The sequence below is a fragment of the Sphingopyxis sp. GW247-27LB genome, from assembly GCF_002277025.1.
Taxonomy (GTDB): Bacteria; Pseudomonadota; Alphaproteobacteria; order Sphingomonadales; family Sphingomonadaceae; genus Sphingopyxis.
Window position 1 is genome coordinate 110,344 of sequence record NZ_NIWD01000011.1, and the last position, 97,809, is coordinate 208,152.

Annotated in this window: 97 protein-coding genes and 3 tRNA genes (1 of these 100 only partly in view); 48 read left to right on the forward strand and 52 right to left on the reverse strand. The window is 67.0% G+C overall.

Annotation, left to right across the window (positions count from 1 at the left end; translation table 11 throughout):
- From CD928_RS16480 to CD928_RS16495, 4 genes are all read left to right on the forward strand, one after another.
- On the forward strand, positions 1 to 195 hold the 3' portion of the coding sequence (locus tag CD928_RS16480) for an alpha/beta fold hydrolase (protein WP_095388188.1). 708 nt of this gene lie to the left of the window's left edge; only the last 195 of its 903 coding nucleotides appear in the window; its start codon lies off the left edge, out of view; the stop codon is at positions 193 to 195.
- Positions 192 to 1,358, forward strand: a complete 1,167-nt coding sequence (locus CD928_RS16485) for a glycosyltransferase family 4 protein (RefSeq protein WP_176473612.1) — start codon at positions 192 to 194, stop codon at positions 1,356 to 1,358. Before CD928_RS16480 ends, CD928_RS16485 begins: the two co-directional genes overlap by 4 nt.
- An 84-nt stretch (positions 1,359 to 1,442) precedes the next feature.
- A complete protein-coding gene (locus CD928_RS16490; protein WP_095388189.1) occupies positions 1,443 to 2,846 on the forward strand; it encodes a nitronate monooxygenase family protein in 1,404 nt (467 codons plus the stop codon).
- A 52-nt stretch (positions 2,847 to 2,898) separates the two neighbouring features.
- Positions 2,899 to 3,198, forward strand: coding sequence for a GIY-YIG nuclease family protein (locus tag CD928_RS16495; protein ID WP_095388190.1), 300 nt, complete (start codon positions 2,899 to 2,901; stop codon positions 3,196 to 3,198).
- Positions 3,199 to 3,308: 110 nt separating this feature from the next.
- Here CD928_RS16495 and CD928_RS16500 read toward each other — a convergent pair whose 3' ends face one another.
- A complete protein-coding gene (locus CD928_RS16500; protein WP_095388191.1) occupies positions 3,309 to 4,307 on the reverse strand; it encodes a D-glycerate dehydrogenase in 999 nt (332 codons plus the stop codon).
- 125 nt (positions 4,308 to 4,432) lie between these two features.
- On the opposite strand from CD928_RS16500, the gene CD928_RS16505 reads away from it, so the two are divergent.
- Complete coding sequence (locus tag CD928_RS16505; RefSeq protein ID WP_095388192.1) at positions 4,433 to 4,894, forward strand: SH3 domain-containing protein; 462 nt, start codon at positions 4,433 to 4,435, stop codon at positions 4,892 to 4,894.
- A 58-nt stretch (positions 4,895 to 4,952) separates the two neighbouring features.
- Here CD928_RS16505 and CD928_RS16510 read toward each other — a convergent pair whose 3' ends face one another.
- The 3 genes from CD928_RS16510 to CD928_RS16520 all read right to left on the reverse strand — a co-directional run bounded on the left by CD928_RS16510 (position 4,953) and on the right by CD928_RS16520 (position 7,590).
- Positions 4,953 to 5,420, reverse strand: coding sequence for an RcnB family protein (locus CD928_RS16510; RefSeq protein ID WP_095388193.1), 468 nt, complete (start codon positions 5,418 to 5,420; stop codon positions 4,953 to 4,955).
- Positions 5,421 to 5,593: 173 nt separating this feature from the next.
- On the reverse strand, positions 5,594 to 6,406 hold the full coding sequence (locus tag CD928_RS16515; protein ID WP_095388194.1) for a hypothetical protein: 813 nt from the start codon (positions 6,404 to 6,406) through the stop codon (positions 5,594 to 5,596).
- Positions 6,403 to 7,590: an acetyl-CoA C-acyltransferase gene (locus CD928_RS16520; RefSeq protein WP_095388195.1), complete on the reverse strand. Its 1,188-nt coding sequence runs from the start codon at positions 7,588 to 7,590 to the stop codon at positions 6,403 to 6,405. Before CD928_RS16520 ends, CD928_RS16515 begins: the two co-directional genes overlap by 4 nt.
- A gap of 176 nt (positions 7,591 to 7,766) precedes the next feature.
- On the opposite strand from CD928_RS16520, the gene CD928_RS16525 reads away from it, so the two are divergent.
- The 3 genes from CD928_RS16525 to CD928_RS16535 all read left to right on the forward strand — a co-directional run bounded on the left by CD928_RS16525 (position 7,767) and on the right by CD928_RS16535 (position 10,410).
- Positions 7,767 to 8,405 (forward strand): peroxiredoxin, encoded by a 639-nt coding sequence (locus tag CD928_RS16525; RefSeq protein WP_095388196.1) that lies wholly within the window; start codon positions 7,767 to 7,769, stop codon positions 8,403 to 8,405.
- Between the two features lie 419 nt (positions 8,406 to 8,824).
- Entirely contained in the window at positions 8,825 to 10,279 is a 1,455-nt protein-coding gene (locus tag CD928_RS16530; RefSeq protein WP_095388197.1) for a coniferyl aldehyde dehydrogenase, read from the forward strand.
- A 46-nt stretch (positions 10,280 to 10,325) separates the two neighbouring features.
- Positions 10,326 to 10,410, forward strand: a tRNA-Leu gene (locus tag CD928_RS16535).
- Positions 10,411 to 10,435: 25 nt separating this feature from the next.
- Here the strand turns inward: CD928_RS16535 and CD928_RS16540 are convergent.
- The 6 genes from CD928_RS16540 to CD928_RS16565 form a co-directional block, all read right to left on the reverse strand.
- On the reverse strand, positions 10,436 to 10,774 hold the full coding sequence (locus CD928_RS16540; protein WP_095388198.1) for a hypothetical protein: 339 nt from the start codon (positions 10,772 to 10,774) through the stop codon (positions 10,436 to 10,438).
- 97 nt (positions 10,775 to 10,871) lie between these two features.
- A complete protein-coding gene (locus tag CD928_RS16545; protein ID WP_369679311.1) occupies positions 10,872 to 11,552 on the reverse strand; it encodes an FABP family protein in 681 nt (226 codons plus the stop codon).
- A 3-nt stretch (positions 11,553 to 11,555) separates the two neighbouring features.
- Complete coding sequence (gene aguB / locus CD928_RS16550) at positions 11,556 to 12,407, reverse strand: N-carbamoylputrescine amidase (RefSeq protein ID WP_095388199.1); 852 nt, start codon at positions 12,405 to 12,407, stop codon at positions 11,556 to 11,558.
- Between the two features lie 39 nt (positions 12,408 to 12,446).
- Positions 12,447 to 12,743, reverse strand: a complete 297-nt coding sequence (locus CD928_RS16555) for a hypothetical protein (protein ID WP_141237180.1) — start codon at positions 12,741 to 12,743, stop codon at positions 12,447 to 12,449.
- Positions 12,743 to 13,726 carry an agmatine deiminase family protein gene (locus CD928_RS16560; protein ID WP_095388201.1) on the reverse strand — a complete coding sequence of 328 codons (984 nt, stop codon included), beginning with the start codon at positions 13,724 to 13,726 and terminating at the stop codon, positions 12,743 to 12,745. Before CD928_RS16560 ends, CD928_RS16555 begins: the two co-directional genes overlap by 1 nt.
- A 10-nt stretch (positions 13,727 to 13,736) precedes the next feature.
- Positions 13,737 to 15,422, reverse strand: a complete 1,686-nt coding sequence (locus CD928_RS16565; RefSeq protein ID WP_095388202.1) for a M28 family metallopeptidase — start codon at positions 15,420 to 15,422, stop codon at positions 13,737 to 13,739.
- 216 nt (positions 15,423 to 15,638) lie between these two features.
- Between CD928_RS16565 and CD928_RS16570 the strand changes: the two genes are divergently transcribed.
- Positions 15,639 to 17,615 (forward strand): S9 family peptidase, encoded by a 1,977-nt coding sequence (locus CD928_RS16570; RefSeq protein ID WP_095388203.1) that lies wholly within the window; start codon positions 15,639 to 15,641, stop codon positions 17,613 to 17,615.
- A gap of 77 nt (positions 17,616 to 17,692) precedes the next feature.
- On the opposite strand, the gene rpsD is transcribed toward CD928_RS16570, so the two are convergent.
- On the reverse strand, positions 17,693 to 18,304 hold the full coding sequence (rpsD, locus tag CD928_RS16575) for a 30S ribosomal protein S4 (protein ID WP_095388204.1): 612 nt from the start codon (positions 18,302 to 18,304) through the stop codon (positions 17,693 to 17,695).
- 201 nt (positions 18,305 to 18,505) lie between these two features.
- Here rpsD and CD928_RS16580 point away from each other — a divergent pair, with 201 nt between their 5' ends.
- The gene (locus CD928_RS16580; protein ID WP_095388205.1) at positions 18,506 to 18,814 is read left to right on the forward strand and encodes a chorismate mutase; all 309 of its coding nucleotides are present in this window, start codon (positions 18,506 to 18,508) and stop codon (positions 18,812 to 18,814) included.
- Positions 18,815 to 18,872: 58 nt separating this feature from the next.
- Here the strand turns inward: CD928_RS16580 and CD928_RS16585 are convergent.
- From CD928_RS16585 to CD928_RS16610, 6 genes are all read right to left on the reverse strand, one after another.
- Positions 18,873 to 18,948, reverse strand: a tRNA-Lys gene (locus CD928_RS16585).
- Between the two features lie 114 nt (positions 18,949 to 19,062).
- A complete protein-coding gene (rodA, locus tag CD928_RS16590) occupies positions 19,063 to 20,169 on the reverse strand; it encodes a rod shape-determining protein RodA (RefSeq protein WP_095388206.1) in 1,107 nt (368 codons plus the stop codon).
- Positions 20,166 to 22,070: a penicillin-binding protein 2 gene (mrdA, locus tag CD928_RS16595; protein WP_095388207.1), complete on the reverse strand. Its 1,905-nt coding sequence runs from the start codon at positions 22,068 to 22,070 to the stop codon at positions 20,166 to 20,168. The genes rodA and mrdA overlap by 4 nt, the downstream gene beginning before the upstream one ends.
- Positions 22,071 to 22,087: 17 nt before the next feature.
- On the reverse strand, positions 22,088 to 22,609 hold the full coding sequence (gene mreD, locus CD928_RS16600; protein ID WP_095388208.1) for a rod shape-determining protein MreD: 522 nt from the start codon (positions 22,607 to 22,609) through the stop codon (positions 22,088 to 22,090).
- On the reverse strand, positions 22,606 to 23,493 hold the full coding sequence (gene mreC / locus CD928_RS16605) for a rod shape-determining protein MreC (protein ID WP_095388209.1): 888 nt from the start codon (positions 23,491 to 23,493) through the stop codon (positions 22,606 to 22,608). Before mreC ends, mreD begins: the two co-directional genes overlap by 4 nt.
- Before the next feature lie 20 nt (positions 23,494 to 23,513).
- Positions 23,514 to 24,560, reverse strand: coding sequence for a rod shape-determining protein (locus tag CD928_RS16610; RefSeq protein ID WP_053554503.1), 1,047 nt, complete (start codon positions 24,558 to 24,560; stop codon positions 23,514 to 23,516).
- Positions 24,561 to 24,756: 196 nt separating this feature from the next.
- Here CD928_RS16610 and mutL point away from each other — a divergent pair, with 196 nt between their 5' ends.
- Complete coding sequence (gene mutL / locus CD928_RS16615; RefSeq protein ID WP_095388210.1) at positions 24,757 to 26,574, forward strand: DNA mismatch repair endonuclease MutL; 1,818 nt, start codon at positions 24,757 to 24,759, stop codon at positions 26,572 to 26,574.
- A gap of 212 nt (positions 26,575 to 26,786) precedes the next feature.
- On the opposite strand, the gene CD928_RS16620 is transcribed toward mutL, so the two are convergent.
- The gene (locus CD928_RS16620) at positions 26,787 to 28,034 is read right to left on the reverse strand and encodes a cell wall metabolism sensor histidine kinase WalK (protein WP_255247218.1); all 1,248 of its coding nucleotides are present in this window, start codon (positions 28,032 to 28,034) and stop codon (positions 26,787 to 26,789) included.
- 134 nt (positions 28,035 to 28,168) lie between these two features.
- On the opposite strand from CD928_RS16620, the gene CD928_RS16625 reads away from it, so the two are divergent.
- Together CD928_RS16625 and CD928_RS16630 are read left to right on the forward strand one after the other, a co-directional pair.
- Complete coding sequence (locus CD928_RS16625; protein ID WP_095388212.1) at positions 28,169 to 28,582, forward strand: hypothetical protein; 414 nt, start codon at positions 28,169 to 28,171, stop codon at positions 28,580 to 28,582.
- 60 nt (positions 28,583 to 28,642) lie between these two features.
- Positions 28,643 to 29,644 (forward strand): fumarylacetoacetate hydrolase family protein, encoded by a 1,002-nt coding sequence (locus CD928_RS16630; RefSeq protein WP_095388213.1) that lies wholly within the window; start codon positions 28,643 to 28,645, stop codon positions 29,642 to 29,644.
- Between the two features lie 59 nt (positions 29,645 to 29,703).
- On the opposite strand, the gene CD928_RS16635 is transcribed toward CD928_RS16630, so the two are convergent.
- The 7 genes from CD928_RS16635 to CD928_RS16665 all read right to left on the reverse strand — a co-directional run bounded on the left by CD928_RS16635 (position 29,704) and on the right by CD928_RS16665 (position 36,791).
- A complete protein-coding gene (locus tag CD928_RS16635) occupies positions 29,704 to 30,678 on the reverse strand; it encodes a type II secretion system F family protein (RefSeq protein ID WP_255247224.1) in 975 nt (324 codons plus the stop codon).
- Between the two features lie 70 nt (positions 30,679 to 30,748).
- Positions 30,749 to 31,714: a type II secretion system F family protein gene (locus tag CD928_RS16640; RefSeq protein ID WP_095388215.1), complete on the reverse strand. Its 966-nt coding sequence runs from the start codon at positions 31,712 to 31,714 to the stop codon at positions 30,749 to 30,751.
- A 58-nt stretch (positions 31,715 to 31,772) separates the two neighbouring features.
- Positions 31,773 to 33,050: a P-loop NTPase gene (locus tag CD928_RS16645; protein WP_095388216.1), complete on the reverse strand. Its 1,278-nt coding sequence runs from the start codon at positions 33,048 to 33,050 to the stop codon at positions 31,773 to 31,775.
- Positions 33,047 to 33,688: a CpaD family pilus assembly protein gene (locus tag CD928_RS16650; RefSeq protein ID WP_095388217.1), complete on the reverse strand. Its 642-nt coding sequence runs from the start codon at positions 33,686 to 33,688 to the stop codon at positions 33,047 to 33,049. The genes CD928_RS16645 and CD928_RS16650 overlap by 4 nt, the downstream gene beginning before the upstream one ends.
- Positions 33,689 to 33,713: 25 nt before the next feature.
- Positions 33,714 to 35,213 carry a type II and III secretion system protein family protein gene (locus CD928_RS16655; protein WP_095388218.1) on the reverse strand — a complete coding sequence of 500 codons (1,500 nt, stop codon included), beginning with the start codon at positions 35,211 to 35,213 and terminating at the stop codon, positions 33,714 to 33,716.
- A 1-nt stretch (position 35,214) separates the two neighbouring features.
- Positions 35,215 to 36,255, reverse strand: a complete 1,041-nt coding sequence (gene cpaB, locus CD928_RS16660) for a Flp pilus assembly protein CpaB (RefSeq protein ID WP_095388219.1) — start codon at positions 36,253 to 36,255, stop codon at positions 35,215 to 35,217.
- Between the two features lie 47 nt (positions 36,256 to 36,302).
- Positions 36,303 to 36,791: a prepilin peptidase gene (locus CD928_RS16665; RefSeq protein ID WP_255247219.1), complete on the reverse strand. Its 489-nt coding sequence runs from the start codon at positions 36,789 to 36,791 to the stop codon at positions 36,303 to 36,305.
- Positions 36,792 to 36,892: 101 nt separating this feature from the next.
- Between CD928_RS16665 and CD928_RS16670 the strand changes: the two genes are divergently transcribed.
- Both CD928_RS16670 and CD928_RS16675 read left to right on the forward strand, forming a co-directional pair.
- On the forward strand, positions 36,893 to 38,023 hold the full coding sequence (locus tag CD928_RS16670; protein ID WP_095388221.1) for an FAD-binding oxidoreductase: 1,131 nt from the start codon (positions 36,893 to 36,895) through the stop codon (positions 38,021 to 38,023).
- An 86-nt stretch (positions 38,024 to 38,109) separates the two neighbouring features.
- Entirely contained in the window at positions 38,110 to 38,286 is a 177-nt protein-coding gene (locus CD928_RS16675; RefSeq protein ID WP_095388222.1) for a DUF1508 domain-containing protein, read from the forward strand.
- Between the two features lie 26 nt (positions 38,287 to 38,312).
- Here CD928_RS16675 and rnhA read toward each other — a convergent pair whose 3' ends face one another.
- The 3 genes from rnhA to ispH are packed head-to-tail and all read right to left on the reverse strand — an operon-like array spanning position 38,313 to position 40,698.
- Positions 38,313 to 38,765, reverse strand: a complete 453-nt coding sequence (gene rnhA, locus CD928_RS16680) for a ribonuclease HI (RefSeq protein ID WP_095388223.1) — start codon at positions 38,763 to 38,765, stop codon at positions 38,313 to 38,315.
- Positions 38,762 to 39,721 (reverse strand): homoserine kinase, encoded by a 960-nt coding sequence (gene thrB / locus CD928_RS16685; protein ID WP_095388224.1) that lies wholly within the window; start codon positions 39,719 to 39,721, stop codon positions 38,762 to 38,764. Before thrB ends, rnhA begins: the two co-directional genes overlap by 4 nt.
- A complete protein-coding gene (gene ispH, locus CD928_RS16690) occupies positions 39,721 to 40,698 on the reverse strand; it encodes a 4-hydroxy-3-methylbut-2-enyl diphosphate reductase (protein WP_176473613.1) in 978 nt (325 codons plus the stop codon). The genes thrB and ispH overlap by 1 nt, the downstream gene beginning before the upstream one ends.
- 205 nt (positions 40,699 to 40,903) lie before the next feature.
- On the opposite strand from ispH, the gene CD928_RS16695 reads away from it, so the two are divergent.
- From CD928_RS16695 to tatC, 9 genes are all read left to right on the forward strand, one after another.
- Entirely contained in the window at positions 40,904 to 41,524 is a 621-nt protein-coding gene (locus CD928_RS16695) for a hypothetical protein (protein WP_095388282.1), read from the forward strand.
- Positions 41,525 to 41,663: 139 nt separating this feature from the next.
- Entirely contained in the window at positions 41,664 to 43,391 is a 1,728-nt protein-coding gene (argS, locus tag CD928_RS16700; RefSeq protein WP_095388226.1) for an arginine--tRNA ligase, read from the forward strand.
- A complete protein-coding gene (locus tag CD928_RS16705; protein WP_095388227.1) occupies positions 43,391 to 44,155 on the forward strand; it encodes an SPOR domain-containing protein in 765 nt (254 codons plus the stop codon). The genes argS and CD928_RS16705 overlap by 1 nt, the downstream gene beginning before the upstream one ends.
- 105 nt (positions 44,156 to 44,260) lie before the next feature.
- Positions 44,261 to 45,268: a beta-N-acetylhexosaminidase gene (gene nagZ, locus CD928_RS16710; RefSeq protein ID WP_095388228.1), complete on the forward strand. Its 1,008-nt coding sequence runs from the start codon at positions 44,261 to 44,263 to the stop codon at positions 45,266 to 45,268.
- 7 nt (positions 45,269 to 45,275) lie between these two features.
- Positions 45,276 to 46,049, forward strand: a complete 774-nt coding sequence (locus CD928_RS16715; protein WP_095388229.1) for a ScpA family protein — start codon at positions 45,276 to 45,278, stop codon at positions 46,047 to 46,049.
- Complete coding sequence (gene scpB, locus CD928_RS16720; RefSeq protein WP_095388230.1) at positions 46,046 to 46,645, forward strand: SMC-Scp complex subunit ScpB; 600 nt, start codon at positions 46,046 to 46,048, stop codon at positions 46,643 to 46,645. Before CD928_RS16715 ends, scpB begins: the two co-directional genes overlap by 4 nt.
- A gap of 71 nt (positions 46,646 to 46,716) precedes the next feature.
- Positions 46,717 to 46,950 (forward strand): twin-arginine translocase TatA/TatE family subunit, encoded by a 234-nt coding sequence (locus tag CD928_RS16725; protein ID WP_095388231.1) that lies wholly within the window; start codon positions 46,717 to 46,719, stop codon positions 46,948 to 46,950.
- Positions 46,951 to 46,982: 32 nt separating this feature from the next.
- Entirely contained in the window at positions 46,983 to 47,360 is a 378-nt protein-coding gene (tatB, locus tag CD928_RS16730) for a Sec-independent protein translocase protein TatB (RefSeq protein ID WP_095388232.1), read from the forward strand.
- Between the two features lie 50 nt (positions 47,361 to 47,410).
- On the forward strand, positions 47,411 to 48,169 hold the full coding sequence (tatC, locus tag CD928_RS16735) for a twin-arginine translocase subunit TatC (RefSeq protein WP_095388283.1): 759 nt from the start codon (positions 47,411 to 47,413) through the stop codon (positions 48,167 to 48,169).
- A 21-nt stretch (positions 48,170 to 48,190) separates the two neighbouring features.
- Here tatC and CD928_RS16740 read toward each other — a convergent pair whose 3' ends face one another.
- Complete coding sequence (locus CD928_RS16740) at positions 48,191 to 48,319, reverse strand: entericidin A/B family lipoprotein (protein ID WP_054726480.1); 129 nt, start codon at positions 48,317 to 48,319, stop codon at positions 48,191 to 48,193.
- A 229-nt stretch (positions 48,320 to 48,548) separates the two neighbouring features.
- Complete coding sequence (gene mgtE / locus CD928_RS16745) at positions 48,549 to 50,006, reverse strand: magnesium transporter (protein ID WP_095388233.1); 1,458 nt, start codon at positions 50,004 to 50,006, stop codon at positions 48,549 to 48,551.
- Between the two features lie 170 nt (positions 50,007 to 50,176).
- On the opposite strand from mgtE, the gene CD928_RS16750 reads away from it, so the two are divergent.
- Complete coding sequence (locus CD928_RS16750; RefSeq protein WP_095388234.1) at positions 50,177 to 50,626, forward strand: peptidylprolyl isomerase; 450 nt, start codon at positions 50,177 to 50,179, stop codon at positions 50,624 to 50,626.
- Positions 50,627 to 50,785: 159 nt separating this feature from the next.
- On the opposite strand, the gene CD928_RS16755 is transcribed toward CD928_RS16750, so the two are convergent.
- Entirely contained in the window at positions 50,786 to 51,922 is a 1,137-nt protein-coding gene (locus CD928_RS16755) for a nitronate monooxygenase family protein (protein WP_095388235.1), read from the reverse strand.
- A 199-nt stretch (positions 51,923 to 52,121) separates the two neighbouring features.
- On the opposite strand from CD928_RS16755, the gene nadC reads away from it, so the two are divergent.
- The 3 genes from nadC (at position 52,122) to CD928_RS16770 (ending at position 54,112) form a co-directional block, all read left to right on the forward strand.
- Entirely contained in the window at positions 52,122 to 52,970 is an 849-nt protein-coding gene (nadC, locus tag CD928_RS16760; protein WP_095388236.1) for a carboxylating nicotinate-nucleotide diphosphorylase, read from the forward strand.
- A gap of 103 nt (positions 52,971 to 53,073) precedes the next feature.
- The gene (locus tag CD928_RS16765; protein ID WP_095388237.1) at positions 53,074 to 53,781 is read left to right on the forward strand and encodes a ribonuclease T(2); all 708 of its coding nucleotides are present in this window, start codon (positions 53,074 to 53,076) and stop codon (positions 53,779 to 53,781) included.
- A 94-nt stretch (positions 53,782 to 53,875) separates the two neighbouring features.
- Positions 53,876 to 54,112: a hypothetical protein gene (locus CD928_RS16770; protein WP_095388238.1), complete on the forward strand. Its 237-nt coding sequence runs from the start codon at positions 53,876 to 53,878 to the stop codon at positions 54,110 to 54,112.
- 48 nt (positions 54,113 to 54,160) lie between these two features.
- On the opposite strand, the gene CD928_RS23100 is transcribed toward CD928_RS16770, so the two are convergent.
- Both CD928_RS23100 and CD928_RS16775 read right to left on the reverse strand, forming a co-directional pair.
- Positions 54,161 to 54,676 (reverse strand): hypothetical protein, encoded by a 516-nt coding sequence (locus CD928_RS23100; protein WP_141237181.1) that lies wholly within the window; start codon positions 54,674 to 54,676, stop codon positions 54,161 to 54,163.
- Positions 54,677 to 54,751: 75 nt separating this feature from the next.
- Positions 54,752 to 56,023 carry an MFS transporter gene (locus tag CD928_RS16775; protein WP_095388239.1) on the reverse strand — a complete coding sequence of 424 codons (1,272 nt, stop codon included), beginning with the start codon at positions 56,021 to 56,023 and terminating at the stop codon, positions 54,752 to 54,754.
- A 147-nt stretch (positions 56,024 to 56,170) separates the two neighbouring features.
- Here CD928_RS16775 and pgsA point away from each other — a divergent pair, with 147 nt between their 5' ends.
- From pgsA to CD928_RS16790, 3 genes are read left to right on the forward strand one after another with little or no spacing between them, the layout of a single operon-like run.
- Positions 56,171 to 56,743, forward strand: a complete 573-nt coding sequence (pgsA, locus tag CD928_RS16780) for a CDP-diacylglycerol--glycerol-3-phosphate 3-phosphatidyltransferase (RefSeq protein ID WP_095388240.1) — start codon at positions 56,171 to 56,173, stop codon at positions 56,741 to 56,743.
- A 9-nt stretch (positions 56,744 to 56,752) separates the two neighbouring features.
- A complete protein-coding gene (moaD, locus tag CD928_RS16785) occupies positions 56,753 to 57,004 on the forward strand; it encodes a molybdopterin converting factor subunit 1 (RefSeq protein WP_095388241.1) in 252 nt (83 codons plus the stop codon).
- Entirely contained in the window at positions 57,001 to 57,441 is a 441-nt protein-coding gene (locus CD928_RS16790) for a molybdenum cofactor biosynthesis protein MoaE (protein ID WP_095388242.1), read from the forward strand. The genes moaD and CD928_RS16790 overlap by 4 nt, the downstream gene beginning before the upstream one ends.
- A gap of 105 nt (positions 57,442 to 57,546) precedes the next feature.
- Here the strand turns inward: CD928_RS16790 and CD928_RS16795 are convergent, their stop codons facing one another.
- Positions 57,547 to 58,452, reverse strand: a complete 906-nt coding sequence (locus tag CD928_RS16795; RefSeq protein WP_095388284.1) for a hydrogen peroxide-inducible genes activator — start codon at positions 58,450 to 58,452, stop codon at positions 57,547 to 57,549.
- A gap of 144 nt (positions 58,453 to 58,596) precedes the next feature.
- Between CD928_RS16795 and CD928_RS16800 the strand changes: the two genes are divergently transcribed.
- Together CD928_RS16800 and CD928_RS16805 are read left to right on the forward strand one after the other, a co-directional pair.
- Positions 58,597 to 59,064 (forward strand): EF-hand domain-containing protein, encoded by a 468-nt coding sequence (locus CD928_RS16800; protein ID WP_095388243.1) that lies wholly within the window; start codon positions 58,597 to 58,599, stop codon positions 59,062 to 59,064.
- 104 nt (positions 59,065 to 59,168) lie between these two features.
- Entirely contained in the window at positions 59,169 to 60,056 is an 888-nt protein-coding gene (locus CD928_RS16805) for a hypothetical protein (protein ID WP_141237182.1), read from the forward strand.
- A 68-nt stretch (positions 60,057 to 60,124) separates the two neighbouring features.
- On the opposite strand, the gene trmFO is transcribed toward CD928_RS16805, so the two are convergent.
- A complete protein-coding gene (gene trmFO, locus CD928_RS16810) occupies positions 60,125 to 61,474 on the reverse strand; it encodes a methylenetetrahydrofolate--tRNA-(uracil(54)-C(5))-methyltransferase (FADH(2)-oxidizing) TrmFO (RefSeq protein WP_095388245.1) in 1,350 nt (449 codons plus the stop codon).
- Between the two features lie 121 nt (positions 61,475 to 61,595).
- Between trmFO and CD928_RS16815 the strand changes: the two genes are divergently transcribed.
- Complete coding sequence (locus tag CD928_RS16815) at positions 61,596 to 62,261, forward strand: lysoplasmalogenase (RefSeq protein ID WP_095388285.1); 666 nt, start codon at positions 61,596 to 61,598, stop codon at positions 62,259 to 62,261.
- On the opposite strand, the gene CD928_RS16820 is transcribed toward CD928_RS16815, so the two are convergent.
- From CD928_RS16820 to gyrA, 4 genes are all read right to left on the reverse strand, one after another.
- Positions 62,262 to 62,723, reverse strand: coding sequence for a host attachment family protein (locus CD928_RS16820; RefSeq protein ID WP_095388246.1), 462 nt, complete (start codon positions 62,721 to 62,723; stop codon positions 62,262 to 62,264). It abuts the gene before it with no gap.
- A gap of 51 nt (positions 62,724 to 62,774) precedes the next feature.
- Complete coding sequence (locus CD928_RS16825) at positions 62,775 to 63,629, reverse strand: TauD/TfdA family dioxygenase (RefSeq protein WP_095388247.1); 855 nt, start codon at positions 63,627 to 63,629, stop codon at positions 62,775 to 62,777.
- A gap of 74 nt (positions 63,630 to 63,703) precedes the next feature.
- Positions 63,704 to 64,012, reverse strand: a complete 309-nt coding sequence (locus tag CD928_RS16830) for a DUF952 domain-containing protein (RefSeq protein ID WP_095388248.1) — start codon at positions 64,010 to 64,012, stop codon at positions 63,704 to 63,706.
- Complete coding sequence (gene gyrA, locus CD928_RS16835) at positions 64,009 to 66,756, reverse strand: DNA gyrase subunit A (RefSeq protein WP_176473615.1); 2,748 nt, start codon at positions 66,754 to 66,756, stop codon at positions 64,009 to 64,011. Before gyrA ends, CD928_RS16830 begins: the two co-directional genes overlap by 4 nt.
- Before the next feature lie 233 nt (positions 66,757 to 66,989).
- Between gyrA and CD928_RS16840 the strand changes: the two genes are divergently transcribed.
- From CD928_RS16840 to CD928_RS16850, 3 genes are read left to right on the forward strand one after another with little or no spacing between them, the layout of a single operon-like run.
- A complete protein-coding gene (locus CD928_RS16840) occupies positions 66,990 to 68,204 on the forward strand; it encodes a hypothetical protein (protein ID WP_095388249.1) in 1,215 nt (404 codons plus the stop codon).
- Positions 68,205 to 68,262: 58 nt separating this feature from the next.
- Entirely contained in the window at positions 68,263 to 69,246 is a 984-nt protein-coding gene (locus CD928_RS16845) for a hypothetical protein (protein ID WP_176473616.1), read from the forward strand.
- Positions 69,243 to 70,613 (forward strand): sensor histidine kinase KdpD, encoded by a 1,371-nt coding sequence (locus CD928_RS16850; protein WP_095388250.1) that lies wholly within the window; start codon positions 69,243 to 69,245, stop codon positions 70,611 to 70,613. The genes CD928_RS16845 and CD928_RS16850 overlap by 4 nt, the downstream gene beginning before the upstream one ends.
- A 54-nt stretch (positions 70,614 to 70,667) precedes the next feature.
- Here CD928_RS16850 and CD928_RS16855 read toward each other — a convergent pair whose 3' ends face one another.
- Together CD928_RS16855 and gltX are read right to left on the reverse strand one after the other, a co-directional pair.
- Positions 70,668 to 71,954: a citrate synthase gene (locus tag CD928_RS16855; protein WP_095388251.1), complete on the reverse strand. Its 1,287-nt coding sequence runs from the start codon at positions 71,952 to 71,954 to the stop codon at positions 70,668 to 70,670.
- Between the two features lie 37 nt (positions 71,955 to 71,991).
- Positions 71,992 to 73,428: a glutamate--tRNA ligase gene (gene gltX / locus CD928_RS16860; protein ID WP_176473618.1), complete on the reverse strand. Its 1,437-nt coding sequence runs from the start codon at positions 73,426 to 73,428 to the stop codon at positions 71,992 to 71,994.
- A 130-nt stretch (positions 73,429 to 73,558) separates the two neighbouring features.
- Between gltX and CD928_RS16865 the strand changes: the two genes are divergently transcribed.
- The gene (locus CD928_RS16865; protein ID WP_255247220.1) at positions 73,559 to 75,676 is read left to right on the forward strand and encodes a ComEC/Rec2 family competence protein; all 2,118 of its coding nucleotides are present in this window, start codon (positions 73,559 to 73,561) and stop codon (positions 75,674 to 75,676) included.
- On the opposite strand, the gene lexA is transcribed toward CD928_RS16865, so the two are convergent.
- The 8 genes from lexA to CD928_RS16905 all read right to left on the reverse strand — a co-directional run bounded on the left by lexA (position 75,630) and on the right by CD928_RS16905 (position 84,097).
- On the reverse strand, positions 75,630 to 76,313 hold the full coding sequence (gene lexA, locus CD928_RS16870; RefSeq protein ID WP_095388253.1) for a transcriptional repressor LexA: 684 nt from the start codon (positions 76,311 to 76,313) through the stop codon (positions 75,630 to 75,632). The genes CD928_RS16865 and lexA overlap by 47 nt on opposite strands.
- A gap of 65 nt (positions 76,314 to 76,378) precedes the next feature.
- On the reverse strand, positions 76,379 to 77,569 hold the full coding sequence (gene glp / locus CD928_RS16875; RefSeq protein ID WP_095388254.1) for a gephyrin-like molybdotransferase Glp: 1,191 nt from the start codon (positions 77,567 to 77,569) through the stop codon (positions 76,379 to 76,381).
- Positions 77,566 to 78,039 (reverse strand): cyclic pyranopterin monophosphate synthase MoaC, encoded by a 474-nt coding sequence (gene moaC, locus CD928_RS16880; RefSeq protein ID WP_095388255.1) that lies wholly within the window; start codon positions 78,037 to 78,039, stop codon positions 77,566 to 77,568. Before moaC ends, glp begins: the two co-directional genes overlap by 4 nt.
- A 214-nt stretch (positions 78,040 to 78,253) precedes the next feature.
- Positions 78,254 to 79,039, reverse strand: coding sequence for an indole-3-glycerol phosphate synthase TrpC (gene trpC / locus CD928_RS16885; RefSeq protein WP_095388256.1), 786 nt, complete (start codon positions 79,037 to 79,039; stop codon positions 78,254 to 78,256).
- The gene (trpD, locus tag CD928_RS16890; protein WP_095388257.1) at positions 79,036 to 80,034 is read right to left on the reverse strand and encodes an anthranilate phosphoribosyltransferase; all 999 of its coding nucleotides are present in this window, start codon (positions 80,032 to 80,034) and stop codon (positions 79,036 to 79,038) included. Before trpD ends, trpC begins: the two co-directional genes overlap by 4 nt.
- The gene (locus tag CD928_RS16895) at positions 80,031 to 80,621 is read right to left on the reverse strand and encodes an aminodeoxychorismate/anthranilate synthase component II (protein ID WP_095388258.1); all 591 of its coding nucleotides are present in this window, start codon (positions 80,619 to 80,621) and stop codon (positions 80,031 to 80,033) included. The genes trpD and CD928_RS16895 overlap by 4 nt, the downstream gene beginning before the upstream one ends.
- 6 nt (positions 80,622 to 80,627) lie before the next feature.
- Entirely contained in the window at positions 80,628 to 82,148 is a 1,521-nt protein-coding gene (trpE, locus tag CD928_RS16900) for an anthranilate synthase component I (protein WP_095388259.1), read from the reverse strand.
- Positions 82,149 to 82,153: 5 nt separating this feature from the next.
- A complete protein-coding gene (locus CD928_RS16905) occupies positions 82,154 to 84,097 on the reverse strand; it encodes a peptidylprolyl isomerase (protein ID WP_095388260.1) in 1,944 nt (647 codons plus the stop codon).
- Positions 84,098 to 84,265: 168 nt separating this feature from the next.
- Between CD928_RS16905 and tpiA the strand changes: the two genes are divergently transcribed.
- The 4 genes from tpiA to CD928_RS16925 all read left to right on the forward strand — a co-directional run bounded on the left by tpiA (position 84,266) and on the right by CD928_RS16925 (position 88,204).
- Complete coding sequence (tpiA, locus tag CD928_RS16910; protein ID WP_095388261.1) at positions 84,266 to 85,009, forward strand: triose-phosphate isomerase; 744 nt, start codon at positions 84,266 to 84,268, stop codon at positions 85,007 to 85,009.
- A 300-nt stretch (positions 85,010 to 85,309) separates the two neighbouring features.
- Complete coding sequence (gene secG, locus CD928_RS16915) at positions 85,310 to 85,750, forward strand: preprotein translocase subunit SecG (protein ID WP_095388262.1); 441 nt, start codon at positions 85,310 to 85,312, stop codon at positions 85,748 to 85,750.
- Positions 85,751 to 85,860: 110 nt separating this feature from the next.
- Positions 85,861 to 87,492, forward strand: coding sequence for a CTP synthase (locus CD928_RS16920; RefSeq protein WP_095388263.1), 1,632 nt, complete (start codon positions 85,861 to 85,863; stop codon positions 87,490 to 87,492).
- 25 nt (positions 87,493 to 87,517) lie between these two features.
- The gene (locus tag CD928_RS16925) at positions 87,518 to 88,204 is read left to right on the forward strand and encodes a Crp/Fnr family transcriptional regulator (RefSeq protein WP_095388264.1); all 687 of its coding nucleotides are present in this window, start codon (positions 87,518 to 87,520) and stop codon (positions 88,202 to 88,204) included.
- Between the two features lie 199 nt (positions 88,205 to 88,403).
- On the opposite strand, the gene CD928_RS16930 is transcribed toward CD928_RS16925, so the two are convergent.
- On the reverse strand, positions 88,404 to 90,776 hold the full coding sequence (locus tag CD928_RS16930; protein ID WP_095388265.1) for a hypothetical protein: 2,373 nt from the start codon (positions 90,774 to 90,776) through the stop codon (positions 88,404 to 88,406).
- A gap of 69 nt (positions 90,777 to 90,845) precedes the next feature.
- Here CD928_RS16930 and CD928_RS16935 point away from each other — a divergent pair, with 69 nt between their 5' ends.
- Entirely contained in the window at positions 90,846 to 91,142 is a 297-nt protein-coding gene (locus tag CD928_RS16935) for an Hpt domain-containing protein (protein ID WP_095388266.1), read from the forward strand.
- Between the two features lie 169 nt (positions 91,143 to 91,311).
- The gene (locus tag CD928_RS16940) at positions 91,312 to 92,607 is read left to right on the forward strand and encodes a hypothetical protein (protein WP_095388267.1); all 1,296 of its coding nucleotides are present in this window, start codon (positions 91,312 to 91,314) and stop codon (positions 92,605 to 92,607) included.
- Positions 92,608 to 92,681: 74 nt separating this feature from the next.
- Here CD928_RS16940 and CD928_RS16945 read toward each other — a convergent pair whose 3' ends face one another.
- Positions 92,682 to 93,155: an Lrp/AsnC family transcriptional regulator gene (locus CD928_RS16945; protein WP_095388268.1), complete on the reverse strand. Its 474-nt coding sequence runs from the start codon at positions 93,153 to 93,155 to the stop codon at positions 92,682 to 92,684.
- A gap of 167 nt (positions 93,156 to 93,322) precedes the next feature.
- Between CD928_RS16945 and CD928_RS16950 the strand changes: the two genes are divergently transcribed.
- The 3 genes from CD928_RS16950 to CD928_RS16960 all read left to right on the forward strand — a co-directional run bounded on the left by CD928_RS16950 (position 93,323) and on the right by CD928_RS16960 (position 96,143).
- Positions 93,323 to 94,966, forward strand: a complete 1,644-nt coding sequence (locus CD928_RS16950) for a histidine kinase dimerization/phospho-acceptor domain-containing protein (RefSeq protein WP_255247221.1) — start codon at positions 93,323 to 93,325, stop codon at positions 94,964 to 94,966.
- A gap of 27 nt (positions 94,967 to 94,993) precedes the next feature.
- Entirely contained in the window at positions 94,994 to 96,016 is a 1,023-nt protein-coding gene (locus CD928_RS16955; protein WP_095388270.1) for a polysaccharide deacetylase family protein, read from the forward strand.
- Between the two features lie 51 nt (positions 96,017 to 96,067).
- Positions 96,068 to 96,143: transfer RNA gene (locus CD928_RS16960), tRNA-Ile, on the forward strand.
- An 82-nt stretch (positions 96,144 to 96,225) separates the two neighbouring features.
- Here CD928_RS16960 and CD928_RS16965 read toward each other — a convergent pair.
- Positions 96,226 to 97,098 carry a helix-turn-helix domain-containing protein gene (locus CD928_RS16965; RefSeq protein WP_095388271.1) on the reverse strand — a complete coding sequence of 291 codons (873 nt, stop codon included), beginning with the start codon at positions 97,096 to 97,098 and terminating at the stop codon, positions 96,226 to 96,228.
- Positions 97,099 to 97,259: 161 nt separating this feature from the next.
- Here CD928_RS16965 and cysD point away from each other — a divergent pair.
- Positions 97,260 to 97,809, forward strand: a 550-nt coding sequence (cysD, locus tag CD928_RS16970; RefSeq protein ID WP_255247222.1) for a sulfate adenylyltransferase subunit CysD, incomplete at its 3' end; no start/stop codon positions are given.

Sequence of the window (97,809 nt, forward strand, 5' to 3'; positions counted from 1 at the left end):
GGCGACATTCCGGTGCTGGTGCTGCGCGGCGCGCTGTCGGACATATTGGCGAAGGGTGCGGCGCAAAAGATGGAGCAGGCGCTGCCGGGCGCGCGGCTGGTCGAGGTGCCCGGCGTCGGGCACGCGCCGACGATGGACGAGCCCGCGGCGGTCGCGGCGATCGACGCCTGGCTCGCGGATCTGCCCGCGACGTGACCGGGCGCGAGCATACGGTCCGCATCCTGCACCTCCATTCGAGCTTCTCGCTCGGCGGCAAGGAAGCGCGCGCGGTGCGGCTGATGAACCTGATGGAGGATCGGGCGCAGCACGCGATCCTGTCGGCGATGCCCGACGCGCTCGGCGCACGCGACGCGATCGCGCCGGGCATAAAGGTGGATTTCCCGAAGGATGCCCCGCCGCTCCACGGCCGCCCGTCGCTGTCGCGCTATCGCGATCTCGCGCGCTACATGCTCGGCTTCGACCTGGTGCTCAGCTATAATTGGGGCGCTATGGACGGGGTGATGGCGCATCGCCTCCATTGGAACCGCTGGTGGTATCATATGCCGCCGTGCCTGATCCATCACGAGGACGGGTTCAACGAGGATGAGAGCGTCCGGCGCAACTGGAAACGCAACCTGTTCCGCCGCCACGCGCTGCGCCACACCGCGGCCGTCGTGGTGCCGTCGACCCTGCTCCAGCGGATCGCCGGAGCCGAATGGAAGGCCGGCGACCGCACGCACCTGATCCGCAACGGCATCGACGTCGCCGCCTATGCGCGCGGGCCGAGCGTGCCGATCCCCGGCTTCGAGCGCCGCGCCGGCGAGATAGTGATCGGCACCGTCGCCGGGCTGCGCAAGGTCAAGGATCTGCCGCGGCTCGTCCGCGCGGTGGCGACGCTGCCGAACGTGCGGCTGGTGATCGTCGGGGAGGGCCCCGAGCGTGCCGCAATCGCGGCCGCGGCGGCGGCGTGCGGCATGGCCGACCGGCTCGTCATGCCCGGCTTCATGGCCGAACCCGCGCGCTGGATCGGCCATTTCGACCTTCTCGCGCTGTCGTCGCTCAGCGAACAGGCGCCGATCGCGGTGATCGAGGCGATGGCGGCGGGGTTGCCCGTCGTCAGCCCCGATGTCGGCGATGTTGCCGCAATGGTGGCCGGCGACAACCGGCCCTTCGTGGCGGGCGACGAGGCGGCTTTCCGCGCCGCGCTGGCGCGGATGGCCGACGATCCGGCACTCCGCGCCGCGGTCGGCGCGGCGAACCGGCGCGTTGCCGCCGAACGCTTCGACGAATCAACGATGGTCGATGCCTATGAAAGGCTCTATGCTCGGGCCCTTGACGGATATGGCCTGTTCAGCGGTCGCTGGATCGGGATCGATTGACAAAGGGGGCCGTCTTCCGCTTACGGAAACGGTATGAGGGCCGGTGCGCGATCGCGCGACCGGTGGAGAGAAAGAGGTTCTGACGTGTTCAAAGGTTTGAAGCCCATCCTTTACGGCGGACGCGAGGTCTGGCCGCTGGTCGAGGGTGGCAAGGGCGTGTCGGCGACCAACCATATGTCGAGCGGCGCCTGGGCCGCGGCGGGCGGCATCGGCACCGTGTCGGCGGTCAACGCCGACAGTTACGACGCCGAGGGCAAGATCATCCCGCAAATCTATCGCGCGCTGACGCGGCGCGAGCGTCACGACGAGCTGGTCAACTATGCGATCGACGGCGCGGTCGAACAGGTCAAGCGCGCCTATGACGTCGCGAGCGGCAAGGGCGCGATCAACATCAACGTGCTCTGGGAAATGGGCGGCGCCCAGCGCGTGCTCGAAGGCGTGCTCGAAAAGACCAGGGGGCTGGTCACCGGCGTCACCTGCGGCGCGGGCATGCCGTACAAGCTCAGCGAGATCGCGGCGCGGCACAATGTCCATTATCTGCCGATCATCTCCTCGGCGCGCGCCTTCCGCGCGCTGTGGAAGCGCGCCTATCACAAGGTCGCCGACCTGATGGCGGCGGTGGTTTACGAGGATCCCTGGCTCGCCGGTGGCCACAACGGCCTGTCGAACGCCGAGGATCCGCTGGTCCCCGAAGACCCCTATCCGCGCGTCAAGGCGCTGCGCGACACGATGCGCGCCGAGGGGATTTCGGACACGGTGCCGATCGTGATGGCGGGCGGCGTCTGGTATCTGCGCGACTGGGAGCATTGGATCGACAATCCCGAACTCGGGCAGATCGTCTTTCAATATGGCACGCGCCCGCTGCTGACGGTCGAAAGCCCGATTCCGCAGGAATGGAAGGACCGGCTGCGCACGCTCGATGACGGCGACGTGCTGCTCCACCGCTTCTCGCCCACCGGCTTTTATTCGAGCGCGGTGCGCAACCCCTTCCTGCGCGACCTCGAGGCGCGATCGGAACGCCAGATTCCCTATTCGAAGCAGGAGGCGGGCGACCATATCGTCCAGCTCGACGTCGGGGTGAAGGGCAAGAATTTCTGGGTCACGCCGCACGACCGCGCGCGCGCGCGCGACTGGGTGGCGGAAGGCTATAGCGAGGCGCTCAAGACCCCCGACAACACGGTGGTTTTCGTGACCGAGGACGACAAGGCGGTGATCCGCAAGGATCAGGCCGACTGCATGGGCTGCCTGTCGCACTGCGGCTTTTCGTCGTGGAAGGACCATGACGATTATTCGACCGGCTACCTCGCCGATCCGCGCAGCTTCTGCATCCAGAAAACGCTGCAGGACATCGCGCACGGCGGCGACACCGAACGGAATCTGATGTTCGCGGGCCATGCCGCGTTCAACTTCAAGACCGACCCCTTCTACTCGAACAACTTCACCCCCACGGTGAAGCAGCTGGTGGACCGGATATTGACGGGGGATTGAGCGTCCAAACACTTCGTCATTGCGAGCGGAGCGAAGCAATCCAGGGGCGACCATGCGCGAACGCCTGCCAGCGGTCTACATCATGGCGAGCAAGCGCAACGGGACGCTCTATACGGGCGTGACGTCCGGGCTATTGCAGCGCGTGTGGCAGCATCGGGAGGGCCTTGGCGGCTTCTCGACCCGCTACGACTGCAAGATGCTCGTCTGGTTCGAGATGCATTCGAGCATGGAAACCGCCATCGCTCGGGAGAAGCAGATCAAGGCCGGGAACCGAGCGAAGAAACTAGCGCTGATTGAGGCGGAAAATCCGCTTTGGCGGGACCTATGGCCCGATATTCTCGACGGCAGCTAATGACGCTCTGGATTGCTTCGCTTCGCTCGCAATGACGGTGCGTTATAGATCTTCGTCATTGCGAGGAGCGCAGCAACGAAGCAATCCAAAGCGGTCTCACGCGTCCTCCGCTAAACCCACCCCTCCAGCACCTGGTCCGGCGGGCGGTGGCCGTCGCTCCAGGCGCGGATGTTGGCGATGACCTTCTCGCCCGACGCCTCGCGCCCCTCGATGGTCGCAGAGGCGAGGTGGGGGAGGAGCACGGCGTTGTCGAGCGCGAGCAACTCGGGATCGACCACCGGCTCCTGCGCATAGACGTCGAGCCCGGCGCCCGCGATGCGGCGGCTCTTGAGTGCCGCGATCAGCGCCTTTTCGTCGACGATCTCGCCGCGCGCGGTGTTGATCAGATAGGCGGTCGGCTTCATCGCCGCGATGCGCGCGGCGTTCACCATCTCGTGCGTTTCGCTGGTGTGCGGGCAGTGGATCGTCACCACGTCGCTGATGCGGAGCAGCGTGTCGATGCTCGCATGATAGCTGGCGCCCAGTTCCTCCTCGACCTCGGCGGGCAGGCGCTTGCGGTTGTGATAATGGATCGACAGGCCGAAGGCGCGGGCGCGGCGCGCGACCGCAAGGCCGATGCGCCCCATGCCGATGATGCCGAGCAATTTGCCGCCGACGCGGTGGCCCAGCATCGTGCTCGGCGCCCAGCCTTCCCATTTGCCCGACCGCATCAATTTCTCGCCCTCGGCGAGCCGGCGCGGGACGCTGAGAATCAGCGCCATCGTCATGTCGGCGGTATCCTCGGTGAAGACTCCCGGCGTGTTCGCGACCATGATGCCCTTGGCGCGCGCCGCGGCGAGGTCGATATGGTCGACCCCGGCGCCGAAATTGGCGATCAGCTTCAACCGCTCGCCCGCGGCGTCGAGGATCGCGGCGTCGATGCTGTCGGTCACCGTCGGAACCAGCACATCGCAGTCCGCGACCGCGGCTTTCAGTTCGTCGACCGAAAAGGCGCGGTCGCGCGCCGACAGCACGACCTCGAACAACTCGGACATGCGCGCCTCGACATGCGGCATCAACTGGCGGGTGACGATGACGCGCGGGCGTTTGGGGCGAGGGGAATCGGGCATGGCCGCCGATAGAGCGCGACGGCGGCTGGGGGTCAAGGGGCGGCGGCGCGCAGGACTGTGGACGACGGGCCGTTTGTGCGCTGCGGCCGGTTGATAATGGGCGCCGATTTTGACAAGGGTTGGCGATGACCAGCCGAAGATTTGCCCTGATTTTGTTGAGCCTTGCCGCCATCGGCCCCGCCGCCGCCCAATCGTCGGACCCCGAACTGCCCTATTGGGCGTCGATCAGCGTCGACGAGGCGCGGATGCGCAAGGGGCCGTCGCCCGATGTCCCGGTCATCTGGGAATATCGGCGCCGCGACCTGCCGGTGAAGGTGGTCGCGCGGCACGAGACCTGGCGCAAGGTCGAGGACCCCGACGGCACGCAGGGCTGGATGGCGGCGCGCCTGCTCAGCCGCACGCGCACCGCGATCGTCACCGGCGGCGTGCGCCCGATGCGTCAATCGCCCGATCCGGCCGCGGCGGTCGCCTATCGCGCCGAGGCGGGGGTGGTGGGACGGATCACCGACTGCAAGAAGGGCTGGTGCCTGCTCGACGTCAAGGGCAGGCGCGGCTGGATCGAAGTGGACCATATCTGGGGCGACTGACGCCCGCACGAAAAAGGGCCGGACGGTCGCCCGTCCGGCCCCTTGCCGGGTTTATCGCTCAGCGCCAGCGGAAGTGGTTGCGATAGACCTTGATCACCTTGCCGCTGCGCACGTTGACCAGCAGCAGGTCGTTGTAGTGGCGGACATAGGCGAGGTTGCGTCCCGCCCGCGGCACGCCCCAGCGGCTGTCGTAGCTCAGGCGATAGCTGGGCGCGTAATAGCTGGACCGCAGCGTCGATCCGATACGGAACTGCTGATATTTGAACGGCGCGCGCCAGTTCTGGTAGCGGTTGTCGCGGCGCCAGTCGCGCTTGTCCTCGCGATATTCCTGCCGCGCGTCGCGCAGGTCGCGGCGCTGCTCGCGCACGTCGCCGCGGTCGCCGTGGCGAACCGCCTGGCGCACGTCGCGCTTCTGTTCGCGAACCTCCTGCCGGTCGCGGCGGAGCTCTCCGGTCTGCGCCTGCGCCACCGCGGGCACCATCATCGCGGCGATCAGGCCGGCGGTGAGAAATTTCATCTTCTTCATTTTGCCATTCCTTTGCATCCGTCAGGGGGAGGGGGATCTGCCCGATGACGGGGAAAGGATTAGGCGAGTCGATTTGAACGATGCCGGAATGCCGCGTTTATTTTCCGGTCATTTGTGTGGCAAAATGTCGCGATTCGCCGCAGCGTCGCGAACCGATCCGATCGCGATCGCGCTTATTTGACGACGCGCACCCGTGCTTTGCCGCGGACTGTCTCCGCGACCCAGATCCGATCGTTCGATGGCGTGATAACGTAGAGCGGCTTGCCGGCCGCGAAGACAGAGAAGAAATGGATTTCGGTCGGTGTCGGGTCGAGAAGATGCGACACGACGAGCGCTTTCGCCTTGTCCTCGAACGGCAGGTCGAGGCAGGTCTTCGTAAAAGCGCGCTCCGTGACGACCTCACCGTCCTTCACCTCGACGCGGTAGTGGCCGCCGAGCGGAATGCTGCCGGCCTGCGTCTGCGGGGTCAGCAGATAGACGAGATCGGCGCCATCGGTGCCAGCGTGGGGCAATATGACACGGTTGAAGCGCCGGTCTGTGCAGCGCGGCCTCCCCTCCTCGGCAACCGCGTCCGAAGCTGCCACGAGCCTCGCCTCCTCCGCCGAGAGCTGGCTGTCCGCTCCGGTGCGGGGCTTGCCGTCGCGAACTCCGGTGCCGCCGGTCCACACCGCCGAATAGACCGCGCGGTGCGGCGCGCCGCGATCCCCCGCATAATAGGTGACCCGGTAATCGTCGCCTTCGGGTGTCACCACCCAGCCGCGGATCGTCTGGAGCGTGGCCTCGGGCACCTCGGCGGTCAGCGCGTCGGTTGTGTGCCACGCCGCCTGGTCATAGGCATAAAGGCTTTGCCCACGGTCGAGGGCGAGCTGGACGGCGTCCTGCTCGTCGATCGACATGGGCGCGGGCGGAGCCTCGTCCGGTTCCGCCCGCAAGGGCGTGGCCGTCGCCGCGATGGCGGCGAGCGCCAGGACGAGTGCGCGCGTCAAACCAGCTCGACGGCGACCGCGGTCGCCTCGCCGCCGCCGATGCACAGGCTCGCGATGCCGCGCGTCTTGCCGTGGCGTTGCAGCGCCGCGATCAGCGTCGTGATGATGCGGGTGCCGCTCGCGCCGATCGGATGGCCGAGCGCGGTCGCGCCGCCGTGGACGTTGATCTTCCCGTGCGGGATGCCGAGGTCGTGCATCGCGAACATCGCGACGCAGGCGAAGGCTTCGTTGACTTCGAACAGGTCGACGTCGCCGATCGACCAGCCGGCCTTGGCCAGCACCTTGTTGATCGCGCCGATGGGGGCGACGGTGAAATCCTTGGGCTCCTGTGCGTGCGCGGCGTGCGCGACGAGCTTCGCGACCGGCTTCGCGCCCTTCGCGTCGGCGACCGACTGGCGCGTCAGCACGACCGCGGCAGCGCCGTCGGAGATCGACGAACTGGTCGCGGCGGTGATCGTGCCGTCCTTGGCGAAGGCGGGCTTCAGCGTCGGAATCTTGTCGGGATTGCCCTTGCCGGGGGCCTCGTCGGTGTCGACGACGACCTCACCCTTGCGGGTCGCGATGGTGACCGGCGCGATCTCGCCCGCGAAGGCGCCGTCGGCGATCGCCGCCTGCGCGCGCTTCAGCGACTCGATCGAATAATCGTCCTGCGCCTGACGGCTGAGCTGATAGGCGTCGGCGGTGTCCTGCGCGAAGGTGCCCATCGCGCGGCCCGCCTCATAGGCGTCCTCGAGCCCGTCGAGGAACATATGGTCATAGGCGGTGTCGTGGCCGATGCGCGCGCCCGAACGATGCTTCTTGAGGAGGTAGGGCGCGTTGGTCATCGATTCCATGCCGCCCGCGACGACAAGGTCGATGCTGCCCGCGGCGAGCGCCTCGGCGCCCATGATCACGGTCTGCATGCCCGAACCGCACACCTTGTTGACGGTGGTCGCCTGCACCGACTTGGGCAGGCCCGCCTTGATCGCGGCCTGGCGCGCCGGCGCCTGGCCCAGCCCGGCGGGCAGCACGCAGCCCATATAGATGCGCTCGATATCGTCGCTCTTGACCCCCGCGCGCTCGACCGCCGCCTTGACCGCGGTGGCGCCGAGGTCGGTCGCGCTCGCGTCCGACAGCGCGCCCTGCATGCTCCCCATCGGGGTGCGGGCATAGGAGAGGAAGACGACGGGATCGGTGGCGGTCATGGGACGAGACTCCGTAGGGGAAAGTTGGTTGGCGGATGGATTAGCCGAAATGCTGCACCTGCGAAAGAGGGGAGGGCCAGCATCGCGGTGGCAAAGCTTTCTGGCGGGGACGAAAGGAACGCTTGTTTGGCCGGACTCGACGCGGGGCGCACAATGCGGGCGCTAGGAGGTACCAAATGACCATACAACTCGGCCAGATCGCGCCCGATTTCGAACAGGACAGCACACAGGGGCCCATCCGTTTCCACGAATGGCTCGGTTCGTCCTGGGGACTGTTTTTCAGCCACCCGAAGGATTTTACCCCGGTCTGCACGACCGAACTGGGCGAGGTCGCCCGGCTGCGCCCCGAATGGGACAAGCGCGGGGTCAAGACGATCGGCCTGTCGGTCGATCCGGTCGACTCGCATCGCGATTGGGAACAGGATATCGAATCCACCCAGGGCCAGAAGCTCGACTATCCGATGATCGCCGACAGCGACCAGAAGGTCGCCACTCTCTATGGCATGATCCATCCGGATTCGGACCCGACGGTGACGGTGCGCGCCGTCTATGTCATCGATCCGAATAAGAAGGTCCGTCTGGTTCTGACCTATCCGCCCAGCACCGGGCGCAATTTCGCCGAGATCATCCGCGCGATCGACAGCCTGCAACTGACCGATGCCCAGTCGGTCGCGACCCCGGTGAACTGGACCCCGGGCGAAGAGGTCATCATTTCGCCCAAACTGTCCGACGAGGATGCGAAGAGCCGCTTCCCGCAGGGCTTCCGCACGCTCAAGCCCTATCTGCGCTACGTCGATCTGGAAAAATCGGCCTGAGCTGGTGGAAAAGTGAACCCCGGCGAAAGCCGGGGTCCATAGGAGGAAGCCCAGCCTTCACCTCTGGACCCCGGCTTTCGCCGGGGAGCGCAACCGAGCCCGCGATGACCCGGCCCGATGGCCGCCCCGGCGCCGATGGTATCGAACAAAATCCCTTTCCTACATTATCCGGCTATGCTTCAAACTGGCCAATGATCCGCAGCCCCTTCTCAGCCTTCCCGGCCGCTGGCCGATCGGACCCCAGGCAAGCCGGTCCGGCGCATGCCAGGAGGCCCGAATGAAGGGGGACGTAGTGTGACTTTCGTGAACTTTGGAATAAAATTGCGCGCCTCGGCGCCGGTCGACGTCCCGCAGCGGGTTTCATCTTGCAACCCGCCTTCGCCCATGATCAAAACGGATCAAACGGAGGGAGACGGGATATGGTGACGGCGATCGAAGACGGCATCGCGCTCGAAAGCGCGCGCATGGGCCAGGTGCTCGCGGCGCAAAGGGCGAGCTTCACCGCCGCCATGCCCGAAAGCCTCGCGGTGCGGACCGACCGCCTCGACCGCGCGGTCGCGCTGCTCGTCGACCATGCGGACGATTTCGCGAAGGCGGTGAGCGAGGATTTCGGCCATCGCAGCCGCGAACAGACGCTGATGACCGACATCATGCCCTCGGTCAGCGCCTTGAAACATGCGAAGAAGCATATGGCGAGCTGGGCGAAGGGCGAGAAGCGGAGGCCCACCTTTCCGCTCGGGCTGCTCGGCGCGAAGGCCGAGGTGGTGTTTCAGCCCAAGGGTGTCGTCGGCGTGGTCAGCCCGTGGAACTTCCCGGTCGGCATGGTCTTCGTGCCGATGGCGGGCATCCTCGCGGCGGGCAATCGCGCGATGATCAAGCCCAGCGAGTTCACCGAGAATGTCTCCGCCCTGATGGCGCGGCTCGTCCCCGATTATTTCGACGAGAGCGAGATGGCGGTGTTCACCGGCGGGCCCGATGTCGGTGTGGCGTTCTCGAAGCTCGCCTTCGATCATCTGATCTTCACCGGCGCGACGAGCGTGGGCAAGCATATCATGCGCGCCGCGGCGGACAATCTGGTGCCCGTGACGCTCGAACTCGGCGGCAAGTCGCCGACCTTCATCGGGCGCAGCGCGAACCGCGACCTCGTCGGCCAGCGCGTCGCGATGGGCAAGCTGATGAACGCGGGGCAGATCTGCCTCGCGCCCGACTATCTGCTCGTCGCCGAGGATCAGGAGGGCGCGGTGATCGACAGCGTGACGAAGGGCGCCGCGGCGCTCTATCCGACGCTGCTCGCCAACGACGACTACACCTCGGTCGTCAACACGCGCAATTACGACCGGCTGCAATCCTACCTTGCCGATGCGCGCGAAAAGGGCGCCGAGGTGGTCGAGGTCAATCCCGCGGGCGAGGATTTCGCGAGTTCGAACGGCCACAAGATGCCGCTTCATATCGTCCGCAACCCGACCGACGACATGAAGGTGATGCAGGAGGAGATTTTCGGGCCGATCCTGCCGGTGAAGACCTATCGGACCATCGACGACGCGATCGACTATGTGAACGCGCACGACCGCCCGCTCGGCCTCTATTATTTCGGCCAGGACAAGAGCGAGGAGGATCGCGTGCTGACGCGGACGATCTCGGGCGGCGTCACGGTCAACGACGTGCTGTTCCACAACGCGATGGAGGATCTGCCCTTCGGCGGCGTCGGCCCGTCGGGTATGGGCAATTACCACGGGCTCGACGGCTTCCGCACCTTCAGCCACGCGCGCGCCGTCTATCGCCAGCCGAAGTTCGACGTCGCCGGCATGGCGGGCTTCAAGCCCCCCTATGGCAAGGCGACGGCAAAGACGCTGGCGCGCGAGCTCAAGAAATAGCTTGGCAAGCGGCGGCGCTTCGCCTTAGGGGAGGCGCCTTCCACGGGCCCCTGTGGTGAAATTGGTAGACGCGCTCGACTCAAAATCGAGTTCCGCAAGGAGTGCTGGTTCGAGTCCGGCCAGGGGCACCATCATCATCCGGCGGCGTGGCCGGGATCAGCCCTTGTCTTCGAGGTCGAGCGCCTCTTCGAGAGCCTCGATCGAACCCACCGGATCCGCGGGTTCGCCGCAGTGCGGAAAGATGGCGTCGAGCCGGCGGCGCAGCGTCTCGTCGAACAGTGTCTGGTTCGATATGCGCGCCTGCGACAGGGTGAGCTCCATGCGGATCGCGTCCTTGATCCGCTCGAGCGCGGCCTTGTCGAGAATGCCGACCTTCAAAAGCTCCTCGCAAAGCTGGATCAGGCCGACCGTCGTCGCATGCGCGCGCAGGCCGATGAAATCGATCGTCCGGTGCAATTCGCGCGCACCCGCCGCACGCTGTTCGATGCTGCTCATCTCACTCTCCCTCACCACCCCGCAAGGGCCGCCGGCCTGTGGACCGGTCTGTCGCCTCGTCGGTGCTTAGCAGGTTAGGTGTATCCGGGGCGCGGTGTCAAACGTCCGTTGACGCCGGCTGCGCCGACCGCGCGATCTTCGCCCACGGATTGAGGTCGGGCTCGGCGATCTTGGTGAGCCGGTTGCGGTCGCGGTGGAGGAAAGGCTCGCTCTGGCCTTTGACCATCAACGTGGTGTCGAGAACATAGCTCCAGCCGCCATCCTCATGGAAGTCGACGCTAATCTGATATTTGTCGGTGCGGAACGCCAGTTCGAGGAAGGTCGTCGAGCAGATGCCATATTCGGTTTGTCCACGCTCTGCGGTCAGCACGAGCCGTTTCGCATCGGGCTCGGCATGCCCCGCCGCGATCGCGATCTGGCCGCGCGGAATCGCCAGCGTCTGCAGGATCAGCCCGGTCGCGGGCTCGTAGAGCCAGTATCCGACCTGGTCGTGGAAGGCGATGTCCTCTTCGGGGGTGTTGATGTGGACATGATAGCGCAGGCCATAGAAGAGCTGCGGCCCGTTCGCCTGCGCGTCGATCGGCTGCATCTCGATCCGCTCGTAATATTGGCGCGTTTCGGGGCCGTCGGCCTTGGGGTTGACGTCGACCCCGCGCTGCCCCTCCCAGATGCCGGCAAGGCGGCGCAGCGGGCCGAGCCGGGCGAGCGTGTCGGGATCGACATCGTCGGGCTCGGTGAAGATGTCGTCGGGAACCTGCATCGTCTTGCCCTCGTCCATGCCTTAGATGTCCTCGGCGAGCCGGCCGTAGAGCTGCGGCCGCCGGTCGCGGAAGAAGCCCATGCCGGCGCGGTGTTTCGCGGCGCGATCGAGGTCGATCGTCTCGACCAGCACGCCGCTTTCCTCGCGCCCGAATGCCTGCGTCAGATCACCCCATTCGTCGGTGATGAAGCTGTGGCCGTAGAAGTCGGCTTCACCCTCCCGCCCGATGCGATTGGCGGCGATCACCGGCATACAGTTCGACACGGCATGGCCCTGCATCGCGCGGCGCCACATGCGGCTGGTGTCGAGATCGGCGTCATAGGGCTCTGACCCGATCGCGGTCGGATAGAAAAGCAGTTCGGCGCCCATCAGCGCCATCGCGCGCGCGGTTTCGGGATACCATTGGTCCCAGCACACCCCGACGCCGATCCGCGCCCCAAAGAGATCCCAGACCTTGAAGCCCGTGTTGCCGGGGCGGAAATAATATTTCTCCTCATAGCCCGGCCCGTCGGGAATGTGGCTCTTGCGGTACGTCCCCATGATCGCGCCATCGGGGCCGATCATCGCGAGCGTGTTGTAATAATGCGGCCCATCTTTCTCGAAGAAGCTGGTCGGGATCGCGACCTTGTGAGTCGCGGCGAGCGCCTGCATCGCGACGACGCTCGGATGCTCGGTGGTCGGACGCGCGCTCGCGAACAGCGCCTCTTCCTCGACCTGGCAGAAATAGGGGCCCTCGAAGAGCTCGGGCGGCAGGATGACCTGCGCGCCCTTCGCGACCGCCTCCTCGACGAGCGCCGACACGGCGTCGATGTTCGGCTGGACGGGGCCGGGCAGGGGAAGCTGCAATGCGGCGACGGAGAGGGTGCGGGTCATGGGGCGGGCATGCCATGCTGCGTCGATAGAGGGAAGTAGTTAGCGGTTCGCCAGCCAGAAGACCGCAATCAGCAGGCTGGGCGGGATAAGAATCAGCAGGACGGCTTCGGACCATGTCGCAAAGGCAATCGGCTGCGACGCCTGCTTTAGGACAAGAAAGCTCTTCACGGCAGCAAATGGCATGATCCAGACGGCAAAAACACCCATCCAATTAAGCAGTGCTTTTTCGCTGCCGGGCGCATCGAAAGTCATGACCGATAGTCCGATCATGGGTAGGCTGATTGCCAGTAGCCCGACCGCCAGCAGCATCACGCCTATTCGGGCCACACGAGCCATCACGCCGGCACCTGCTGGCTCGAGCAATGGAAGCTGCCGCCGCCGACGATGATTCCGCGCGCGTCGATGCCGACCGCACGGCGATCGGGAAAGAGTGCGACGAGGGCGTCGACGGCCGCGGCATCGTTCGCCGAACCATAGGTCGGGACGACCACGACGCTGTTGCCGATGTAGAAGTTCATATAGCTCGCCGCCGCGATTTCGCCCTCGATCTCGACACGGCCGGGTGAGGGGAGGTCGAGGATCTCGACCCCGCCGAAGGCTTCGGCCCGCGCGCGCGCGTCGGCGTAGATGGCGGCGTTGGGATCGTCGCTACCCGCCGCGACCGGGATCGCGAGCCGGCCTTCGCCGACGAAGCGTGCGAGATTGTCGACATGGCCGTCGGTATGGTCGCCGACCAGCCCCTTGCCGAGCCACAGCAGCCGCTCGACGCCGAGCGACTGATGCAGCCGCACGGCGATATCCTCGCGGGTCAGCGACGGGTTGCGGTTCGGGTGGAGCAGGCACTCCTCGGTGGTGACCGCGAGCCCGGTGCCGTCGACGTCGATGCCGCCGCCTTCGAGAACCCAATCCTGCTCGTCGACCGGCAAGCCGCTTTTCGCGCCGAGCGCCGCGCCGACCTCCAGATCGCCCGGCATCACGAATTTCTCACCCCACCAATTGAAGCGGAAATTGCGCGCGCGCCGCGCCGTCCCCGTCCCCGAGACGATCGGCCCGGTGTCGCGCAGCCAGATGTCGCCGAGCGGCTGGACGAGGATATGCACGCCGGACTCGACGAGATTGGCCGCGATTTCCGCCTGCGCCTCGTCGTTGACGACGAGCCGCACCTCCTCGCCGCGTCCCCCGTCGTGAACGGCGTTCGCGAAGGCCGCGATATCGCGGCGCGCAGCGTCGATCTGCCCGGACCACTCCTCGGCGAGGTGGGGGAAGCCGATCCACGCCGCCTCATGCGGCGCCCATTCGGCCGCCATGCGCAGCGTCATATATGGGCTCCTATTGTTCGGCGCGCGACTTGTCGCGGGCGGCGCGGAATTCGTCGCCCTTGACCCAGTTCGGCCAAGCGTCGGTCATCGCCAGCATCCGCCCCGCGGCATAATAGAGCTGGAGGTCGGCGAGCATGCCGTCCCAGTTGGCGATCGCCTCATATTCGTCGCCGGGCGCGTGATAGCGGTGCTCTTCATAGTCTTCCGACGCCTTCTTGCCGGCGTCCTTGCCGCCCGCGACCAAATCCTCGCCGCTGCCGAAGTTGAACATCGGCACGCCGAGCTTGGCGAAGCTGAAATGGTCGGAGCGGTAATAGAAGCCCTTTTCGGGGGTCGGCTCGTCGACGACCGTGCGCTTCGCCGTCGCCGCGATCTTTTCGAGATAAGCGTCGAGTTCGGACTTGCCGCGGCCGACGACGACGATGTCCTTGGCAGGGCCTGCGGGATTCAGTGCGTCCATGTTCACCCCGCCGACGGTCTGCGCGAGCGGGAAGACCGGGTTTTCGGCATAATATTTCGAGCCGAGCAGCCCCGATTCCTCGGCGGTGACCGCGAGGAAGACGACGCTGCGGTCGGGCGCGCCAGCCTTCTGGTAGGCCTGCGCCAGCGTCACCAGCCCCGCGACGCCGGTCGCATTGTCGACCGCGCCGTTGCAGATATCGTCGCCGTCGACCGGCGCGCAGCGGCCGAGATGGTCCCAGTGCGCGGTGTAGAGGACATATTCATCGGGCCGCTTCGTCCCCGGCAGCACGCCGATAACGTTGCGCGACATCTTCTTGGCGATCTGGTTGTCGAAGCTCAGCGACGCCTTGACGCCGGTCAGCGGCACCGCCTTGAAACCCTTCTTCTTCGCCGCCTCGCGCAGCGCGTCGAAATCCTGCCCCGCGCCCGCGAAGAGCTGCTTCGCCCTGTCGAGCTGGATCCAGCCGTTGGCGGCGGTCTGATCGGCGCCGCCATTCTTGCTGTCGGCCAGATATTGCGTGCCGGTCCAGCTCGATTCGACGACGTTCCAGCCATAGGCGGCGGGCTCGGTGTCGTGGACGATCAGCGCCGCGGCGGCGCCCTGCCGCGCCGCTTCCTCATATTTGTAGGTCCAGCGGCCGTAATAGGTCATCGCACGGCCGTTGAACTCGCCCTTCGCCTCCTTGGTCTGCCAGTCGGGATCGTTGACGAGGATGACGACCGTCTTCCCCTTCACATCGACCCCGGCATAGTCGTTCCAGCCCTTCTCGGGTGCGTTGATGCCGTACCCGACGAAGACCACGTCGCTGTCCTTGACCGAAATCTGCGGCTGGACGCGATAGCTCGCAGCGACGAAGTCGATGCCGTATTTGAGCGACATCGGCGTCTTGCCGCCGGTGAAATTCAGCGGGCTGACGTTCTTCGCGGTAATCTCGACCAGCGGAACGTCCTGCGTCCAGCTACCGTTGTTGCCGGGCTTGAGACCCGCTTCGGTGAATTTCTTGATCAGATAGGAGACGGTCTTCTCCTCGCCCGGCGTCCCCGGCGCGCGTCCTTCGTAGCGGTCCTGCGACAATTCCCTGGTTACGTCCTGCAAGGTCGAAAGCGACAGTTCGGGAAGCTGGACGTCGGGAAGCGCCGCGGCGCTGGCCGAGGTCTTGTCGGTGGAGGCGTTGCAGGCGGTAAGCGCCAATAGCGCGGCGGCCGCGAGCGGGGCGGGGTTAAAGCGGAGCATCGATCGTCCTTGTCCGAATGAGCGTTGCGGGCTTTGTGCCAGCCCCGTCACCGGCAGGCAAGGGCGGTGGATGAGGGCTTCGGACCTGGCCTTTGCGGGTTGCCATGATGACCGGGCGGCCTATGCTGGATGCCGAGGGGCGCGGTGTTTGTTGCAACATGGCCCTCATGTCAGGGGTTTAAGCGAGGGGTCGCTTTCAATTCGGGGGTTTGGGGAATGAGGTTCTGGGGGGCGGCACTGATCGTGCCGGCACTGGTCGCGACCGCTGGGGCGGCGCAGGCGCAAGACGATATGGCGGCGAAATTCGGACAGCGCGAGCGCGTCCGCCAGGTCAGCATTTCGCCCGACGGCGAGCGGCTGGCGGTGATCCAGCCGACCAAGGGCGCGGGCTCGGTCGTCTCGGTGATCACCATCGCGACCGGCGATTCGAAACCGGTGCTGAGCGCGAAGGGGGGCGACGAGCAGATCGGTCGCTGCGACTGGGCGCTCGCCACCCGGCTGGTGTGCAGCGTCCACGTCATCAACCGCGGCACGACCGGTCTCCAGGGTTTCAGCCGGCTGTTCGCGCTCGATGCCGACGGGCAGAATATGCAGATGCTGAGCGACAAGACGCGCGTCCGCGCTTTCGGTGCAAGCCAGTTCGGCGGCGGCGTCATCGACTGGTCGGATGCCGAGGAGAGTGGCCGCGTGCTGATGACGCGTTACCAGAGCGGCGAGTATCAGACCGGGTCGCTGCTCGGGCGCTCGGCGTCCGGCCTGGCGGTCGACGCCGTCGACACGGTATCGCTGAAGCGTAGGACGGTCGAATCGCCCAAGGACGGCGTCGTCGATTATATCTCGGATGGACGGGGACACGTCCGCATGATGATCAGCCAGACGGAGACCGCGGACGGCTATTCGGGGAACACCTATAACATCTCCTATCGCAAGGCGAACAGTCGGGATTGGGAGAGTTTCGGTACTTATGTCAGCGAGGCCGGGCTGGGGACCGGCTTCCTTCCGGTGGCCGTCGATCCGAATCTGGACGTGGTCTATGGCTTCGACTCGCTGAACGGGCGCTCGGCGCTCTATTCGGTCTCGCTCGACGGCAAGATGACGAAGACACTGGTCTATGCAAACGACCATGTCGATGTCGACGGCCTCGTCAGCATCGGCCGCAGCGGGCGTGTCGTGGGCGCCCAGTTCGTTACCGACAAGCGCCAGACGGTCTTCTTCGACCCCGCGCTGAAGTCGCTCGGCACGGCCCTGGCCAACGCACTGCCGAACCATCCGCTCATCAGCTTCGTCGATTCGACCGCCGATGAGCAGAAGCTGGTGCTGTGGGTGGGCAGCGACGTCGATCCCGGCGGCTATTATCTGTTCGACAAGTCGACCAAGCAACTCGCCGAGATCATGAAGATGCGTCCGCAGCTCGACCCGGCCAAGCTCGCGACGGTGAAACCCGTGCATTACAAGTCACGCGACGGCGTCGACATTCCCGCCTATCTGACGCTGCCCGCGGGTTCGGACGGCAAGGGATTGCCGGCGATCGTCATGCCGCACGGCGGACCGGGCTCGCGCGACGAGTGGGGCTTCGACTGGCTGTCGCAATATTTCGCGGCGCGCGGCTATGCGGTGCTCCAGCCCAATTTCCGGGGTTCGACCGGCTATGGCTCCGGATGGTTCCAGAAAAACGGCTTCCAGTCGTGGCCGACGGCGATTGGCGATGTCGACGACGGCGGCAAATGGCTGGTATCGAGCGGGATCGCGGCGCCGGGCAAACTCGGCATCGTCGGCTGGTCCTATGGCGGCTACGCCGCGCTGCAGTCGGGGGTTTACGAGCCCGGCCTGTTCAAGGCGATCGTCGCGATCGCGCCGGTCACCGACCTCGAACAGCTTCGCGAAGATTCGCGTTACTATACCAATTTCCGTCAGGTCGAAGCCTTCATCGGCCGCGGCGATCATGTGAAGACCGGCTCGCCCGCGCAAAATGCCGAAAAGATCACGGTTCCCGTGATGCTCTTTCACGGCGACTATGACCAGAATGTCGATGTCGGCCAGTCGCGGCTGATGGCCAGCCGGCTGCGCAGCGCCGGAAAGACGGTCGAATACACCGAATTCCCGGGACTGGACCATCAACTGGCAGATAGCGAGGTGCGCACCAAGATGTTGGGCGATGCCGACAAGTTCCTGCGCGCGGCGATGGGACAGTAGGGCCTCGATAAGGGCAAAAAGAAAAAGGGCGGCCCGTCGCCGGGCCGCCCTTTTTCTTGCCGGTCGCGAGACCCAGATCAGCGCGAATAGAATTCGACGACCAGGTTCGGTTCCATCTTCACCGGATAGGGAACTTCGTCGAGCGTGGGCACGCGCACGAAGGTCGCCTTGGTGCCGTCGACCGCGACATATTCGGGCAGGTCGCGCTCGGGCAGGCTCTGTGCTTCGGCGACCAGCGCCATTTCCTGCGCCTTCTTGCCGAGGGTGACTTCGTCGCCCGGCTTCACGAGGCGGCTCGCGATGTTGCACTTCACGCCATTCACATAGACGTGGCCGTGGCTGACGAGCTGGCGCGCCGAGAAGATGGTCGGAGTGAACTTGGCGCGATAGACGATCGCATCGAGGCGGCGTTCGAGCAGGCCGATCAGGTTCTGGCCGGTGTCGCCCTTCATGCGCGAGGCCTCGAAATAATTCTTCTTGAACTGCTTCTCGGTGATGTCGCCGTAATAGCCCTTCAGCTTCTGCTTCGCGCGGAGCTGGATGCCGAAGTCCGACATCTTGCCCTTGCGGCGCTGGCCGTGCTGGCCGGGGCCGTATTCGCGGCGGTTGACGGGACTCTTCGGGCGACCCCAGATGTTCTCGCCCATCCGGCGGTCGAGTTTATACTTGGCGCTCTGGCGCTTCGACATTGTCGTCTCCAATTTGCTCTGTGCCGAAGGATTTCGGCGTGTTCCCGGGTCGCACCATAGGGGCTCAAGCCCTATGCGACCGCCGCTTCACCGGGGTGCGGGGTCCATTGCGAAGGCGCGCGGTTAGACGGGGAGGGCCGTAAAGTCAAGCGCCCTCGCCACCGCTCGACACGAGAGAAAAAGCCGCTAAAGGCTGCGCGCATGACTGCCGCCAAATTGCCCGAACAGTGCGAAACCATGCTCGACGTGCGCGCCGGGGTCGACGAGACCGACCGCGCGCTCGTCGCACTGCTCGTTCGCCGCTTCGGTTATATGGACGCCGCGGCGCGGATCAAGACCGATCGCGGCACGGTGCGCGACGAAGCCCGCAAGGCGCAGGTGCTCGACAATGTCGCGCGCGCGGCGGAAGAGGCGGGGCTAGACGGGGATCGCATCCGCGCCGTGTGGAACGAACTGGTCGAACAATCGATCGCCCACGAATTCGACCGCTGGGACGAAGCGCGCGCCTGAAGACGCGGCCGGGCAAGCGAGCGGCGCTACGCGAATTTTTCTAAGCTTTTGAAAGAAATGGTGGACGCACTAGGGCTCGAACCTAGGACCCGCTGATTAAGAGTCAGCTGCTCTACCAACTGAGCTATGCGTCCACTTGCCGGTTTGCGGCAACGCCTGCAGCGTGGAGGGAGACCCTCTTTGCTGCGAAGCGAGCGGCCCGCTATCATGGCGTTGCGGGGATGGCAATGGCTTTGCCGAGAATTTTTTCAATGAAAGCGGCGGCTGCCCGTTTTGCTGTCGTTTTCGATCGCGAGGATGATGCCGACGCAGGTCATGATCGTCAGCATCGACGAGCCGCCGTAGGAGAAGAGCGGCAGCGGGATGCCGACCACGGGCGCGAGTCCCATCACCATCATCAGGTTGATCGCGATGTAGAAGAAGATCGTCATCGTCAGTCCCGCCGCGACGAGCTGGCCGAAGCGCGTGCGCGCCCTCAGTGCGACCCGCGTCGACCAGCGCAGCAGCAGGAAGAAGGCGATGAGCAGCGCGAGACCGCCGATCAGCCCCCATTCCTCGGCCATCGTCGCGAAGATGAAGTCGGTATGGCCTTCGGGGAGGTAGTCGAGATGGCTCTGCGACCCGTTGAGGAAGCCCTTGCCGCCGATGCCGCCCGAACCGATCGCGATCTTCGACTGGCTGATATGATAGCCGGCACCCAAGGGGTCGCTTTCGGGATCGAGGAAGATGAGCACCCGCTTCTGCTGATAGTCGTGGAGCATCGAGAAAAGGATGGGGAGCGCCGCCGCGCCGGCGAGTGCGGCGCTGCCGAACCACCACAAGGGCAGGCCGGCGAGGAACATGACCACGGCGCCGCTCGCACAGATGGCGAGCGCGGTGCCGAGGTCGGGTTGCAGCATCACCAGCGCCGCCGGAATGCCGATCATCACCAGCGCCGGCCATAGCGCGGTGAAGGTGCGCGTGTTTCCGGGCGGCAATTGCGTGTAGAAATGCGCCAGCGCGAGGACGATCGCGACCTTCATCAATTCCGACGGCTGGAGGTTGAGGAAGCCGAGATTGAGCCAGCGTTGGCTGCCGCCTCCGACGAAACCCAGAAGCTCCACCGCGACGAGCAGGATCGCGACGCCGATATAGCCGATATAGGCGAAATCCTCGAACAGGCGCAGCGGGAAGCGCCCGAGGATCAGCGCGCCGATCAGGAACATGATGAAGCGCACGCCCTGCTGCCACGCCCAGGGCGACAGGCTGCCGCCGGCGGCCGAATAGAGGACGAGCAGGCCGAAGCCGGTAATCGCGCTGAGGAGGGCGATCAGCTTCCAGGGGATGCGTTGGACGGCGGGTGGAACGGGGATCATTGTGGCACTCCCGGCGCGGGATCGCTCGCGGCGCCTGCCTTCCACGCGGCGAAATCGCGGTTCATCCGTTCCTCGATGGAGCCGCCCCAGCCGGCCTCGAATCCTTCGAGCGCGGCCATCGCCTTGTCGCGGTCGAAGAGGAAGGTGAAGATGTCCTTCGCGACCGGTGCCGCGGCGCGCGAGCCGCCCATGCCATGTTCGATGACGACCGACATCGCGTAGCGCGGATTGTCATAGGGCGCGAAACCGACGAACAGGCCGTGGTCGCGATATTTCCAGTCGCCACCCTTGCCGTTGCCGCCCGACAGGCCGCGAACCTGCGCGGTGCCGGTCTTACCCGCCATCTGGATGTCGTCGAAAGGCAGGCGGCTGCGCCCCGCGGTGCCGGCGCCGTTGACGACGCGCCACATGCCCCCTCGCGCGATCTCGAACTGCTCGGGCGTGAAGGGGAGCGCGTGATGTTCGAACTGCCGGTTGATCAGTCGCGGATACAGCGTCTGCCCCGACGCGATCCTCGCCGCCATCACCGCGAGCTGGAGCGGGTTAGCGAGGACATAGCCCTGGCCGATAATGGCGTTGAGCGAGTCCGACGCCGACCATTCGCGGCCATATTTGCGCATCTTCCACGCGCTGTCGGGGATGGTCCCATAGCGCTGATTGCTGCCCGCGAGCTTATATTCCTCGCCGAGCCCGAGCAGCCGCGCGGTCGGTGCGATCGCATCATAGCCCAGCCGGTGACCGAGCCAGTAGAAATAGCTGTTGCAGCTCTTTTCGATCGCGGTCTGCATGTCGATCGTGCCGTGAGTGCCGAGACAGCGAAAGAAGCGACGGCCGAGGCGGTAGCCGCCGATGCAGGTGTGTTTCTCGCCCGGGTCGACCCCATGCTGCATCGCGGCGAGCGCGGCCATCGGCTTCAGCGTCGATCCGGGCGGATAAAGACCGCGCGTCGCCTTGTTGATCAGCGGCTGGTGATCGTTGGCGCGTAGCCAGGCATATTCCGAATTGCTGATGCCGTCGGAAAAGCTGTTGGGGTCGAAGCTCGGCATCGCGATGAAGGCGAGGATGTCGCCGGTCAGGCAGTCGATGACGATCGCTGCGCCCGATTCGCGGCCCATGCGCCGCGCGGCATATTCCTGCAGGTCGGCGTCGATCGTCAGGTGGACCGTTTTGCCCTGCACGTCGGGCTGGGTGCTGAGATCGCGGACGACCTTGCCGCGCGCGGTGACCTCGACCCGCCGCGCGCCGGGTTTGCCCTTCAGCATCGGTTCGAAATATTTCTCCAGCCCGTCCTTGCCGATCTTGAACCCCGGGGTGATGTAGAGCGGGTCCTTGACCTTCTCATATTCCTCGGCGTTCGGCGCGCCGACATAGCCGATCAGATGGCCAACGGCGGCGCCGGTCGGATAGTTGCGCGCAAAGCCGCGCGCCGGCGCGATGCCGGGCAGGTCGGGCAGGCGGACGAGCACCGAAGCATAGTCGGCCTCGCTGACGTCCTCCTTCACCGCGACGGGCTGAAATCCCGAGGCGGCGTTGAGATCGCGCTCGATGCGCTCCATCGTGTCGCCGTCGAGCCGCAGCAGCGTGCGGAGCTGGGTGAGCACCGCGTTCTTGTCGTGCAGCCGGTCGGGAATGATGTCGATGCGCAACGACACGCGGTTGTTCGCGAGCGCCTTGCCGTGGCGGTCGACGATCCAGCCGCGCCGCGGCGGGACGAGCGTCAGGTTGACGCGGTTGCTTTCGGATTCAAGCACATAACGATCGTTGTCGACGATCGAGATATAGGCCATGCGCGCGCCGAGCGCGACGCCGACCGCCGCCTGCGCGCCGCCGACGACGAGCGCGCGGCGCGTGAAGGTGATGCCTCGCCAGGCTTCGGTGATGGGCGGCTGTCTGCGCTTCATGAGGGGCCAGAATCAGTCTATCGGCGTTTCAGGCGGAAATTGTCAAACTTGCCGGTCAGGCGCAGGAACAGTGGGACGAGCAGCACCGATATGATGATCTGCGGCACGACGAGGCCCAGCACATGGCCACTGGGGGCGTGCGGATGGACGATCAGCGCGGCGAGCGCCTGGACGGCCGCGACGAGCAGCGCGGCGATCGCCCAGTCGTGAAAGAATCCGCGCCAATAGATGCGCTGCGACAGATAATGGATCGCGATGCTGGCGATCGTCCACAGGCCGATCGCGGTGCCGATCGGTGCGCCGCTGAACAGATCGTCCCACAAGCCTAGCGGCAGGCCGATCCACACCGGCCACATTTCGGTGCGCAAGAGCTGCCAGCAGAGGAAGAACAGCAGCCCGAGCGGCGGCAGCACCGGCGAACTGGCGACGAGCGGCAGCATCAGCGGCAGCGCCGAAGCGATCAGGACGGTGGCTAACGGCACGATCCGCATGCGCCAGAGCGATGCGGGCTCGCCGAGACGCGGGCCGGTGCGGTTCATGGTGCCCCTGCAGGGGCGGGGGCGGGGGCCGCCTCGATATTGTCGGGCGTATAGGGCCGCAGCACCGAGACCGCGTCGACCTTCGCGGGATCGGCGAGCGGACGCGCGAGCGCGCCGTCGTCCTGACGGCTGACGACGATCGCGACGGGGATATTGGGCGGATAGAGGCCGCCGGTTCCCGAGGTGACGAGAATGTCACCGGGCTTGAACGGGTTGTTGGCGATGTTGAGCGTGCGTACGTCTAGGTTGCCGTTACCGCGCCCCGAGGATAGCGCCGGTAGACCGTCGCGCGCGCGGCGGACGGGAACGACATTCTCGACGTCGGTGAGCAGCAGCACCTGCGAGACCGAGGGGCCGGCGCTCAGCACGCGGCCGATCAATCCGTCGGCGCCGCGCACCGGCTGCCCTGCGGCGACCCCCATCTTGCGCCCGATGCTGAGCAGCGCGATGCGCTTGCTGCTCGTCGAGGTCGAGGTGAGCAGATAGCCGTGAGCGAGTGCCGCCTTGTCGATCTGCTGGAGCTGGAGCAGCGCCTTCAGCTGACGATTCTCTTCCTGCAGCGAGCTCGTCGCGACCAGCTTGCGCCGCGTATCGGCGAGTTCCTGGCGCAGCCGCCGGTTTTGCGTTCCCGCCTTCACATAGGCCGAGACATTGTCGTCGATGCCCGAGATCGATCCGGTCACCGAACGGGTGACGCGCGCGACCGGCGCCGCGAGTTCCTGACTCGCGATGCGAAGCTGCGCGAAGCCCACGGGATCGACGACCGAAAGCAGCGCCAGCAGCAGCCCGGCCACCGCCCCCGTCACCGCAATGACATAGGCGACGAACAGGCTGTACTGGGCCTTTCGGGATTGCCCCGGACGCCGATGTGCCGGGCGGACCATGATGCAGCGAGCCTAGGCGATCAGGCTTGCTGGAGCACGCCGCGGAAGGCGGGGTCCTCCATCGCGCGACCAGTGCCGATCGCAACACAGGTCAGCGGGTCTTCGGCCACGGTGACGGGCAGGCCGGTCGCATCGCGGAGCAGCTCGTCGAGCTCGCGGATCAGCGCGCCGCCGCCGGTCAGCACGATGCCCTGGTCGACGATGTCGGCGGCGAGTTCGGGCGCGGTGTTCTCGAGCGCGATGCGCACGCCCTCGACGATCGTGCCGATCGGCTCGGACAAGGCCTCGGCGATCTGCGCCTGGTTGATGGAGATTTCCTTGGGCACGCCGTTGACGAGGTCACGGCCCTTGATGTGGATCGTCAGGCCGACGCCGTCCGACGGAATGCGCGCGATGCCGAAATCCTTCTTGATCCGCTCGGCGGTCGCCTCGCCGATCAGCAGATTGTGATGGCGGCGGACGTATGAGACGATCGCCTCGTCCATCTTGTCGCCGCCGGCGCGGACCGAGGTGGTGTAGGCGAGGCCGCGCAGCGAGAGCACCGCGACTTCGGTCGTACCGCCGCCGATGTCGACGACCATCGACCCGATCGGTTCGGTCACCGGCATGTCGGCGCCGATCGCGGCCGCCATCGGCTCCTCGATCAGCCACACTTCGCTGGCGCCCGCGTTCGATGCGGCGTCGCGGATCGCGCGGCGCTCGACGCTGGTCGAGCCCGAGGGAACGCAGATCACGATCTCGGGGCTGCGGAATGCGTTGGGCTTGCCGCCGTGGACCTTGGTGATGAAGTGCTTGATCATCTGTTCGGCAACGTCGATGTCGGCGATGACGCCGTCGCGCAGCGGGCGGATCGCCTCGATGCTGTCGGGGGTCTTGCCCATCATCAGCTTGGCGTCATCGCCGACCGCCTTGACCCGCTTGATTCCGTTCAGCGTTTCGACCGCGACGACCGAGGGTTCATTGAGCACGATGCCCTTGCCGCGCACATAGACGACCGTGTTCGCGGTGCCGAGGTCGATCGCCATGTCTTGGGAATTGAATTTGAACCAGCGGGAAAAGAAGGACATCGATACTGCTTCCTGTCAACGAAGCCGCGCCCTTGACGGACACGCCCCCTGTCGTGATGTGCATCCGCGTGCCCGGCGGCGACAGAACCAATCAGGGGGGAAAATTCCGGCTCGTCCGCGAAGGGCTTGCTGGACAAAATGATCAGGCTGTGCGGGTGGGTCGCGATTTGCGTCCGACTGCGCTAGGAGAGCCTCTATGTCAATACGCCGCCTGCCGGAAAAGCTCGTAAATCGGATCGCAGCCGGTGAAGTGGTCGAAAGACCCGCCGCCGCGCTCAAGGAACTGGTTGAAAATGCCATAGATGCCGGAGCGACTCGGATTTCCGTGCGAATCGCCGAAGGGGGAATCGCGCGGCTCGAGGTCGAGGACGATGGCTGCGGCATGACCCCGCCCGAGATGGCGCTGGCACTCGAACGCCATGCGACGTCGAAGCTGCCCGACGAGGCGATCGAGGCGGTGACGACGCTGGGTTTCCGCGGCGAGGCGCTGCCCTCGATCGCCAGCGTCGCGCGGCTGACGCTCGACAGCCGGGTGGCTGGCGGCGACGGCTGGCGGCGCGTCGTCGACAATGGCGCGCTCGCGGGCGAGGGGCCCGCCGCGCTTGCGAAGGGCACGCGAGTCCTCGTCGAGGATCTGTTCGCGCGCGTGCCGGCGCGGCGCAAGTTCCTGCGCAGCGGCCGCAGTGAATATGCCGCCTGCCTCGACGTCGTGCGGCGGCTCGCGATGGCGCGGCCCGATATCGGCTTCACGCTTGAACATGATGGGCGCCGCGTTATCGACCTGCAGGGCGGGCAGGACCGGCTCGCGCGCGTCGCCGCGCTGACCAGCCGCGATCTCGCTGCAAACAGCATCGGCGTCGATCTCGACCGCGGCGAGGTGCATCTGGGCGGCGTGATCAGCCTGCCGACCTACAATCGCGGCATCGCCGACCATCAATATCTGTTCGTCAACGGGCGTCCGGTGAAGGACCGGCTGCTCGTCGGCGCACTGCGCGGCGCTTATGCCGACCTCCTCGCGCGCGACCGGCATCCGGTCGTTGCGCTCTTCCTCGACGTGCCGACGAGCGAGGTCGACGTGAACGTCCATCCGGCGAAGACCGAAGTGCGCTTCCGCGACCCGCAGCTTGTCCGGGGGATGATCGTCGGCGGGCTCCGCCGCGCGCTCGACGAGCATGGTTTTCGCAGCGTCCAGCGCCCGGCCGAGGCCGCGCTCGCGGCATGGCGGCAGGAACCGGTGACCCCAGCCCCGACGACCGGATCCCTGTTCGGTCACGCCGCGCACGAGGCGCCCGCTGCGCATCTGTTCGGCGCCGAGACCGCGCCCGTGCCCGATGCGGCTACCGTGCGCGTCTACGACCGCATGACGCCGTTCGCGCCCGCACCGCTTGCAGGCCGCGCCGAGGTCGCCGAAGCGCCGCCGCCGCAGGCCGAAGACCATCCGCTCGGCATCGCGCGTGGGCAGATCGCGAAAACCTATATCGTCGCGGAGGCCGAGGACGGCCTCGTCATCGTCGACCAGCATGCCGCGCACGAGCGGCTGGTGCTCGAAACACTGAAGCGCGGCATGAGCGGGCAGGCGGTGCCGTCGCAAGGGTTGCTGCTCCCGGAAATCGTCGAACTCGACGAACCGGCATGCGACCGGCTCGAAGCCGCGGCCGCCCAACTCGTGGCGCTCGGCGTCGAGATCGAACGCTTCGGTCCCGCCGCGGTGATGGTGCGTGCAACGCCCGCGATGCTCGGCCCGATCGACTGCCACAAGCTGATCACCGACATCGCCGACGACCTCGCGGGCTACGACGCCGCGCTGGGCCTCAACGAGCGGCTCGAACTGGTCGCCGCGACGATGGCGTGCCACGGCTCGGTTCGTGCCGGGCGGACGTTGAACGTCACTGAAATGAACGCACTGCTCCGCCTGATGGAGGTCACGCCGCATTCGGGCCAGTGCAACCATGGGCGGCCGACCTGGGTGAAGCTGGCGATGGACGATGTCGAGAGGTTGTTTGGCAGGAAGTGACTGGCTTCTATTGACCGGTATCGGCCAATCAAATCCTCCCCGCTTTGCGGGGAGGGGGACCGCCGAAGGCGGTGGAGGGGGCGGGCGGCCTGAAACGGCGTCGCGTAAGGACGCGAACCCCCTCCATCAGCCCCTGCGGGGCTGCCACCTCCCCACAAGTGGGGAGGATCTGAACGTCCGCTCCCCACCCAAAAAAGCGGACACCCCCAGGCCTATCCATTCGCCAGCGGAAAGCTCACCGACACTCGCGTTCCCCGTCCGGCCTCGCTTGCGATGTCGAGCTGCCCCTGGTGGCGCTCGCTGATATGCTTGACGATCGCGAGCCCGAGCCCGGTCCCTCCGACCGAGCGGCTGCGCGCTTCGTCGACGCGGTAGAAGCGCTCGGTCAGGCGCGGCAGGTGGTCCGGCGCGATGCCGTCGCCCTGATCGCCGACACTCAGGCGCACGCGCCCGCCCTCGCGTGCCAGGTCGACGGTGACCGGCGTTCCCGCGCGGCCGTATTTCATCGCGTTCGAGATGATGTTGTGCGCGAGCTGCCCGAGCTGCGCCGCGTCGCCCAGCATCGGCTGCGGCTCGCTGCCCAGATTGGCCTCGATATCCTTGGCGCGCGCCTCCTCGCTGTCGCGCAATTGCGCGACGGTATTGTTCACGATCGCCGCGAGATTGACCGGGGTCGTCGGACGGCGGAAGCGGTCGGCCTCGACGCGCGAGATCGACAGGAGGTCGATGACGAGCTGCTGCATCCGCCGCGCCTCGCGGTCGATGATCGACAGGAAGCGGTGACGCATACCGGCATCCGCATCGCCGTTCATGTCCTGCAGCGTCTCGACATAGCCGAGGATCGCGGCGAGCGGTGTGCGCAGTTCGTGACTGGCGTTGGCCACGAAGTCCGACCGCATCCGGTCCGCGGCGTCGATCGCCGAGCGGTCGGAGAGGATGATGATGCGATCGCCGCCCGACAGCGCCGCCATCCGCATCGTCCAGCGCTGGCCTGGGCGCGGAAAGTCGACGAGACTGATCTCCTGCGGCGTGTCGGCGTCCGCTGCCTTTGCGAGCCATTCGGTCGCCGCGGGGTGGCGGATCGCGGTGCGGATGTCGGCGCCGACGATATGGCGGCCGAGCAGCCGAATCGCGGCGTCGTTCGCGACCGTCACGATATTGTCGGTGGTGCCGAGCAGCGGATCGGCCTCCTGATCGGCGCGGCGCGCGAAATCGGGGTGGCGGAGCAGCGAGGGGAGCGGGGCGGGCGGCGGCGCGGCGGTTTCGGCGCGGGCTTCGATCACGGGGGCCGGCGCGGCGGCGTGGACGATCGCGGTGGCGGCGAAGCCGGCCAGGGCGAGAATGGCGATCGTCGACGCGTCGCCCCCCGCCAGCGCGGCAAGGATCGCTGCAATGGCAATCAGCGTCAGCGCGATGACCAGGCTGGACAGGCGGTCGAACATCGCGTCTGCGCCTCGCATGAGCGACGCGCCCGCGCAAGCCCATTAGCACGGCTTAAACCCCTGAGGTGCGATTGTCCCAAAGCGGGATGACGGCGCGCGGCCCCGCGGCTTTTGCTTTTCGCGCGCAGGGCAGATGGGCTATGCGCGGTTCCATGGAAAAGAGCGAAACTCCGGTCGAGGACCTCGGCAGCACGGACGAGCCGGTTCCGTCGCGTCGCAGGATGCTCGCGCTCGGCGCCGTCGGCGTATCGGCGGCGCTGACGATCCGCCCCGCGTTCGCGCAGACCGCCGTGTCGGTGATGAACTGCCAGATTCCGGTGCCCGACGTCGCGGGGGCGGGGCAGTATATCGATGGCAATGGCCAGCTCGTTCCGGCGGGAACCAAGGGGGCCTTTCCCGGCTCGCCGCGGCCGTTCACCGGCGAAGAGGTCAAGCGCGCGTTCCGCGGTCAGACGCTGCCCGGCACCAGCTATGACCAGTCGCAGGCCTATCTTCAATATATCCGGCGCTTGCAGGCGGGGCAGAGCGGCTTTACCTGTTTCGCATCGATCCAGATGCCTCGCTGATCATCGCCGTCCTTGCCGGCGATGGCGGCTTTTCCCCGCATCGCAGACAAAGGATGTTGCGTGAAACTAGCTTCGCTCAAGGCCGGCCGTGACGGTCGGCTCGTCGTTGTTTCGGATGATCTCGCCTGGTACGCCGACGCGGCTTCGGTGGCCCCGACGATGCAGGCAGCGCTCGACAATTGGGCCGAAGCGGGACCGCGCCTCATCGCGCTGGCGGAGGATCTGAACCACGACGCGATTCCCAAGGAGCGCTTTCACGAGCGCGACGCGGCGTCGCCGCTGCCGCGCGCCTATCAATGGGCCGACGGCAGTGCCTATGTGAACCATGTCGCGCTGGTGCGGCAGGCGCGCGGTGCCGAAATGCCCGATAGCTTCTGGCACGATCCGCTGATGTATCAGGGGGGTAGCGACGCCTTCCTCGCCCCGCGCGACCCGATTCCGCTCGGCGATCCGGCGTGGGGCTGCGATATGGAGGCCGAGGTCGTGGTGGTGACAGACGATGTCCCCGCGGGCATCGACCCGGTCGCGGCCCGCGACAAGATATTGCTCGTCGGGCTCACCAACGATGTGTCGCTGCGCGGTCTGATCCCGGCTGAACTCGCCAAGGGTTTCGGCTTCTTCCAGTCGAAGCCGTCGAGCGCGATGTCGCCGGTGTTCGTGACGCCCGCGGCGCTTGGGGACCGGTGGAGGGACGGCAAGCTCCACGGGACGCTCAGTGTCGACCTCAACGGCCAGCCGCTCGGCCGCGCCGACGCGGGCGTCGATATGACCTTCGACTTCGGCCAGCTCGTCGCCCATGCCGCCAAGACGCGCAACCTTGGTGCCGGAACGATCATCGGTTCGGGCACGGTGTCGAACCGCGATGCCGGCGGCGGCCCCGGCAAGCCGATCGCCGAGGGCGGGCTCGGCTACTGCTGCCTCGCCGAAGTGCGGACGGTGGAGACGATCCTCCAAGGCGAGCCGAAGACGCCTTTCATGCAAAAGGGCGACACGGTTCGCATCTGGATGGACGACGACCGTCATCACAGCATCTTCGGCGCGATCGAGCAGCAGGTCGCCTGATACGAAAAGGGCGGGACGCACGGTCCCGCCCTTTCTGGTCCGGATTGCCTTCGGGCGCTCTAGGACATCGATCCCGTCAGCGCGTCCTTGAGCGAGCAGGCCGCGGGCCCCAGGATCACGATGAACAGGCACGGCAGGATGAACAGGATCAGCGGCACCGTCATGATCGCGGGCAGCCGCGCCGCCTTTTCCTCGGCGCGCATCATGCGCTCGTTACGGAATTCGGCCGAGAGGACGCGCAGCGCGCTGGCGAGCGGGGTGCCGTATTTCTCGGTCTGGATCATGGTCGTGACGACGCCCTTTACCGAATCGAGATTGACGCGATAGGCGAGATTCTCGAACGCCTGCCGGCGCTCGGTAAGGAAGCCGAGCTCGATCGAGGTCAGCGCGAATTCCTCGCCCAGTTCGGGATAGGCGCGGCCGAGCTCCTTGGCGACGCGGCTGAAGGCTGCGTCGACGGTCAGGCCCGCCTCGGCGCAGATGACCAGAAGGTCGAGCGCATCGGGAAGCCCCTTGCGGATCGCGTCGGTGCGTTTCTGCCGCTTGTTGTCGACGAACAGGTCGGGCGCCTTGTAGCCGAGCAGCAGCGCCGCCATCGTCGCGCCCGAGCGTTTGAAGGGCGTGAGGTCGGGCCACAGGTCGACGCCGTAGATCAGGAAGGCGGCGAGGCCGCCGAGCACGATCGGCAGCACCAGCCGGCCAAAGATCACCGCGACCGCGAGATCCTTCGACCGGATGCCGGCCTGTGCGAGCTTTTGCTGCACATCCTTGATCTGCTCGTCCTGAAGGACCTGCAGCTTGCCGAGGAAGCTGCGCATCTTGTCGGCGGTCTGGTTCTTGCGAACGAGCTTGACGCGGCGCTTCGCGGTCGAGGCGGTGATGCCGGCCTTGAGCTGTTCGCGACGTTCGTTGAGCGCCTTGACGCGTTTCGCCATCGGATCGCGGACGGTGAGCGCGCCATAGACGGCGAGCAGCACGGCGAAGACGCCGATCGCTGCGAGCATGGTCGCCGCCCAGACGACGTCGACGCCCATCAGCGTCGGCCCGGCCTGGCGTCCCGAGAAGGCGGCGAGGAGAAGGTTGCTGTTCATGGCGATCCCTCCCTCAGATCTCGAAGCTGATCATGCGCGACATGATGAACGCGCCGATGCTCATCCACACCAAACCGCCGAGTCCGGTGATGATCAGCCGCTGTTCGTGGAAGAAGCCGGCGAGATATTCGGGGTTCATGGTCCACACGATGCCGAACACGAAAAAGGGCAGGGCACCGACGATATAGGCCGACGCCTTGGCTTCCGACGACATCGCGCGGATCTTGAGCTTCATCTGGGCGCGCTTGCGCAGCACGTCCGACAGGTTGCCGAGCGTCTCGGCAAGGTTGCCGCCGGTTTCGCGCTGGATCGCGATGGTGATGCAGAAGAACTGGAATTCGGGCGTTCCGAGCATCTCGGCCGATTCCTGCAGCGCCGCCTCCATCGTGTTCCCGATACGGATGCGCTCGACCACCCCCTTGAACTCCTCGCCGACCGGACCCGGCAGCTCCTGGCTGACGACCTGAAAGGTTTCGGTGACCGGCAGGCCAGATTTCAGGCCGCGAACGAGCAGATCGATCGCATCGGGAAAACGGGTATTGAAGGCCGCAACGCGCCGCTTGATCAGCCGTCCGGTCACCAAATTGGGCAAGCCCACCGCCGCCATCACGCCGACCAGCACCGCCAGCGGGAAGGGCGCGCGAAGTACAAGCAGCGCGCCCGTCATCACGACGAACAATGCCATCGACGCGAACATATATTGACTGACCGTCCAGCTCTTCCCCGTTCGCCGGAGGCGCAGCTCCATCTGTTCGCGGCGCGGCATCAGGTTCGAGAGGCTGTTCGCGCCTTGTCCGCCGGCCTGGATGGTCTTGCGCATCTGGGCGGCGACCACGGCTTCGGTCGAAGCGGCGTGCCGATCCTTCATCATCGCCAGACGGCGGGTCTTGGCCTTGCCGACCGACGGCCCGCCGAACAGGAGGATCACCAGGACGAAAACCAGGAAGCAGGCTGCGATAATCAGGGTGGGCAGGGTCATGGTCGGCGTATCCGATTAGCGATAGGGACAGGGGAGGCCGCGGCTTGCCGCGGCCCCGTTACCCCTGTTTTGCGGTCTTTTTCGTCACCAGATTGCCGATGCCGCCGAGCTTTCCGAGCAGCGAGCCGCCCGATTTCTCGCGCGTTGCGGCCGGCGCCTCTTCGGTATCGTCGGCCCCGTCGAGGATGAATCGCATCAACTGCGTCCATACCTGACCCGCCTTGGTGCCCTTGCAGATCTCGGCATAGGATTTGCCGAGCTTCGCGGACTGGCTCACCAGCTTGGGATCGAAGGGGATCGTCACGTCGATGTTGCGTTCGATCGACGATTCGAATTCCTTGCGGGAAAGCTCGCCGATCGCGCTCTGGAACTTGTTCGCGACCAGGATCACGCGCGCGCCCGGAACATTCTGCTTGAACCACGACAAGAGACGGATCGTGTCGCGCGCGGCCGCGAGCGTCACGTCGCTGACGAGCAGGATCGTTCCCACTTCCGACACCAGGTGCGGGAAGGGAATCAGGACCTGGCGCGGAATGTCGACGATCGTCATCTCGAATGCGTTGCGCAGTTCTTCTTCCAGCTGGAAGAAGGCCGAACCGTCGGTCATCACCGGCTGGTGGATCGGGGCTTCGGCCGACAGCAGGCTGAGCTTGTCCGACGCGCGCACCATCGCGCGTTCGATGAACAGCCCGTCGATGCGGCTCGGATTGTCGATCGCGTCGATCAACCCGCGGCCGGGCTCGAGGTCGAGCGTCAGCGCGCCGGTTCCGAAATGGATGTCGAGATCGAGCAGCGCCGTCTGGCGCCCCGCCTGTTCGCTCATCGCCCACGCGAGCGAGGTCGATACCAGCGAGGCGCCGACGCCGCCGCGCACGCCGACCACCGCCATCATGTGATGCGGCTTGTCGTCGAGCATCTCGGCATGCTTGGGCGCCGCCAGCATCGCCTGCGCCATCGTCAGCGATTCGCGAACCTGGTCGAGCGACAAGGGTTTCAGCAGATAATCCTGAATCCCGCTCGACAGGAGGTCGCGATAGAGGCGGACGTCGTTGACCTGCCCGGCGGCGATCACCACGGTGCCCGGCTCGCAGACTTCCGCGAGGGCGTTGATGTCGTTGATCGGGTCACCCGATTCCGACATGTCGACGAACAGGATGTTCGGGCTTGCCGACACCGAAAGCGACTGGACGGCGTTGCGCAGGCCGCCTTTGTTGCATTTCTCGATCGGCCAGCCCATGTCGCCCGCTGCGACGCGGATCAGCTCCAGCGTGTCGTCGTCGCACACGAAGGCGTTGAAGGGTTCACGCAGCCCGGCTGCTTTGAAAGGCGCGTTCACTTGCCACCTCCGCTCGTCGATTCGCTACGCAGTTCGCCGGCTCCCGTCGGCGGCTTTTCGCGATAGGTCTTGATGGCCCGGGTCGCGGTGGTCGGATCGTGGCGTTCGTTGGTCGCGCCCTTGATCAGGTCGTTGGGGTCCGAAACCATCGCGGCGAGATTGCTGTTCGTCGCGCAGCCATAGTTGGACGAAGTCGCGTTGTTGAAGTTGATCGACGATTTTCCCGACCAGTCGGGGCAACCCGGCACATGGGCCGACGCCCGCGTCACGACGATGCGCATATGGCCCGGCGGCACGGCGCCGGTGGTGACCGGCGCGTCGGTGCCGACGAACAGGCCGCGGCGCTCGACCATCGCCCGCACTGTCGCTTGCGCGACATCATTGCCATAGGCGGCGGGGTCCTCGATCGCGATGCGGTCGCCGTAACGAACCCCCATCGCGTCGAACCAGCCCTGCAGGCGGCCCTGCTCGCTGGGAGCCAGTTCACCGCCGGTCGCGGCGACGTCGAACTGGTAGATCTGATTGCGCACCACCGGCTGGTGGACCGAATCGAGGCCCGTGTTGCTGTTCGCGCCGCCCGTGCATCCGGCGAGCGAGGTCGCCAGCGCCAGAGCCGTCCAAGTTGCGATTTTCTTCATCACTTTGCTCCTGAAAACCAGCGCGTCACTTGATGCTGAAGCCCGGCGAAACCTCGTCGCCGCCGCGCAGCCGGTCGGCGTCGCCCGCCGACGTGTCGAGCCGCGGTTTCGGCCGGTCACCGCCGCTCACGCCGTTGCTCGTCTGTCCCAGGAACAGCCGCGCCGCGTCGTTCGCATCCTGATAGGCGTCGGTCGGCAGCTTGATGTCGTTCGCCGACACCGGGTTCACCAGATAAGGCGTGACGACGATCACCAGCTCGGTTTCGCCGCGGCGGAAGCTGTCCGACTTGAACAAAGTGCCGAGGATCGGCACGTCGCCAAGGCCGGGCATCTTGTCGATCGCGCCGATCGAACGATTGTTCATCAGGCCGGCGATCATGAAGCTCTCACCCGAACCCAGTTCGACCGTCGTTTCGGCGCGCCGGATGGTCAGCGCCGGGATCTGGAAGCCTTCCATCTCGATCGCGCCTTCGGTCGACAGTTCCGACACTTCGGGGCGCACGCGCAGGCTGATCCGGCCGTTCGACAGCACCGTCGGCGTATAGGCCAAGCTGACGCCATATTTGCGATATTCGATCGTCGTGCCGGCGAAATTGCCGGGGATCGGGATCGGAAATTCGCCGCCGGCCAGGAAGTCGGCGGTTTCGCCCGAGATCGCGGTCAGGTTGGGCTGGGCGAGCGTCACCACCATTCCCGAGCGCTCACCCATGTCGAGCGAAGCGATCAAGTCGAGACCGAACAGGCGGCCGGCCCCTGCGATGCTGCGCGTGCCGCTCGGCGTGGTGATCTGATAGCCGGTCGAGCCGGCCGGAAGCGGCGGCTCGCCTTCGCCGGGATAGAGGATCGTGCCTGCGGTACGACCACCGAACACGCCGCCGAGAAAGCCGTTGCCGAGCGGGCCATCGCGGTCGCGGGTCAAGAGGTTGCCGCTGATTTCCTTGACCAGCGAGCGGTTCACCTCGGCGATGCGGACCTGCAGGTTGACCTGCAGCGGCGTCGCGGTACGCAGACGCGAGAGCACCTTGGTTTGCTCGCCGACGAACGCCTGCACCAGCCGTTCGGCTTCGGCGGCATCGTCGGGCGACTGCACCGTTCCGGTGAGCAGCACGAAGCCGTTCATCGTGTTGGCGGAGATCTTCGCCTCGGGCATGGCGAGCGAAAGCATCTGATCGATCGTCTCGATATTGTTTCCGACGCGCGCCACGGTCGAATAGACCACGCGGCCGCTGGCATCGGTCGCATAGATGCTCGTTTCGCCCGGCGCCTTGCCGAAGATATAGAGCTGGCGCGACGAGCGGACCTGCACATCGGCCACCGTGTCGTTGGCGACGAACACGTCGACCATCGCCGCGGGCAGGCTGATCAGGCGGCCACGGCCGACCGACAGGTCGATGCTCGAGCTCGCATTCTGGGTGGCTTGCGCCGACGCCTGCTGCGAGGGGGCGGAGATCAGAGCGGCCGCGACCAGGCCGACGGCCAGGGTGCGGGCCAGCGCCGCCGCCTTCATTTTGGCTTTGCTGTTCATCTTACTTCCCCCCAACCGGAACTTCGGTGGTCTTGTCGCCGCGGGTCACGCGAACAACGGGTCCGCTGGACATCACCGGCGCTGCGCGCCCGGCCCCCGCCGGAGCGCCGCTATATGCTGGCTGCTGCTGGAGCGCTCCGCTGCCGCCAACGCGGCCGCGAACGGGTACCCAGAAGCGCGACACGTCGCCGCCGGTCGTTGCCGAGCTGCGGCCCGAGGTCGGGCGTGCGGCGACTTCGGCCAGCATCTTCCGCTCGGCGGCGGTGCCGCCCTTGGCGGGCACGTCGACCTCGCCCGAGGCGATCGCCGCTTCGAGGTCGCCGCTGGTTTCGGCGAGCGGGCGCAGCGCGAGCGAGAGCCTGCCCATATTCTGGGCGACCGCGATTTTCTCGGCGATCTCGGGAGTCGCTTCGAGCGTCACGGAACCGAAGGTGCGAACCGGCGTCTTGCCGGTTTCATCCTTCGCGTCGTAACGCTGGTCGGTCGCGAGAACGCGCACGTTGCGAACGATCGTTTCGGCCGTGAACAGCTGATCGTCGGGATAGGTGCCGCCCTCCTTGACCTCGATGGTCTGCGACAGCACCACGTCGACCCGGTCGCCGGGAAAGACGAAGCCCGCGACGCCCTGTTCCTGCGAAACCTTGACGGTCACCGCGCGCATGCCGGGGCCGAGCGCCGCGGCCAGGAAGCCGCGGTCGTCGGGATGGACGAGCGCGCCCTGCGTCAGCGGTTCGCCCGCGGTGATCGGAAAGCGGACGACCGTGCCCACCAGCGTGTTCACGTCGGTCTTGTCCTTCAGGAAATAGGCCTTCTCGACCAGATCCTTGGGCCAGGGCTGAAAGCGGAAACTGTCGGGCCCGATAATCGTGCCCGCCGGCAACTGCCGCGTGGCGACGAGGATGGTCGGGCCGGAAAACTCCGGCGCCGCCGCGGCTCGAGCCGTCGGCGCCGATGCCCCGCGCATCATCTGGTTGACCCCGAACGCCGCACCGACCGCAATGACCAGCGCGCCGACGATCAGCATTATCTTTCGCGTATCCATGACGATTTTTCGCCTCCTGCACTCACCGGATGCGGCGGTGCTTTCCCTCAGGTCGATCCGATAGACTGAAACTGGTTAAGATAGTGTTGGTGAAGCGCCCAAAGGCCCGCAGCCGCGATGGCGACCCCGTAGGGCACCTCGACGGGCTTTTCAGAGGGGCGCATCTTGATGTGGACGAGCATGGCACCGGACAGCAGGCCGCCGGCGATCGCCATGACGGTCAGCGTCGGGACGAACAGCGGCAGCGGAATCCAAAGCATCACCGCGCCGATCATCTTGACGTCGCCGCCGCCCATCGCGCCGATCGCGAACAGCCCGGCAAAGAGCAGGAAGACGCCGAAGGCGGCGCCGAACTGGATCGGCACTTCGGGCCAGGCCGACAGGCCCGTCGCAATCCAGAAGGGGATGGCGAGCAGCGCGATCGCGGCGTTCAGCCCGTTGGAAATCGTGCGCGACCGCAAATCGCTGATCGCCGCGGCGATCATCAGCGCGGCAAGCAGGGCCATCAGGCCAAGAGCGATCGGAGTGTTTCCCACAGCTTTTCCAATAGCGACGATGGCTTACCAAAGCGTAACCATGGCGCCGCGGCGTGGGTGCCCGGCTTGCATTCCCGCCGCGAGCCGATATGCGGCGTGCCATGACCGACAAGCCGCCCTCGACCACCGACGTGCTGATCGTGGGCGCCGGTATCGCGGGCGCCAGCCTCGCCGCCGCGCTCGCGCCCCACCGGCGGGTGGTGATGATCGAGACAGAGGATCGTCCGGGCGTTCACGCCACCGGGCGGTCGGCCGCCTTCTGGCACGAAAGCTATGGCGGGGTCGGGGTGCAGCCGCTCTCGGCCGCTTCCTTCGCGACCCTGGCGCGGCCTCCGGCTGATTTTTCGGATCGCCCCTTTCTGGCGCCGCGCGCCGCGCTGACCATCGGTCGGCGTGAGGAAAAGGCGGCTGTCGATGCCTTCACCGCCGAATTTGCCGCAAAGGGCGTCGATGTCGTGCGTCTGACCGCCGCCGATGTCGCGGCAAGGGTGCCGGGCATCCATCCCGACTGGACCGAAGCCGCTTATGAAGGGGCGTGCAGCGACATCGACGTGGCGGCGCTCCACGTCGCCTATCTGCGCGCGGCGAAGCGCGCAGGGGCCGGGCTCGTCACGCGGGCACCGCTGATCGCGGCGAGCCGGCGAGGCGGGCTGTGGCATGCGCGCACGGGACAGGGCGACATGACGGCGGCGTTGATCGTCAATGCCGCCGGCGCCTGGGCGGACGACGTCGCGGCCGCCTGCGGCGTCGCGCCGGTCGCGATCCAGCCCTATCGCCGGACGGTGCTCCAGGTCCGCCTCGGCGTGCCGGTGTCCGCTGCCCTGCCGCTGGTGGTCCATGTCGGCGGCCAATTCTATTTCAAGGGCGAAAGCGAAGGGCGCGTGTGGCTGAGCCCGCATGACGAAACGCCTTCGGATCCCTGCGATGCGGCACCCGAAGAGATCGACGTCGCGCTCGCGATCGAGCGCCTGCAGTCGGTGGTCGACTGGCCGGTGGCGGCGGTGGAGCGGAAATGGGCCGGTCTGCGCAGCTTCGCGCCCGATCGGCTGCCGGTGTTCGGCGCCGACCCCCGCGAGCCCGCCTTCGTCTGGTGCGCGGGGCAGGGGGGCTTCGGTATCCAGACCGCGCCCGCGATTTCGGGCCTGCTCGCCGCGCAGCTCGGCGGGCCGCAGCCCACGGACGCGATCGGCGCTGTCGATCCCGAACCTTATTCGCCGGTTCGTTTCGCCTGATCGATTGAACGGCTTGCGCCCGCCGATCAACGGCTTAACATGGGTTAGCCGCGCACCCTGGCGGCTCCGCTTCGTGGAGGTACCCCATGGCTCATTATTTCGAGATCAAGAAGAACAAGGCGGGCGAGTTCGTCGCCTATTTCAAATATAACAGCGAAACCATCTTCTGGACCGAGGGCTACAGCAGCAAGGCCTCCGCGAAGAACGCCATCGATTCGATCAAGAAGAACGGGCCGGGCGCCGAGACGCGCGAAGCCGAATAGCCACACCCACACCGCGGCGCGGGCGTTCAGCGCGTCCGTGCCGCCGCCAGCGCGGCGTCGCTCGCCAGCTTGTCGGCGAGTTCGTTGTCGCCGTGCCCGGCGTGGCCCTTGACCCACAGCCATTCGATCTCGTGCCGCTTCGCTTCGGCGGCGAGGCGCTGCCACAGGTCGGCGTTGGCAACCGGCTTCTTGGCGGCGGTCTTCCAGCCGTTCTTCTGCCAGCCGTGGATCCATTTGGTGATGCCGTCGCGGACATAGACGCTGTCGGTTGACAGTTCGATGCGGCAGCCGCGCTTCAGCGCCGCCAGCGCCTCGATCGCGGCCATCAGTTCCATGCGGTTGTTGGTCGTCTCGGCCTCGCCGCCCGAAATCGTCTTCACGACGTCGCCCCAGCGCAGCACCGCGCCCCAGCCGCCCGGCCCGGGGTTGCCCTTGCACGCGCCGTCGGTGGCGACGATCACGGTCTTGCCCGTGATCATGCCTTGAACAAGTCCAGGGCGTCAGGGGCCTGATAGCGCCGCAGCCGCGCGAGAAAGGGCGAAGGATCCTTGCGCGTCACCAGCGCGTCGGCCGGCGTGTGAATCCAGTCGTGCGCGCGCGTCAGCAGGAAGCGGAGCGAGGCGCCGCGCGCGAGGAGCGGCAGCGCGGCGACCTCGGCTTCGGTCAGCGCGACCTCGCGCGCATAGCCGCGCATCAACGCGGCCGCACGGGCCGGGTCGCAGCGCGTGCCGTCGCGGGAAAAGGTCCACGACGCGTGGGTGACGGCAAGATCGTAGGCGCGATAGTCGGTCGCCGCGAAATAGAAGTCGATCAGTCCCGTCACCCGATCGCCGAGCATCAGCACATTGTCGGGAAACAGATCGGCGTGGATGACGTGCGCGGGCAGACCGGCGGGCCAGTTCGCGTCGAGATAGTCGAGTTCGGCTTCGACGATCGCCCCCAGCCCCGGCAGGACCGTGTCGAGATCGCCCGCCGCGGCAGCGATATCGCGCCAATGCCCATGCCCCATGCTGTTTTCGCGGGCGCCCGCGAAATCCTCGAGCGCGCGATGCGCCGCGCCGAGCGCCGCGCCAGCCGCTTCGCATTGCGCCGCGGTCGGCCGCGTCAACGAGATGCCGGACAGGAACTGGATGATGCACGCCGCGCGCCCCGAGATCCGCTGGATCGCGGCGCCTTCGCGGTCGCGGATCATCGCCGGGACGGGGCAGCCCTTGGCCGCCAGGTGGCCGAGCAGGTCGACGAAGAAGGGCAGGTCATCCGCCCGAACGCGCTTTTCGTAGAGCGTCAGGATGAAGCGCCCGCCCGTCGTTTCGAGCAGGAAATTGCTGTTCTCGACGCCTTCGGCGATTCCCTTGCACGACTGGACCGTCCCGATGTCGTAGCGGGCGACGAGGGTGGCCAGATCGTCGGGGTCGACCTCGGTATAGACCGCCATCAGGGTTCGAGCCCGCGCGGCAGCTTGAAGATCATATTCTCCTGCGCGGTGACGACCACTTCCTCGACGATCGGACGGTGGGCGGCGACCGCGTCGATCACTTCGCGCACCAGCGTTTCGGGCGCGCTTGCGCCCGCGGTGATACCGAGCGTCGCGATGCCCGCCAGCCATTCGGGCGCGATGTCCTCGCCGCGCTGAACCAGATGCGCGGGCGTGCCGAGCCGTTCGGCGACCTCGACGAGACGCAGGCTGTTCGAGCTGTTCGGGGCGCCGATCACGATCATCCGGTCGCACTGGCCGGCGATCGCCTTCACCGCCTGCTGGCGGTTCGAGGTCGCGTAGCAGATATCCTCTCCGCGCGGACCCTGGATCGTCGGGAAGCGGTGCTCGAGCGCGGTGACGATATCGCGCGTATCGTCGACCGACAACGTCGTCTGGGTCAGAAAAGCGAGCTTTTCGGGATCGGGCGGCACCAGCGCAGCGACGTCGTCGACCGATTCGACGAGCGTCATCGCGCCTTCGGGGAGTTGCCCCAGCGTCCCGATGACCTCGGGGTGGCCGGCGTGGCCGATGAAGACGATATGCCGCCCGGCCTCGCTCGCGCGTTCGGCCTGACGATGCACCTTCGACACCAGCGGACAGGTTGCGTCGATATAATCGAGCCCGCGCGCCTCGGCCTTGGCGGGCACGGCCTTGGGGACACCATGCGCGCTGAACACCACCGGAACGTCATCGGGAACCTGGTCGAGCGATTCGACGAAGATCGCGCCCTTGGCCTTCAGCGATTCCACGACGTAGCGATTGTGGACGATTTCATGGCGCACATAGACCGCCGGGCCGAAGCGGTCGATCGCGAGCTCGACGATGCGGATCGCCCGGTCGACGCCCGCGCAAAAGCCGCGCGGCGCCGCGATCAATACCCTGAGTTCCGCCGTTTCGCCTTCATTGGCGGGCGTCATTTTAAGGGGTTCGTTCATGATGCGGCGCTCTAGCGCAGCAGGTCCCATGGGGTAAAGCGGCTTATGGCTCGGACGCCTGCCTGTTGCGCCCCGTTCATCGCACCGATAAGAAGCGGCGCGCATGGAGCCGGAACGACCCGTCCCGTCCCGCCGATTGGAAAGCCTGACCGATATGAAGCCGACCCCTTCTTCGCCCCGCAAGATCATCGCTGTCCTCTGTGGGGTGGCGGCCGTGGCGACGACGGCTGGCTGCGGCCGCGACAATGAACTCGACATCTCGGCAGGCGTCGGCATCACCGCCACGCGCAGCAAATGCCCGGCGGTCGCCATTCCGCTGCACACCGGCGACATTACCCTGTTCGACCCGGCGACGAGCCGCGACGCGAGCGCGATCGACGTCGTCGCGACGATCACCAAACTGACGCCGCAGTGCAACGATACGGGCGAGAAAATCTACCAGCTCGCCGATTTCGACGTCGTCGCGACGCGCCGGGATGCCGGGCCGGCGCGCACCGTGACCTTGCCCTATTTCGCCACGGTCGTGCAGGGCGGCACCGCGGTGGTCGCGAAGCGCCTTGGCCAGGTGAGCGTGACTTTTGCAGAGGGCCAGGTGCGCGGAACCGGTCACGCCCAGGCATCGGCCTATGTCGATGCCGCCGCGGCGACGCTGCCTGCCGACATCCAGGACCGCATCACCCGCAAGCGCAAGGCCGGCGACGCCGATGCGGCGGTCGATCCGCTCAGCCTGCCCGAGGTCAAGGCCGCGGTGCAGCGCGCGAGCTTCGAACTGCTCGTCGGCTTTCAGCTCACGCAGGACCAGCTCGAATATAACGTCCGACGATAGGATATTGCGGCGGCGCGGCGGCGCCCGTCGCTTTCATTTCACCCTGCGGGCGCCGATCGGGCGACGCAGGGCTTTTCGCGTTGCCCAAGCTGCGATAGGGCGCGCGCGAACCTCCTTTGATCGAAGATAGGCCCCACTCGTGACCCTGTTCAGCCGCTTTTCCGACCATATCGGCGCAGCGCTCGATGCGCTTGCCGCTAAAAATGCCCTGCCGGCCGGGTTCGACCGGTGCGCGATCAGCGTCGAGCCGCCGCGCGATCCCGCGCATGGCGACGTCGCGACCAACGCCGCAATGGTGCTCGCTAAGCCCGCCGGCATGAACCCGCGCGCGCTTGCCGACCTGCTCGTCGCCGAACTCGGCGCGCTGGGCGAGGTGACCGAGGCGAGCGTCGCCGGCCCCGGCTTCATCAACCTGCGCCTCGCCGACGGCAGCTGGCGCGAGGAACTGGCGCTGGTCCACGCCGAGGGGGCCGATTACGGCCGCTCGGCGATGGGCGAGGGGCGGCGGGTCAATGTCGAATATGTCTCGGCCAATCCGACCGGCCCGATGCACGTCGGCCATTGCCGCGGAGCGGTCGTCGGAGACGCGCTCGCCGCGCTGCTCGAATATGCGGGGCACGAAGTGATCCGCGAATATTATGTCAACGACGCGGGCGCGCAGGTCGACGTCCTCGCGCGCTCGGTGCACATGCGCTACCGCGAGGCGCTGGGCGAAGACATCGGCGCGATCCCCGAAGGGCTTTATCCCGGCGACTATCTGAAGCCTGTCGCGGACAAGCTCGCGGTCGAATATGGCGACCGCTTCGTCGGCGCGCCCGAAAGCGCGTGGCTCGGCCTGTTCCGCGCCGAAGCGGTCAGCGCGATGATGGACATGATCCGCGCCGACCTCGCCAAGCTCGGCATCCATCACGATCTCTTCTCGTCCGAAGCCGAACTGCAGGCCGAAGGCAAGCCCGCTGCCGCCGAGAAATGGCTGCGCGAACAGGGGCTCGTCTACGATGGTCTGCTCGAAGCGCCGAAGGGCGAGACGCCCGAGGATTGGGAGCCGGTCGAGCTGCCGCTGTTCCGCTCGACGCAGTTCGGCGACGATCAGGACCGGCCGATCAAGAAATCGGACGGCAGCTGGACCTACTTCGGCGCCGACCTCGCCTATCATTTCCAGAAAAGCCAGGGCGCCGACGAGCTGATCGACATCTGGGGCGCCGACCATGCGGGCACGGTCAAGCGCATCAAGGCAGCGGTCGCGGCACTGACCGGCGGAAAGACCCGGTTCGACGTCAAGCTGGTGCAGATGGTTCGCCTGCTCAAGAACGGCGAGCCGTTCAAGATGTCGAAGCGCGCGGGCAATTTCGTGACGCTCGCCGACATCGTCGACGAGGTCGGGAAGGACGCCGTGCGCTTCACCATGCTGACGCGCAAGGCCGACGCGCAGATGGATTTCGACTTCGCCAAGGTCGTCGAGGCGTCGCGCGACAATCCCGTTTTCTACGTTCAATATGCCCATGCGCGGATCGCGTCGCTGAAGCGCAAGCTCGCCGAGGCGGGTATCGCGCCCGCGAATCCCGATCCGGTGCGCCTCGATGCCTATGAGCTGGGTCTCGTGAAGCTGCTCGCCCAGTTCCCGCGCATCGTCGAATCGGCCGCGTCGGCGCGCGAGCCGCACCGGATCGCCTTCTATCTGGGCGAGGTGGCGGCGGCCTTCCATGCGTGGTGGAACATGGGCAACGACCGCCCCGACGCGCGCGTCATTCTGGCAAATGACCCCGAACTGACCGCGACGCGCCTTTATTTGGCCGACGGAATCGGGCAGGTTATCCGAAACGGGCTGCACCTCATGGGGGTGGACGCGCTCGAGGAGATGGCTTGATGGGCGACAATGGGGATGCGGGGCTGGGGCTCGACGACGAGGATCGGCTGCCGTGGCTGGAGGCGGCCGACGATTATGAGGACGATCCCGAGGTTTCGCCGACTCGCCTTCTGGTGATGGTGCTCGGCGGGCTGCTCCTGATCGGTGCGGTGCTCGGGGGGCTGTGGTGGCTCCAGAATGGCGGCGCGCGCGGCAATGGCGAACTGATCGCCGCGCAGCCGGGCGACTATAAGGTCGTACCGAAAAACGACGCATCGAGAAGCTTCGAGGGCGAAGGCGACGCGAGCTTCGCCGCGAGCGAAGGCGTCGAGCCCGCGGGCCGCGTCGATCCGAGCCGGATGCCCGAGGAGCCCGCGGTGACGCCCGCTGCGCGCGAGGCCGCGGCGACGAAGCAGGCGGCGGACAAGGTGGCCGCGGCGAAAGCCGAGGCGGCGCGCATCGCAGCTGCCGACAAGGGCAAGCCCGGTCCCGCCGCGATGTCGGTCAAAACCGCCGGTGGCGATGCCAAGGCGGCTCCGGCCGCGGGCGGCGGTGCGCTGGTTCAACTCGGCGCGTTCAGCAGCGAGGCGGCGGCGAACAAGGCGTGGGCCAGTCTTTCCAAGCGTTTCGCCTATCTGGCCGAGCTCAACCGGTCGGTATCGGCGGCGGATGTCGGCGGCAACAAGGTCTACCGCCTCCGCGTCGGGGCCGGGACGGCGGCTAATGCGCAGAATCTATGCGGGAAATTGCGTGTGGCGGGGGAGAATTGCGATATCGTCCGCTGATTCGGCCCGTTTCGCCGCAACCGGCGTTGGTTCGCACCTGTCGCTATGGCATGATGCTGCCCTTGGTTGCCGCGTGAGGGGGCGCCAGCCTATGGAGGTTGACGCATGATACCCGCGATTTTCGGCCTGTCGGGCCTGACGCTGACCGATGATGAGCGCGCCTTCTTTCGCGACAGCGAGCCCGCAGGCTATATTCTGTTCGGACGCAATATCGAGAATCGCGAGCAGCTTCGGCGCCTGACCGACGATCTGCGGTCGCTCGACGGGCGCGCCAACCTGCCGATCCTGATCGACCAGGAGGGTGGGCGCGTCGCGCGCATGAAATCCCCCGAATGGCCCGATTTCCCCAGCGGTGCGGCGTTCGACGCGCTATATGAGCGTGCTCCGGCGAGCGCGATCGAGGCGGCGCGGCTCAACGCGATGGCGCTCGCCTCGATGCTGTCGGAGGTCGGGATCACCGTCGACTGCCTGCCGCTGCTCGATGTCCGTCAGCCGGGCGCCAGCGACGTGATCGGCGACCGTGCGCTCGGCAGCGAGCCGATGCGCGTCGCCGCGCTCGGCCGCGCGATCCTGAGCGGGCTGCAGGACGGCGGCGTGGTGGGTATCGTCAAGCATATTCCCGGTCACGGCCGCGCGCTGCTCGATTCGCATGAGGAACTGCCCGTCGTCTCGGCGTCGGATCGCGATCTGCAGAGCGACCTCGCACCCTTTGCGGCGCTGCGCGATGCGGCGATGGCGATGACCTGCCATGTCGTGTTCAACGCCTGGGACCCCGATCGTCCCGCGACGCTGTCGCCGCTGATCATCGACAGCGTGATCCGCCAGCGCATCGGCTTCCACGGCCTGCTGATGACCGACGATCTCGACATGAAGGCGCTGTCGGGCGACGTGCCGGCCCGTGCCGCAGCCGCGGTCGCGGCGGGCTGCGACATCGCGCTCAACTGCTGGGCGAAGATGGATGACATGATCGGTATCGCCAAGGCGCTCGACCCGATCGGCGAGAAGGCGCTCTCGCGCCTCGAAGGCGCGATGGACCGCGTCGCCGGCGCCCGCGACCCGCGCCAGTTCGCGACGCTTGTCGACCAGCGCGACGCGCTGCTGGCGATCGCCTGAGGCGCCGATGGAGGAACTGCCACTCGATTTCGAGCTGGCTCCCGCGGCGGCGGAGCGCGAGGACGCGCTGCAACTCAGCCTTGAAAGCTGGGAGGGGCCGCTCGACCTGCTGCTGACGCTGGCGCGGGGCCAGAAGGTCGATCTGCGGCAGATATCCATCCTCGCGCTCGTCGAGCAATATTTGGCCTTCATCACCGAAATGCGCGCGCTGAAGCTGGAGGTCGCGGCCGATTATCTGGTGATGGCGGCGTGGCTTGCCTACCTCAAGTCGGCACTGCTGCTTCCCAAGGACCCGACCGAAGATCCCTCGCCCGACGAACTGGCGCTGCGGCTGCAACTGCGGCTCCAGCGCCTCGCGGCGATGCGCGAAGCCGCGGCGCGGCTGCTCGCGCGCGACCGGATCGGCCGCGACGTGTTCCTGCGGCCGAAGCCCGAGGGGCTGCGCGAGGTGCGGGTGCGGCGCTGGGACGCCAGTCTCTACGACCTGCTCGTCGCCTATGGGCAGGTGAAGCTGCGCACCGAGCCCGTCGTCCATATGGTCGCGCGGCGCCCCGTGGTGACGCTCGACGCGGCGCTCCATCACCTCGAACGCATGATCGGGATCAAGCTCGACTGGGCCGAACTGTCCGATTTCCTGCCCGCCGATTATGACGGGCCGCTGCGCCGGTCGGCAATCGCGTCGAGCTTCCTCGCGGCGCTCGAACTCGCGCGGCAGGGCCGCGTCGACTTGAAGCAGGACGGCGCATTCGAACCACTCTATCTGAAGGCCGCATCCGCATGACTCCCATCGACGACCGCGAACGCGCCATCGAGGCGATGCTCTTCGCCAGCGACGAACCGCTCGATCCGCGCCAGCTTGCCGGCAGGCTCGGCGACGAATCGACGCCAGGCGAGGTGCGCGCGATTATCCAGGCGATCGCCGCGCGCCACGCCGGCAGCGGCATCGAACTGGTCGAGCGCGGCGGGCACTGGCATTTTCAGACGCCCGCCGATCTCGCCCATCTGCTGCGCCGCGAGCGCGACGATCCGCGCAAGCTGTCGCGCGCGGCGTCGGAGGTGCTGGCGATCGTCGCCTATCACGAGCCCGTCAGCCGCGCCGAGATCGAGGCGATTCGGGGTGTCCAGACCTCGAAAGGCACGCTCGACGTTCTGATGGAGGCGGAATGGATCGCGCCCGCGGGTCGCCGCGAGGTGCCAGGGCGCCCGCTGATCTACAGGACGACTGACGCTTTTTTGCAGCATTTTGGCCTTAGCAGCCGCAAGGACCTGCCGGGCATCGAGGATTTGCGCGCGGCGGGCCTGCTCGACCCCGTCGACCTCGCTTTCGAGGAGGCGATGGGCGAGCTGGACCTAGTCAAGGACGGCGAAGAAGCTTAGGGCTTTTTTGACGTCGCCGCGTGCATTCGGCGCCGGCTCTCCCTATATGGGCGGCGCAAGGAGATTTTGAGATGGGTGGTTTGAGCATCTGGCACTGGCTGGTCTTCGGCGTCATCGTCCTGCTGCTGTTCGGCAAGGGACGCTTCTCCGACATGATGGGCGACGTCGCCAAGGGCATCAAGAGCTTCAAGAAGGGCATGGCCGACGACGACGCGTCGCCCGCCGCGCCGAAGCAGATCGAAGGCCAGCGTGCGCCCGATCCGTCGGTGACTCCGGCCCCGACCGCGGAAACCGAAAGCCGCTGATTTTCGGCCGTCTGCGGGAATTGGGCTGGTAAATGTTCGACGTCGCGCCCACCGAACTGCTGCTCGTCATCGTGGTGGCCCTGGTCGTTATCGGCCCCAAGGACCTGCCCAAGGCGATGCGGTTCGTCGGCAAATGGGTCGGCAAGGCGCGCGGGATGGCGCGCCATTTCCGCGCCGGGCTCGACACGATGATGCGCGAGGCCGAGCTCGAGGAGCTCGAGAAGCAGTGGCGCGAGCAGAATGACGCGATCATGCGCGAGTTTCCGCGCGTCGATGCGGAGGCGAACCCGCCGCTGATTTCGGCGCCGGCCGATGACGCTGCCGTGGACCCCGATCAGGTGGCGGCGGCAACGCCCCCCGAACCCGCTGAAACCCACGCCGTGCCGCCGAAGGACGGGCCGCTGCCGTGACCGCCGAAACGCCTGTCACGGCCAGCGAGGACGACGGCGCCGGCGGCAAGATGCCGCTGCTCGACCATCTGATCGAGCTGCGTTCGCGACTGCTTAAGTCGTTGCTCGCGATCGCGATCGCCTTTGGGGCGTGTCTCTATTTCGCGCGGCCGATCTTCGGCATTCTCGTCCGGCCGCTGGTGCGGGCAGGGCAGGGCAAGCTCATCTATACCCAGCTGTTCGAGGCCTTCTTCGTCGAGATCAAGGTCGCGCTGTTCGCGGCGATGATGATCGCCTTTCCGGTGATCGCCAACCAGCTTTGGAAATTCGTCGCGCCGGGGCTCTATCGCAAGGAAAAGCGCGCGCTGCTGCCTTTCCTGTTCGCGACCCCGGTGCTGTTCGCTATCGGCGCCTGCTTCGCCTATTTCGTGACGGTCCCCTTGGCGCTCAAATTCCTGCTCGGTTACCAGGGCGACATCGGCGGCGTGACGCAGGAGGCGCTGCCGTCGGTCGGCAATTACCTCAGCTTCATCATGCAGTTCATCATGGCGTTCGGCATCGCCTTTCTGCTGCCGATCCTGCTGATGCTGATCGAGCGGTCGGGGCTGGTGACGCGCGAGCAGCTCGTGTCGGCGCGGCGCTACATGATCGTCGCGGCGTTCGGGATCGCTGCGGTCGCGACGCCTCCCGACGTGCTCAGCCAGTTCCTGCTCGCGGTGCCGCTGATCCTGCTTTACGAACTGTCGCTCTTCGCCATCTGGTTCACGCAGCGCCGCCGTAACAAAACAGGCGCCGAAACGGCGCCTGTCGAACCTCTCGAAGAGGTTTAGGGTAAGCGGGTCAGAACCCGGTCAATGGATGGCATCGCTGCCAGCCTGACCGACTGACTCGATGTCGCGGCCTGCTCCTTTGACGGTATTGCAGCCAGCGACCAGAAAGCTTGCCATCAATGCCAGGATGATTGCGCGAAAACTCGTCATCGTTCTTCACCTTGTTATCATATCAGGGTGCAAAATGGCCCGGCACGCGTTCGAGGGGGGGGAGGGAATGCGGGCCGGGCCAATGTTGCTGAGCAGCGCTGCGGGGGGGCGATGACCGCTGCTCGAGAAGGAAACGAGCCTGGCGGTGGATAAGTTCCCAAAAAAATGCAGGCCGCTGCACTTTTTTTCCCGAATCTTTTGAATCGGTTGGATTCCAGCGCTTTGCCGGTCAGAGGCTGGTGAGCCCGCTCGCCACCGCGAGCCCCAGAAAGGCCAGAAAGCCCATCGAATCGGTCGTCATGGTAACGAAAATCGAACTGGCGACCGCCGGATCCTGATCGAGCCGGTCGAGCAGGAGCGGGATCGCGACCCCCGCGACGCCGGCGACGAAGATGTTCACGATCATCGCGGCAGCAATGACCGCACCGAGCGCGGGATTGCCGAACCAGAGCGCGGTCGCGACGCCGGCGATCAGCGCGATCGTGCCGCCGTTGAGGAGCGCGATCTTCATCTCGCGCCAGACCGCGCGCCAGCTATTCGAATCGGTGAGCTGGTTCATCGCCAGCGCACGGACGGTGACCGCGAGCGTCTGCGTCCCCGCATTGCCGCCGACCCCGGCGACGATCGGCATCAGGGCGGCAAGCGCGACCATATGCTCGATCGCGCCGCCGAACAGGCCGACGATCGACGAGGCGACGAGGGCGGTGCCGAGATTGGCGATCAGCCAGCGTACCCGCGCAGCATAGGTTTCGCGGATCGGCTCGTTGATGTCGCCGTCGCCCGCGCCCGACAGGCGCAAGATGTCCTCGCCCGCCTCTTCCTGAATGATGTGGACGATATCGTCGACGGTGATCATGCCGACGAGCCTGCCGGCTCTGTCGACGACGGCGGCCGAGATCAGGGCGTATTTCTGGAAGCGGAGGGCGACTTCCTCCTGGTCCATATCGACCGAAATCAGCGTCTGTTCGCGCTTCATCACGTCGCTGATCGCGATGTCGCGCGGGGTGCGCAGGATCCAGCTCAGCTGGCAGGTGCCGACGGGGCGGTGCATCGGGTCGACGACGAAGATTTCCCAGAAATCGCTCGTCAGGTCGGTATCTTCGCGCAGCCGGTCGATGACGTCGCCGACGCTGACATGCTCGGGCACCGCGACCAGGTCGCGCTGCATCAGGCGACCGGCCGATTCCTCGGGGAAGGAGAGGGCGTCCTCGATCGCGGCGCGATCCTCGGGCTCCATCGCCTGGAGGACGGCCTGCTGCTCGTCCTCCTCCATGTCCCCGATGATCGCGACCGCGTCGTCGGTATCGAGTTCGGACGCGATTTCGGCCACCTGTTCGGGCGCGAGCAGGTCGATCAGCCGCTCGCGCACATGCTCGTTCATCTCGGCGAGCACGTCGGGCGACAGCAGATCGCCGAGCACCGAGGCGAGCAGCGGGCGGTCCTCGTCGGACACCAGCTCGAACAGGTCGGCGATGTCGGCGGGGTGAAGGCGGCCGATGCGTTCGCGCGCCGTTTCATGCTCGCCCGCCTCGGCGAGCGCGAGCACGTCGCTGACGAATTCGGGCTTCAGCCGATCGTCCTCGTCGAGCTCGGTATCGGGTTCCTGCGCCGCGGGGGCGAGGCCCCGGTCACGGTCATCGGTCAGGACATCGTCTTGCGGGGGCAGGGAATCTTCGCGTTCGTCCATCGCGCGGCCCTCCCTGACATGATCGGCCGAAACAGCCCGTGAACCGAATTTCCCCCTAGTCCCGGAGCCGCGCCTTGGCAACGCCGCCAGGGCCCGGACGGGCAATTAATGCGTGGCTTTGCCGCCCGCGCCCGCTATGGCACCGCCAACCCAATCTTGAGGAGCCTTCCATGTCCGATCAGACCCTTACCCTGTCGCTGTCGACCGGCGACGTCGTCATCCGCCTGCGCCCCGATCTCGCCCCCAAGCATGTCGAACGGATCAGCCAGCTCGCCAGCGAAGGCTTCTACGACGGCGTCGTCTTTCACCGCGTGATCCCCGGCTTCATGGCGCAGGGCGGCGACCCGACGGGCACCGGCATGGGCGGCAGCAAGCTCCCCGACCTGCCCGCCGAATTCAATAGCGAGCCGCACGTCCGCGGCGTCTGTTCGATGGCGCGCGCGCAGAATCCGAACAGCGCGAACAGCCAGTTCTTCATCTGCTTCGAGGATGCGCGCTTCCTCGACAACCAGTATACCGTCTGGGGCGAGGTGATCGAAGGCATGGACAATGTCGACGCGCTGCCGAAGGGCGAACCGCCGCGCGAGCCCGGCAAGATCGTGAAAGCGACGGTTTCGTAAGTCGTTTCGTCGATCCTCCCCGTGCCGAAGGCATGGGGAGGGGGACCATCCGAAGGATGGTGGAGGGGCCGAGCGCAGCGAGCGCTTCGCGCTCGGCCCCTCCGTCAGCCCTGCGGGCTGCCACCTCCCCATCGCTGCGCGACAGGGAGGATCGGCTCGTCAATCCTCCACGAATCCGTTCAATCGCTCACAGGCGGCGATCCAGTCTTCCTTGAAGGCCTGGACGACCTGTCCGGCGCCCATCGCCTCGTTCATCAGCCCGACGCCCTGGCCGACCCAATAGGTCGTGAGCGCCTTCGCGCCTTCGTGGCCGCCTTCCGATAGTTTATCGACCTTGCGCAGCGCGGGTTCGCTGACCAGCGACTGGAGCGGCATGGGCAGAGGCCTGGGCGCGCCCTCGGCTTCCCATGCGTCGGTCCACGGCGAGCGGAGCTGGCGCGAGGGCTTGCCGGTGCGGCTCTTCGATCGCACCGTGTCGCGCGCGCTCGCGGCGAGCATCTTGTCCTTTACCACCGGGTTGGTCTCGGCTTCGGCGGTGGTCAGCCATACCGATCCGCACCAGGCGCCGTGCGCGCCCATCGCCATCGCGGCGGCCATCTGGCGCCCGGTGACGATACCGCCCGCGGCGAGGATCGGCGTCGAGTCGCCGATCGCATCGAGCGCCGCCGCGACCTCGGGCACGAGCACCATCGTCGCGACTTCGCCGCAATGGCCGCCCGCCTCACCGCCCGCGACGACGAGGATATCGACCCCGGCGCGCACCTGCGCCAGCGCGTGATCGCGGGTGCCGACCAAGGCGGCGACCGGCACGCCGTGCCGCTTGCCGAGGTCGAGCATCAGTTGCGGCGGCACGCCGAGCGCGTTGGCGATCAGCTTGATCGGGTGGCGAAAGGCGACCTCGAGCAGTTTCGCCGCGCCATCCTCATGCATATTCTCGCCAAAACTCTGCCGCGCCGCCATCGCATCCTCGAGCCCTTCGGCGTCGACGTCGAACTTGCCGAGAATATCGGCCGCGAACTGCAGATGCGCCTCGGGGATCCGGGGCGTGCCGGCCGATGGTGCTTCGCCCTTGCCGGCGAAGCTGTTGGGGACGATCAGGTCGACGCCATAGGGACGCCCGCCGATATGCGCGTCGATCCACGCCAGCTCCTCCTCGAGCCGTTCGGGCGGCAGCGCGGCAGCGCCGAAGACGCCCATGCCGCCCGCTTTCGACACTGCGACGATGACGTCGCGGCAATGCGAGAAGGCGAGGAGGGGGAATTCGATGCCGAGCAGGGCGCAGATGGGGGATTGCATTCTTCTTCTCCCGATTTCCCGTTTCGTCATTGCGAGCGGAGCGAAGCAATCCAGGGCGGTACCCGCCGCTCTGGATTGCCGCGTCGCCTTCGGCTCCTCGCAATGACGAACGCTGGGCTTGGTTATCGATGCCCATGTCAGCGCCAGTTGACGTAAACGTCAAGTTGATTTGCCGGACTCAGCCTTTATCGCGGGGGCCATGACCGATTTCACGCTCCCTGGCTTCGACCTCGACGCCTTCGTCCGCGCCACGCTGTCCGAGGATCTCGGCAGCGGCGGCGACATCACGTCGCTGGCGACGATTCCTGCCGATGCGCGCTTCGAGGGGGTGATGGACAGCCGCGACGCGATCACCGTCGCGGGGCTGCCCATCGCTGAGCGCTTCTTCCGTGCGCTCGCGCCCGACATGGCGATCGAGGTGCTGGTCGAGGAGGGCGCGCAAGTTGCCGCCGGCACCGATCTCGTCCGCCTGTCGGGCAATGCGCGCGCCATGCTGACCGCCGAGCGGTCGGCGCTCAACACCGTCCAGCATCTGTCGGGCATCGCGACGATGACGCGCACCTATGTCGACGCGATCGCGGGCACGGGCGCGACGCTGCTCGACACGCGCAAGACGATCCCCGGGCTGCGCGTGCTCGAAAAATATGCGACGCGCATGGGCGGCGCGACCAATCATCGCATGGGGCTGTGGGACGCGGCGATGATCAAGGACAATCATGTCGCGGTCGCCGGATCGGTCGAGGAAGCGGTGCGGCGTGCCGTCGATGCGAAGATCGCGAACATCATCGTCGAGGTCGACCGCGTCGACCAGGTGGCGCCCGCGCTGGCCGCGGGTTCGACGCACCTGCTGCTCGACAATATGGACCTCGCGGCGCTGCGCGAATCGGTCGCTCTGGTCGCGGGCCGCGTCCCGACCGAGGCGTCGGGCGGGGTGCGGCTCGACACGATTCGCGCGATCGCCGAAACGGGGGTGACCTATGTGTCGGTCGGACGGCTGACCCAATCGGCGCCGGCCGCCGATATCGGGCTCGATTTTGCGCTGGCCTGATATCGGGCGGGATCATGCCGTCGCCCCCGCGAAGGCGGGGGCCGCCGTCGGGATGGCGCAAGACCGCCAGCGGCCCCCGCCTCTGCGGGGGCGACGATTGGGAATGGCTCTGGCGGCCCATATCCTGTTCTTGCCTGCCGCCGCCCATGCGCAGGCGCTTGCCTGCACGGCGCCCGACCGCGTTTCGGTCCCGCGCATCGAGAAGCCGCGGCGTGGCGAACCGGCGCGCAGCCCGAAGATCGCGGGCTATCTGCTCGCCATGAGCTGGTCGCCGCAGCATTGCGCGAGCGTGCGCAATCCGAAGGCGCCGCGCGACCGCTTCCAATGTGCGGGCGAGGGCGGGCGCTTCGGCTGGGTGCTTCACGGATTGTGGCCCGAATCCGATGGCCCCGCCTATCCGCAATGGTGCCGCCCGGCGAAGATCGTGCCCACGGCGATCCTGCGCCGCCATATGTGCATGACCCCCTCGGCGCAGCTTCTGCAGCACGAATGGGCGAAGCACGGCACCTGTATGAGCCCGCATCCCGCCGCCTATTTCCGCGCCGCCGAAATATTGTTCGGCGCGGTGCGCTTTCCCGACATGCGGGCGCTCGCGGCGCAGCCGCAGACCGCGGGGTCGGTTCGCGCCGCCTTTGCCGGGGTCAATCCGGGGGTCGCGCCGTCGATGATCGCGGTGGCGACCGACCGCAAGGGTTGGCTCGACGAGGTGCGCATCTGCCTCGGGCCGCGGATGCGGCCGCAGCGCTGCAAGCCGTTCCAGGCGGGCGCCGGCGACCGGCGCGCCGTGCGGATCGCCGCGCCGCCGCGTTAGGCGCCGCGCAGAAAGGCGTCCCGCGACGGGACGCTCGCCGCGTTAACGACTTTTTAACCTTACCACTTCGTTAAGACCTTCCTAGCGTCGGGGCATGGACCGACTCGACCCCGATCTCCGCATCGACATTCGCGGCCGCGTGCGCGACCATGGCGCACGGCAACTGGCGATCGCGCGGCTGAGCGCGCCGCAGGACTGGCAAGGCGCGCTGCGCCGCGCGCTGGCCGAGGAACGCCGCCCGCGACCGATGTTCGCGAGCAGCAGCGACGTGCGGCTGTTTCTGGAGAGTTTCGCGGTGTTTTTTACCGCGACGATGATGTTTCTGCTCTGAGGCGTGGGCCGGTAGCGGTTGCGTCCGCTTTGGGGTGGGAAGCGGACGCTAATTGTGTCCAAGAGCGATATCGGCGATGCCTCCCCCATCACCACGCAGCCTTGCACTCCATTTTAGGGTTGCACGGCCGTGAGATGAGACAATTGACATCACATGAAATGGTGCGCCGATACCGACATGACCTGAAGTGGTGATTTTATCGCTGTATAAACGAGGGTTGCGGATAATACGGTCCAGCACATCACCTTGCGCGCGCGAAAGTTCGGCTTCCTTAAAATACTCTAGCTTTCTTTCGACTGGTAGAAGGCCGCCCGGCCCCTCTTCGCTTGCCTGACTCCAGCGCCACACCCCTGAGGTGTCTCGCCAAACGATGGTGCTTGCTTCGTTGTATGTATGATGGACGGCGACGCTATCGATGTAGATTATCGTCGAGCTACGCGGAATGGGAAGTCCGTAACGCTTTCTTAGATCGAGTGACCTGACGACTTCGGGTTCAGAGAGTTTCACGTCTCGAATTGGAGAGGTTGAGCCGGAGGCGCACCCTCCAATCATCAACATTGCCAAAAAGCAGTATCTTAAGCGCATGCACGGCTACCTGCCTTAAAATCCAAATGTCCGCAATCGGTCGGAAGCCACCGCCTAGTCGCAGGCCTTGTGGAGTTTCCAGGCGAGCCAAGCGGAAACGAGGCACATCGCCGCGACCATCAGCAGCGTGTCGTCGATCGTCAGCCCCATGCCGATCAGCACGCTGAGGATCAGCGTCGCCGCCACCATGAACCCCGAATTGACGATATTGTTCGCGGCGATCGTCCGCGCCGTCTGCGACTTGGCGACCGTGGTGGTCAGAAAGGCATAAAGCGGCACGACGAACATGCCGCCCGCGATCGCGATGCCGAGCAGGTCGAGGATGATGCGGTCGCCCGCGCGCAGCGACAGGAATTCGCGCCACGCCATCAGCGTGCCGTCGGCGTGCTGCCATCCGCGCACCGACAGCCACAGGTCGACGACGAACACCCCCATCACGATCACCGATCCCGGCGAATAGCGCGCTGACACATGCCCCTTGAGCAGCCGGTTGACGACGATCGAGCCGATCGCGACGCCCACTGAGAAGATGGCGGTGAACAGGGTCGCGACGGTGTTGTCGGCGCCGAGCGCATTTTTCACCAGCGGCGGGAATTGGGCCGCGAGGATCGCGCCGATCGCCCAGAAAAAGCTGATCGAGACGATTGCGAGGAACAGGCGCGGGATGTGCATCGTCGAATTGACGATCTGCCACGACGAGCGAAAGACGTTGTGATCGATGACGAGATCACGCGCTTCCGCCTCGGGCGGCGCGGACGGCACGAAGCCGGCGGTCAGCCGCCCGACCAGCGCCACCGCGATAATGCCGACGATCGCGAAATGGGGCGGGGTCAGCCCGCCGACGATGGTGCCACCGAGGATCGCGATATAGGTCCCCGCCTCGACCCAGCCGGTGCCCGCGAGCACCTCGTCCTCGTGCAGATGCTGGGGCAGGATCGCATATTTGATCGGGCCGAAGAAGGTCGAGTGCATCCCCATCGAGAAGAGCGCGAGGAGCATCAGCGGCACGTTGTGGAGCCAGATTCCGGCGCCGCCGACGATCATGATCAGGATTTCGGCGCTCTTGATGATGCGGATCATCCGCGTCTTGTCGGTGCTGTCGGCAAGCTGCCCCGCGAGCGCCGAGAAGAGAAAGAAGGGCAGGATGAAGAGGCCGCCCGCCAGCGCGTTGAACCAGGCCTCGGTCTCGGGATCCTTGTAGATGGTGAAGGTGACGAGGATCACCATCGCCATCTTGTAGAAATTGTCGTTGAAGGCGTTGAGGAACTGGGTCGCAAACAGGGGCAGGAACCGGCGTTGCTTCATCAGCGCAAAGGAACCGGTCATGCGTAACCCACTTTTTCCACCCCAACTCGCTTCGCCACCGGCCCCGCGGGGCAATATGGTTGTCGCCCGGGGGGCTTATCGGTTAGGGGAAGCGGGGTCAAAGCCCATTTTGGAACAGTCGCGCCGCCGCGGTGGAAATCGGGGATCATGCTCAGCCTTCCCAATCTTTTGACATTGTCGCGGATATTGGCGGTTCCCATCCTGCTCTTCCTGCTGTGGCCCGGCGTCGTCGAAGGCGGGCATCAGCCGAAGCCGATCGATTACGCCTTCGCCTTCGGCCTCTACTGCCTGATGGGCATTACCGATTATTTTGACGGCTATGTTGCGCGGGCGCGCGGCACCGTGTCGCGGCTTGGCATCTTTCTCGACCCCATCGCCGACAAGATCATGATCGCGGCGGTGATCCTGCTGCTCGTCTTCACGCGCGACATTGCGGGTTATCATGTGATCGCCGCGCTGGTCATCCTGCTGCGCGAGATCATCGTGTCGGGCCTGCGTGAGTTCCTCGCGACCCTGCAGGTGTCGATGCCGGTCACCCGGCTCGCCAAATGGAAGACCGCGTTCCAGCTGATCGCGTTCGGCGCGCTGATCCTCGCGGGTGCCGTGCCCGCGATGGCGTGGGTCAAGACCGTCGGGCTCGCCTCGCTGTGGGGCGCGGCGGTGCTGACGCTGATCACCGGCTGGGATTATCTGCGCGTCGGCCTGAAGCATATGGACTGAGGCGGACACATGCGGATCGCCTATTTCGCCTGGGTGCGCGAGCGCATGGGAATCGCCGAGGAAGCGGTCGAGCTGCCCACGGGCATCGCGACGGTCGGCGATCTGGTGCGCTGGCTCGCGACGCGCGACGCGCGCGGCGCGCGCGCCTTTGCCGAGCCGCATCGCATTCGCGCCGCGCTCGGCGGGGCGATGGTCGGCGCCGATGCCGTCATCGGCGACGCCGAGGAGGTCGCGCTGTTTCCGCCGGTGACGGGGGGATGATCCGCGTCGACGTCCGCCCCGAGCCTATCGACGTCGCGGCCGAGCTCGCGGCGCACGATGCGGGCGGGCATGGCGCGAGCGCGAGCTTCATCGGCCGCGTTCGCGGCGATGACGGGCTCGTCGAGCTGTTCCTCGATCATCATCCGGTGCTGACCGCGCGCGGGCTCGACGAGCTGGCGACGCAGGCCGCGGCGCGCTGGCGGCTCGGGGCGCTGACGCTGATCCACCGGGTCGGGGCGATGGCGCCGGGCGACACCATCGTCCTCGTCCTCGCGAGCAGCCCGCACCGCGCCGAGGCGCTCGCGGTGACCGAATATCTGATCGACCGGCTGAAGACCGACGTGATGCTGTGGAAGCGCGAGACCTTCGCCGACGGGCGCGCGGCATGGGTCGAGCAGCGCGAGGGCGATCATGCGCGTGCGGAGCGGTGGGATTGAATTCTGCCCACCACCATCGTCATGCCGGACTTGATCCGGCATCGATGCCGCAGCGGCGCTATGCACCCCGGATCAAGCCCGGGGTGACGCGAAGAGTTTGGGTGCTTAATTCGCCTTATGCTTGCGGAAGATATCGGCGAGCATCTTGAACTCGTCGGCGCGCGGGCTGCCCTTGCGCCAGACGAGCGCGATGGTGCGCCAGTCGTGCTCCGAATCGAGCGGTCGGGTGTCTATGTCGGTGTGGTCGAGGATGCCGGCTTCGATCGCCATCTGCGGCAACATCGTGATGCCGAGGCCGTTGTCGACCATCTGGACGAGCGTATGGAGCGAGGTGCCCATCATCCGCGCCCCGGCACGCAGCTCGGGGCGGTTGCACGCGGCGAGCGCATGGTCCTTCAGGCAATGACCGTCCTCGAGCATCAGCATCTGCGCGGGGTCGATCTGGTCGGCGCTGACCATGGCCGGCAGCTCCTCGGCCTGGTCGCCAGGAAAGGCAACGAACAGCGCGTCGTCGAACAGCGTCTCGGCCTCGACGTCGCCGCACGCGTAGGGGAGGGCGAGAAGCACGCAGTCGACCGCGCCATGATGGAGCGACTCGCATGCCTGCGCGCTCGGTTCCTCGCGCAGGAAGAGCTTCAGCGACGGCCGCTCCTTGCGGAGCCGGGGCAGAAGGCCGGGGAGGAGAAAGGGGGCGATGGTCGGGATGACGCTCATGCGCAGTTCGCCGACGAGCGGCGCCGCGGCGGCGGCGGCCATGTCGGCGAGCTCCTCGGCCTCGCGCAGCACGCGGTGCGCCTTTTCGACGATAGCATTGCCGAGCATGGTGAAGCGCACGACGCGGCGCGTGCGCTCGACCAGCGTCTGGCCAAGCAGCGTTTCGAGCTCGCGGATGCCCGCCGACAGCGTCGACTGGGTGACGTTGCAGGCATCGGCGGCGCGCCCGAAATGGCCGTGCTCATGGAGCGCGACGAGATATTGCATCTGCTTCAGCGACGGGAGGTAGTTCTGCATTGATCGGATATAGCAATGATGGGGGCGGTTTTGAACAATCTTGGCGATCATGATTTGCCACCGATCTGGCGGCGTCGGTTGCGGGTCGCCGCCGCGGCGTGATAGCGTGATCCCAGCCGGGCCGACCGGCGCGGGGGATGGGGGATGGCGGTTTCACGTTTTCTGATCGGCGGTGTCGCGAGCGCGCTGCTTCTGACCGGCGGCGTCTTCCTGTGGGAGGGCTATAGCCAGATCGCCGCGGACGAGGTCCTGCCCCAGCCGCCGCCCGCGCTGCCCGCGATTCCGGTGGCGGGAAGCAGCGCGCCGAAGCGCGGCGCCGCGCCGCCCGCCTTGCCCGCCGCCAAGGCCGAATCGCGCGAGGAACGCCGCTTCAACCGCTACGACCGCGACCGGAACGAACGGATCAGCCGGGTCGAGATGATGTCGACGCGTACCGCGGCCTTTCGCAAGCTCGACAAGGACGGCAATAATCTGCTGAGCTTCGAGGAATGGGCGGCGGCGACGAGCGATCGCTTCGCGGGCGCCGATGCCGACAGATCGGGGGACCTGACGCGGGTCGAGTTCGCGACCACGGCGCCGAAACGGGCGGCGAAACCGAAGTGCAGTTGCTGAGTGTCTGCAAACAAGCGACCGGTTGCGGACGTTGCGCAATCTTGGGAAGCAGCCAAAACCGAACCAGAGCCACCGATGCGAGCGTTGCGACGGAAAGGGTATGATTGACGATGCCCCAATGGATTTTCTTCACTCCCCTTCTGTGGGTTCTTGGTTTTGTGGTGGTTTCCATCTGGTATCGCCGCTCGAAGGGCGAGCCCATTTTCCCTCGGCTGCCTGACGACGCTGAGTTCGGTGAGAAGGGATGCTCTGGACGATCGCTCAAGAGCCCATTGTCGAAGATTGGCGGCGCTAGCCGATGCCTTCTCGTGGCGGTGCGAAAAGGGCAGCTGATCATAACGCCTCAGTTTCCATTCAACCTCATGTTTCTGTCTGAGATTTACGGGCTAGATATCAAGGTACCGGTTGGCACCGTTGCCTCTGTGAAACCAATGTCCTCGCTATTCCAAAAGGCACTACGAATCGAATTCACTCGCGGCGGACCCGCGCCGCTTGAGGTGGTGCTGCATGATGAGAAAGGGTTCGAGCGAGCGATCGGTTCGCGCGTTACGGTGCCCGGCGATCGCGAGCTCAAAGAGAATGTTGGCCGACGAAAGAACCGCACCTTTTTGTTTGCTCGTGCTTTCTTTGCGATTTGGGGAGCGGGCGCTTTGTTTGCCGCAGTTACCGGTCTTCAAGATGATCAGCGATTTCGGCGAGATGGGATTGCCACCATGGCAACATACGTGAACCCGGATCAATCTCTAGATCACCAGATTGAAATGGGTGTTCTGCAATATGAGGTCGATGGGGTCCTTTATCGCGTGAACTCTATTTATGGAATCGGTCTGTTCGAAGTGGGCGAGCAGGAAAAGGTCTATTACTTGCGCTCAAACCCGCAGGAGGCTCGCCAAGATTCCTATTCGAATTTCAACATGCTTTGGCTCGTGCTCGGTTCGATCGGCCTGTCTGTGTCAATCTTCGGTGGCATGGTCGCCAAGAGGATTTGGTAACTCAAGCCGGTCAAAATGACGTTGCTCCGAAACGTCCGCTCTCCACCCCAAAGCGGCCGCAACGGCCCCTAGGTGACCACGCCATCGGTCAGCTTTATCCATTCGGCGAGCGCCTCGCCCGCCCGTCTCGTGTAGCCGAGTTTGCGGTCCTTTTTTCGCACATCCTCCGCGAGCGGCGGGAAAAGGCCGAAGTTGACGTTCATCGGCTGGTAGCTCGCGGCGTCCGCGCCGCCGGTGATATGCCCGAGCAGCGCGCCGAGTGCGGTTTCGGGCGGCGGCGGGGGCAGGGTGCGGCCGGCGAGTTCGGCGGCCGCGAAGCGCGCGGCGACGAGGCCGATCGCGGCGCTTTCGACATAGCCTTCGCAGCCGGTGATCTGTCCGGCGAAGCGGATATGCGGCGCCGATTTGAGCCGAAGCTGGCCGTCGAGCAGCTCGGGCGAGCGGATGAAGCTGTTGCGGTGGAGCCCGCCTAGACGCGCGAACTCGGCCTTTTCGAGACCGGGGATGGTGCGGAACAGCTCGACCTGCGCCGCATGCTTCAGCTTGGTCTGAAAGCCGACCATGTTCCACAGCGTGCCGAGCGCATTGTCCTGGCGAAGCTGGACGACGGCATAGGGCCAGCGCCCGGTGCGCGGATTGTCGAGGCCGACGCCTTTCATCGGGCCGAAGCGCAGCGTTTCGCGGCCGCGTTCGGCCATCACCTCGATCGGCATGCAGCCTTCGAAATAGGGGGTGTCGGTCTCCCAGTCCTTGAAATCGGTCTTGTCGCCATCGACGAGTCCCTGGACGAAGGCGTGATATTGATCCTTGTCCATCGGGCAGTTGATATAATCCTTGCCGTCGCCGATCGGCCCGACCTTGTCCCAGCGGCTCGCCATCCACGCGACGTCCATGTCGATGCTGTCGCGGTAGACGATGGGGGCGATCGCATCGAAGAAGGCGAGGGCATCCTTGCCGGTCGCCGCGCCGATGCTCTCCGCGAGACCCGCGGCGGTGAGCGGACCGGTCGCGACGATCGTCATGCCTTCGGGCGGCAACGTGTCGATGCGTTCGCGGACGACGGTGACGTTCGGATGCTCCGAAAGCAGCTTCGTCACGCCGCCCGAGAAAAGATCGCGGTCGACCGCGAGCGCCGAACCCGCGGGCACCTTGGTCGCGTCGGCCTCGCGCATGATGATCGAGCCCAGCGCGCGCATCTCGCGGTGGAGCAGGCCGACGGCATTGCTGTCGCCGTCGTCGCTGCGGAAGCTGTTCGAGCACACCATCTCGGCGAGCGTGTCGCCTTGGTGCGCCGGAGTCATGTCGCCGCCGCCGCGCATTTCGGACAGGCGGACGCGATAACCCGCCTCGGCAAGCTGCCACGCCGCCTCGGAGCCCGCGAGACCGCCGCCGATGATCTGAATGTCGTGGTCCGCCATATCCTATCCGTTTGACTTGCGTTCGGTTGCCCGCGCATTGAATGACTTGAACGGGACGAGAGATCGATAACAGGCACCGCGCACTAGGCGGGTTCGGAACAAGATGCAAAGGGGGCAGATGATGTCGGGCGAACAGGGCTGGGATCGGGCGCGGTGGTTATGGTGGCTGGCGCTCGCCGGCGGGATCAGTTTCTTCGCGGCGGTGTACCAGCGACTCGACGGGCCGCCGATCTGGGCGTGGAAGACGAGCGGCGTTGCCCTTCTCGCGCTTTGGGCCGCGGCGAACGCGCGCGAAAGGAATGGCTGGCTGATCGCCGCGGCGCTCGGTTTCGGAGCGCTCGGCGACTGGCTCCTCGACGCGAAGGGGCTCGAGACCGGGGCGGTGGCTTTCGTGATAGGGCATGTCGTCGCGATCATTCTGTACCTGACCAACCGGCGGCCCGCGACGACGGTGTCGCAACGTCTGCTGGGCTGGCTGGTGATGCCGGCGACGCTGGTGATCGTGTGGGGCATGCTGAACCCGGCGCCCGGCTGGTGGCACGCCGCCGTCTATTCGCTGTTCGTCGCGGCGATGGCTGCCGCGGCGTGGACCAGCCGCTTTCCGCGCTATCGCACCGGCATCGGCGCGATGCTGTTCCTCGCGAGCGACCTGTTCATCTTCGCGGGCGAGGGTGGCATGCTCTCGAAAGACGTCACGATGTGGCTCGTCTGGCCGCTTTATTTCGGCGGGCAGGCGCTCATCGCATGGGGGGTGGTGTCGACGCTGTCGAAAGAGGCGCGCGCCTGATCAGGAAGGCGGAGCCGGCTCGCCGACAAGCAACGCCTCGATATCGGGGATCGGCCGGTCGGTCATTTCCTTGACGTGCTCGCCGACGAGGCGGGCGGTCACTTCCTTGTGCCAGAGCGGACGCAGTTCGCCCATGGTGCGGGCCGGCGCGATTACCACCAATGCGTCGAATGCGCCCGCCAGCGCCATCGCATTGACTTTTTCGGCGAGATCGCGCGCGAAGCGGTCCTCTTCCTGCTGATGGAAATCGGGCTCGGTCATCGTTCCGCCGGCGAGACCGGTTCCCGCGGGCGCGGGCGACTGGCCGGCGGGCGCGGTCTTGATGTCGCTGTCCTTGCGATCCTCGCGCGCCCGATGCGACTGGGTGCGCAGGTCGATCTGCTGGTCGTCGCCGTGATTGCGCAGGAACAGCGCCTTGCGGCCATCGGCGACGAGGACGAGCGTGTCGTGAGCTAGGGTCATGGTCGGGCTCCTTCCTGCAGGAGCAACGCATGGCTTATGCGGAGGGTTTCGCTATCCGTCCCACGCCGCGATCGTCGTGCGGTGAAGCAGGCGGTCGTAGCCCTCGTAGCCGCCGGTCGCGCGGTGGAGGACCGAGCGATTGTCCCACATGATCAGCATGTCGGGCTCCCACTGGTGGTTATAGCGGAATGGCTCGCCGCCCTGCCAATGCAGCAGTTCGTAGAGCAGAGGCAGCGCCTCCGCATCGTCCATGCCCTCGATGCCGATGATATAGCCGGCACAGCCGAACAGCCCCTCGCGGCCGGTTTCGGGATGCCTGCGGATGAACGGGTGCGCCTGCGTCGCCAGCGCGTCTTCGCTGGAGCGGATATCCATGCTTCGGCCCCCGATGCCTTTGGGGTCCCTGGCGCCGTACATGCCCGAAGGCGCATAGCCACCGCGCGCGCTGTGGATCGCGTTGCGGCCCTCGATGCGCCGACGCAGTTCGGCGGGCATCGCGTCGAGCGCCGCATGCTGGTTCGCGAAATCGGTGTTGCCGCCGACGGGCGGAATGGTGATGCCGAACAGACAGGTGCCCGCGGGCGGCCGCGCCTGGAAACTCCAGTCGCTATGCCAGTTTTCGGCGAACAGCGGCGCGGTCTCGTCGGCCTTGCGCTTCACGGCGATGATATGCTTGCGGCCCGGAATGGGCTTGATGAAGGGATCATCACCGAAGCCGCCGAAATAGCCGGTGAAGCGTTCGAGATCGTCGTCGTTCATCGCCTGATCCGGGAAGGCGAGGACATGGTGGTCGAGCCATGCCTTGCGAATGTCGGCGACGGTTTCGGTGGCGAGCGGCTGTGTCAGGTCGACGCCGGTCACGCGCGCACCGCAGGCTTGGCCGCTGGGGGCGATGGTGATCGTCATGGCGCGATGCTGCGCCGTTTGGTGCAGGGGGTCAATCGGAAGCTATCATCACGCCCGTACAGGGGCGCGGCGCATCAATCCCGCCTGCTGAGCCCCACGACCACGTGCATCGGCAATTCGCCATAGAGATGCGGGAAGAGGGCGCCGCCGCGCGCTTCTTCCCACCGGACCATCTTTTCGAGCTGCGCGAGGTCGACCTCGACGATCCGCAGGTCGCTTTGTCCGGCGAAATGCTTTTCGAGCGTGCCTTCGAGTTGGTCGGCGGTCGACAGATGGATATAGCCGTCGGCGACATCGACCGGCGCGCCGCGGAAGACGCGCTCGCGCTCGAAATCGGCCCATTGCTGGGCGGTCAGTATCTTGAAGGCGGTGGCGGCGGTCATTCGCCGCCCGTCTCGCCGGTCGCGGTTTCGGTTTCCGTCGCCGCGCTCTCGTCGCCCGCTTCCTCCTCGCTCTCCTCGATCAGCGCTGCCGAGACGACATGCTCGCCCTCGGCGACGTCGAACAGGCGTACGCCGGCCGAGCCGCGCCCGATGACGCGTAGCGAATCGAGCCCCATGCGAATGAGCTTCGCCTGGTCGGTGACGAGCATCAACTGATGCGCCTGCGTCGCGGGGAAACTCGCGACGACGGGCCCGTTGCGGGCGATATTGTCGATATTGGTGATGCCCTGGCCGCCGCGGCCGGTGCGGCGATATTCATAGGCCGACGACAGCTTGCCATAACCGCCCGAGCAGACGGTGAGGATGAATTGCTCGCGGCCCGACAACTCGGCGAAGCGTTCCGCCGACATGTTCGGCGCGCCTTCCTTTTCGGCCTTCCACGGTGCGAAGCGCAGATAATCCTCGCGCTCCTCCTGGTCGCGCATTCCGCCGCGGTGGAGGATCGACAGCGAGATGACCTCGTCGTCTTCCTTGGCGAGCTTCATTCCGCGCACGCCGGTCGAATTGCGGCTCTGGAACTCGCGCACCTCGTCGCCCGCGAAGCGGATCGCCTTGCCCTGCCGCGTCGCGAGCAGGACGTCGTCATTGTCGCCGAGCAGCGCGACGCCGATCAGCCGGTCGTCCTCATCCTCGCCTTCGAACTTCATCGCGATCTTGCCGTTCGACGGGACGTTGGTGAAGGCGTCCATGCTGTTGCGGCGCACGCTGCCCTTCGCGGTCGCGAACATGACGTGGAGCTTGCCCCATTCGGCCTCGTCCTCGGGGAGCGGCAGCACGGTCGAGATCGTCTCCCCCTGCGCCAGCGGCAGCAGGTTGACCATCGGCCGCCCGCGCGTCGCGGGTCCGCCCTCGGGGAGGCGCCACACCTTCATGCGGTAGACCTTGCCGAGCGTCGAGAAGAAGAGCACCGGCGTGTGCGTCGAGGTGACGAACAGTTCGGTGACGACGTCCTCGTCCTTGGTCGCCATGCCGGCGCGACCCTTACCGCCGCGCCTCTGCGCCCGGAAGGTGTCGAGCGGGGTGCGCTTGATATAGCCGTCCATGGTGACGGTGACGACCATCTCCTCGCGCTCGATCAGATCCTCGTCGTCGATGCCGTCGGCGGCGGGAGCGACGAGCGTCTTGCGCGGCGTCGCGAATTCGTCGCGCACCGCGACCAGTTCCTCGCGCATCACGCCATAAAGCTTCACGCGATCCGCGAGGATCGAAAGCAGTTCCTCAATCTCGGCCGCCAACTCCCCGAGTTCCTTGCCGATTTCATCGCGGCCGAGCGCGGTGAGGCGGTGGAGGCGGAGGTCGAGGATCGCCTTCACCTGCACTTCGGACAGACGATAGGTGGCGCTGTCCTCCATCTCGCCATCGATCGCTTCGACGAGGCGGATATAGGGCGCGATCTCGCCGATCGGCCATTCGCGCGCGAGCAACGCTTCGCGCGCCGCGGCGGGCGAGGGCGAGCCGCGGATGATGCGGACGACCTCGTCGAGATTGCTGACCGCGACGACGAGGCCGAGCAAGATGTGCGCGCGGTCGCGCGCCTTGGCGAGTTCGAATTTGCAGCGACGGGTGATCACCTCTTCGCGGAAGGCGATGAAGGCGGTGAGAATGTCCTGGAGCCCGAGCATCTCGGGGCGGCCGCCGCGGATCGCGAGCATGTTCGCGGGGAAGCTCGACTGCGCCGGCGTATGGCGCCAGAGCTGGTTGAGCACGACCTCGGCGGTCGCGTCGCGCTTCAGCTCGATGACGACGCGCACGCCCTCGCGGTTCGATTCGTCGCGGATATCGGCGACGCCCTCGATGCGCTTGTCGCGCGCCGCCTCGGCGATCTTCTCGACGAGGCCCGACTTGCCGACCTGAAAGGGAATCGACGTTAAAACAATCGACTGGCGGTCGTTCCTGCCTTCCTCGATCACATGCGTCGAGCGCATCATGATCGAGCCGCGGCCGGTGGCGTAGGCGTTGCGCGCGCCGCCCTGGCCCAGCATCATCGCGCCGGTCGGGAAGTCGGGGCCGGGGACGATCGCCATCAGCTCCTCGAGCGTGATCGGCGCGCCGCCTTCGAGTTGGCGGTCGATCATCGCGAGGGTGGCGTCGACCACTTCGCCGAGGTTGTGCGGCGGGATGTTGGTCGCCATGCCGACCGCGATACCGCCCGCGCCGTTGACGAGCAGGTTGGGGAAGCGCGCCGGGAGCACGGTCGGCTCGTCGCGGCTCGCGTCGTAATTGGGCTGGAAGTCGACGGTATCCTTGTCGAGGTCGTTCAGCAGCACCATCGCGGTCTTGGCGAGGCGCGCCTCGGTGTAGCGCATCGACGCCGGCGGATCGGGGTCCATCGAGCCGAAATTGCCCTGGCCGTCGATCAGCGGAACACGGAGCGACCAGTCCTGCGTCATGCGCGCGAGCGCATCGTAGATCGCGCTGTCGCCGTGCGGGTGATAATTACCCATCACGTCGCCGACGATCTTCGCCGATTTCTTGTACGGACGGCCCGGAACGAAGCCGCCTTCCTGCGCCGCGTAGAGGATGCGGCGGTGCACCGGCTTCAGCCCGTCGCGCACGTCGGGGAGCGCGCGGCTGACGATCACGCTCATCGCGTAATCGAGGTAGGACGTCTTCATTTCATCGACGATATTGATCGGCGAAACGCCGTCCTCGGACGGCTGCACAGGCGTATTTTCTTCGGTCAAGACCCGGCCTTTTTGGTTCTTTCGGGAGGTGGCACCGGACTAGCCGATGGCGGGGGAAAAGGCCAGCGATTCGGCCTGATTCGGGCAGATTTTTTCGCGGGTGCGGGTGCGGTAGAATCGCGGCTTCTTCGTCGCGTTTCATGGCGTCATGACGGCTGACAAGCGGCTTGCCAATCGCGGATGCCGCCGTAAAGCTCTCGCGCGATGAGAGCTTTTCCGCCCGGTGCCGCCCCATGGCCCTGATCGCGCTGGTCGGCGCCAGCGAAACCTTGCCCGACGGAGGGCTGCGCGCGCTCGTTTCGATCGCGGGCGAGACGCTGATCGAGCGGCAGGCGGTGCGGCTCGCCGACGTCGGCGTCACCCATATCGCGGTCGCGGTGGGCGCGGTGCCCGCCGAACTGCTCGCGACCTGCGACCGCATCCGCCGCCGGGGGATGCGGGTGACCTCGGTACGCACGGCGTCCGACCTGATGGCGCTCGTCGAGGAGGACGACCGGATCATCCTAGTCGCCGACGGGCTGCGCGCGGGCGGAACGCACTATGCGGCGATCGCGAAACCCGGGACGCCGGCGATCCTCGTTACCGGCGACACCGTGTTGACGCAGGGGTTCGAGCGGATCGACGCGACGCGACGCTGGGGCGGGCTCGCCTGTATTTCTCCGCCGATGGTCGCCGAGCTCGCGGCGATGCCGGGCGAGTGGGACATGATGCTGACCTTGCTCCGCCTCGCGGTGCAGGCGGGTGCGCGGCGGCTCTATTGCGAACCCGCCCTGTTCGAACAGGGCGAGATCGCGATCGTCGCCGACCGTCCGACCGCGGCGCTGATCGAGCAATCGAGCCTGCAGCGGGTCGAATATGGCGGGATGGGCCTGGGGCGGTCGGCGATCATGATGCCGCTGGTGCGGCTCGCCGGGCCGCTGCTGGTCAAATCGCCCGCGACCGCGCGCTATCTGCCCTATGTCACCGGCCTTCTGTGGGTCATCGTCGCGTTGCTCGCTGCGAGCGGGCTCGCCGCCGCGGGCGCGCTCGCCGCGGTGTTCGGCGGTCTCGGCCTCGCCGCGATGCGTTTCCTGTCGGCCTTTCGCGCCGAAAGCGCGGGCCAGGACCGTTGGCGCGAGATCATCCGCACCTTCGCCTGGGTGCTGCTCGCCATCTTTCCCTGGCTGCTGTCCCTGGCCGGGGCCGAGCACAAGGCGCCGCCGTTCGCCGAGGCGGCGCTCGCCCCATGCCTCGCCGCCGCGATCCTGCTGGCGCGCTGGCTCTATGAGGATTCGGGAGAGAAGCGTCGCTTTCACTGGCTGCTGCCCGATGCCGACCAGGCATGGATCATGCTCGCGCCATCGCTGCTCTTCGGCTTCGCGGCGCCGATGTTCGCGATCCTGCCGCTGCTCGCGCTGCTTCAGATCCTGCTGTGGATCCGCCTCGCGCGGCGGCCCGAAGCGCGTTAAAACAACGTCCTTGAAGGTTTAGAGCGCGTTAACGCCATGCTGCTATTGGCGATCGTGCATGCGTGATCTCCTCGCCTCGCCCGGCACCGGACTGCCGTCGCTGCCTCTGTCGGCGCGCCTCAAGGAAATGGCGGATTATCTCGCCGCTCCGGGCGCGGCGCGATTGACCGAGGAACAGCGCGCGCTGGCGCTCGGCATCGCGCGGCGGCTGGTTGCCGACGTCGCGGCGCGGCTCGATGCGGCGATCGATCCGGCAACGCTCTGGCTCGATTGGATCGAGGGCGGGCTACCGGGCGCCGAGCGGCTTGCCGCCCCCTGTTTCGCTCGCGCCGAGGAGCATCGCTGGCGCGAGCAATCGGCGCTGCGCGCCGCGCCGCCGCGGATTCCTTCGCCCGAAGAAACGGCCGGCGCGGACGAAGCGGACGGCATGCCGGCCGTGGACGCGCCGATGACCGATATCGATCGCGGCTATCTGGCCTTGCAGATCGCCGACCGGCGCCGCACCGACGCGCTGGGCAATCCCTGCATCGCGGTCGCGGATCTCGATGCCGACCTGTTTCGCGCGTTGCTGCTCGATATCGCGGCCTGGCGGCTGGTCGAGCTGGGAAAAGCCGGGGCGGAAGCGGCGCGGCTCGGCGATGCGGTGCGTGCCGCGCTGGCCGCGCAAGCGGGCGAGGCCGGGATCGACGCGGCGGCCGCGCGCTGGCATCGCGCGCTTGAAGCCGAGGGCGCGCTCGCCGAGGCTGCTGCGGCGACGATCGCGCGGCACGACTGGCCCGCGCTGATCGCGCTCGCCGCGGCCGCGCATCGCCGCCGCTATGGCGAGATGGCGCTGACGCTGCTGACCGCGGAAACCGCGGCGTTGCCGTCGCTGCTCGCACCGCTGCGCGTCGACCGGATGGCGCTCGCGCCGCTCGAGGCGTCGCTGACGCTGCTGCCCGGCCGCACGATTTCGGGCGGCGGGGCGGCGGATGAGGATTATGCGGCGCTGCTCGCAGCCCGCGCCGAGCGCGTGGCGCCTCCACCGGATGGCGAAGCATGAGCGCGCGCATCGTTCGTGGCCGGATCGACCGAGCGGGCACGCTGGTCAGCGCCGATGCGCCGCTGCTGCGCCTCCAGCAGCGCGCGGGTGCGGGACTCGAAAAGCCGCTGGCGCTGCCGCATCTTGCGCGGCTCGTCGCGCTCGCGCAGCGGCTCCAGCGCGACATCAGCCGGCCACTCCACGCCGCCGACGATCACAGCGACGTCCACGCGCTCGTCCGCATCATTCCCGACGCCGACGGAGCCAGCCTCGAAATCAGCGATTGGCGAACGCGTCCGGTAGCGCAGCCGCAGGCCCCGCCCCATGGCACGCCGCCGGCCGCAGCCGGCGGCTGGAGCTGGGAGTGCGACGCCCGCCTGCGCCTGATCGCGCTGCGCGCCGGCGTCGAGGCGCCGCCACCCCCGGCGGGCTGGGAAGGACGGTCGCTGTCCGAGCTGTTCGAGCTTCAGCCCGATGGCGACGGCCATTTCGCCGTGCTGCGCGCGCTGGCGCGCCAGGCGCCTTTCGAAGCGCAGTCCGCGCGTATCGACGCCGCTGGCGGCCGCGCCGCGACGACGCTCTCCGGCGATCCGTTGTTCGATGCGGCGGGGGGCTTTACCGGGTTTCGCGGCGTGGCCATGCCCGCCGATTCGCGGCGAGAAGATGCCTCGGGGCGGTCGCTGGCCGACCCCGCCTTCGGGTCGCTGCCGCTGTCCGATCCGCAGTTCGGCCGCCGGATCGACGGCGCGCTGCGCGGACCGCTGAGCCGGATCATCGCGACCGCGGAGACGATCTCGGGGCAGTTCGACGGCCCGATCCGCGCCGATTATGCGCGCTACGCCGGCGACATCGCCCATGCGGGACGCCATCTGCTTGGCCTCGTCGATGATCTCGCCGATCTTCAGAATATCGAGCGCCCCGGCTTCAAGGCCGCGCGCGACGAGATCGACCTTGGCGACCTCGCGCGCCGCGCGGTCGGGCTGCTCGGGATGAAGGCGGAGGAAAAGGGCATTCGGATCGACGCGCCGCGTACCGACGATCAGGCGCCCGCTTATGGCGAGTTCCGCCGCGTGCTGCAGGTGCTGCTCAATCTGCTCGGCAATGCGATCCGCTATTCGCCCGAAAATTCGCTGATCTGGATCCGCGTCGACCGCGAGGACGACCGGGCGACGGTGACCGTCGCCGATCAGGGGCAGGGGATTTCGGTCGATCAGCAGGCGGTGGTGTTCGAAAAGTTCGAACGCCTCGGCCGCACCGACAGCGGCGGCTCGGGCCTTGGCCTCTACATCGCCCGGCGGCTTGCGCGCGCGATGGACGGCGACCTTGTCGTCGACAGCGCACCGGGGCAGGGCGCGCGATTCACGCTGAGCCTGCCGGCGCGGGATTAGGCAATGAAAGCCTTCTCCCCTTCAGGGGAGAGAGCACAATATTTCTTATGCCGCTCAGCGCTTCTCCACCGGCACATAGGTGCGCTGCGTCGGGCCCGTGTAGAGCTGGCGCGGGCGACCGATCTTCTGCGCGGGGTCGGAGATCATCTCGTTCCACTGCGCGACCCAGCCGACGGTGCGGGCGAGCGCGAAGAGGACGGTGAACATCGTCGTCGGGAAGCCGATCGCCGACAGGATGACGCCCGAATAGAAGTCGACGTTCGGGAACAGTTTCTTCTCGATGAAATAATCGTCGTTGAGCGCCATGTCCTCGAGCTGCAGCGCGACGTCGAACATCGGGTCGTTGACCTTGAGCGCGGCGAACACTTCGCGCACCGTCTTCTGCATCACCGTCGCGCGCGGGTCGTAATTCTTGTAGACGCGGTGGCCGAAGCCCATCAGGCGGAACGGATCGTCCTTGTCCTTCGCGCGCGCGATATATTCGGGGATGCGCTCGGGGCGGCCGATCTCGCGCAGCATATTGAGCGCCGCTTCGTTGGCACCGCCATGCGCCGGGCCCCACAGGCAGGCGATGCCCGCCGCGATGCACGCGAAGGGATTGGCGCCCGACGAGCCCGCGAGGCGGACGGTCGAAGTCGACGCATTCTGCTCGTGATCGGCGTGGAGAATGAAGATGCGGTCGAGCGCGCGGACGACCGCCGGATCGACCTCATATTCCTCGGCGGGAACGCCGAAGGTCATGCGCAGGAAATTATGCGTATAGCCAAGGTCGTTGCGCGGATAGACGAAGGGCTGGCCGACCGAATATTTATACGCCATCGCCGCGATCGTCGGCATCTTCGCGATCAGCCGGTGGCTGGCGATCATGCGCTGGTGCGGGTCGTGGATCTCGGTCGAGTCATGATAGAAGGCGCTCAATGCGCCGACGACGCCGCAGAGGATCGCCATCGGGTGCGCGTCGCGGCGGAAACCGCGATAGAAGGTCGCGAGCTGCTCGTGAACCATCGTGTGGCGGGTGATGGTGTTGTCGAACGTGGTCAGCTCGTCGGCGCTCGGCAGTTCGCCGTTGAGGAGCAGATAGGCGACTTCCATGAAGCTCGAATGTTCGGCGAGTTCGCCGATCGGATAGCCGCGATGGAGCAGCACGCCCTCGTCGCCGTCGATATAGGTCAGTTTCGACTCGCAACTCGCGGTCGAGGTGAAACCGGGATCGTAGGTGAAAGCGCCGGTCTGGCCATAGAATTTGCGGATGTCGACGACGTCGGGCCCTACGGTTCCCGACAGTATCGGACTCTCGACGCTCTTGTCTCCCAGGGTGATCTTGGCGGTCGTGTCGGTCATGTTTCTTCCCCTGTGTGGAGGGCCAAAGGCGATGTGGCTACGCCCCTGCCGGATAATTGTGCGCTGCGTCAAGTCGCGCCAGGCTGGCGTCGCGGCCGAGCAGTAGCAGCACGTCGAAAATCCCCGGTGACACCGCGCGCCCCGTCAGGGCGGCGCGCAGCGGCTGGGCGAGCTTGCCGAGCCCGAGCTCCGCGGCCTCGGCGGTTTCGCGCACCGCGGCCTCGACACTCTCGCCGGTCCAGTCGTTCAATCCCCGCAGCCGCGCCGTGATATCGGCCAGCAGCCCCGCGGGCGCATCCCTTAGCAGTTGGCCCGCCTTTTCGTCCATCGGCAGATCGTCGGGCAGGAACAGGAAGACGGCGCCCTCGGCGATCTCGTCCAAGGTCTTCGCGCGCGGTTTGAGCGCGCCCATCGCCCGCGTCAGCAGCGCGCGGTCGGCCGCGCCGAGCGGCCGCCCGGCCAGCATTTCGACGCGCGGAGCGACGAGACCCGCGAGCCGCGCATCGTCGGCCTCGCGGATATAATGGCCGTTCAGATTCTCGAGCTTCTTGAAGTCGAAGCGCGAGGGCGAGCGGCCGACATGCGCGAGGTCGAACCATTCGACGGCCTGCGCGCGGCTGATGATCTCGTCGTCGCCATGACCCCAGCCCAGGCGGAGAAGGTAATTGTTCACCGCCTCGGGCAGATAGCCCATCTCGTCGCGATAGGCGTCGACGCCGAGCGCGCCATGGCGCTTGGACAGCTTGGCGCCGTCGGCACCGTGGATCAGCGGGACATGCGCATAGACGGGCTCGCGCCAATCCATCGACCGGATGAGCGCGAGCTGGCGGAACGCGTTGTTGAGATGGTCGTCGCCGCGGATGACGTGCGTCACCCTCATGTCGTTGTCGTCGACGACGACGCTCAGCATATAGGTCGGCGTGCCGTCGGAGCGGAGCAGGACGAAATCGTCGAGCTCGGCATTCTGCACCGTCACCTCGCCCTGGACGCGGTCGTGGATCGTCACCGCGCCCTCCTGCGGCGCGCGCAGCCGGACGACGTGCGGCGCCGCGGGATCGCCGTCGTCGCGGTCGCGCCACGGGCTGCGGACGCGGAAGGGCTGGCGCTTTTCCTGCGCTTCGGCGCGCATCGCGGCGAGTTCGTCCTGGGTCAGATAGCAGCGATAGGCCTCGCCCTTCGCGAGCAGGTCCTGCGCGACCTCGGCATGGCGGGCGGCGCGCGCGAACTGATAGACGGTGTCGCCGTCCCAATCGAGGTCGAGCCACTTCATGCCGTCGAGGATCGCGTCGATCGCCGCGTCGGTCGAGCGCGCACGGTCGGTATCCTCGATCCGCAACAGGAACTTGCCGCCATGGTGGCGCGCGAACAGCCAGTTGAACAGCGCGGTGCGCGCGCCGCCGATGTGCAGGAAGCCGGTCGGGGAGGGGGCGAAGCGGGTCACCACGGCGGCGCCGGTCGCTTGGGTCGTATCGATCTGGTTTTCGGTTGCCACCACGAAGTCTTTCACTCACTTTGCCGGTCCCGGCGGGGGGCCGGGAACGGGGATCGGGGGTGCCCCTAGCATGGCGACATGGCCGCTTCAAACGCCCATTGGCCCGCGCGGCGTGCGATGGCTGCGCCGGCTGGCCGGTGCGGTCGAGGCGCAGCTCGAGGCCGAACGCGAGCGGATCGCGCTCTGGCTCCCCGTCGCGCTCGGCGCGGGGATCGCGGGATGGTTCGCCTTGCCGGCGCGCGTGCACTGGATCGGCCTGTTGCTGCTGCTCGCGGGCGGCATGCTGACCGGCCTGCTCGCCGGGTGGCAGCGCCGGACCGGGCGCATCCTCGTAATCGGCTGCGGCGTGGCGGCATTGGGCGTCCTGCTCGTCTGGGGCCGCGCGCTGTGGGTGGCCGAGCCCGTGCTCGCCTATCCGGTCACCACGACATTCTCGGCACTGGTCGAGAGCGTCGAGCCGCTGCCCGCGCGCGGACAGGTGCGGCTGATTCTGCGCCCGCGCGGCCGTGCGGACCTGCCGCCGCGCGTCCGGGTGACGCTGCGCGGCGAGCAGGATGCGGGGATCGCGCCGGGCGAATATGCGGGCATCCGCGCGCGGCTGATGCCGCCGCCGGTCGCGAGCCTGCCGGGCGGCTATGATTTCGCGCAGCGCGCCTGGTTCGACCGGATCGGCGCGGTGGGAACCGCGCTCGGCGAGGTAGTGCGCGCGCCGGGTGCGGGCCGGGCTGGGCAGCCGCTGCGCGCGCGGCTCAGCGCGCATATCCACGATCGGGTCGCGGGGTCGCCGGGCGGAATCGCGGCGGCGCTGGTCACCGGCGATCGCGGCGCGATCAGCGATGCCGATGCCGAGGCGATGCGTCGCAGCGGCCTTGCGCATCTGCTGTCGATCAGCGGGCTGCACGTCACAGCGGTGGTCGGCTTCGCAATGTTTTTCGCGATGCGGCTGTTCGGGCTGAGCCGCCGGCTGGCGCTCGCGGGTTTCGTGCTGCCGCTCGCCGCGGCAGCGGGCGCCCTCGCGGGGGCCGGCTATACCTGGCTCGCGGGCGCCGAAGTGCCGACGCTGCGCTCGCTGATCGCGGCGCTGCTCGTCCTCGCCGCCTTCCTGCTCGGGCGCGAGGCGATTACCCTGCGTCTCGTCGCGGCGGGGGCGCTCATCGTGCTCGTCTGGCGACCCGAATCGCTCGCGGGGCCGAGCTTTCAATTAAGCTTCGCGGCGGTCACCGCGATTATCGCGCTCCACGAAAGCCGCTGGATGCGGGCCTTTCTGGCGCGTCGCGACGAGGGCCTGCCGCTGCGATGGGCGCGGGGGCTCGCCGGCCTTCTGATCACCGGGCTCGTCGTCGAGGTGGCGTTGGCGCCGATCGCATTGTTCCATTTCCACAAGGCAGGGCTCTACGGCGCGCTTGCCAATGTCGTCGCGATCCCGCTCACGACTTTCGTCGTCATGCCTGCCGAGGCGCTGGCGCTGCTGTTCGACGCCGTCGGGCTCGGAGCGCCCTTCTGGTGGATCGCCGAGCAAGCGTTGCGCGGACTGATCTGGCTTGCGCACGGCGTCGCCGACGCGCCGGGCGCGGTCGCTGCGCTGCCCGTCTTTCCGCGCTGGGGCTTCGCGCTCGCTATTCTCGGCGGGCTATGGATGCTGCTTTGGGCGACGCGCTGGCGATGGGCGGGGGCGGTCCCGCTGCTTGTCGGAGTCGCCGTGCTCGTCGCGCAGCCGCGGCCCGATCTGCTGGTCACCGGCGACGGGCGCCATATCGCCGCGGCGATCCCCAGCGGCGGCTATGCGCTGCTGCGCGACCGCGCGGGCGATTATATCCGCGACATGATGGCCGAAGCCGCGGGAACCGACGCGCCGCTGGCGGCGCTCTCCGATCTCGACCATGTTGAGTGCAACCCCGATTTCTGCCGCTGGCGGCAGGGGCGGGAGAGCGCATCCTACGTCATTCTCGCCGCGCGCGGGCGCGACCGGATCGAAGGCCGCGACATGGCGGCGGCCTGCGCGGCGGCGGACGTCGTGATCAGCGACCGCTGGCTGCCGCGCGAATGCGCCGCGCGCTGGTTGACGGTCGATCGCGACAGCCTCGCGGAAAGTGGCGGGCTGGCGCTCTATCTGGGCGAGAGGCCCGAAGCCGTCGCCGCGCTACGCGCCGGCGACGAACATCCGTGGCGTCGCCCGTCTCAGGTCAGTGGTAACGACGAAGCAGTCCCGAAAGCCGCCCTTGCACCATGACGCGCGCCGCTTCGTAGCACTGCGGTTCATAGGCGCTGTTCGCGGGGTCGAGGCGGATCATGCGGCCTTCGCGGCGGAAATATTTGAGCGTCGCGTCCTGCCCGTCGACCAGCGCGACGACGATGTCGCCTTCGCGCGCCGTGTCGGCTTTCTGGATCAGCGCGTAATCGCCGTCGAGGATGCCCGCCTCGATCATCGAGTCGCCCGACACTTCGAGCGCATAATGCTCGCCCGAGCCGAGCAGCGCGGCGGGAACCGAGAGCTGATTGTGGTCCTCGAACGCCTCGATCGGCACGCCGGCGGCGATGCGGCCGTGGAGCGGAACTTCGATGATGTCGTTCGCGGCGATCGGGCGGAGCGCCGGGGCGGGCTTGCGCAGCGGCACCACGACATCGCGATCGTCGCGCACAACTGCCTTGGCCGCCTCGGGGAGCTTCAGCACCTCCAGTGCGCGGGCGCGGTTGGGGAGGCGGCGAAGGAATCCCCTTTCTTCCAAGGCGCTTATCAGGCGGTGTATGCCCGATTTCGACTTGAGGCCGAGCGCTTCCTTCATCTCCTCGAACGAGGGCGAAATGCCGCTCGCGTCGAGCCTTTGCTGGATGAAGTGGAGCAGTTCGTGCTGCTTCGCGGTCAACATCACTCGTTCTCCATGCTGCCATTGCCGGACATAAGGGGAACGATAGTGGAACAGAGCGGAACTTGTCAAGCGATGGCGATATAATCCGCCGATGCGCCCGCCGCGCGCGCGGGGGCGCCGGCCTCGCGGACCAGTAGGGCGTTGGCGGCGACGAGCGGGAAGGTCTGGCCACTGTCCTGCGTCGCGAAGGGCGTCAGGCCGCCCGCATCGAGGCGCGCGCGCAGATAGTCGCGCCGCTCGCCGCCGGCGGCCAACGGCGCGGCGAGCGGCGCCTGACGGAGCGCCGGCAAGGAATCGCGCGCGCCCGCGAGATGGCGAACGAGCGGGAGCAGGAACAGCGTCGCCGTGACGAAGGCCGAGGCGGGGTTGCCGGGAAGCCCGAGAAAGGCCGCGGCGCCGATCGTCCCGGCGATCAGCGGCTTGCCGGGGCGCATCGCGACCTTCCAGAAATCGACCGCGCCGCCGGCGTCGGCGAGCGCATTCTGGACATGGTCGTGGTCACCGACCGAGGCGCCGCCGACGGTTACGATGACGTCGTGACGTCGCGCCAACTCCTTGAGAACATCAGCAATAACCGTGCGATCATCGCGGGCGTGAAGCGGCAGGCCGACCGCGGCGGCCTCGTCGCCGAGCATCGCGGCGAGCATCGCGCCGTTGCTGTCGGGGATCTGCCCGATGCCGAGCGGATGGCCCGGCGCGACGAGTTCGTCGCCGGTGGTGAGGATCGCGACGCGCGGACGGCGATGCACGGCCGCCGCCGGGGCGCCGGCCATGATCGCTGCGGCGATCGCGCCGGGGGAAAGGCGCGTTCCGGCGGGCAGCAGAAGCGTCCCGGCGGCGAAATCGCCGCCGCGGGCGCGGACATGCTTGCCGAGCGATGCGGGGCCGTCGCCGGTGAGCGTCAGCGCCGCGCCGTCGGCGGCGACATCCTCCTGCACCACGACCGTGTCGGCGCGGTCGGGGAGCAGCGCGCCGGTGAAGATGCGCATCGCCTCGCCCGCACCGAGCGCGCGCGGCGGCGAGGCACCCGCGGCGACCTCGCCCGCGATCGACCAGGGGCCGGGGAGGTCGGCGAAGCGAATCGCGTAACCATCCATCGCCGACAGCGCGGCGGGGGGCTGGTCGCGAGTCGCCACGACATCTTGCGAAAGATATCTGCCAAGCGATTCGGGAAAGGCGATATTTTCTGGCGGAAGCGGCGCGCCGAGCGCGAGGATTCGCGCCTGCGCCTCCTCGACCGTCAGGAGCGCGCTCATGCTGCGCGCCAGTCGCCCGAGCGGCCGCCGCTCTTTTCGAGTAGGCGGATGCCCTCCAGCACCATCGCGCGGTCGAGCGCCTTCGCCATGTCGTAGAGGGTGAGCAGCGCGACCGAGGCGGCGGTGAGCGCCTCCATCTCGACCCCCGTCGGGCCGGTGGTCGCGGCGGTGGCACGGACCGAAATGCCGTCCGCCTCCCAGGTGAATTCCACCGTCACTTTCGTCAGGGCGAGCGGGTGGCAGAGCGGAATGAGGTCGGCGGTGCGTTTTGCCGCCATGATCCCGGCGATCCGCGCGGTCGACAGGACGTCGCCCTTGGGTGCGTTGCCACTGCGGATCGCGTCGAGCGCATCGGGCGCCATGACGATACGCCCGCCCGCGACCGCGCGGCGCTGAGTGGCGGGCTTGGCGCCGACGTCGACCATGTGCGCGGCACCGGTCTCGTCGAGGTGAGTCGGTTTGTTTGGCATCGCGGGAGAGCGAAGCAATGCGGGGCGGAAAAGGCAAGGGGCGGGAGCGGTTATCGACCGGTGGCTGTCATATCCGACGTGTGCCCCGGCGAAAACCGGGGCCCAGGGCGTCGTCACGCGGCGCCGGCTTTCTACCGCTCTGGACCCCGGCTTTCGCCGGGGCACAGAATGGAATGGAAACGCCCGCTTCCCACCTCAAATCCGTCATCCTGCCTCACCCCTCCAGCAGTGCCTTCGTTGCCGCCGTGACGTCGCTTTGCCGCATCAGGCTTTCTCCGACGAGGAAGGCGTGGACGCCGCTGGCCGCCAGCCGCCGGCAGTCGGCGTGGGTGGCGATGCCGCTTTCGCCGACGAGGAGGGTGCCTGGGGGCACCAGCGTCGCGAGGCGCTCGGTGACCGCGAGGTCGGTCTCGAAGGTGCGGAGGTCGCGGTTGTTGACGCCGATCAGGCGCGAGCGGAGCTGCGCGAGCGCACGGTCGAGTTCGGCCTCGTCGTGGACCTCGACGAGGACGTCCATGCCGCGCTCGAACGCCGCGGCCTCGATCTCGCCCATCGCACCGTCGTCCAGCGCCGCGACGATGACCAGGATCGCGTCGGCGCCGATCGAGCGCGCTTCGGCGACCTGCCACGGATCGATCATGAAATCCTTGCGCAGCACCGGCAGGTCGCAGGCGGTGCGCGCGGCGATCAGATATTCCTCATGACCCTGGAACCAGGGCGCGTCGGTGAGCACCGAGAGGCAGGCCGCGCCGCCCGCGGCATAGGCGCGCGCGTGCTCGGCAGGATTGAAATCGTTTCGAATCAGCCCTTTGGATGGTGATGCTTTCTTGATTTCGGCGATCAGCCCGAAGCCGCCCGCCGCGATCTTCGCTTCGAGCGCGGCGGCGAAGCCGCGCACCGGGCCGCCGTCGACGGCATCGAGCGCGGCGACCGAGCGCGACTTGCGCCGTTCGGCGACTTCGGCCGCCTTGGTGGCGAGAATTTCGGTGAGCTTGTTCATTTATAAGCGATCCAGCAGTTGAGCAGCGCGTTGGCGAGACCCTTGTCGATCGCTTCGGCGGCTTCCTCGACCCCATCTGTCAGCGTGTCGGCCGCGCCCGCGACGACGAGCGCCTCGGCGGCGTTGTAGAGCACCGCGTCGCGATAGGCGCCGTGCTCGCCCGTCAGCAGCGCGCGGAGCGCCTTCGCATTATAGGCCGCATCGCCCCCGCGGATGGCCGAAATCGGGTGTGTCGGCAGGCCGGCATCGGCGGCCGCGCTGCGCTGCATCCGCACGCCCTCGGCGGTGATCACCGCAACCTCGTTGCCGCCCGCGAGCGACAGTTCGTCGAGCCCCTCGTCGCCCGAGATCACGCGCGAATGGTCGGTGCCGAGCTGGTGGATCGCCTCGGCATAGACGGGGACATAGGCGGGACGCGCGATGCCGATGAGCTGGCGCCGGACGCGCGCCGGATTGGCGAGCGGTCCCATCAGGTTGAAGATGGTGCGGCGACCGAGCGCCTTGCGGATCGGCATGATGCGCTTCATCGCGGGATGATGATGCGCGGCGAAGAGGAAGCAGATGCCGAGGTCGGCGAGCTGCGCCGCGGCCATATCGCTCGCGCGCGCCATGTCGAGGCCGAGCGCCTCGAGCGTGTCGGCTGCGCCCGATTTCGAGGAAGCGGCGCGATTTCCATGCTTTGCGACCGGAACTTCGCATGCCGCGACGACGATCGATACCGCGGTCGAGACGTTCAATGTATGATGGCCGTCGCCGCCGGTGCCGCAGACGTCGATCGCGCCTTCGGGAGCGTCGATCGGGATCATGCGTTCGCGCATCGCTTGCGCCGCGGCGGCGATCTCGACCATCGTCTCGCCGCGGTCGGAAAGCGCGGCGAGGAAGGCGGCGACGTCCTCGTCGCGGCCGCCGCCGTCGAGCATCGTCGCGAAGGCGTGCGCCGCCTCGTCGTGATCGAGGAGCGTGGTGGGGTCGGGGAAGGGTCCGAAGCGGCTCATGCCGCCTGCCGCTCGGTAACCGGCAGCCCCGCGATCCGCAGGAAATTGGCGAGCATCGCGTGACCGTGCTCGGTTGCGATGCTTTCGGGATGGAACTGGACGCCGTGGATCGGCAGCTCGACATGGCGGAAGCCCATGACCGCGCCGTCGTCGCTCGTCGCGTTGATCGCGAGGACCGGCGGGATGTCGACGACCTCGAGGCTGTGATAGCGCGTCGCGGTGAGCGGCGAGGGCAGGTTCGCGAACAGCCCGCTGCCGTCGTGGCAGACGGGCGAGGTCTTGCCGTGCATCAGGTGGCCGCGTTGCACCGTGCCGCCGAAATGCTGGCCGATCGCCTGATGGCCGAGGCAGACGCCGAGCAGCGGCTTTTTCGCCTCGGCGCAGGCGGCGACGAGATTGAGGCTGATCCCGGCTTCGTTGGGGGTGCAGGGCCCGGGCGAAATGAGGATCGCATCGGCGCCGCTCGCCAGCGCCTCGGCTGCGGTCAGTGCATCGTTGCGCTCGACGCGGACATCGGCCCCCAGCTCGACCAGATAATGGACGAGGTTGAAGGTGAAGCTGTCGTAATTGTCGATGACGAGGATCATGGCGCCCTACTGCCCGTAACCCGGCGTGCCCGCAAGCCGCACCGCTTCGCGCGCCGCCGCGAAAAGCGCGCCGGCCTTCGCTTCGCATTCGCGCTGTTCATAGGCGGGATCGCTGTCGGCGACGATGCCGGCGCCGGCCTGGACGTGCATTTCGCCGTCCTTGACGATCGCGGTGCGCAGCACGATGCAGCTGTCCATATTGCCGTCGGGGGCGAAATAGCCGACGCCGCCCGCATAGGGCCCGCGCGCGTCGGCTTCGAGCTCGGCGATGATCTGGCAGGCGCGAACCTTGGGCGCGCCGCTGACCGTTCCCGCCGGGAAGCCCGCGAACAGCGCGTCGATCGCGTCCTTGCCCGGCGCGAGGCGGCCGATGACGTTCGACACGATGTGCATGACGTGGCTGTAATATTCGACGGTATAGCTGTCGGTGACGGTGACGCTGCCCCCGGTCGCGGCGCGGCCGACGTCGTTGCGGCCGAGATCGAGCAGCATCAGATGCTCGGCGCGCTCCTTCGGGTCGGCGAGCAGCGATTCGCGGTTCTCGACATCCTCGGCGCTTGTGCGCCCGCGCGGACGGGTGCCGGCGATCGGGCGGATGGTGATCTCGCCATCCCTGACCCGAACGAGAATTTCGGGCGACGAGCCGATCAGCGCGAAGCCGGGCAGGTCGAGGAAATAGAGGAAGGGCGACGGGTTGATGCGCCGCAGCGCGCGGTAGAGGTCGAAGGGCGGCAGGTCGAACGGGGTCGAGAAACGCTGCGAGAGCACGACCTGAAAGATGTCGCCCGCGGCGATATAGTCCTTCGCGGTGCGGACCATCTCGGCGAAGCGTTCGGGGCTCGTCGCGGCGTTGCGGACGATGGCGTCGGGCTGCGCGTCGGTCGCGGCGCGATCGGTGTGCGCGCTTTGGGTGGCGAGCCGCGCGGCGATGCTGTCGAGCCGATCCTGCGCCGCATCGATCATGCGGTCGATCGGCGCGCTGGCGTCGGGCCAGATCGGCGCGATCAGGAACAGCTCGTCGGCGAGGCGGTCGAAGACGAGGATCGTCGTCGGGCGGACGAAGATCATGTCGGGCAGGCCGAGCCCGGCGCCGGGCGCGCGCGGGACGCGCTCGACGAGACCGATGGTTTCATAGGCGAAGAAGCCGACGAGCGTCGCGAGCGCCTTGGGCAGCCCCGCAGGCACGTCGAAGCGGCATTCGGCGACGAGGTCGCGGAGCGCTTGCAGCGCGGGGGCCGCGATGGGCGTGAACGTCGCCTTGTCGTGACGCCAGTCGCGGTTGATCCGCGCGACGTCGCCTGTGACCTCGAACATCAGGTCGGGGTCGAGGCCGAGCAGGCTGTAGCGCCCGCGCGTTTCGCCGCTTTCGACCGATTCGAGCACCCAGTCGCCGCGTCCCGGCTCGATCAGCTTGAGCGCCGCTGACACGGGCGTCTCGACGTCGGCGATCAGCCGCTGCCAGACGACCGCGCCGCGCCCCTGCGCCAGCGCTTCGAGCGCCGCGGCCCTGCCTTCGAGCGCCGTCATCGTCCCTATTGGACCGGCGCCGCGCCGGTCAGTTCCTTGCGCAACTGTTCGAGCAGGTCCTTGTTGATCTTCACCCCGGCGCGGCGTTTCGCCTCGGCGACGAGTTGGCCGACCAACTCGTTGCCGAACGCGGGGCCGAGCGGCTGCGCGATCGCGGCGACGCGCTTGGGGTCGATATCCTTGGGGTTCGGGCGGTCGACCTCGCCGAGCGCGATTACCATCCAGCCGCGGTTGCCGGGGATTTCGAGCGTCTTCACGCTGCCCTGCGCCATCGAGAAAAGGAGCGCGAGCTCGGGCGGGACCGGCTGGCCGTTCTGGCCCAGCTCGGCGCGGCTGCCGCCGATCGTCTGGACCGTGCCGATGTTCGGGCCCGCCTCGCGCGCTGCGGCCGCGAGGTCCTTGCCGCCTTCGACCGCCTTGACGATCGCGCGCGCCTTGTCGCGGGCGACCTTCTGCCCCTCGGCGAGGCGCCAGTCGGCGAGCAGACCGCCGCGGATCTCGGCGAAGGGTGGCGGCGCGGCGGCGACGATCGATTTCACCGCGAACACCGCGAACTTCTCGTTCTCGACGATCGTCGCGAGCTGGCCTTCGCCTTCGGTGCCGCCCTGAAAGGCTTGTGCGATCATCGGCGCCAATTCGGGGGGCAGGGCGAAGGCAGGCTGCGCCGGCGCGCGGCCGCTGGGAAGCAGCGCGGGGGTCTCGACGAGCTTGAGCTTGCGGTCGTTTGCGACCTCTTCGATGGCGGCGCCGCCGTTCACCGCGTCCTGCAGCGAATTATAATAGTCGACGACCGCTTCGTTGGCCTTGTTCTTCGCGAGTTCCTCGCGGATCTCGCCGCTCGCCTCGGCGAGGGTGCGCGCGGGCTTGACGGTGACATCCTCGATGCGTGCGACGGCCCAGCCGAGCTCGGTCTGTGTCGGGCCGAGCAAGTCGCCCTGCTTCGCGGTGAAGGCGGTCTTGGCCACCGCGGCGCTGGTGGTCGCAGCATAGGCGGTCTGGGTGAGATCGCCGGTCGTCGCGGCCGAAAGCCCGGCGCCCTGCGCCGCGGCGGTGAGCGACGCGCCGCCGCGCACCTTGGCCGCGATCGTGTTCGCGGTCGCCTGGTCGGGCGCGATCACCTGCGCGAAGCGGCGCGTCTCGCTGGCGGCGTAGCGCGGCGCGTTCGCCTTGTAGGCCTCGGCGATTTCGGCGTCCGTGACCGCGGGCACCGCGACGGCGCTGCGGTCGAACAACGCATATTGGATCACCCGGCGTTCGGGGATGGTGTAGCGTGCCACATGCTGCGACAGATATTTGCGCAGCGCCGCGTCGCCCGGATCGCTCGTCGGCGCAAAGGGGCTCGCGGGAACGAAGGTCGCGGAGCCGCGCCGCTTTTCGAGCAGCAGCGCCGCATAGGGCTGCGCCATCGCCGCCGACACGCGCGGCATCCGGCCGATCGGCTCGGCGATCTGTTCGAGGAACAGTTGCTGGCGGATATCGCCGCGCAGCTGGGCTTCGCTGATGCCGTTCTGGCGCAGGAAAGCCTGATAAGCCGCCTGGTCGAAGCTGCCCGATACGCCGGCGAAGATCGGCAGGTCGGCGATACGGCCGTCGACGAGGCGCTTGTTGAGGCCGAAGCCCATATCGTTCGCGAGCTGCTCGAATGCCGCGCCCTCGATCAGCTGATCGAGCACCTGGTCGAGCCCGCCCGATTCGACGAAGGCCGCCATGGTGAGCCCCGGCTGTTGCTCGCGCGTCTGATTATAAGCGAGCCGCACGCGGTCGCGCAGTTCGCCGCTGCCGATCTCGGTGCTGCCCACTTTGGCGACATTGGCGCCGCCGAGCCCGCCGAAGGCCGAGTTGCCGGTGACGTCGCTCAGCGCGAAGGCGATGCCGACGAGAACGACGAAGGCAAGCGCGAGAAACTTGCCGAGCGCGGAGGAAAAGAGGCGGCGGATCGCGGTGATCATCGAACGGGCAATCTTTCGAATGGGCGCAAGGAAGGCGCGGTTCGGCGCTGCTTTAGGCGGGTGGCGAACAGGCTTCAAGGCGGGAAAGGCTTTTCCACCCGGCTTGCCTATGGCTGGTCCGCAAGGCTAGGGCGCTCGCAATCGAAACCAACAGCACGGAGTGGAGCGATGGCGCGGCGCAAATATGTGGTCGGCAACTGGAAGATGAACGGTCTGCGCGCGGCGCTCGGCGAGGCTGAGGCGATCTTTGCCGCGGCGCGCGGCCACGCCGCGGTCGACGTCGCACTCTGCCCGCCCTTCACGCTGATCGGCGCGATGGCGGCGACCGGCGGCAGCGTTGGCGGGCAGGACTGCCACGCGCAGGCCTCGGGCGCCTTCACCGGATCGGTCTCGGCGCCGATGCTCGCCGATGCCGGTGCGCGCCTGGTCATCGTCGGACACAGCGAGCGGCGCGAGGGATTCGGTGAGACCAACGCCGACGTGAAGGCGAAGGCCGAGGCGGCGCTCGCCGCGGGACTGGCGGTGATCCTGTGTGTCGGCGAATCCCGCGCGGTACGCGAATCGGGCGGCGCGATCGACCATGTGCTGAAGCAGGTGCGCGAATCGCTGCCCGACGATTTCGAGCGCGCGGCGCTCGCCATCGCCTATGAACCGATCTGGGCGATCGGCACCGGGCTGGTCCCGACGACCGAGGATGTGGCGGCGATGCACGGATCGATCCGTGCCGCGCTATCCGAACGGATCGGCGCCGGCGCGGCCGAGGTTCGCATCCTTTATGGCGGCTCGGTCACCGGCGACAATGCCGCCGAACTGCTCGGCGCGGGCGACGTCGACGGCGCGCTCGTCGGCGGCGCGAGCCTGACCGCGGCGAAATTCGTGCCGATCGTCGAGGCCGCGGGGATGCTGGGGTAGTTTGCCTGCTTGTCGGCTTGCGACCGATAGCGGCCATATCTTCTCCCCTCCCGCAGGCGGGAGGGGTCGGGGGTGGGCAGCGAGGGGGCAAGAGCCCACCCCGCTGCGGCTAGGCAGCAAGCTGCCAAGCCTCGCTGCCCCTCCCGCCTGCGGGAGGGGGCATCAAATCAACCTTCAGACGACAGATCCCCAACCCAATGCCGATGACGCGCTTCTTCCTTGAAGCCGCGCGGCTTCGTCTCTATGTGCGCCTGCGACTATGGCCTCATGCGGGGCTGTTCACGCTTTCGGGAAATTTCGATGTCCAGCCTCTTTACCTTCCTGCTCGTCGTCCAGGCCGTCGTCGCGGCCGCGATGATCGGCGTCATCCTGATGCAGAAGTCGGAAGGCGGCGGGCTGGGGGTCGGGGGCAGCCCGGCGGGCCTGTTGTCGGCGCGGGGCGCTGCGGATTTCCTGACCCGCGCGACGACGATCCTCGCCTGCCTGTTCGTCGGCCTGTCGATCGTTCTTGCCGCGATGGCGTCGGTCGGGCGCAGCGGCTCGACCATCGACACCTCGCTGTCGAAGACCGCGCAGCAGTCGAGCGGCACGCCCTCTTCGTCGCTGACCGGTCAGGCGCCCACGGCGCCGAACGCGGCGCAGCCCGCCGCTCCGGCGAGCGACGACCCGCTGGCGGCCGCGGCCGCGGCGGCGAACCAGCCGGCTCAGACGCCCGCTCAAAACGCTCCTGCCAAGAAATAAGCCGCTCCGCCTCTGAGGCGGCGCGCGCGTTCGCGCGGCGGAATTTTTTCCGCCGCATGTGATTCGACGGCTTGCGCCGTCACCCCTCCTTTGAGTAAGTCTTTCCTCCCATGGCGCGGTTCATTTTCATCACCGGCGGCGTGGTCTCCTCCCTTGGCAAAGGTCTGATGGCGGCAAGCCTCGCGGCCCTGTTGCAGGCGCGGGGATTTCGCGTGCGCATTCGCAAGTTCGATCCCTATCTGAACGTCGATCCGGGCACCATGTCGCCCTATCAGCACGGCGAGGTCTATGTGACCGACGACGGGGCGGAAACCGACCTCGACCTCGGCCATTACGAGCGCTTCACCGGCGTCGCGGCGCGGCAGAGCGACAATGTCACCTCGGGCCGGATCTATCAGCAGATCATCACCAAGGAGCGCCGCGGCGACTATCTGGGCGCGACGGTGCAGGTGGTTCCGCACGTCACCGACGCGATCAAGGCCTTCGCCCGCGCCGAGACCGACGACCTCGATTTCGTGCTGTGCGAGATCGGCGGCACCGTCGGTGACATCGAATCGCTGCCGTTCATCGAGGCGATCCGCCAGCTGAGGAACGAGGAAGGCCGCGAGAACACGCTGTCCGTTCACGTCACGCTCGTCCCCTATATCGCCGCCGCGGGCGAGCTGAAGACCAAGCCGACCCAGCACAGCGTGCGCGAACTCGCGTCGCTGGGCGTCCAGCCCGACATCCTGCTCTGCCGCTGCGAAAAGCCGCTCCCCGACGGCGAACGCGCCAAGATCGCGCAATTCTGCAACGTGCGGAAGGAAGCGGTGATCCCGGCGCTCGACGCCGATTCCATCTATTCGGTGCCGGTCCAATATCATGGCGAGGGGCTCGATTCCGAAGTCCTGCGCGCCTTCGGCATCCATGACGCGCCCGACCCCGATCTGACGGCCTGGTACGACATCATGGACCGCAAGCAGCACCCCGAGGGCGAGGTGACGATCGGCGTCGTCGGCAAATATGTCTCGCTGCCCGACGCTTATAAGTCGCTCAACGAAGCGCTGGTCCACGGCGGCATGGCGCACCGGGTCAAGGTCAATATCCGCTGGCTCGACGCCGAGATGTTCGAGCGCGACGAGGATCTGGCGGCCAATCTCGAGCCGATGCACGGCATCCTCGTTCCCGGCGGCTTCGGCGAGCGCGGGTCGGAAGGGAAGATCGCGAGCGTCCGCTTCGCGCGCGAACGCGGCGTGCCCTTTCTCGGCATCTGCCTTGGCATGCAGATGGCGTGCATCGAGGCGGCGCGCAACACGAGCGGGATCGCGAAGGCATCGAGCACCGAATTCGGGCCCACCGACGAGCCCGTCGTCGGCCTGATCACCGAATGGATGAGCGCCGAGGGGCTGCAGCAGCGCGGCGCCGACACCGACATGGGCGGGACGATGCGGCTCGGCGCCTATGAGGCGAAGCTGTCGCCCAACAGCCATGTCGCGAGCATCTATGGCGCGAACGACATCAGCGAACGCCACCGCCACCGCTACGAAGTCAACGGCGCCTATCGCGACGCCCTCGAAAAGGGCGGTCTGGTCTTTTCAGGCCTGTCGCCCGATGGCATGCTGCCCGAAATCGTCGAGCGGCCCGACCATCCGTGGTTCATCGGGGTGCAGTTCCACCCCGAGCTGAAGTCGAAGCCGTTCGATCCGCATCCGCTGTTCGCGGGCTTCATCGAGGCGGCGGTCAAGCAGAGTCGGCTGGTCTGACGCGGCACAGGGAAGGACAGGGGCAATGGATCACGCGAAACTCGCCGAACTTCAGGGCCCCGACAGCATCTTTTCGGGGCTGATCGTTGACGATTGGGCCGACATCGCGGGCCGCGCGGTGGAGCTCCGGTTCGTCAAGGGCAAGGAATTGCTGAGCCAGGGCGATACCGGCGACAGCCTGCTGATCCTGACCGAAGGCAGCGCGCGCGTCTCGCTGCTCACCGCGAACGGGCGCGAGATCGTCCTCGCCTACGCCGAGCCCGGCGCGGTGCTGGGCGAGATCGCCCTGCTCGACGGCGGCGAGCGCACCGCATCGGTGATCGCGACGAGCGCGGGCACGGCGCTTCAGCTCGGCCGCAACGCGATGCGCGATTTTGTGACCAGCCACCCCGATTTCGCCTGGTCGCTGATGCAGCAGCTCGCGCGACGGCTGCGCACCGCCGACCAGACGATCGAAAGCGACCGCGCCTACGCCTCGGGCCCGCGCCTCGCGCGCTACCTCAAGCGCCTGATCCGCAAGGACAGCCCCGACGCGGTCGCGCGCGTCGAGCTCAGCCAGACCGAACTCGGCAATTTCGCCGGCATGAGCCGCGAACATATCAACCGGCAACTGAAAAGCTGGGAAGAATCGGGTGTGATCGCGCTCGACCAGGGCCGGGTGCGGGTGCTCGATCCCGAGATGCTCGAGGATATCAGCGAAGTCGAAGGGTAGGGGCGAAGGCGGTTTCAGCCGAAGACAGAACTCTCCGACGTGTACCCCGGCGAAAGCCGGGGCCCAGGGCGGTAAAAAACCAGCGCCGCGTGACTACGCCCTAGGCCCCGGCTTTCGCCGGGGTACACAGTGGACGGGAAACGCCCGCTCCCCACTCTAAAGGCGTCGTAATGTCTTCTCTCGCACGACGGCCTGGAAATCAGTTCCGCAGCCGGTCGATCGCTTGCGCGAGCGCGACGTAGAGCTTGCCGATGTCCGACGAGAGCAGGGTGACGCTGATCGCCGAGCCGTCGCGCGCGCCGATGAGCAGGCGCAGCATCGCCTCGAAATCGTGGATGAACTGGTTGACCGCGGCGTGGAAGCCGTCGTCGGCCTGATAGAGGCGCAGGATTTCCTTCGCCTCGCTGTTCTCGACCAGCTTGACCGCGCGCCGCGCGAAGACGCCGCGGTCGCCCTTCAGATAGGCGTCCCATGCGGTGTCGCTGACTTCGCTCGACAATATCTTGGTGAGGTCGATCGCGGTCGATTTGAGCGCCTCGGTGAGCAGCCCCGCCTGTTTCGCCAGCGAATCGCGATCCGACGCGGCGATGGCCTGATCGGCCTCGCGCGCGCGCTGTTCGACGCTGGCGCTGGTGTCCATGATGGTGATGAGCTGGCGCATCAGCCGGTCGGCGGCGCCGTTCGCGGCCTCGACAGCGCGCTGCGAAGCTTCCTCGATCGCGCCGAGCTGCGCCATGATCTCGGTCTTGAACGCGGCGTCGATCGCCTCGGTCGCGGTCGCCTGCATCGCGTCGCGTGCGCCGGCGACGAGCTTGTCGAGCGTCTGCCGCGCCTCGTCGGCGGCGCTGTCGGCGGTCGTGCGCACCTCGCCCAGCGTCGCGATCATTCGCGCGCCGCCCTGTTCGGCGAACTCGTCGGCACCGGCGCGCAGCTTCGCCAGCGCGGCATCGGCTTCGGCGAGCGAGGCACTGAGGCGCTCGGCCAGGGCCTGCTGGCTTTCGGCATGGCCCGCCATCTTGCCCTCGTTCGTCTGCAAGGTCGATTGGACCGCATTGACGTGCGACAGGGTCGACTGCGCGACCAGCTCCGACGCCTCGAGCATCGGCTTGATCTGCGCCAGCGCCGTCTGCGTGGTCTGGCCGTGCGTCGCCATGCGATCGAGCGCATGCGGCAGCGTCTCGTCGAGCTCGCGCGTCACCGCGTCGAGCGCGAGCAGCAGCGATTCGGCATGGGTGATGAGCTGATGCGCCGAGCCGTTGCCGCTCTGCACCTCGGCCATGAAGGCCGCGAGCTGGCCCTTGGTATCGTCGATCGCGCGGCCGATGACGCCTGTGCTCGCCGACACGCTGACGTCGAGGACCTCGAACTGCTGCCTGACCTCGGCGACATGCGCCTTGATGCGTTCGGCGAGCGCTTCGCTCGCCGCGCCGTGACCCGCGATCTGCTCGCCGATTTCAGCACCCGCGGCGCGCGCCGCCGCAAGCCGCGCGTCCATGTCGGTGGCCGCCGTGTCGACACCTTCGCGGAACTGGCGCCAGTTCGCTTCGATCTGCTCGCCCATCGCCGCGACGGTTGCGCTCATCTCGTCGCGCGCCGACGCCGCCGAATGGGTGATCTGCGCGAGCGCGGTGCCGTGCGCGCCGGTGACCTGCGCCGACGCCGCGAGCAGCGCCGCCTCGGTCTCGCTGGTCCGCTCCTGGAGCGAGGCGATCGCATCGGAGAGGCTCGCGGCCGAGGCTTCGCCGGTCTGCGCAGCCTTCGCCGCTTCCTCGGCGAGCGCGGCGAGTTTGGCCTCGAGCCCGGCGCCCTGCTGATGCGCGACGAGCCCCGCCTCGCGGAAATTGACCGCGAGCCGTTGCGCGACGTCGTCGATCCGCGGCAATCCCGCGAGCAGTCCGTCCATGCGCTGCATCGCGACATCGCCCGACCGCGCAAGCTGGTCGTTGGCATTGGCGATCACCGACGCATTGCTCGCGAGCTTGTCGCTGCTTTCGTGCAGCCGCGCGACCGCGTCGAGCCCGAGCTGCTGGACGATCTTCGCCTGTTCGGCGAGCTGCTTTTGCGCATCGGCGAGGTGGAGGCTCAGCGAGTGCATCGAGAGGCCGAGCGCCTGGTTCTCGTCGCGCAGCGCCGCGGCGACGCGGGCGAAGCGCGCCTGTTCGGAGCGGCTCGACCGTAGCGCTGCCATCCACAGCACGAGGAGAAGGGTAAGCGGCATCGCAATGGTCGCGACGAGCGCCGGCCATTCGGCGAGCGTCGGCGAGCGGCTGAAGCGTGCGGTCGCGACCGTCAGCGCGAAGCCGGTCCACAGGAGGCCCGCGACGACGAGCAGCGCGGGAAGGCGGTCGCGCCAGGGGGAGGGTGACGGCGGTGCCTCGTCCGGTTCGTCGCTGTCGACCAGCGCCGAGCGGTCGAGCCAGTCGCGTTCGGCGGGCGCTTCGATCCCAGCCGCGGCCATCTCCTCCGCCGGCGCGCTTTCGGGCGCGGCGGTTTCGGCGGGCGCTGCTTCGTCCGCATCCTGGCTTGCTGCGGAATTCCGCCACAATCCGACGATCTTCTTGTCCCCCGTCATATCACCATCTTACCCATCAAACGCCCCGCGCGAAACGGAAACTTAACCACAATATGACAGGGCTGTGGAATGTCTTTCGACAGTGGCCCCCTCGACCGGTATCTCAGCGCCGCGGTCGGCGACGACGCGGCGATGGCGCTCGACCTGCGCGGCGCCTTCGCCGACAGCGCGCGCGACCTCAGCGACCTGATGCGCCGCGCCCGCTGCGACGCGAACTGGCATGTCGCGGCGCTCCGCCTCAAGGGGCTCGCCGCCACTTTCGGCATCGTTCCGCTGATCGAACTCGCCGAAGAGGCGATGGCCGGCGCGCCGGGCGATCCCGCCGTGCTGCGTCAGATCAATAAGGCGATCGAGACCCTCGCCTAGGCGCCGCGCGACAAAGCGGGTTCAATCCCCGTTCAGCCGCATCCTGACATCCGAATATCGACCACGGCCGTCTTGCCTTGGCAACGCTTGACGTTTAGCCGCGTTACCGAACCGCGGCCGAACCGGCGCATGTCCGGGCAAGGCGGCCATTTCATAGGAGAGATTCACAATGACCAAGCGTTTTCGCTCGATGTCCGCGACGGCGATGGCCGCTGTGCTGGGCCTCGCGATGATGACGACCGCCGCCGTTCCCGCGGCCGCGCGTGAAAAGCAGAAGAAGGAAGAGGCGGCCAAGGGCCCGCAGATCACCCCCAGCAAGGCGTTCATGCCAATCGTCCAGAAGATGGACGAGACGCTGAAGAAGAAGGATGCGGCGGGCCTGCAGGCGGCGATCGCCGAGGGCCAGGGCAAGGCGACCACCAACGAGGACAAATATTATCAGGGCTTCTTCACCCTGCAGCTCGGCATATTGAACAAGGATCAAGCGCTGCAGGAGCAGGGGCTGAACGGCGCGCTCGATTCGGGTCTCGTGACGGGGCCCGACACCGCGGTCTATAATTTCTTCGCCGGCCAGTTCGCCTATCAGAAGAAGGATTATGCCAAGGCGGCGCAACGGCTCGAAGCGGCGCGCGCCGCCGGGTCGACCGAGGCTTCGCTGCCCGACGCGCTTCTCGACAGCTATATGAAATCGGGCCAGACCGACAAGGCCGTCGCCTTCGCCAAGGAAAATATCGCCAAGTTGCTCGCCGCCGGCCAGCGGCCGTCCGAGCAGATGTTCGTGATTCCGGCGCGCGCGCTGCAGGAGGCGAACCGCACCGACGAGATGTTCGACCTTCTCGCGTTGCGCCTCCAATCCTACCCGAGCCCCCAGATCTGGCACCAGACGCTGATGATTGCACTCAAAGGCGCCGACAAGGATCGCACGCTCGATACGCTGCGCCTGATGCGCGCGACGAACTCGCTGCTCGAGCGCGGCGAATATGCCGAATATGCGTCGCTCGCGTCGCAGGCTGCCCTGCCGGGTGAGGCGGTCGCGGTCATCCGCGAGGGCAAGGCGAAGAAGGTCATCCCGGCGGCCGACGCCGATCTCGACGATCTGGCCAAGACGCAGGCCGAGCGCGCGGGCGACGAGGAATCGACGCTCGCCGCCTATGCGAAGAAGCCGGCGACACTTTCGAATCCGAAAGTCGCCGGCGTGACCGGCGACGCGCTCGTCGGCTATGGCCGCGCGGCCGAGGCGATTCCGCTCTATCAGGCGGCGATCAGCGCTGGCGGCGACAAGGAATTGTGGACCTATCGCCTTGGCGTCGCGCAGGCGCTGACCGGCGACACCGCGGCCGCCAAGGCGAGCTTCGGGCAGGTTGCCGGGCCGCGCAAGGTGCTCGCCAAATTCTGGCTCGCGAAGCTCGACACGACCGCTGCTCCCGCAGCCGCACCCGCGGCTGCACCGGCTACCGGCGGCTGAGGTCCGCGACCGCACGACAAAAGGGCGCCGCTCCTCCCTGGGACCGGCGCCCTTTTGATTCGCCAAACGGCGCTTCAGGGTTCGACCGGAATGCCCGCGAGCTGCTTGGCGGTGCGAATCGTCAGCGAGGTTTTGACGCTCGTCACATTGGGCGCCGAGGTCAGGTGCGCGGTCAGGAAGGACTGGAAGCTCTGAAGGTCGCGCGCGACGACCTTGAGCAGGAAGTCGATCTCGCCGTTCAGCATATAGCATTCGCGAACCTCGGGCAGTCCGCCGACATAGTCCTCGAACGCCTGCAGATCGGATTCGGCCTGGCTGCGCAGGCTGACCATCGCGAAGACGGTGATCCCGTAGCCCAGCTTCGCCGCGTCGAGATCGGCATGATAGGAGCGGATCACGCCCGATTCTTCGAGCGCGCGCACGCGGCGCAGGCAGGGGGGGGCGGTCAAACCCACCATCTGTGCCAGTTCGACATTGGTCATCCGCCCGTTTTTCTGCAGTTCGCCGAGAATCTGCAAATCGATCTGATCGAATTTTTGGCTCGCCATTTTGTAACTTCCGCTTTCCAAGCTCGCGGAGACCATAATAATATTTCAGGCGATTGCAATTGTCCCACAATGCTACGTCAGGGTTAACGCGCTTTCATGACCGGATGATTCACGCTAGCCGGTAATCCTACGCTAACCAACGAAGATGGGTGTGGGGCCGGCTCCGCGTGACTGCTGACACGATGATCGCAACGATCTTGCGCCAGACCCCGGCCGACCGCCGGGCGCGCATCGCTGCCTGGCGTCAGCTCTCCGATATTCTGGCCCAGCGCGGCAATCAACTGGATGATGACGATGTCCGCCGCGCGCTCCACGCGCTTGCGGTGCTGCGGCCCGAGGTTCCCGAAAAGGTGCGGCGCGATTGTGCGCGCGCGCTCGCGCGCCACGGCCGCTTCGCGCCGCTGGTGGCGCTTTACGCCAACGACGTTCCCGCGGTGTCGGTAGAGATGCTGCGCGACGCGCGATTGCCGGAGGCCGACTGGCTCGCCGTGCTTCCCGCGACGAACCCGATGGCGCGCTCGGTCCTCGCGGGGCGCGACGACCTGCCCGAATCGGTGCAGCGCGCTCTCGCCGCGCTCGGCAGCGGTTCGGTCGCATTGCCCCACCCAGCGATCACGGCGGAAGAGACCCGCACCGACGACGAAGGCGCGCCGAGCCAGATCAGCGAACTGGTGCGGCGGATCGACAAATTCCAGTCGAGCCGCGGCCAGCCACTCGGCTCGCCCCCGGCGGTGCCGGACGGGACCCGTCCGGAGGCGCGCGAGAGCTTTCTGTTCGAAACGGGTCCCGACGGCGTCATCCATTGGGTCGACGGCATCACGCGTGGTGCCATCGTCGGCCTCTCGATCGCCGAGGCGGCCTTTGGCGGTGAGCCCGGGGCCGACGGCGTCGCCGCGGGCGCCTTTCGCCAGCGCGCCGAAATGATCAACGCGCGGCTGATCCTCGAAGGCGGTGAGCATGAAGCCGGCGAGTGGCGCTTTTCGGCCCTGCCCTGGTTCGAGCCCGCGACCGGCCAGTTTCGCGGCTATCGCGGCAGCGCCCGGCGGCCGCGCCGCAACGAGACGCCCTATCGCGGCGCTCCCGCCGACGCGGCGGGCGATTCGATCCGCCAGCTGATCCACGAACTGCGCAGTCCGCTCAACGCCATTTCGGGTTTCGCCCAGATCATATCGGGGCAGATGTTCGGCCCGGTCAGCCAGTCCTATCGCCGGATGGCGAAGACGATCGTCGCCGACGCATCGGCGGTGCAGGCGATCATCGATGACCTCGAAGCGGCTGCGCGGGCTGGCGCGAGCCCGGCGGCCGAAGCCGACGCAGCGGCAGTGGCAGCCGATATCGGCGCGATCGTTGTCCAGGTCGAAACCGACCTAGGCGGATTGCTCGACGACCAGCAGGTGGGCGTCAGCATCGCGCGCGTCGGCGGGCCCTTTCGCGCGCGGACGAGCGATGCCGACGCGCGGCGCATGGTCGGCCGCCTTGTCACGGCGCTGGTCGACGTGTCCGAACCCGGCGCGGTGCTCGTGGGTCAGCTGGTCACCGAGCCCGCGCACGACGACATGCTGCAGCTCCGCATCGTCCGCCCTGCGGCGATCCGCTTCGCGAGCGCCGCCGAACTGCTCGACCCTGGATACAGTCCCGACGGCGAGGCGCCGGGCGCGGCGATCCTCAGCCTCGGCTTTTCGCTTCGCCTCGTCGACAGCCTTGCGCGCGCCGCGGGCGGACGGCTCGATATCGGACACAACGCCTTGACCTTGCATCTTCGCTCGGCCAACCCCGCGGAGACGGAGAAAGACGCGTCGCAGAGCGACTAGGCTCCGGGGGGCGAGGGGGAAAGCGCGGTGCAGCCTGCGGGCAATTTGTTCGATGTTCCGGCGGCGCCCGACCTGGTCGGGCTCGCGGCGGGCGAACGACCGCGTTTCTGGGTGACGATCGATACCGAAGAGGATTTCGACTGGTCGGCGCCGTTCAGCCGCACCGGTCACTCGCTCGGCTCGGTCCCCGCGCTCGCCGACTGCCAGGCCTATTTCGAGCGCGCCGGCGTCCGCCCGATCTATCTCGTCGACTGGCCGATCGTGACCGACGACCGCGCGGTCGCGATTCTGGGCGCGGCAGCACGCGAAGGGCGCTGCGAGATCGGGGCGCAGCTCCATCCCTGGGTCACGCCGCCGCACGACGAGGAGGTCAGCGCGCGCAACAGCTACACCGGCAATCTGCCGCGCGACTTGCAGCGCGCGAAGATGACGGTGCTACGCGACGGGATCCGCGACCGGTTCGGCATCGCGCCGCTCGCCTATCGCGCCGGGCGCTACGGCTTGGGGCCCGAAACCGCGTCGATGCTCGCCGAGCTCGGCTTTCGCTGCGACACCTCGGTGCGCTCGGGCTTCGATTATCGCGCGGGGCACGGACCCGACTATCGCAAGGCGCCGCTCCATCCCTGGTGGGTGCGTACGGGCGGGGGCGCGATGCTCGAAATGCCCGTCACGACGGTCTTCGGCGGCCTGCTCGGTGGCGCCGGGCGTTCGATCTATCACCGGATGGAGCATGGCGGAATGCGTGCTGCGCTCGCGCGCTTCGGCCTGGTCGAGCGGATCGCGCTGACGCCCGAGGGCATTCCCGCCGACCGTGCGCTGCAGGCGATCGACATCGCGATCGCTCAGCGCCTGCCGGTGCTCAACTTCTCCTTCCATTCGCCGTCGCTCCAGCCCGGGAATACCCCCTATGTGCGGAGCAGCGCCGATCTGGAGCAATTCTATCGCTGGTGGGACGTGGTGCTCGGGCATCTCGCGCGCCGCGGCATTGAACCGACCACTGTGGCCGACATCATCGCGATGGCCGAGCGGGTGGAGCCGTCCGCTGCTTGAAGCCGCTTGCCAATGCGGCGCAGGCTCCGCTATCGCCCGCTGACCCCTCGGGGGCCTGTAGCTCAATGGTTAGAGCTGGCCGCTCATAACGGCTAGGTTGCGGGTTCGAGTCCTGCCGGGCCCACCATTTGCAATAACCCCGTGAAGTCGGCAGCGCGTCCGTTTATTTCCGCTGCCGATTTGCTCCCCGCCTTTCGCGATGCCGGCTGCTAATTTCTTCGCTGACGGAGGCTCGCGGGGGAAAAGCCGAAACGTCCTTTGAAGGCGTTGGAGAGATGCGCCTGATCGGCAAAGCCGCACTGGTGCGCGATGTCGATCAGCGGCGTGCCACGGCGCGCGAGGTCCATTGCGGTCGACAGGCGGATGTCCTGCAGGAAGCCGTGCGGCGTCACCCCGACCTCACGCTTGAATTCGCGCGCGAAATGGGCGCAGGAATAGCCGAGCCGGTCGGCCATGTCCTGGACGCCGATCTTTCGTTCCAGATTGCGTTCGATCCAGGCGCGAAGGTCGGCGACCATATGGGGCGCGATGCCGCCCCGGGCCGAAGCGGCGGGCGAGGTGCGCGAGCGCTGGTGCAGCGCCAGGATGAAGCTGTCGATCAGCGACTGGGCGAGCGCCCGGTCGCCGCTGGTGTCGCGCTGCTCGTGGCAGAGCTGCTCGACCAGTGCCCGGAACAGCAGCGACAAGATCTGGTCATGCTCCGACCAGCCCGCGGTGTCGGCCGGACCCCGCCGCGAGTCCAGCGTCGGATGGTCGATGATCGCAAAGGCCCAGCGAGTCCACAGATCGTGCCGGATATTGAGCGGAGTGCCCGCGGGGTGGATGAACAATTGATGCGAAGGCAGCGCGGTAGGGACCCATTCGCCATTTTCATGGATTTCGACCGCGACCGGCTGGCCAGTGATCTGCATGCCGATCAAATGGCCTTGCAGCATCAGCGAGCGGACGTCGCAGCCGCGATTGTGCCCGACCTCGAGATGCAACCCGCGCCAACCCTTTTGGGCCGAGCAGCGCTCGACGATCAGATCCGACTGGTGCCGCGCATAAATGGCGCGATCGCTTTTAAAGAAGCTTCCCAGCATCCTCACCTCCCGCGAGGCCGCGCTTTGTTGCGTGGTCCCCGTCCGGTTATCGCGCCCGTTCTTCCGCGCGATAATATCTAGTCAGTCGATTAATTAGCAGGATTCTACTAAATAGCAGGATTCGTCAAGAGCCGCGCGTGGAGCCTGCCTAAGAGCAGGGCATGAGACCGGTGACCTTCCATTCCCCGCGCCTGCCTGCGCCCCCCCAGATGCTGACGCATCTTGATCGGCTGGAGGCCGAGAGCATTCATATTTTGCGGGAGGTGCTGGCGGACGCGATGCGTCCAGTGATGCTGTATTCGGTGGGGAAGGACAGTGCGGTGATGCTGCATTTGGCGCGGAAGGCCTTTTATCCGTCGCCGCCGCCGTTTCCTTTGCTGCATGTGGACACGACGTGGAAGTTCCGGGCGATGTACGCGCTTCGCGACCGGATGGCGGCGGAGAGCGGCATGGAGCTGATCGTCTACCGGAACCCGGAGGCGGAAGAGCGGGGGATCAACCCGTTCGACCATGGCCCCTTGCACACCGACATGTGGAAGACGGAAGGGCTGAAGCAGGCGCTTGATCTTCACGGCTTCGACGTCGCCTTCGGCGGCGCGCGGCGCGACGAGGAGAAGAGCCGGGCGAAGGAGCGGATCTTCTCGTTCCGCACGGCGAGCCATGGCTGGGACCCGAAGCAGCAGCGTCCCGAGCTGTGGAACCTCTACAATG

What these genes read in the sequence shown, in the direction of transcription:
- CD928_RS16495 (WP_095388190.1), top strand. Translation starts at nt 2,899, where the DNA reads ATGCGCGAACGCCTGCCAGCGGTCTACATCATGGCGAGCAAGCGCAAC.
- CD928_RS16500 (WP_095388191.1), bottom strand. Translation starts at nt 4,307, where the DNA reads ATGCCCGATTCCCCTCGCCCCAAACGCCCGCGCGTCATCGTCACCCGC.
- CD928_RS16505 (WP_095388192.1), top strand. Translation starts at nt 4,433, where the DNA reads ATGACCAGCCGAAGATTTGCCCTGATTTTGTTGAGCCTTGCCGCCATC.
- CD928_RS16510 (WP_095388193.1), bottom strand. Translation starts at nt 5,420, where the DNA reads ATGAAGAAGATGAAATTTCTCACCGCCGGCCTGATCGCCGCGATGATG.
- CD928_RS16520 (WP_095388195.1), bottom strand. Translation starts at nt 7,590, where the DNA reads ATGACCGCCACCGATCCCGTCGTCTTCCTCTCCTATGCCCGCACCCCG.
- CD928_RS16525 (WP_095388196.1), top strand. Translation starts at nt 7,767, where the DNA reads ATGACCATACAACTCGGCCAGATCGCGCCCGATTTCGAACAGGACAGC.
- CD928_RS16530 (WP_095388197.1), top strand. Translation starts at nt 8,825, where the DNA reads ATGGTGACGGCGATCGAAGACGGCATCGCGCTCGAAAGCGCGCGCATG.
- CD928_RS16540 (WP_095388198.1), bottom strand. Translation starts at nt 10,774, where the DNA reads ATGAGCAGCATCGAACAGCGTGCGGCGGGTGCGCGCGAATTGCACCGG.
- CD928_RS16545 (WP_369679311.1), bottom strand. Translation starts at nt 11,552, where the DNA reads ATGGACGAGGGCAAGACGATGCAGGTTCCCGACGACATCTTCACCGAG.
- aguB (WP_095388199.1), bottom strand. Translation starts at nt 12,407, where the DNA reads ATGACCCGCACCCTCTCCGTCGCCGCATTGCAGCTTCCCCTGCCCGGC.
- CD928_RS16555 (WP_141237180.1), bottom strand. Translation starts at nt 12,743, where the DNA reads ATGGCTCGTGTGGCCCGAATAGGCGTGATGCTGCTGGCGGTCGGGCTA.
- CD928_RS16560 (WP_095388201.1), bottom strand. Translation starts at nt 13,726, where the DNA reads ATGACGCTGCGCATGGCGGCCGAATGGGCGCCGCATGAGGCGGCGTGG.
- CD928_RS16565 (WP_095388202.1), bottom strand. Translation starts at nt 15,422, where the DNA reads ATGCTCCGCTTTAACCCCGCCCCGCTCGCGGCCGCCGCGCTATTGGCG.
- CD928_RS16570 (WP_095388203.1), top strand. Translation starts at nt 15,639, where the DNA reads ATGAGGTTCTGGGGGGCGGCACTGATCGTGCCGGCACTGGTCGCGACC.
- rpsD (WP_095388204.1), bottom strand. Translation starts at nt 18,304, where the DNA reads ATGTCGAAGCGCCAGAGCGCCAAGTATAAACTCGACCGCCGGATGGGC.
- CD928_RS16580 (WP_095388205.1), top strand. Translation starts at nt 18,506, where the DNA reads ATGACTGCCGCCAAATTGCCCGAACAGTGCGAAACCATGCTCGACGTG.
- rodA (WP_095388206.1), bottom strand. Translation starts at nt 20,169, where the DNA reads ATGATCCCCGTTCCACCCGCCGTCCAACGCATCCCCTGGAAGCTGATC.
- mrdA (WP_095388207.1), bottom strand. Translation starts at nt 22,070, where the DNA reads ATGAAGCGCAGACAGCCGCCCATCACCGAAGCCTGGCGAGGCATCACC.
- mreD (WP_095388208.1), bottom strand. Translation starts at nt 22,609, where the DNA reads ATGAACCGCACCGGCCCGCGTCTCGGCGAGCCCGCATCGCTCTGGCGC.
- mreC (WP_095388209.1), bottom strand. Translation starts at nt 23,493, where the DNA reads ATGGTCCGCCCGGCACATCGGCGTCCGGGGCAATCCCGAAAGGCCCAG.
- CD928_RS16610 (WP_053554503.1), bottom strand. Translation starts at nt 24,560, where the DNA reads ATGTCCTTCTTTTCCCGCTGGTTCAAATTCAATTCCCAAGACATGGCG.
- mutL (WP_095388210.1), top strand. Translation starts at nt 24,757, where the DNA reads ATGTCAATACGCCGCCTGCCGGAAAAGCTCGTAAATCGGATCGCAGCC.
- CD928_RS16620 (WP_255247218.1), bottom strand. Translation starts at nt 28,034, where the DNA reads ATGCGAGGCGCAGACGCGATGTTCGACCGCCTGTCCAGCCTGGTCATC.
- CD928_RS16625 (WP_095388212.1), top strand. Translation starts at nt 28,169, where the DNA reads ATGGAAAAGAGCGAAACTCCGGTCGAGGACCTCGGCAGCACGGACGAG.
- CD928_RS16635 (WP_255247224.1), bottom strand. Translation starts at nt 30,678, where the DNA reads ATGGGCGTCGACGTCGTCTGGGCGGCGACCATGCTCGCAGCGATCGGC.
- CD928_RS16640 (WP_095388215.1), bottom strand. Translation starts at nt 31,714, where the DNA reads ATGACCCTGCCCACCCTGATTATCGCAGCCTGCTTCCTGGTTTTCGTC.
- CD928_RS16650 (WP_095388217.1), bottom strand. Translation starts at nt 33,688, where the DNA reads ATGAAGAAAATCGCAACTTGGACGGCTCTGGCGCTGGCGACCTCGCTC.
- CD928_RS16655 (WP_095388218.1), bottom strand. Translation starts at nt 35,213, where the DNA reads ATGAACAGCAAAGCCAAAATGAAGGCGGCGGCGCTGGCCCGCACCCTG.
- cpaB (WP_095388219.1), bottom strand. Translation starts at nt 36,255, where the DNA reads ATGGATACGCGAAAGATAATGCTGATCGTCGGCGCGCTGGTCATTGCG.
- CD928_RS16670 (WP_095388221.1), top strand. Translation starts at nt 36,893, where the DNA reads ATGACCGACAAGCCGCCCTCGACCACCGACGTGCTGATCGTGGGCGCC.
- CD928_RS16675 (WP_095388222.1), top strand. Translation starts at nt 38,110, where the DNA reads ATGGCTCATTATTTCGAGATCAAGAAGAACAAGGCGGGCGAGTTCGTC.
- rnhA (WP_095388223.1), bottom strand. Translation starts at nt 38,765, where the DNA reads ATGATCACGGGCAAGACCGTGATCGTCGCCACCGACGGCGCGTGCAAG.
- thrB (WP_095388224.1), bottom strand. Translation starts at nt 39,721, where the DNA reads ATGGCGGTCTATACCGAGGTCGACCCCGACGATCTGGCCACCCTCGTC.
- ispH (WP_176473613.1), bottom strand. Translation starts at nt 40,698, where the DNA reads ATGAACGAACCCCTTAAAATGACGCCCGCCAATGAAGGCGAAACGGCG.
- CD928_RS16705 (WP_095388227.1), top strand. Translation starts at nt 43,391, where the DNA reads ATGGGCGACAATGGGGATGCGGGGCTGGGGCTCGACGACGAGGATCGG.
- nagZ (WP_095388228.1), top strand. Translation starts at nt 44,261, where the DNA reads ATGATACCCGCGATTTTCGGCCTGTCGGGCCTGACGCTGACCGATGAT.
- CD928_RS16715 (WP_095388229.1), top strand. Translation starts at nt 45,276, where the DNA reads ATGGAGGAACTGCCACTCGATTTCGAGCTGGCTCCCGCGGCGGCGGAG.
- scpB (WP_095388230.1), top strand. Translation starts at nt 46,046, where the DNA reads ATGACTCCCATCGACGACCGCGAACGCGCCATCGAGGCGATGCTCTTC.
- CD928_RS16725 (WP_095388231.1), top strand. Translation starts at nt 46,717, where the DNA reads ATGGGTGGTTTGAGCATCTGGCACTGGCTGGTCTTCGGCGTCATCGTC.
- tatB (WP_095388232.1), top strand. Translation starts at nt 46,983, where the DNA reads ATGTTCGACGTCGCGCCCACCGAACTGCTGCTCGTCATCGTGGTGGCC.
- tatC (WP_095388283.1), top strand. Translation starts at nt 47,411, where the DNA reads ATGCCGCTGCTCGACCATCTGATCGAGCTGCGTTCGCGACTGCTTAAG.
- CD928_RS16740 (WP_054726480.1), bottom strand. Translation starts at nt 48,319, where the DNA reads ATGACGAGTTTTCGCGCAATCATCCTGGCATTGATGGCAAGCTTTCTG.
- mgtE (WP_095388233.1), bottom strand. Translation starts at nt 50,006, where the DNA reads ATGGACGAACGCGAAGATTCCCTGCCCCCGCAAGACGATGTCCTGACC.
- CD928_RS16750 (WP_095388234.1), top strand. Translation starts at nt 50,177, where the DNA reads ATGTCCGATCAGACCCTTACCCTGTCGCTGTCGACCGGCGACGTCGTC.
- CD928_RS16755 (WP_095388235.1), bottom strand. Translation starts at nt 51,922, where the DNA reads ATGCAATCCCCCATCTGCGCCCTGCTCGGCATCGAATTCCCCCTCCTC.
- nadC (WP_095388236.1), top strand. Translation starts at nt 52,122, where the DNA reads ATGACCGATTTCACGCTCCCTGGCTTCGACCTCGACGCCTTCGTCCGC.
- CD928_RS16765 (WP_095388237.1), top strand. Translation starts at nt 53,074, where the DNA reads ATGGCTCTGGCGGCCCATATCCTGTTCTTGCCTGCCGCCGCCCATGCG.
- CD928_RS16770 (WP_095388238.1), top strand. Translation starts at nt 53,876, where the DNA reads ATGGACCGACTCGACCCCGATCTCCGCATCGACATTCGCGGCCGCGTG.
- CD928_RS16775 (WP_095388239.1), bottom strand. Translation starts at nt 56,023, where the DNA reads ATGACCGGTTCCTTTGCGCTGATGAAGCAACGCCGGTTCCTGCCCCTG.
- pgsA (WP_095388240.1), top strand. Translation starts at nt 56,171, where the DNA reads ATGCTCAGCCTTCCCAATCTTTTGACATTGTCGCGGATATTGGCGGTT.
- moaD (WP_095388241.1), top strand. Translation starts at nt 56,753, where the DNA reads ATGCGGATCGCCTATTTCGCCTGGGTGCGCGAGCGCATGGGAATCGCC.
- CD928_RS16790 (WP_095388242.1), top strand. Translation starts at nt 57,001, where the DNA reads ATGATCCGCGTCGACGTCCGCCCCGAGCCTATCGACGTCGCGGCCGAG.
- CD928_RS16795 (WP_095388284.1), bottom strand. Translation starts at nt 58,452, where the DNA reads ATGCAGAACTACCTCCCGTCGCTGAAGCAGATGCAATATCTCGTCGCG.
- CD928_RS16800 (WP_095388243.1), top strand. Translation starts at nt 58,597, where the DNA reads ATGGCGGTTTCACGTTTTCTGATCGGCGGTGTCGCGAGCGCGCTGCTT.
- trmFO (WP_095388245.1), bottom strand. Translation starts at nt 61,474, where the DNA reads ATGGCGGACCACGACATTCAGATCATCGGCGGCGGTCTCGCGGGCTCC.
- CD928_RS16815 (WP_095388285.1), top strand. Translation starts at nt 61,596, where the DNA reads ATGTCGGGCGAACAGGGCTGGGATCGGGCGCGGTGGTTATGGTGGCTG.
- CD928_RS16820 (WP_095388246.1), bottom strand. Translation starts at nt 62,723, where the DNA reads ATGACCCTAGCTCACGACACGCTCGTCCTCGTCGCCGATGGCCGCAAG.
- CD928_RS16825 (WP_095388247.1), bottom strand. Translation starts at nt 63,629, where the DNA reads ATGACGATCACCATCGCCCCCAGCGGCCAAGCCTGCGGTGCGCGCGTG.
- CD928_RS16830 (WP_095388248.1), bottom strand. Translation starts at nt 64,012, where the DNA reads ATGACCGCCGCCACCGCCTTCAAGATACTGACCGCCCAGCAATGGGCC.
- CD928_RS16840 (WP_095388249.1), top strand. Translation starts at nt 66,990, where the DNA reads ATGGCCCTGATCGCGCTGGTCGGCGCCAGCGAAACCTTGCCCGACGGA.
- CD928_RS16845 (WP_176473616.1), top strand. Translation starts at nt 68,263, where the DNA reads ATGCGTGATCTCCTCGCCTCGCCCGGCACCGGACTGCCGTCGCTGCCT.
- CD928_RS16850 (WP_095388250.1), top strand. Translation starts at nt 69,243, where the DNA reads ATGAGCGCGCGCATCGTTCGTGGCCGGATCGACCGAGCGGGCACGCTG.
- CD928_RS16855 (WP_095388251.1), bottom strand. Translation starts at nt 71,954, where the DNA reads ATGACCGACACGACCGCCAAGATCACCCTGGGAGACAAGAGCGTCGAG.
- lexA (WP_095388253.1), bottom strand. Translation starts at nt 76,313, where the DNA reads ATGTTGACCGCGAAGCAGCACGAACTGCTCCACTTCATCCAGCAAAGG.
- glp (WP_095388254.1), bottom strand. Translation starts at nt 77,569, where the DNA reads ATGAGCGCGCTCCTGACGGTCGAGGAGGCGCAGGCGCGAATCCTCGCG.
- moaC (WP_095388255.1), bottom strand. Translation starts at nt 78,039, where the DNA reads ATGCCAAACAAACCGACTCACCTCGACGAGACCGGTGCCGCGCACATG.
- trpC (WP_095388256.1), bottom strand. Translation starts at nt 79,039, where the DNA reads ATGAACAAGCTCACCGAAATTCTCGCCACCAAGGCGGCCGAAGTCGCC.
- trpD (WP_095388257.1), bottom strand. Translation starts at nt 80,034, where the DNA reads ATGAGCCGCTTCGGACCCTTCCCCGACCCCACCACGCTCCTCGATCAC.
- CD928_RS16895 (WP_095388258.1), bottom strand. Translation starts at nt 80,621, where the DNA reads ATGATCCTCGTCATCGACAATTACGACAGCTTCACCTTCAACCTCGTC.
- trpE (WP_095388259.1), bottom strand. Translation starts at nt 82,148, where the DNA reads ATGACGGCGCTCGAAGGCAGGGCCGCGGCGCTCGAAGCGCTGGCGCAG.
- CD928_RS16905 (WP_095388260.1), bottom strand. Translation starts at nt 84,097, where the DNA reads ATGATCACCGCGATCCGCCGCCTCTTTTCCTCCGCGCTCGGCAAGTTT.
- tpiA (WP_095388261.1), top strand. Translation starts at nt 84,266, where the DNA reads ATGGCGCGGCGCAAATATGTGGTCGGCAACTGGAAGATGAACGGTCTG.
- secG (WP_095388262.1), top strand. Translation starts at nt 85,310, where the DNA reads ATGTCCAGCCTCTTTACCTTCCTGCTCGTCGTCCAGGCCGTCGTCGCG.
- CD928_RS16920 (WP_095388263.1), top strand. Translation starts at nt 85,861, where the DNA reads ATGGCGCGGTTCATTTTCATCACCGGCGGCGTGGTCTCCTCCCTTGGC.
- CD928_RS16925 (WP_095388264.1), top strand. Translation starts at nt 87,518, where the DNA reads ATGGATCACGCGAAACTCGCCGAACTTCAGGGCCCCGACAGCATCTTT.
- CD928_RS16930 (WP_095388265.1), bottom strand. Translation starts at nt 90,776, where the DNA reads ATGACGGGGGACAAGAAGATCGTCGGATTGTGGCGGAATTCCGCAGCA.
- CD928_RS16935 (WP_095388266.1), top strand. Translation starts at nt 90,846, where the DNA reads ATGTCTTTCGACAGTGGCCCCCTCGACCGGTATCTCAGCGCCGCGGTC.
- CD928_RS16940 (WP_095388267.1), top strand. Translation starts at nt 91,312, where the DNA reads ATGACCAAGCGTTTTCGCTCGATGTCCGCGACGGCGATGGCCGCTGTG.
- CD928_RS16945 (WP_095388268.1), bottom strand. Translation starts at nt 93,155, where the DNA reads ATGGCGAGCCAAAAATTCGATCAGATCGATTTGCAGATTCTCGGCGAA.
- CD928_RS16965 (WP_095388271.1), bottom strand. Translation starts at nt 97,098, where the DNA reads ATGCTGGGAAGCTTCTTTAAAAGCGATCGCGCCATTTATGCGCGGCAC.